This window comes from Streptomyces sp. NPDC028711, from assembly GCF_055565415.1.
This window is the reverse complement of record NZ_JBVHUJ010000002.1, coordinates 508392-620426: the sequence shown is the minus strand read 5'-3', so window position 1 is coordinate 620426 and position 112035 is coordinate 508392. Positions and strand designations below refer to the sequence as shown.

Here is a 112035-nt window from a genome sequence, read left to right as displayed (position 1 = left end):
ACCGCCGACGGCCCCTGGTGGGTGCAGAACTTCGGCGTCGCCAAGGACTGAACTCCGGGGAGTCAGGAGGCGGGAGCGGCCAGCTTCTGCACCCAGATCGTGCCGCCGGGACCGGGCACCGACGCGACTCCGGTGTCCCGGTAACGGCAGTCCAGCATGTTCCGCTCGTGCATCGCGCCGTCCGTCCAGCCGTCGACGACGGACGCCGGATCGGCCGCGCCCCGGGCGAGGTTCTCGGCCCACGCGCTCCAGTCGTAACCGGCGGCGGTGATCCGCGCGTCCGCGAAGTCGCCCTCGGGGTCGGCGTGTCCGTAGTAGCCGCGCGCGGCCATGTCGCGGGCGTACCGGCGGGCCGCCTCGGTGAGCCGGGGGTCGACGCGCAGCGGCGCGCAGCCCGCCGCGGCCCGGAGCCGGTTGACGAGGCCGGTGACCTGTTCCCCGGTGTCGGGCGTCGGCGTGGGCGTGGGGCGGGCGGTACGGCGGGGGGCCGGCGGAGTGGTCGTCGGGGCCGGCGCGGCGACGGTGGCGGCCGGGACCGGGGTCGTCGGGGCCGGGGAGGGTGGCGCGGGCGGCGCGGCGGCGGGCCTGCCGGGCTTCACGCGCGCGTGCGGCTCCTGCGGTACGAGCAGGGTGACGGCCCCGAGGACGGCGACGGCCGCGGCTCCGGCGAGCGCGGCGCGCCGGAACGACGGGCGGGGGGAGACGGTCTCGAAGGCGCCCGGGCCAGGGGCGTGGCCGTCCCCGCCCGGTGCGGCGGGCGCGACGGGCTCGGAAGCGTGGCCGTCCCCGCCCGGTGCGCCGGGCGCGACGGATTCGGCGCTGTAGCCATCCCCAGCAGGCGCTCCGGTCGCGACGGACGCTCCCGCGTCCCCGCCCCCCGCCACGAGGCCAACCGGTTCGAGCGTTTCGCCGCCCGTGAACCCGGCGGCGAGCGGGGGGACGAGCCCGAGGCCCACGAGGAGGCCTTCGACGGGGGCGAGGCCGCTGCGGCCGGTCACCCGGGCCGTGCAGACGGCGCAGCCCCGCAGGTGGCGGGCGACGCGCTTGCGCCAGAGCGGGGACGGGCGGCCGTCCCAGGCCGTGACGGTCTCCGCGAGGTCCGGGCACGTCGGCAGGGCGTCGAGGGCACGGACGACGGCCCGGCCGGTCTCGAGGCGTTCCTTCATCCGCTGGACGCGGACGGCGGCGTGCCGGGGGGAGATCCCGCCGAGGCCCTCGGCGAGTTCGGCGCGGGTGAGCTCGCCCGCGGCCTCCAGCCACCAGAGGGCGAGGAGTTCGCGGTCGTCCTCGTCGAGCCAGCGGGTGGCGCGGGCGACGTCGCGGCGCTGTCCTGAGAGGCCGAGCCGGAGGATCGTGACCTCGGTGAAGTCGCCGGCCGGGTCAGGGAGGCCGGTGGCCCGGTCGAGGCCGGGCACGGGCGCCTGCTGGCGTTCGCGCCAGCGGCGCCGTATCCCGTTCATGGCGATGGCGACGAGCCAGGACCGGAAGCGGGCCGGGTCGCGGAGGCCGGTCAGGCCGTCCAGGGCGCGGACCATCGTCTCCTGGACGATGTCGTCGGTGTCGGCGTGGCCGTCGAGGGCGCGGCCGACGATGTTGTGGACGAGGGGCAGATACGCGCGTACCAGTGCGTCCTTGGCGTGCGCGTCACCGGCCCTGGCCGCCTCCACCAGTGCGGTGGTGCGGCGCTCGTCGCTGTGCATGGATCTGCTCCCTCGTCCCTGGTCCGGGTCCCCGTCGTTCGGAGACCCGTGGGCGGGGGAGGGATAACACTTTCACACCGGTGGGACGGGCACGGACGGGACCGTGGCCCCGTTGCCCTGCCGGACGGCCTCCACGACGGCGTCGTGGAGATCTCGGCTCTCCTCCTCGCTCGCGCACGGAACGGGACTGCCCGACATGGTGAACCAGTCGGACGCGCCGCTGTACTGCACGGCCACGCGTGCCTCGTCCTCGGCCCAGGTCGTGTGCACGGTCACATCGCCCGTGAGGGCGCCGGCCTCGTCGGTCAGCACCCCACCTCGCCCGGTGTAGACACCGGCGGTCGTCCAAGATGCCCAGCTCATCCATCCAGGTTCACACCCGGACGGCGGATGCGCCACCGACGGGACCGCCCCGGCCGGAGGAGTTCCGGCCGGGGCGGTACGGGTGGTCTCGCGCCGTTCGAGCGGGGGACGCGAGCGTCTCGCGCCGTTCAGGCGGGGGTCACCACGGTCTCGTGTGTCTCGCGCCGGTCAGGCGAGGGACGCGACGGCCTCGTTGAACGTGGCGGACGGGCGCATCACGGCGGCGGCCTTCGCCGGGTCGGGCTGGTAGTAGCCGCCGATGTCGGCCGGGGAGCCCTGGACGGCGACGAGCTCGTCGACGATCTTCCGCTCGTTGGAGGCGAGGGTCTCCGCGAGCGGGGCGAAGGCCTTGGCGAGCTCCGCGTCGTCGGTCTGGGCGGCCAGCTCCTGGGCCCAGTAGAGGGCGAGGTAGAAGTGGCTGCCGCGGTTGTCGATACCACCGAGGCGACGGGTCGGCGACTTGTCCTCGTTGAGGAAGGTGCCGGTGGCGCGGTCGAGGGTGTCGGCGAGGACCTGGGCGCGGGCGTTGCCCGTGGTGGTCGCGAGGTGCTCGAAGCTGGCGGCCAGGGCGAAGAACTCGCCGAGGCTGTCCCAGCGGAGGTAGTTCTCCTTGACGAGCTGCTGGACGTGCTTCGGGGCGGAGCCGCCGGCGCCGGTCTCGAAGAGGCCGCCGCCCGCCATGAGCGGGACGACCGACAGCATCTTGGCGCTGGTGCCCAGCTCCAGGATGGGGAAGAGGTCGGTCAGGTAGTCGCGGAGGACGTTGCCGGTGACCGAGATGGTGTCCTCGCCGCGGCGGATGCGCTCCAGGGAGAACTTGGTGGCCTCGACCGGGGACAGGATCTGGATGTCCAGGCCCTCGGTGTCGTGCTCGGCGAGGTACGTCTTCACCTTGGCGATGAGCTGCGCGTCGTGGGCGCGGTTCTCGTCCAGCCAGAAGACGGCCGGGGCGCCGGTGGCGCGGGCGCGGGTGACGGCGAGCTTGACCCAGTCCTGGATGGGCAGGTCCTTGGTCTGGCAGGCGCGGAAGATGTCGCCCTCGGCGACCTCCTGCTCCAGGACGACGTTGCCCGCGGAGTCGACGAGGCGGACGGTGCCGGCCTGGGCGATCTCGAAGGTCTTGTCGTGGGAGCCGTACTCCTCGGCCTTCTGCGCCATGAGGCCGACGTTCGGGACGGAGCCCATGGTCGACGGGTCGAAGGCGCCGTGGGCGCGGCAGTCGTCGATGACGACCTGGTACACGCCGGAGTAGCTGTGGTCCGGGAGGACCGCGAGGGTGTCGGCCTCCTGGCCGTCCGGGCCCCACATGTGGCCGGAGGTGCGGATCATGGCCGGCATCGAGGCGTCGACGATGACGTCGGACGGCACGTGCAGGTTGGTGATGCCCTTGTCGGAGTCGACCATCGCCAGGGCGGGGCCCGCGGCGAGCTCGGCCTCGAAGGAGGCCTTGATCTCCTCGCCCAGGTGCGGGACGGAGTCCAGGCCCTTGAGGACGCCGCCGAGGCCGTCGTTCGGGGAGAGGCCGGCGGCCGCGAGGACCTCGCCGTACTTGGCGAAGGTCGCCGGGAAGAACGCGCGGACGACGTGGCCGAAGACGATCGGGTCGGAGACCTTCATCATCGTGGCCTTGAGGTGCACGGAGAAGAGCACGTTCTCGGCCTTGGCGCGGGCGACCTGCTCGCTGAGGAAGGTGCGCAGGGCGGCGGCGCGCATGACGGCGGCGTCGACGACCTCGCCGGCGATGACCTTCAGCGGCTCGCGGAGCTCGCTGGTGGTGCCGTCGGCGGCGGTGAACTCGAAGCGGAGGGTGTCGTCCGCGGTGATGACGGTGGACTTCTCCGTGGAGGCGAAGTCGTTCTCGCTCATCGTGGCGACGTTCGTCCTGGACTCGGGGGTCCAGGCGCCCATGCGGTGCGGGTGGGCCTTGGCGTAGTTCTTCACCGAGGCGGGCGCGCGGCGGTCGGAGTTGCCCTCGCGCAGGACCGGGTTGACGGCCGAGCCCTTGATCTTGTCGTAACGGGCGCGGACGTCCTTGTCCTGGTCGGTCCGCGGGTCGTCCGGGTAGTCCGGGAGGGCGTAGCCCTGCGCCTGGAGCTCGGCGATCGCGGCCTTGAGCTGCGGGATGGACGCCGAGACGTTCGGCAGCTTGATGATGTTGGCGCCGGGGGTCTTGGCCAGGTCACCGAGCTCGGAGAGGGCGTCGGGGATGCGCCGGCCCTCCTCCAGGAACTCGGGGAAGACGGCGATGATGCGGCCCGCGAGGGAGATGTCCCGCGTCTCGACCGTGACGCCGGCCTGCGAGGCATACGCCTGGATCACGGGCAGGAACGAGTACGTCGCCAGGGCAGGCGCCTCGTCAGTGTGGGTGTAGATGATGGTCGAGTCAGTCACCAGGGTGCTCCGCTCCACGTCTGCGTATGCGAGATTGCTCGACATCAAGATATCTCGTGATCGAGGTCCTCGGTAAAGGGGCCCACGAGCTCGGCGTCCGGAGGCACTCCCGCGGCCTCGACGAAGGGTCCGCCGAGCCCGTACGGGACGGGGGGGCCGTCGACGTCGACGCGGCGGAGCAGCGCGAGCAGGACGAGGCCCGCGGTGGCGACGACGCCGGCGGCGAGGGCCTGGCCGCAGCGGTGGGCGAGCCGGAGCTCGGCGGGGTCGTAGGGCGCGGTGGGGGGCAGGTCCAGGGTGGCCCCGAGGAGCCAGATGCCGACGCCGAGGCCGCCGGCGGCGATGAGGGCGAGAGTCAGGGTCGCGGCGAGGGCGCCGGGGCCGCGCCGGGCGCCGGGGCGCACCCTGCCCTTGCGGGCGAGGAAGGCGACGCAGCCGGCGTGGACGGCGAGGACCACCAGGGCGGCGGCGATGACGTCGCCGGGGCGGTGGCGGCCGGCCGCGAGGGTGTACGCGGAGACGGCGACGGCCCAGAGTGTGCCGGCGCCGACGGCGAGGCCGCGCAGCCGGTACGGGACGACGAAGGCGAGGCCGAGGGCGATGCCCAGGGCGAGCGTGGTCTGGGCGCTGGGGAAGCCGCTCGGGACGAGGGCCCCGCCGGTGTCGAGGAGGCGGGGGCGGGGTGCGTACCGCTGGAGGAGTCCGGTGAGGGCGAGTGCGGTGACGACGGCGCCGGCGGCTATCCCGGTGAGGGCGTACCGCTTGCGCACGATCCCGGTGGCGAGGAGCAGGACACCGCCGATGACCAGGGAGAGGGTGGTGAGCCCGGCGAGCGAGGGGTGCTCGCGGAGCAGGGTGGCGGCGGTCGTGTCGGCGCGCCGGCCGGTGACGGCGGCGTCGCCCCAGCGACGGCCGGTCGCGGTGAGCACCAGGCCCGCGTAGACGACCGTGAGGACGAGGACGGCCCCGAGGCAGGCGTGCCGGGTCCGGGTGCGGACCCGTGCGCGGAACGAGCCGGGCGCCTCGCCCGCCACGGCGGCGTACCACCAGGTGTGACCGGTCTTCAGCGGCCTCGGGGAGCCGCCCGCACGGAACCTGTCGTAGGAAGCCATGCCCTGATTCGAACCCACGGGCGGCGGCCCCGCCCGCTGGAGGCACCCGAACGACACGCCGGACGGGCACGGCGGTGAACGGGTGGGGCGGTGAGCGAGTGCGGGCTCCGTCCTGGCGGGGTCGCAGGGCCACGGCCTCCGGCTGCCCGGCGGATGTCGACCCCGGCGGAGTCACCCGGTCACGGCCTCCGGCGCCCCGCCGGGGGTCGGCGCGATCATGCCGCGGCGAGGGGACCGTACGGCGTACGGTCACGGCGGCGCGAGCCGTACAGCGTGAACGCCGTGTTCACCAGGGCGACGTGGCTGAGCGCCTGGGGCATGTTGCCGAGCTGGCGGCCGGCCAGCGGGTCCCACTCCTCGGCGAGGAGACCGACGTCGTTGCGGACGTCGAGGACCCGCTCGAAGACGGTTCTGGCCTCGGCGGGGCGGCCGGTCATGGCGAGCGCGTCGGCGTACCAGAAGGTGCAGGCGACGAAGGTCCCTTCGGTGCCGCCCAGGTCGTCGAGCTCGTGCCGCCCGCCCTCCCCCGCGTCGCCGTACCGGCGCAGGAAGCCGTGGTCGTCGAGCCGCTCCATGGCCCGTACGGTGCCGAGGACCCGGGTGTCGTCGGCGGGCAGGAAGCCGAGCCGGGGGATCAACAGGGCGGTGGCGTCGACCTGGTGGGCGCCGTAGTACTGGGTGAAGGTGCCCTGTTCCTCGCTCCAGCCACGGGCGCAGACCTCGGCCCGCAGTTCGTTCCGCAGGGCCTGCCAGCGGCGGAGGGAGCCGCGGAGCCCGGCGACGCGGGCGAGGCGCACGGCACGGTCGGCCGCGACCCAGGCCATCACCTTGGAGTGGACGAAGTGGCGGCGCGGTCCCCGGACTTCCCAGATGCCCTCGTCGGGTTCCTGCCAGCGTTTGCCGAGGTACTCCAGGAGCGAGGCCACCAGGGCCCAGGCGGTGGCGTCGAGGGCGACCCCGGCCCGGACGGCCGAGTAGACGGTGTTGAGCACCTCGCCGTAGATGTCGAGCTGGAACTGGCCGACGGCCGCGTTGCCGAATCTGACGGGACGTGAGTTCTCGTACCCGGGCAGCCAGTCGGCGTCCGTCTCGGGAAGCCATCGCTGCCCCTCGACCCCGTACAGCGGCTGGAGGTCGGCGGGGTCGCCCGCGACGGCCCGGACCAGCCAGTCGTTCCAGGCGAGCGCCTCCCTTCGGCAGCCGCCGCGCAGGAGACAGGAGAGCGTGAAGGTGGAGTCGCGCAGCCAGCAGAAGCGGTAGTCCCAGTTGCGCTGCCCGCCGATGGACTCCGGCAGGGACGCGGTGGCCGAGGCGACGACGCCGCCGGTGGGGGCGTAGGTGAGGGCCTTGAGGGTGAGGAGGGAGCGGATGACGGCCGCCCGCGCGGGCCCCTCGTAGCGGAGTGCGGCGGCCCAGTCGTTCCAGAAGGCGAGGGTACGGGCGAGGGCGGCGTCGAGGCCGGCGGCCGAGGCGGCGGGGGGCGGCGGCGCGTGCGAGGGGCGCCAGCCGAGCACGAACGCCACCCGGCGGCCTGCCGTGACGGTGAACTCGAAGGTGGTGCGGTCCGGGGTGACGACGGGTTCGGCGCCGGGTCCGCAGGAGAGGTAGGCGGCGTCGGGTCCTGCGACGGAGGCGACGGTGCGGCGGTCGAGGGAGCGGGTCCAGGGGACGATGCTGCCGTGGTGGAAGCGGACGCTCAACTCCCCGTGCACGGCGACGCGTCCGGCGATTCCCTCGACCACACGGACGATCCTCGGGGAGTCCTCGCTGGGCGAGCGCGGGGGCATGAAGTCGGTGATCCTGACCGTTCCGCCGAGGGACTCCCAGACGGTGTCGAGGACGAGCGTGTCGCCCCGGTAACTCCTGCGCGTGCAGCGGCTTTCGCCGACGGGGGCGAGGAGCCAGCGGCCGTGCCCCGGATCGCCGAGGAGGGCCGCCAGGCAGGCGGGCGAGTCGAACCGTGGGGCGCACCACCAGTCGACGGACCCGTCGGTCCCGACGAGCGCGGCGGTCTCCAGGTCACCGACGAGGGCGTAGTCCTCAATTCGCCCTGCCATGACGGGATTGTATGCCTCCTGGGAATCGCGGGCGACGCGACCGGGCATCACCTTCCGCGCGTCCGCATAGCGTTTCACCGTCCTTGACGGGGCCACCGCGGCGCAGGATTCTGAAAGGCACGGGATTCCCGAGAAGGTGGTGCTCCGAAAAGCACGGGATTCCTGAGGACGTGGTACTTCGAAGAGCACGGGACCGCCGCGCGGAGGGCCGTATCCATGAGCAGCGATGCGCATCCCCTGCGCCGTTCGACGGATCGCGCGCCCGGTTCCGGCGCGGGAGCGGTCAGTCTCGTCCTCACGGTCCGCCCCGGCGACGGCGACCCGGCGCTCGACCTGCTCCTGGGCCAGGTGCCGCCGAGCGTGCGGGACGTGGTCCTGGTGGGCGGGCCGACCGGGGGCGACCGGTCCCACGCCGGGCTCACCGTGCGCGGACTGGGACCCTGGGACTCCGCGGGGGGCGACATTCCGCACGCCGGACTCCTCGCCGCGACCGGGGACCTGATCGTCCTGATGAACGCCGACGGCAGCATGTCGCCGCACGAGATCCCGCATTTTCTGCACTATCTGGAAAGCGGTTACGACTTCGTCAAGGGATCGCGGTTCATCGCGGGCGGGGATTCCGCCGACTATCCGCTCTCGCGGCGTCTCGGACACCGCGCGCTGCTGCGGGTCGCCCGCCGGCTGTACGGTCAGCACCTGACCGACCTCTGGTACGGATTCTGCGCTTTCCGGCGCTCTTTCGTGGACCTCCTCGATCTGCGCGAGGACGGTGTCGAACTCGGCGCGGAACTGGTCACGCACGCCCTGCACTACGGATTGCGGGTCGCCGAGGTGCCCAGCCGTGAACTGCCGCGCCGTGAGGGCCCGTCACACCCCCGCACCGTCCGTGACGGCGCCCGGATCCTCGGCACGCTCCTCGACGAGCGGCCGCACAACGCCCTCCGGCGGCTCGCCCACCGCCCGCTCCGCTCCTCCTCTGGTTGACGAATCACCCCAAGGGGTGCTAACCGTGGAAACAGCGTTATTTCAGGACGGAAAGACCGATCAGGCAGACCCTGGACCGCGGGCGCGCACCCTCGGCGGGGTCGGTCGCCGGAAGAGGCTCGTCGTGACCTCCACTCCCCTCGGCCGAGCGTCGGCGGCACCCGGACCGCATCCTCTGCGGCGGGTGACCGACTGGCCCCTCGCCGACGCCCGGCGCCGCTCGCTCTGCCGCTCCGCCCACCACCCCGCCGCCCACCCGGCACGCCGGGCCTCCGACCGGGTCACCGCCGCCGCCCCTCCGCCGCGGAGCCGGGCGTGCAGGCCGCGCGGTGCCGCGCGCAGGCGTCGTGCCCGTACGACCCACACCCGCACGGCAGGGCGCGGCCGCGGCTCCGGCTCCGGCTCCGGCTCCGGCTCCGGCTCCGGCGGACCAGCCGAGCCGTCCGAGCCAGCCGGATCAACCGGGCCGGCTGGGACAGCCGAGCCGCCCGGACCAGCCGGGCCGTCCGGGCCACCCGACCCTTCCTGGCCGTCCCGACCAGCCGCAGCGGCCGCACCGGCCCCACCCCGTGACGGCGCCGCGCGCCCGCGTCCCGCCCTCACCACCCCCGTACCGAACCCCCGCGCGACCGTGCGCCCCGCGCCCCGCGCCCTCCCCCGAGGAGGCGAGGCGTGATGGCCGCCGCACGCGCGCACGCACCGCTCCCCCGCCGGCTCGTCCGCCCGCCGGTGGAACTCGAACTGCTGATCCCGGCCTTCAACGAGCAGCGCCGGCTGCCGTCGACGGTGGCCGCGACCGTCGACTACCTGACCGGCAGGCCCTGGTCGTCGGCGGTCGTCGTGGTCGACAACAACAGCGCCGACGGCACCCTCGACGCCCTGGAGCGCTTCACCGGCTCCCCCGTCCCCGTCCACGCCATCGGGTGCGGCGACCAGGGCAAGGGCGCGGCGGTCCGGCGCGGCATCGCGACCTCGTCGGCCCGGTTCATCGGCTTCGCCGACGCCGACAACGCCACCCCGGTCGAGACCCTGGACCGGGTGATGGAACTCCTGCGGGCCGGCCACGGCGCCGTCATCGCCTCGCGCCACGCGCCGGGCGCCCGTCTCGAGGTCGAGCAGTCGGCGCTGCGGCGCGGCGGCGGTCTGCTGTTCCGCACGCTCGCGCGTCTGTCGCTGCCCGGCGTCACGGACACCCAGTGCGGTTTCAAGTTCTTCTCCGGCAGGCTCGCCCGCGCGGTGGTGCGCGACTGCCACGTCGACGGCTTCGCCTTCGACGTGGAGCTGCTCGCCCGGGTCGTCCGCGCCGGACGGGACGTCGTGGAGGTGCCGGTGGTCTGGCACGACGTACCGGGTTCGACGTTCTCGGTGCGGCGCGACGGACTGCGCTCGATGGCCGATCTCCTGCGCATCTCGCTGGCCCGGTGATCCCGATGACCACACCTCTCGCCGGACCCGTGATTCCCTCGACCGCTCTCGACCGGCTCGCCCGTACCGACCTCGCCTTCCTCAACTGGCGCGACCCCGCACACCCCGACGCGGGCGGGGCGGAGGCGTACTGCTGGGAGATCGCCCGGAGGTTCGCGGCGGCCGGGGCGCATGTCACCCTCGTCTCCTCGCGGTACCCCGGGGCGCGCGCCCGGGAGTACCGCGACGGGATCCGGATCGTGCGCGGCGGCGGCACGTTCGGCGTGTACGGGGCCGCCGCGGCGCATCTGCTGCGGAACCGTCACGCGTACGACGCCGTGATCGACTTCCAGAACGGGATCCCGTTCTTCTCGCCCCTGTTCACCCCCCGGTGGACCGCCGACATCTGCGTCATCCACCACGTCCACCAGCGCCAGTTCGACACCAGGTTCCACTGGCCGATGAACGCCGTGGGGCGGCTCCTGGAGAAGCAGGTCAGCCGGCGGGTGTACCGGGGACGGCCGGTGGTGGTCGTCTCGCCCTCCACCCGCGAGGGCGCCCGGCGCGAACTCGGCTTCGGCAATCCCCTCCACATCGTCCCCAACGGGCGCCCGGGGGACGCGATCACCGCACCCGCGGGCCACAGGTCCGCGACGCCCGCGCTCACCGTCGTCAGCCGGCTCGTGCCGCAGAAGCGCGTCGACCTGGTCCTGCGGGCCGTACCCGCGCTGCTGCGGCAGCTGCCCGATCTCCGCGTCGACGTGTGCGGTGACGGGCCGGAGGGCGAGCCGCTGCGGAAGCTCGCCGCCGGACTCGGTGTCGGGTCCGCCGTCGTGTTCCACGGGCACGTGTCCGACGCCCGCAAGGAGGAGCTGTTCCACCGGGCGTGGCTGACGGTCGTGCCGTCGGTCGCCGAGGGCTGGGGACTCGCCGTCATCGAGGCGAACGCCGTCGGCACCCCCGCCCTCGCCTTCGACGTGCCGGGGCTGCGGGACGCCATCCGGCCCGGCGTCAACGGGTGGCTGCTCGACCCCGGCGCGGACCTCGCGGCCGGGATCGCCTCGGCCCTGGACACGCTGTCCACGCCGGAGGCGCGGTCACTCGCCGCGGCCCGCTGCCGCACGTGGGCGGCCGCCTTCTCCTGGGACGCCAGCGCCGAGCGGCTCGCCCAGGTCGTCGTCGAGGACCTCCAGCGGATCCACCGTCACCGGCGCTCCCGCCGCTCCTCCTGCGACCTGTCCGTCGTGACCCGCTTCCTCTCCCCGGACCCCGACACCACCGAGCGCGCGGTGCGGAGTTCGCTGCGGCAGACCGACGTCTGGCACCGCGACGGCGACGCCTTCCGGCTGCTGCTCCACGGCTGCGACGAGGTACGGGCGCTCAGCGCGCTGCGCCGTCTCGACGTCGCCGAGGCGGACATCTCCCTGGCGAACAGCCACGACATCCTGCTCGGCGCGACGGAACCGTACGCGGGTCCCGCGCCGGGCCCGGCCCCCGGACGCCGACCGTGAGCGCCCCTGAGCGGGTCGCGGAACGGCCCCCCGTCCACCAGGACGAGGAGACGGCCGTCCACGGCGCGCGCTGGATCGCCACCGCGGTGGTCACCGTCGGCGCCCTGAACTACGCGTACACCCTGATCCTCACCCGGCTCCTCGACGTCTCCGGGTACGCCACCTTCGCCGCGGGTCAGGGGCTCGTCGTCTGCACCGCGGCGGTGGCCGTGGTCACCGTGCCGTGGATGCTGGCCCAGGCCCTCGCACGGGCCAGGTCGGACGCGGAGCGCGGCGACGCGGTCCGCTTCGCCGTGGTCACCGCCGTCGTCGGCGGCACGGTCGCGGCGGCCGCCGTGGGCTGTGTGGCCAGGGAGTTCGCGAGCACGCCGACGGCGCTCGTCATCGCCGGCTCCACACTCGCCATCTACCTCACGCGGGTCAGCGCCGGCTGGCTCCAGGGGACCGAGCGGCTGCGCACCCTGGCGGCGCTCACCACTGTGGAAGCCTCCCTCAAGTTCTGCGTGGGCCTCTTCTTCGTCTCGGCGCTCGGCCTCGGCGAGACGGGCGCCCTCGCCGCCTTCGCGATCGCCGTCCTGCCGTACGTGTTCTTCCTGCCGCGGCGCTTCCACGACGGGCGGCGCCGTCTCTGGCGCGCGGTGAGCACCGACCGTGACCTGTGGCGGCGGGCAGGCGGCGTCGCCTCCCTCCAGGGCGTGGTGGCGCTGCTCGCGACCGTGGACATCGTCCTCGTCGCGACGATGCCCACCGACCGGGCGGCGGCGGCCAGCTACCAGGCCGCGGTCATGCTCGGCAGGGTCCCGCTCTTCCTCGCCGGGGCCGTCGCCATCGCCTTCCTGCCCGCCCTGTCGCGGCGGCGGGCCGGTGATCCGCTGACGGCGGGCGCGCTGCGGATGTACCTGACGGCGGCGCTGCCGCTGACGGCGGTGGCCGCGACGGTGCCGGGCGCGCTGCTCGCGAAGGTCTTCCCGCCGGGGTACGCGACGGTCTCCACGCTGATGGCCTGCACGGCGACGGCCGGCCTCGCGCTCGGAGCGCTCGCCCTGCTCGTGACGTTCGCGCAGGCCGTCGACGACTACGCGTGCCTGCGGACGCTGCTCGTGGGCCTCGCCCTGTACGTGGCCGCCCTGGTCTCCGGCTGGATCTCCGGTGGGGTGCTCGGCATGGCGATCGGCGGGCTGTGCGGCACCGTCGTCGCTCTCGCCCTGCTGGCCGCGCGGCACGCCCGCCGCCATGGATTCGGCTCCTCGGAGCGGCCGTTCGCCCGGGTGGTGCTGCCGGTGCTCACGCTCGCCGGAGTCCTCGCGCTGCTCCGCCCGTACACCGTCGTCTGGTTCGCCGCCGCGCTCGCGGTGACGGCGGCCACCCTGTGGCGCTTCTTCGGACGGCGCCGTGCCTTCGTGACCGGTCCCGGCGAAGGCGCGGAGTCCGGGCATGGCACCGAGCCGGGCGTCGGTGAGGGCCCCGGGGGCGCGGAGACGGAATCCGTGCGGGAGCTGCGGCGGGAGTGGACGGCCGAGCGGCGGGGTGCTCGGCCGGCGGAGCGGTCGGCGGCCCGGCCCCCGGGCCCCGACCAGCGGTCCCTCGGCCTGCTCGTCGACGCCGTCTGGCGGGGCAGGGCCCGTCCCGCCGGCGACGAGGAACTCCTCGCGGCACTGGCCGTGGCCCGGCGCAACCAGGTCGAGGGCCGGCTGGCCCGCGCGTACCCCCGGCAGCTCGCGGCGACCCTCGCCGAGGTGGAGCGCGCGACCGGTCTCTTCCGGCGGAACCTCGTCGAGTCCACCGGCCTTCTGCGGTCGGCGGGCATCCCGACGGTCCTGATCAAGGCCGACCTCGCCGGGGACTACGTGTACGGGAACTTCGACCTGGTGGTGCCCCCGGGGCGGCTGCGGGCGGCGCAGGCCGCGCTGGACGGCTGGTACGCGCACCGCACGACGTACTGGCTTGAGCGGTCGACGAAGGTGCTCCTCGAACCGCCGGCCGGCCCTGCGGCGCATCTGCACGGTTCGGTCTCCTGGTTCGGCGTGCCGGTCGTTCCGACCGAGCGGCTCTTCGCCCGCGCCGAACGGCCCGCGAACGCGGAGGGCCGTACCGCCGGCGAGAAGGACGGTCACGCCTGGCTGACACCGTGCCCCGCCGACCGGCTGCGGATCTGGCTGGCGCACGCCCTCTTCCAGAACCTGAGCCTGGACCTCTCCGAACTCCTCGCGCTGCGGCCCCTCCTGCACCCCGGCGTCCTGGCGGAGGCCCGTGCCGAGGCCGCCCGCGAGGGCTGGTGCGGGGGCGGCCACCAGGCGCTCGCCACCGCCGTCGAGGCGATGACCCGGCTCGACCGGGGCGAGCCGGTCCCCCTGCCGTTGCCGCTCCCGGTGCGCACCTCGCTCCGGGTGGGGGCCGAGCACTCCGGCCACCTCCTCGGTGAGGGCCGGGTGCGCACCGCGACGCGTGAGGCGTCCCTCCGGATTCCGCTCGTGGTGACCAAGAGACTGCGGAGGCGGGTGCCATGACGAGCCCACGAGGTCCTCTCCTCGTCGCCGTGTCCGGGCCCGACGGTGCCGGGAAGTCCTCGCTCGTCGGCCGGCTCGCGGGGCTGCTCGGCGAGCGAGGTCTCACCGTCGTCACCCTGCACTGCTACGGCTGCTACCTCTGCCGACGGTTCCCGGTTCCGCCACGGGCGAGGGAGACGGCGGAACCGGGCGGGGGCGAGTGGGCACGGCGCGCCACGGATCCCGAGCGCCGGGGATCCCGGCTGCGGCGTGCCCACGCGCTCCTGGACGCGGGTGAGCTCGCGGCCCGGACCAGGGTCGCAGGGCTGCGCGCGAGGCTGCGGGCGCGTGGCGGGGAGGCGGTGGTCCTGACGGACCGCGGTCCGCTCGACGGCCTGGTGAAGTTCGACCTGCCGGCCGGCTCGGGTGCGGCGTCCGCCTTCCGCCGGATCGCCGGCCGCTACGGTCTGACGCTGCTGGTGGAGACCGGGGCCGATGCCCTCCGGGGTCGCGGCTGGGACGAGGTCACCGGTCCGCCGACCGTGTGGTGGGCCCGCTACCGGAGCTGGTCGCGACGGCTGCCGGGGATCGTACGGCTCGACGGCGAGGAGCCTGCGCCGCTGGTGGCGGCCGAGGCCCTCGACCGGATCCTCGACGCCGTGCGGGAACGGGAAGGGGAGCGCACGGTACGGGACGAGCCGCCCGTCCCGGACGGGCGACGGCGGCATGTGGTGATGTCCGTCTACGACGACGCGTCGAACCCCGCCTACCGGGGCGGCGGTGCCCTGGTCGTCGGCAAGGTGGCCCGCCGGCTCGCCGAGGACTTCCGGGTGACCGTGGTGACGGCGGGCCGAAGGGCCGGCACCGAGGAACGGAACGGCATCCGGTACGTCCGGCTTCCCGTGTGCGGGGCGGGCCCGCGCGCCGGACAGCTGCTGTTCCTGACGCTGCTGCCGTTCGTGGCCCGGCGCATCCGGCACGACCTGTGGCTGGAGAGCTTCACTCCGCCGTTCTCGACGAGTTTCCTCCCCCTGTCGACGGGCGCCCCCGTCGTCGGCATCGACCAGGGCCGCAGCGCCGAGGCCCTGTGGCGGCGCTACCACATCCCCTTCTTCGTGGTGGAGCGCCTCGGGCTGCGCTGCTACCGGCACATCGTGGTGATGAACACGGCGGACGGCGCGGTGGTCCGGCGGCTCAGCCCCCGTGCGGACGTGCAGGTGATCGCCAACGGCGTCGAGCCGCGCCCGCTCGACGAGACCGGGCTCGGGACCGGACAGTTCATCCTCTACCTGGGGCGGATCGACACCTGGGTGAAGGGCCTGGACCTGCTGCTCGACGCGTACCGGCGGGCCGCGCCTCCCCTTGACCTGCTGCTCGCGGGCAGCGGCACACCGGCCGAGGAACGCCGGTTCGCCGCGCTCGTCGCCGCCCACGGCCGCGGACCGGAGAACCGGATCCACTGGGTGGGGTACGCCGAGGAGGAGCGCAAGCGGCGGCTGCTGCGCGACAGCGCCTTCCTGGTGATGCCGTCCCGCCACGAGACCTTCGGTCTCGTGGCCCTCGAAGGCATGTCGTACGGCAAGCCGGTGCTCCACTTCGACCTGCCCGCGCTGCGCTGGATGCGCGACGGCGGCGACGTGGCCGTACCGCCCTTCGACGTGGCGGCGTTCGGCGAGCGGATGGGCGAGCTGGCCACGGACGCGGCGCTCCGCCGCCGTCTGGGGCGGCGCGCCGGGCTCGCCGCCCAGCACTACACGTGGGACGAGATGACGGGCCGCTATCTGGCCCTGGCCCACCGGCTACTGGACACTCCCGCCTCCGCACGGCGGCCGAGGAAGAGGGGTGCGTCATGGCAGACGACCCGCTGACCCGTTTCGTCAGGACCGTCGTCGGATCGGGTGTCCCGATCCTGGTCCTCTCCCCGCACCTGGACGACGCCGTCCTGTCCTGCGGCGGACTGCTCGGCTGGGCGGGGCGCCGGGCGCCGGTGACGGTCGCCACCCTGTTCACGGAGGCCGCGCCGCCGCCGTACACCCTCTCCGCGCGCCAGTACCTGAAGCAGATCGGCGCCGACGACGCGGAGGAGCTGTACGCCGAGCGGCGGGCCGAGGACCGGCGGGCACTGGAGCGGCTCGGCGTCCGGAGCTGGCACGCGGGTCTGGTCGACGGCCTGTTCCGGCGGCTCCGACGGCCACGTCCGGGCACGGAACGGCTCGCCCGGTTCCTGCCCGAGGTGGCCCATGTGTACCCGACGTACCGGCTGCACCTGTCCCGGGGACACGTCTCCCCGTACGACTCCGGGACGCTGCGCGACGTCGGGGAGACCGTCGACGCCCTGCTGCCCGGTCCCGCCGGCGGTCTGGTCCTCGCCCCCCTCGGCGTCGGCGGGCACGCCGACCACGTCCTGGTTCGCACCGCCGCCGCGCGGAGCGGCCGCCGGGTCGTGTACTACAGCGACTTCCCGTACAACCAGCACGCCGTCGCCGACCCGCGGTTCACCGGCCCGCAGCGGCTGGTGGCCCGTTCCTGGGAGCGGGGGCTCGACCGGAAGGCGGAGCTGATCCGGGAGTACCGGACGCAGGCCGGCGCCCTGTTCCCCGAGGGCCGCGTGCCGCGCGTGCCCGAGGTCTATCTGCTGCCCGAAGCGGCCGGCGACACCTGGCCCGAGGCCGGGGACCCGGCTGCCTCGCGCGGCCCCGAACCGCGGATCCGTACCGCCGGAGGTGCGCCGTGACCGTCCCCCGTACCGCTTCCGCGTCCTCCCGTACCGAAGCGACGGCGCCCCTCCCCGCCGCGCCTCCGCGTCCGCGCGGCCGGCTCGGCCGCGTGCCCGTCGTCGTGTACGCGGCGGGGGCGGCGCTGCTCACCGTGGTCCTGCGGCTCGTGCAGATCGGGCGGGCCGGTGACCTGTTCATCGACGAGCCGATCTACCGGCGGCTCGGGGAGAGTGCCGCCGCGGGCGGCTTCCCCGCCACCGACGAGGGCCTGTTCTTCCTCCACCCGCCCGGCTTCTTCTACGTGGAGGCGGGCTGGACGAAGGTGGTCGGGGACCACGCCGACATCATCGCGGGCGTGCACTCCTCGCGGGTGCTCAACGCGCTCCTGGCCGGGGCCACCGCGGCCCTCCTCGTCTTCCTCGTCGCCCGGGTGCGCTCGCTCGGGGCGGGCGTGGTCGCCGGTCTGGTGTTCGCCCTCGACCAGTTCTGCATCCGGCAGAACGACCGGGTGCTCCTGGAGACGGGAACGATGGTGTGGGTGCTCGCCGGGTACCTGGTCCTCGTGGGTCTCGCCCGGTCCGATCCACCCGCCCGGCCCCGGGCGCGGGCGCTGCTCGCCGGGCTCTTCTTCGGGCTCGCGGTCCTGACGAAGGACCACGCGGCGCTGATCACCGTGCTGCCGCTGCTCGCCGCCCTGGCCCTCGGCTGGGGCCCGCCCCGGCGCCTGGTCGCCCTGACCACCGCGACGACGGTCCTCGCGTACGCCGTGTACGTGGGCCTGGTGGCCGGCTTCGGGCACTTCGACGCCTTCTGGGACGCCAAGACCGCCGGTGCCCGGCGGCTCCTCGGGATCGTGCAGGAGACCGGCTTCAACGCGGAGGGCGCTCCCCCGCTGGCGGGCCGGATGGTCGACGAACTCCCCGGCTACACGGTCACGTACCTGCTGCTCGCGCTGACGCCCGTGGCGCTGTTCCTGCTGCTTCGCCGCAAGGAGCCGGTGTACCGGCTGCTCGCGCTCTTCCACGCCTCGGCGATCGTCACCCTGGCGTACGCCGTCGCCGTGGGCACCCTGGAGGAACAGGCGCTCTACCTGTTGTTCGTGCCGAACCTGGTGGCGCTCGCCGTCACCGTGCCGATGCCGTCCCGGCGCCGGCGGGGGCTGCGCCTGGTGGCGTGCGGCGCGCTCGTGGCGCTCCTCGCCGCCCCCGCCGCCGTGTACGCCCAGGACCGGTGGACGCCCGACGACGGCTTCCAGCGCCTCCGCGCGTATCTGCTGACCCATGTGCCGGCGGGCAGCGGGATCGTCACCGTGGACGGGCTGCGGACCCGGGGCGTGACGGAGTGGACGCTGAACGACACCTACCGGCTCGGCCACTGGCTGACGCCCGACCAGCGGGCCGCCAACGACGCCGGTTACGTGATCGTGCCGTGGCGGGTCGTCGAGCAGGGATACGGGCACTACACGCGCGCCGAGGTGGAGCGTCTCACGGACGGGCTGCGGCCGGTGTTCGCGTTCGACGGACCCACGTACGGCACGCTCGCCCTGTACCGGCTGCCGTCACCGCTGCCGGGCCCGAGCGTCACCGACCTGGCCGTGCCCGGCTCCGCGGTGACGGGTCCGCTGCTCCCGGCGCCGGGTGCGGCCCCGGCGCCCGGGACTCCCGCCGCTGGGCCGGCGGGTGTCGCACCGGAGGCTGTGGACGTCGCATCGGGGCCGGTGAGCGTCGTACCGGGGCCTGTGAGCGTCGCGCCGCGGCCGCCCGTCGCGGAGGTCGGCGATGCGACACGCTGAGCGGCGGCCCCGCGTCCTGCTCCTGACCAGCAGCCCGCTGGACGGGGCGGACGGCTGTGACGTGCGGCTCGCCGCCGACGTCCTCGGGGCGCTGCCCGACGTCGACTTCGTCTGGTTCTCCCAGTGGCCGGGCCGCCGGCAGGCCTCGCCCACGCGCGGACGACCCGTCCGCGTCCTCTCCCGGGACGGTGTGCCGCACGTTCCCGAGCGGGCGCAGTCCGCGCTCCTCGGGGCCGTGTTCGCCCGCCGCGTCGACCTGGTGCACGCCTTCCTGACCGTCGGCCGTACCTTCCCCGCCTTCTCGTGGCTGCGGCCGCTGCTCTTCGGGAGGCGGCCGGTCGTCCACACCGTGCCCGGGGTGATGGACGCCCGCTCGCTGACGCACCTCCGGCCCCTTGGGACGACGGTCGCCCTGTCCGAGTCGATGGCGCGCCGGCTGCGTGCGGCGGACTTCGGGGACGTACGGATCGTGCCGCCCATGATCGACCTGGACGCGTGGCCGTACCTGCCCCGCCCGGAGGGGTTCCCCGTGGTCCTGTTCGCGGGGCACCACGACGTGGACGGCGGGGCGGAGCTGGCGATCGACGCGGCGGCGGAGGCGGTACGGACGGGGGCCAGGTTCCGGCTGGTGCTCGCGATGCGCGGACGGCCGGGGCAGGACGACGCCGCCCGGGACGAGGCGCTGCGGGAGCGGGCCGGGGCTGCGGGGCTCACGGACTTCGAGGTCCGCGGCTATATCGACGACATGCACGCGCTGCTCGCCTCCGTCCGGGTGCTGCTCTTCCCGCCGCCCGTGCTCGGCGGCACGGCGGACGTGCCGCTCACCGTCCTCCAGGCGCTCGCCTCGGGACGCCCTGCGATCCTCAGCGACCTCCCCCAGTTCGCCGACTTCGGCCACGCGGTGCTGCGGGCCCCGGCCGGTGACGCGCGCCGCACCGGGCAGCAGCTGGCCTGGCTCCTCGGCCAGCCGCGCTCCTGGGACGTGCTCGCCGAGCGGGGCCGGGCGCTTGTCGAGGACCACTTCGGTCCCGAGCCGTTCGCGGCCCGGTACGCGGCCCTGTACCGGGAGCTCCTGTCGTGAGGGCGCCGCGGTGGCGGGGATCCCGGGGCGCGCCGGCGGCGGCCGCGCTGCTCGCGGTGCTCCTGCTGCTCGTGGGGGCCTTCGGCCTGCTGCGGCACGAGGCGCCGGATCCGCGACCGGAGCCGTACTGGTACGGCACGCTCCAGACCGACCCGGACCGGGCGCGCACCGAGTACGAGCACGGCCTCCGGGTGGCCCATCTCCAGATCGACTGGGAGAGGTTCGAACCGGAACAGGGCGTGTACGACGAGGAGTACGCGCGCGAGGTACGGGACCGGATGGACGTCTTCCGCGAGGCGGGGCTGCGGGTGGAGGCGGGGCTCGGCCTCAACCATCCGCCGTCCTGGCTGCCGGACGCCTTCCCGGAGTCCGTCTATGTGAACCAGTTCGGCGAACGGTCCACCGAGACGCCGAACATGGTGTTCAGCGAGCCGGTACGGGAACACATCGCCGCGTACGCGCGCGCGGTGGACCGGCTCATCGGTCTGGAGCACTTCTGGGCGGTGCGCGTCGGCGTCAACGACGACGGCGAGTTCGCCTACCCCTCCCCCCTGTCGGAGAGCGACGGTCCCGGCGAGTTCTGGGCGTACGACCGCCACGCCCAGCGGAGCAGCCCCTACCCGGGGTGGCGGCCCGGGGACCGCACGTACCAGGGGAAGCCGTTCACCCGGGACCAGGTGGCGCACTGGTACGACTGGTACGCCGGGGCGCTGGCCGGGGCCGTGAACTGGCAGCTGGACCTTTACACCTCGCTCGGGTACACGGGAGCGCTCAAGGTCCTGGTGCCGGGGGCCGGTTTCTACCCCTCGGACCTGCGGGCCGCCGTCGACGCCCGGCTGGTCGACTCGCCGTCGATCCGGCTGGTCGCGCGCGGCGCCGGGTTCTTCGTGACGCTCCCCCGGGTCGAGCACCGGGAGACGGTACGGATCGTCACGACCGCCCTGGTCGACGGCACCGGAGACCCCGACGACAACGGCTGCGCGCCGACCGACGCGAACACGGACCCGACCGACCCGGACGACGCGGAGGTGCGCGACTGGTCCTCGGCGCGCTGGGTGGTGGCGGTCGCCAGGAGCGCCGGCTTCAACCGGCTGACCGGGGAGAGCGCCGGTCCTCAGGTGTCCCCGTACCGCCCGGGTGTGACGGAGACCGCGTACCGGCAGATGGCGTCCTGTGGCCTTGAGGGCATGATGTGGGCCTTCGACCATCAGCTGTACGACGGGACGCCGGGCTCCTCGCTCGAGGAGTACGCGGAGACGATCCGGCGTCACTCCTGAGGCGGCGGCCCGGCCGTGGCCGGCCGGCGGGCCGTGAGCAGCAGGATGCCGGTGTCCCCGTACTCGGGAAGGGTGCGGTCCTTCGCGAGCCTGGTGAGGCGCAGGCCGGTGGTACGGGGTGTGAAGACGGTCCGCAGGACGGTCGCGTCGACCGGGCAGGCGGGCCAGACCGGTCCGGCGCCGACGCGGTAGCTCGGCATGCGTTCCATGAAGGCGGCGAGCAGCAGGCCGCCGGGGCGGACCGCCCCGACGAAGGCGGCGCAGAGGGCGGTGAACTCGTCGAAGTCCTCGGTGACGCTCTCGGCGACGAAGTTCATCGAGGCCAGGTCGTAGGTGCCGGGGGTCAGGTCATCGGCCGTGCCCGGCACGACCCGTACGGGCCGGAGCGCCTCCGCGGGGCTCTCCGGGAGGGCGGGGTCGAGGGAGCGGCACAGGCGGTAGAAGGGCTCCCAGCTGTCGTCGGGGCCCCGGTCGAGCTGACGGCGGAGGTAGCGGACGCTGGCGGCGCTGGGTTCGAGGGCGTCGATCCGGCGGCTGGCGGCGCCCGCCAGCATCAGCGGGTAGAGATTGGGGCCCGCGCCGAGTTCGAGGGTGCGGGCCAGGCTGCCGGGGGCGCAACGCCGGTACAGGGCGGAGTGGTGGCGGATGACGCCGATGTCGCAGGGGTGGAGCCGGCGGTAGTTCTCGGCGAGGTAGTCGGCGACGGGCCAGGCGTTCCAGTCGGCGTCCCGGTTGCGGCGCGCCCCGAACGTTCCCGGAGGGCCCGCCGCGATCCCCCGGGTCCGGCGGTCCATCACTTCTCCGGTGTCCTGGCGGCCGTCATGGTGCTCGGGCGGCCGGCGGTGGCGGGCTGCAGGGGGAAGCGGCCGGCGAGTTCCGTGAGGGCCGCGCACAGCTCCTCGATCTCCTCGTCCGTGTTGGCGGCGGTGATCTGGACACGGAACCCGACCCGGTCGCGCGGAACGAGCGGATAGGAGGCGAGCGTCACGTAGACGCCGTGTTCCCAGAGGAAGGCGGCGACGGCGTCGAGGTCCTCGGCGCGGGCGAGCGGGATCTCGACGATCGGCAGCCCGGCCGTGTTGGGCGTGTCGATGCCCAGGGCCCGCACATGACCGAGGAAGCGGGCCGTCTTGCGGTACAGGGCGGCCCGGATCTCGTCGCCGCGCTCGTCGTTGACGTCGAGGCCGGCGAGGGCGGTGGCGAGCGAGGCCGTCGGCGAGGGGCCGGAGTACAGATAGGGGGCGGCGGCCACCTTGAGGTGGTCCTTGAGGCGTTTCGGGACGGCGAGGAAGGCGAGCAGCGAGGAGAACGCCTTGGAGAAGCCTCCGACCAGGACCAGGTCCTCGTAGGTCTCACCCACGTGCCGGACGAGGCTGTTGCCGCGCGAGCCGTACGGGCTGCTCTCGCCGGGGCGGCGCTCGCCGATGACACCGAAGCCGTGGGCGTCGTCGACGTACAGGAGGGCGCCGTTCTCCCGGCAGATCCGGGCCAGTACGGGCAGGTCGGGGAAGTTGCCGGTCATGCTGTTGACGCCGTCCATGCAGACGAGCCGGGTCGCGTCGGCGGGGGCGCCGCGCAGCAGCGCCGCCAGTTCGTCGGGCCGTCCGGCGTGGAAACGGTGGAGCTCGGCGCCCTGCCCCCGGGCGGCGACGCAGCCGTCGTACACGGTGCGGTGGGCCTGTGCCTCGACGAAGACCTGGCCGGTGCCGGCGAGGAGCGGGATCACCGACTGGTGGATGAGGGTGATGGTGGGCAGCAGCAGGGTGTCGGGGGCGCCGAGGAGTTCCGTCAGCCGCTCCTCGATACGGGGGTAGAGCCGGGGGCTGCCGATGAGCCGGGACCAGCTGGGATGGGTGCCCCACCGCCTGACCTGCGGTTCGATCGCCTCGATGACGGTCGGGTCGAGGTCGAGGCCCAGGTAGTTGCAGCTCGCGAAGTCGATGAGCCAGTCGTCGCGGACGCGGATGCGGCGGCCGTCGACCTCGTCGATGACGGCGTCGCACATGCGGCTCGTCCGCTGGAGGTGTTCCAGGTCGTGCCAGCGGGACGGGCGCGGGGGACGCCCGACCGGGGCCGTGGGACGGGCGGCGGAAGGAGCGGCCGGGCGGACGGCGGGCCGCTCGCCACCGGGCGGGGCGCGGTGCAGATACGACTCGGCCTGATGGGCCGTCATGGGGCGGGCGAAGAGGTAGCCCTGCCCGTACCGGCAGCCCATCTCGGCGAGGAGCGCGCGCTGTTCCTCGTGCTCGATGCCCTCGGCGACGACCTGGAGGCCGAGGACGTCGGCGATGCGCACGATGCCGTCCATGAGCGCCACCTGCTGCGGGTCGGTCGTGATGTCGTCGATGAAGGACTTGTCGACCTTGAGGACGTCGATGGGGAACTCGCGGAGGTAGCTGAGCGAGGAGAATCCGGTGCCGAAGTCGTCGATGGCGATGGAGACGCCCAGGTCCTTGAGGGCGGCCATGGTGGTCCTGATCTGGGCGTCCCTGCGCATGAGGACGGTCTCGGTGAGCTCGAGGACGAGGGATCCGGGCGCGAGCCCCGACGAGCGGAGGGTGCGCCGTACGCCGTCGAGGAACCCGGGGTCGCGGAACTGGCGGGCCGACACGTTGACGCTGGCGTACAGCGGGGTCTGCCGGGGGCGGGCGCTCTGCCAGCGGGCGATGTCGACGGCGGCGTGTTCGAGGACCCAGGAGCCCAGCGGCATGATGTGGCCGCTCTCCTCGGCGAGGGCGATGAACTGGTCCGGCGGGACCATGCCCCGGCGGGCGTGCGGCCAGCGGACGAGCGCCTCCAGGCCGGCCGGGGCGCCGTCGCGCACCTCGACGATCGGCTGGTAGCGCAGGGCGAACGCGTGGTCGGCGATGGCGGTGTCCATCCCCGCCTGGAGTTCGTGGCGGGCGACGAGACGGGAGTGGAACTCGGGGTGGAAGAGCCGCCATCTCTTCTTGCCGGCCGCCTTGGCCGCGTACAGGGCGAGGTCGGCGTGGCCGAGGAGTTCCTCGGCGTGGGCGCTGTCGAGGACGGTCGCGATGCCGACGCTGGTCGACACGGACACCGCTCCGTCGGTGAGGTGGAAGGGCTGGCTGAGGGTGTGCACGATCTCCGCCGCCAGGGTCTCGGCGTCGCGGGGTTCGTGCGCGCCCTCGATGAGGACGGCGAACTCGTCGCCGCCGAGCCGGGCCGCCGTGTCGCTGAGCCGCAGGACGGAGGTGAGGCGACGGGCGACGGCGACGAGCAGTTCGTCGCCGACGGAGTGCCCCATGGTGTCGTTGACGACCTTGAAGTCGTCGAGGTCGACGAAGAGCATGCAGGTCAGGGTGGATTCGCGGCGGCCGCGCAGCAGCGCGCGCTCGACCCGTTCGAGGAGGAGTACGCGGTTGGGCAGCCCGGTGAGGGAGTCGTGGAACGCCCGGTGGGTCAGCTCCCGTTCCAGCTTCCGCTGCTCGGTCACGTCGCGGAGGGTGAGGACGAGGCCGTGGACGGTGCGTTCGTCGCGGAGGTTGCTGCAGCGGACCTCGACCTCCAGGTCGGCGGAGCCGCCGTGGACCAGTTTCCAGTCGTCCCTGGTGTCGACGGCGGCATGGGACCGCATGTCGGCGAGGACGCGCAGGGCGGCGCCCGCGTCGGCCGGGGAGACGAGCTCCGCGAGGGGGGTGCCGGGGAGCAGGGAGCGGCCGAACATCGTCTCGGCGGAAGGGCTCGCGTAGCGGACGGTGTCGTCGTCGTCGACGATCAGGATGACGTCCGACGTGTTGTGGACGAGGGTGCGGAAGTAGGCCTCGCTGGTCCGGCGGTTGACCTCCTCGCTGAGTGCGAAGCGCTCGAGGGCCAGTGCCGCCTGGGAGGCGAGGGACTGGGCGGGTCCCGAGATCTCGGCGAGCTTCTTCTCGGGGCCCGCGAGGAGAAGGACGCCGAGGAGCGGTTCTGAGCCCGCCGTGGCCTGGAGTTCCAGGGGGCAGAGCAGGGCGAACGGCTCGGGTGCGAGCTCCACGGCGACGGCGGGGTCGAGCCGGTGCACGGGGAGGAGCCGGGTGCCGTCGGCGACCGACTCGGGCCAGGGCGCGTCCGGGGGCCGGGCCTGGCCGGAAGCAGGCGGCCGGGGCGCGTCGGTGGGCGGCCGGGCCCGGGGGGACACGGCGGACGGGGGCGGCTCGTCGGCCGGATGGCTCCACGCGTCGGCCGTGGACCGGGTCAGCACCTCGGTACGGCAGCTCCAGGGGTGGCCCGCGGTGGCGACGGCGCTGAGGCCGCCCCTGCGGTCCCGGACGAGGAGCAGGGCCCGGTGACCGGTGCCGGGCCCGAACAGCGTCGCGGACGCCGTCTCCACGGCGCGGGCCACTTCGCGGGGGCTCAGGGCGGCGACGAGGGAGGCTGCGGCGGCCCTGAGGCTGTGCTCGCGGGCCTCGGCCTTGCCGTGGTCGTTCATCATGCCCCAGAGCCGGGCGAGGACCAGCAGGAACATGAGGGCCGAGAAGATCGCGATGACGGCGATGTCCTGGTCCCTGTCCTGGCGCAGCGACTGGAGCAGGAGCAGGGCGGGGGCGACGAGCGAGGCCCCGGCGAGCAGGGCGAGCCGTCGCTCGGCGACCCGTGGCGGCGGTTCGGGGGCGCGTTCGGTGAGGCCCGTCATGGAGGGGTGGAGGGCGGCGAGGCCCCAGGCCGTGAAGAAGACGACCCAGCCCAGGTCCCAGGGGGTGCCCACCTGCCAGGTGCCCTTCAGCTGGAGGGTGCCGTAGATGACGTCGGAGGCGAGGATGCCGCAGGTGCCGAGGGTGAGGAGCTGCACGGCCCGGGACCGCAGGCCTCCGGGGACGAGGAGCCGGGCGAGCATGGCCAGCATCAGCACGTCACCGAGGGGGTACGCGATGGAGATGGCCTTCTCGGTCCAGCTCATGTCCTCGCTCCTGGCCAGCGGGGTGATGAGGTTGACCCAGGAGAGCAGCGCGAGGCCCGAGGTGAGGATCAGGGCGTCGAGGACGACGCCGAGGTCGCGCCCGGTGGCCCGGTAGCGGATGAAGCCGAACAGGCCGACGGCGAACAGCGGGTAGGTGACCAGGTACAGGGCGTCCGCGACGGACGGGAAGGGTCTGGTCTGGCCGAAGAAGGCCTCAAGGGCGTTGTAGGCGGTGTCGCCGCCCACGAAGGTCAGGTTGGCCGCGGCGAGCACCATCCAGGGCCAGCGCCGTGACGGCCGGTGCAGATGGACGCCGACGAGAATCGCGGCGACACCGCCGAGCCCGATGAGCGCCCACAGGATCGTGTGCCGGGCGGGGAACTTCAGGTAGGCGGCCGTGAGCAGAGTCACGGTCAGGAGGTACAGCAGGACCCATCGGCGCAGTGATCCGGTCGCGGCGGGCGGCCGGTTCGGCTGGCGCAGCGACATGGTCGACCGCCCCCTTGCCGGGTCGGACGCCGTCGGGAGCGCCCTGATCGTGGATACGGACCCCGTACCGTGTCCATTCTCCGGGGCCCCCGGGGCAGCTGCATCTCGGCGTACCGTGCGCGGGAGTCGGGCGGCGGAACCCGTCGCGCGTACGGTGCGTGCCGGCCGGGCCGCGGACCCCGTCCCGCGTACGGTGGCGTGCCGGTCGAGCGGCGGACGCGCGTACCGGCCGGGCGGCGGGGCCCGACGTCAGGAGGACGCGCGGACCACGAGTTCCGTCGGGAGCATCTGGCGGGGCTGCTCGTCCGGGTCGCTCGGCGCGGCGATCTCCTGGAGCAGCAGGCGGGCCATGGTGCGGCCCATCTCCTCGATGGGCTGGCGGACGCTCGTCAGCGGCGGGTCCATGTGCCGGGCCACGGCCGAGTCGTCCACGCCGACGAGGGCGACGTCCTCGGGGACGCGGCGGCCGGCCTCGCGTAGCACGCCCCGCGCGCCCGCGGCCATGACGTCGGAGGCGGCGAAGACGGCGTCGAGGTCCGGTCTGCGGTCCAGGAGTTCCCGCATGGCGCGCCGGCCGCCCTCCTCGGTGAAGTCGCCGTTGGCCACGAGGCCCTCGTCGGCCGCGAGTCCCGCGTCCGCCAGGCCCTCGCGGTAGCCGTCGAGACGGCAGCGGGCCACGTACATGTCGAGGGGGCCCGTGATGGTGGCGACGGCTCGCCTGCCGCGGGCGGCGAGATGGGCGACGGCGGTCCGGCCCGCGCCGGTGTTGTCGGAGTCGACGAAGGCGACGCGCTCGTCCTCGGTGCGGCGGCCGTTGAGGACGGCGGGCAGGCCGAGGGCGCGGACCTGGTCGGGCAGCGGGTCGGAGGCGTGCACGGAGACGAGGAGGACGCCGTCGACGCGCTGGGCGGTGAGGTACTGCTCGAAGCGCTGACGCTCCTGTTCGCTGCGGATCAGGGTGAGCAGCAACTGCTTGTCCGCGTCGGCGAGTTCACTGCTGACGCCGCGGATGATGTCGAGGAAGTACGGCTCCGCGAAGAGCCGGGCCTCGGTCTCGGGGATCACCAGGGCGACGGCGTCGGTCCTGCTGCCGGCGAGGGCGCGGGCGGCCCGGTTGGGTACGTAGCCGAGTTCGGCGACGGCCTGTTCGACGGCGGCCTTGGCCTGTTCGCTCACCCGTGGGGAGCCGTTGATGACCCGGGAGACCGTGCCGCGGCCGACTCCGGCTCTCGCCGCGACCTCTTCCAGGGTGGGCCTGCCGGTCTGTCGCCCGCTCATGTGCCGCTTCTCCCCTCGGGCCGCCGCCCCGCCTGCGTGTGCACGCGAACCTATCAGGCGGGGCGGCGACCGGCCGGGGCGTCGGGGACGGGGTCAGACGCCGGTCGGGGCGAGCTCGGTCATGGCCCCCCAGCCCTGCTGCGGGACCTCGACGTTGATGATCTCGGGGGTGGTGGCGATGGCACCTGCCATGGCCGCGAGCCCGGCGGCGAAGTGCGGGGAGGCGACGTGGGCGGCGCCCGCCTCGGCGTCGGCGAAGGCCTCCAGGAGCACGAAGACGTTCGGGTCGTCGACGGCGCGGGACCAGTCGAAGAACAGGTTGCCGGGCTCCTCGCGGGTGGCGCGGGTGAAGTCGTCGACCAGGTCGAGCCAGCGGTCGGCGTGGTCGGGGCGGGCGGTGAAACGGACGGCGATGAAGATCATGCGGCAAGCCTGCGGCGCGTCCGGCGGGCGGGCCAGCCGGTCCGTTCAGGATTCCGGCAGGGCCGGAAACTCCGGTACGGCGCGGGCGAGCGCCGCCCGGATCTCGCCCTGCCGCCGCCCGAAACCGGCGGTCGGCAGCGACACGGAGAGGGCGTGCACGATGCCGTCGCCCCGCTCGGGCAGTGCCACCGCGAGACAGGTGTACGCGAGGTCGGCCTCGCCCACCGAGACGGCGAAGCCCTGGTCGCGCACCCGCCCGGCCTCGGCCTCGAAGCGTTCGGCGCTGGTGATCGTCCGCTCGGTGAAGCGGGCCATCCCGTGCTCGGCGAGGTAGCGGCGGCGCAGCGGGCGCGGGAGGGCGGCGAGCAGCGCCTTGCCGTGGGCGGTCGCGTGGGCGCGCTGCTCGGGGCCCGGCGCGAAGGGGTGGGCGGCGTCGGTGACGGGGGCGGTCGTGTCGACGACGGTGATCAGGCCGTCGCGGTAGGCGGTGTGGTACGCCTCCGCGCCGGTGGCCCGCCGCAGCCGCCCGAGGAGCTCTCCGGTGCCGGCGCCGAGCCCGTGGTGCCGCTGGTGGGAGCGGTGCAGGGCCGGGACGCGGGGCCCCGGGGCGTACCCCTCGGCGGTACGGACGAGGTAGCCGCGGGCGAGCAGGGGCCCGGTGAGGTGGTAGACGGTCGAGAGGGCGCAGCCGAGCCGCCGGGCCAGGACCTTGGCGCCGACGGGCCGGTCGGCGTCGGCGACGGCGTCGAGGACGGCGAGGGCCCGGTCGACGGACTGGGGCCCGGGACTGGGGGTGTCAGGCATCGCTCCAGCTTAGGCGGGGTACGCGGTACCTCCCCAGCCCCCACCGGGCACGCTCCGTACCGCCCCCGCTCCCCTCCGTATCCCCGCAGGTCAACGCACCTTTATGTGCATAAGACACACTTTCGGCGTACCGTCGTGTGGATCCCCCATTTCTCGACGCCACGGGAGAGCGTGTGCCCCGCTCCAGGACCGACCATGCCCCGACGCCCCGCGAGGCGCGCCGTCCGCGCCTCCGCGTGGCGGCGATCGCGACAGGCGTGGTCGCCGTCGCCGCGGGCGGGCTGTACGTGGCCGGGCTGCTCGCGACCGGTGACGACATATCCGCCGGCACCCGGGTCGCCGGCGTGGACATCGGCGGCATGAGCCGCTCCGAGGCCCGCGCCAAGCTCGCGGCGGAGGCCCCCGCCGCCTGGAGCGCGCCGATACCCGTGCGGGTCGCCGACCGTGCGGCGACCGTGGAACCGGCCGCCGCCGGCATGACCGTGGACCTGGCGAAGACCGCGGACCTGGCGGCCGACCCCTCCCGTGACCCCGTCACGGTCATCGGACGGCTCTTCTCCTCCGGCGAACGGGAGATCAGCCCGGTCCTCGCGTACGACGAGAACAAGGCGCGGGCGGTCGTCGCCGAACTGGCCAGGAAGAACGACCGGGCGGTGCGCGAGGGTTCCGTCGCCTTCAGGGCGGGCGAGGCCGTCGCGACCCAGCCGGTGACGGGCCGGAAGCTGGACACCGGGCGGGCCGTCGAGGCCCTGCGCGCCGCCTATCCCGCCGCCACGGGCGCCGCGCCCGTGAGCCTGCCGGTCGCCATGACCGAGCCGAAGCTCCCCGCGGCGGAGGTGTCCCGCTTCCTCGACACGTACGCGAAGCCCGCGGTCTCCGGCCCGGTGACGCTCACGGCGGGCACCGAGCGGCTGCGCATCGCCCCCTCGACCCTCGGGGACCACCTCACCGTGAAGGCCGAGAACGGCCGGCTCAGCGCCGCGCTCGACGCCGAGGCGCTGCTCCGGGACCCGGACGTGGCCCGGCCGGTCGCGTCGCTGACCAACGCGCCCGTGGAGGCCGCTCTCGGGGTCCGGGACGGCAAGGTCGTCGTGGAGTCGGAGGGCCGCCCGGGCCACGAGGTCACCGCGAAGGCCCTCGGCGACGCCGTGCGCCCGCTGCTCACCAGGACCGGCGAGGCGGCCCGTACGGCTCCGGTGGCCACCAAGGTCACCGAGCCCGAGCTGACCGCCGGCTCCCTCGCCCGCCTCGGCATCACCGAGCAGATGTCGACGTTCACGGTGGACTTCCCGACGGCTCCGTACCGGACGACGAACATCGGCCGGGCCGCCGAGCTCATCAACGGCTCGGTCGTGCAGCCGGGCGAGGTGTGGAGCTTCAACAAGACGGTCGGCGAGCGCACCCCGGACAACGGCTTCGTCGACGGCACGATGATCCTCGACGGCCAGTACCGCTCGGCGCCCGGCGGCGGTGTGTCGGCCATGGCGACGACCGTCTTCAACGCGATGTTCTTCGCCGGCGTGAAGCCCGTCGAGTACGGCGCCCACTCCTTCTACATCGAGCGCTACCCGGCCGGGCGTGAGGCGACCGTCGCCTGGGGCTCGCTCGACCTCAAGTTCCGCAACGACTCCGGCAAGCCGATCTACATCAAGGCGGACGCCACGGACTCCTCCGTCACCGTGAGCTTCCTCGGGACGAAGAAGTACGACTCCGTGGAGGCCGTCGCCGGGCCGCGCACCAACCTCAAGGAGCCCGCGAAGCGCGAGGGCACCGGCGAGGAGTGCGTGCCGCAGGAGCCCCTGGAGGGCTTCGACATCTCCGTGGACCGGGTGTTCAAGAACGGCGGCACCGAGGTCGACCGGCAGACCTTCACCACCCACTACACCCCGCGCGACGAGGTGATCTGCGAGGGACCCGCGCCTGACGCCGGGCAGACCCGCTGACGGAAGGGTGTCTTCCCGTACGGCGGGGGCATGACTCCGGAGCACGGCCCACCAGGCCAGGGCCGCCCGCTACCCGTCGGAGGCACGCCTTGGCTCAGCGCAGCGACCCCTTCGAGCGGCTCCTCGACGACGCGGTGCGCGCGGGGGTGCTCCCCGGCGCCGTGTGGGCGGTGGGGGACGCCCGCACGACCGTGTGGAAGGGGGCGGTGGGACTGCTCGACCCGGCGGACCCCGGGGAGCCCATGCGCCCCGACACGCTCTTCGACGTCGCCAGCCTGACCAAGATCCTCGCCGTCTGGGCGGTGACCGGCACGCTCGTCGACGCCGGGAAGCTCGACCTGAGTGCCCCGCTCGGCTCCTATTGGCCGGAGGCGGCGGGCCGGCCCCTCGCCGGGGTCACCGCCCATCATCTGCTCACGCACACGGCGGGCCTGCCGCTGCGCGCCAACCTCCGGCACCTGTACGGCTCCGATCCGCAGGACATCCGGGACGGCGTCCTCGCCGAGCCGCTCCGGCACCGGCCCGGTGAGGCCGTGGCGTACACCGACCGGGCCGCGCTCATCCTCGGCTACCTGGCCGAGCACCTCACCCGGCTGCCGCTCCCCCGGCTCGCCGAGGACCGGGTCTGGGGCCCGCTCGCCATGACGGAGACCCGGTACGGCCCGCTGCCGCCCGCCGTCAGGAAGTGGTGCGCGCCCACCGAGTACGACGAGGAGAGCGGCGCCCCGCTCAAGGGCACCGTCCATGACTTCTCGACCCGGCTGCTCGGCGGCGCCTGCGGCATCGCGGGGGTCTTCACGACCACCGGCGACATCGGACGCTTCCTGCGCCATCTGCTCGCCCCGCTGCCCGGCACCTCCTCCTTCTCCGCGGAGTGGACGGCCGCCTCCCTCCGCGTCCACACCGGCCGGCTCGACCCTCCGCGCGGCCTGTTCTGGCATCCGGCACCGGGCACGGCGCCGGCGGACGACGTCTGGGCGCACTTCGGCTTCACCGGCACGGGCATGTGGGTGTCACCGGCACGCGGCCGCTGGGCCGTCCTGCTGACCAACCGGCTCCGCCTCACCCGCGACAACGGCCCCCTGGCCCGCGTCAGGAACGCCTTCCGGGCCCTCGCCTTTCCGTGACCCACATCGCCACCCGCACCCCTTGATGGAGCCAACAGGCCGGGGGTTACCATATGAGCGCCGCCTAGCTCGAAAGATAAACTTGTGACTGTCAATGACGACTCGTTCACCAGCTGGAAGAACCGCGAGGAGATCGCGGAGTCGATGATCCCGATCATCGGGAAGCTGCACCGGGAGCAGGACGTCACCGTCCTCCTCCACAGCCGCTCCCTGGTGAACAAGTCGGTGGTCTCCATCCTCAAGACCCACCGCTTCGCCCGGCAGATAGCCGGCGAGGAGCTGTCGGTCACCGAGACGCTCCCCTTCCTCCAGACGCTCACCACCCTCGACCTCGGCCCGTCGCAGATCGACATCGGCATGCTGGCCGCCGAGTACAAGACCGACGACCGCGGTCTGTCGGTGGCGGAGTTCACCGCCGAGGCCGTCGCCGGTGCCACCGGTGAGAACAAGATCGAGCGCCGCGACGGACGCGACGTCGTCCTCTACGGCTTCGGCCGCATCGGCCGCCTCGTCGCCCGCCTCCTCATCGAGAAGTCCGGTTCGGGCAACGGTCTGCGTCTGCGCGCGATCGTGGTCCGCGGCGGTGGCGAGCAGGACCTCGTGAAGCGCGCCTCGCTGCTGCGCCGCGACTCCATCCACGGCCAGTTCCAGGGCACGATCACGGTCGACGAGGCGAACAGCACCATCGTCGCCAACGGCAACACGATCAAGGTCATCTACGCCAACGACCCCTCCGAGGTCGACTACACGGCGTACGGCATCGAGAACGCCATCCTGATCGACAACACCGGCAAGTGGCGCGACCGCGAGGGCCTCTCCAAGCACCTGCGGCCCGGCATCGACAAGGTCGTCCTGACCGCGCCCGGCAAGGGTGACGTGCCGAACATCGTGCACGGCGTCAACCACGACACGATCAAGCCGGACGAGCAGATCCTGTCCTGCGCCTCCTGCACGACCAACGCGATCGTGCCGCCGCTGAAGGCCATGGACGACGAGTACGGCGTGCTGCGCGGCCACGTGGAGACGGTCCACTCGTTCACGAACGACCAGAACCTCCTGGACAACTACCACAAGGCCGACCGCCGCGGCCGTTCCGCGCCGCTCAACATGGTGATCACCGAGACCGGTGCCGCCTCGGCCGTCGCGAAGGCCCTGCCGGAGCTCAAGGCCCCGATCACCGGCAGCTCGATCCGCGTCCCCGTCCCGGACGTCTCGATCGCGATCCTGAGCCTGCGCCTGGGCCGCGAGACCACCCGCGACGAGGTCCTCGAGTACCTCCGCGACGTCTCGCTGCACTCGCCGCTGAAGCGTCAGATCGACTTCACCACGGCCCCCGACGCCGTCTCCATGGACTTCGTCGGCTCGCGTCACGCGTCGATCGTCGACGCCGGCGCGACCAAGGTCGACGGCGACAACGCGATCCTCTACCTCTGGTACGACAACGAGTTCGGCTACTCGTGCCAGGTCATCCGGGTCGTCCAGCACGTCTCCGGCGTGGAGTACCCGACCTTCCCGGCCCCGGCGGTCTGATCTCCGCCCGCCCGAAGGCACCACGGCGCGCCGCACTCCCTCCGGGGGGTGCGGCGCGCCGTCGTCGTCCGGGCGGGAGGCGAACCGACCACGAGGGCCCCGGCGTCCCACCCCGCATGAAGACGTTCTCGTACGGGATATGCCAACTCCTGCGGTTCACGGTCCTGGAGGTGCGCTGCTGCGCCTTCGCCGTGGCGCTCATCGGCGGCATCGCGGTCTCCGCCCTGCTGCCCGAACTGCCGATCGCCCGCTACGACCTGCTGTTCCTGTACGGCATCCTGCTCACCGTCCTCGCGTGGAAGGTGGGCTGGGACTCCGGCCGGGACGTGGCCGTGATCGCCGGCTGCCATGTCATCGGTCTGCTCTTCGAGTTGGTCAAGGTGCGGATGGGTTCGTGGAGTTACCCGGAGGAGGCCTGGACGAAGGTCGGCGGGGTGCCGCTGTACGGCGGCTTCCTCTACGCGGCCCTCGGCAGTTACATCTGCCGGGCGTGGCGCCTGTTCGAACTGCGGCTCACGGGCTACCGGCCGCGCGTGACCGCGGTGCTCGCCGGCGCCGTGTACGTGAACTTCTTCAGCCACCACTGGCTGCCCGACGCCCGGTGGGCCCTGGCCGCGCTGCTCCTCGCCGCGACGGCGGGGACCTGGGTGCGGTTCCGGGTGGGCGAACGGGAGCACCGGATGCCGCTCGCCCTGTCGTTCGTCCTGATCGGCTTCTTCCTGTGGGTCGCGGAGAACGCGGCCACGTACGTCGGCGCCTGGAGCTACCCGGACCAGCTGGACGGCTGGCAGCCGGTGTCCCTCGCCAAGTTCGGCGCGTGGGCGCTGCTCATCACCGTCACGTTCGTCCTGACGGCCCACGGGGCGAGGCCGACCGCCCCGGCCCCGGCGGCCCCGAAAGTGCTCCCGACCCGCCAGGGCCGGCCATAGGCAATTCCGTGCACTCCCCCGGCCGACGTGCTACAGTCAACAACAGTTGCAGTCGTGGTTCCCAAAGAAACTTACAAGTGCCTTTGACGATTCGACATCGTCAGGCACTTTCTGTGTTTTCGGTGCAGTTTTCCGGACGGGGCAATCATCACGGCGACTCCGGGTTCCGCACAGTGCGGACCCCTGGGCTACGCCCCGAAGGAGATTTAAAATGGCTAACGGCACCGTGAAGTGGTTCAACGCTGAAAAGGGCTTCGGCTTCATCGAGCAGGAGGGTGGCGGCCCGGACGTCTTCGCCCACTACTCCAACATCGCCACCTCTGGCTTCCGTGAGCTCCAGGAAGGCCAGAAGGTGACCTTCGACGTCACGCAGGGCCAGAAGGGCCCCCAGGCGGAGAACATTCTCCCCGCCTGACGTTGACACGTCCGACGCAGCTGGGGCCCTCACCCGTGTGGTGAGGGCCCCGGCTCGTTGTCTTTTCCAGGCATTTCCAGGCGTTCCTGTAATTCATCCGGGCTTCCGCCCCTCGCGAATTCCTCGAAGCGCACCGGTTTCGAGGAGGGCTCCCATGGACACCACACACAGCACACCCCGTACGGACAGGGCACGGCGCGCGGCCGCCGCGAAGGACGAATTCGCGACGACGGCCTCCGTCACCCCCGCCCTGCCCCCGGCCGCCACCTTCGCCGAGCTCGACCTGCCGGCCGAGGTCCTCGACGTACTGGCCCGCGAAGGCGTCGACACGCCGTTCCCGATCCAGGCCGCGACCCTCCCGGACGCCCTCGCGGGCCGCGACGTGCTGGGGCGCGGACGGACCGGCTCCGGCAAGACGCTCGCCTTCGGCCTGCCGCTGCTCGTGCGCACCGCGGGCCGCCGCGCCGACGCCCGCAAGCCCCTCGCCCTGATCCTGGTCCCCACGCGCGAGCTGGCCCAGCAGGTCACGGACGCCCTCGATCCCTTCGCGCGCGCCCTGAAGGTGCGCCTCGCGACCGTCGTCGGCGGCATGTCCATCGGACGGCAGGCCACGGCGCTGCGCGACGGCGTCGAGGTCCTGATCGCCACGCCCGGCCGGCTCATGGACCTCGTCGAGCGCAAGGACTGCCGCCTGGAACGGGTGACCGTCACCGTCCTGGACGAAGCGGACCAGATGGCCGACATGGGGTTCATTCCCCAGGTCACCGAGCTGCTCGACCGGGTGAACGCCGACGGCCAGCGGATGCTGTTCTCCGCCACCCTCGACCGCAACGTCGACCTCGTCGTGGAGCGCTACCTCCAGGACCCGGTCGTCCACTCCGTCGACCCCTCGGCAGCCACCGTCTCCACCATGGAGCACCACGTGCTGCACGTGCACGTCGCCGACAAGTTCGCCACGGCCACGGAGATCGCGGCCCGGGACGGGCGCGTGATCATGTTCCTGCGCACGAAGGCGGCCGTCGACCGCTTCACCCGGCACCTGCTCGGCAGCGGCGTACGGGCCGCGGCGCTGCACAGCGGCAAGTCCCAGCCCCTCAGGACCCGCACCCTGGAGCGCTTCAGGAGCGGCGAGGTCCCGGTCCTCGTCGCCACCAACGTGGCGGCGCGCGGCCTCCACATCGACGCGCTCGACCTCGTCGTCAACGTCGACCCGCCCGCCGACCACAAGGACTACCTGCACCGCGGCGGCCGGACCGCGCGGGCCGGCGAGGAGGGCCTCGTCGTCACCCTGGCCACGCAGGAGGAGCGCCGCGTCGTCGCCCGCCTCATGGCGGACGCGGGCATCCACCCCCAGGTCACCCAGGTCCGCTCCGGCGAGGCCGAGCTGAGCCGCATCACCGGCGCCCGGGCCCCCTCCGGCGTGCCCGTCGACGGTGCCGCGCCGACCCAGGAGGGCCCCAAGCGCGGCGGTGCGGCCTTCCGCGGCATGGGAACGGTCCCGGGCCGTCCCGGCCGCGCCAAGAACGAGTCGCGACGGGCCGCCGAGGCCCGCAAGACGGCCGAGGCCCGCCAGGCCGCGAGGATCCGCCGCGGCAGCTGAGACCGGCCGGGCCCGCTGGGCCTTGGCCGGGCGCTGCGCGGGCCCCGTACGACCTGAGGGGCCGGGACCGGTTCGAGAAGGCCCGACCCCCATGGAGAGGCCCGGACCCCGGCCCGAGGGGCCGGACGGGCTGAGGGCCTGAGAGGCCCGGACCCGGTCTCAAGGTCTCAAGGTTCTGCCGGGGCCTGACGGGTGATGTTCGTGCGGGTCGGCGGTCCCTGGGCGGGTGTCCCCGGGCGGGCCCGCCGATACTCCGCCCATGAGACCCGCCCACCCGACGTCACGGCCGCGCCTCGTCGCCGTGACCGCGCTCGTCGCCCTGCTCTCCCTCAACGCCCCCACCGCGACCGCCGCCGTCACGACGGACGGCGGGGGCCACCACCGCCCCTGCGTCGGTTCCCGGCTGCCCGACGGCGGCCCGGCACGCGACATCCTCGGGATCGCCGAGCGGGCCAAGGCGGAGATGGACCTCAAGTCCGTGATCCTGCGGGTCACCGTCGACGGGCGCGAGGTCGTCACGGCCGCGCTCGGCGAGTCGATGACGGGGGTCCCGGCGGACCCCGCCATGCACTTCCGGAACGGCAACATCGCGATCAGCTATCTGGGCACCGCCCTCCTGAGGCTGGTCGACGAGGGCACCGTCGACCTCGACGAACCCGTCGGGCGCTGGCTGCCCGGCCTCGAGGACGGCGACCGGATCACCCTGCGCATGCTCGCCGCGTCCACCACCGGTCTCGTCGACTACGTGCACCTCCCCGAGTTCCAGCAGGCCGTCACGGCGAACCCGTTCCGTCACTGGACGGCCGAGGAGCTCGTCGCGCTCGCGACCGCCGAGCCGCGCTGGTACGAGCCGGGTACCAACTGGAACTACTCGCACGCCAACTTCGTCCTGCTCGGGGCCGCCCTGGAGAAGATCACCGGGACCCGGCTCGACGTCCTGCTCCAGCAGAAGGTGATGGGCCCCCTCGGCCTGCGCGAGACCCGCAACAGCTTCACGCCCGACATCCCGACGCCCGTCCTGCACGCGTTCACCGCCGATCGCGGCACGTACGAGGAGTCCACCTTCTGGAACCCCTCGTGGACCACCGCCCCCGGAGCGGTACAGACCACCGACATCTGCGACCTGGCACGCTCCGCCTCGGGGATCGGCTCGGGCAGACTCCTCTCTCCCGCCTCCCGCAAGGAGCTCCTGAACCCGGGCACCGTGGGCCTCGGCCGGCCGACCAAGACATGTCCGGCGACGGTCTGCCTCCCGAACACCGAGGCCACGCACTACGGCATGGGCGTCCTCGTCCTGGGCGACTGGATCTCGCAGCACCCCTTGTTCTTCGGCTACAGCGCCTCCATGGACTACCTCCCGTCCGAGCGCCTGGCGATCGCGGTCTCCACCACCCAGGGCCCCACCGCCCCCGACGGCCACACCGCCCACACCATCGCCCAGCGCATCGCCGCCGCCCTCGCCCCGGACCACCCGATCCCCGACTTCGGCTGAGCCGCGCCAGGGCGGCGCTCAGGCTCGCCGCCGGCCTCGTGGAAGGTGTGTCAATTCCCCTCGTCACGCAGGCGGACGTCTCGTACGGAACCGCCGTCGCGCGCCGCGGCATCGCGCAGGGGGCCGCCGCCCGAGGGCGCCGCCCTGAGGAGGTCGAGGAGACCGGTGATCTCGAAGTCACCCTCCAGCGGGTGTCTGAAGCGCATGCCGGACGCCAGGCGGTAGCGGTTGCGCCGCCCTTCACGCTCGTGGGTGAGGTATCCGGCGGCCTCCAGATCGGCGACGATCGCCTGCACCGTCCGCTCGGTCACGCCGCACGCGGCGGCGACATCGCGCAGACGGACGTCCGGGTCCCGGGCGATCACCACCAGGACACGGGCGTGATTCGTCAGGAAGGTCCACGACGGACGAACGCCTGGACTGTCGCTCATTGGGTCATTATGCGGCGATTTCTTCGTGAGTCACAAGACCCGAAACTCATCTCATGTAATTATTGACATGCTAGAGATGTAAAGAGCACCATAAGGGCGAAACGTCCAGGTTTGTCTGGCCCGTGGGAGCGCACCATGTATCCCCTTCCAGACCACTCCGCAGAGGTCCCGGCATCCGCCGTCGACCTGCTCCTCCAGCCGTGGACGACCGCCCCGGAGCCACAGATGACCGTCGAGGTCTCACCGGACGGCATCGTCCTCGTCAGCGGCGAGATAGACAGCGACACGGCCCCGCACCTGCACCGGACTCTCATGGCCGCCCTGGGCGCGCACCCGGAGGGCGTCACGCTCGACCTCTCCGCCGTCACCTTCTGCGACTGCGCCGGCCTGCGGGCCTTCCTCGCCGCCCGCCATGCGCACCTCGACGGCGCGCACTACCCGCTCGCGCTGGGTCCCGTGAGCCCGCGGATGGCCCGCCTCCTCCGGCTGACCGACACCGAGGGACTCTTCCAGCCGCCGCGACGAGGCAGTGGCGACGAAGCGGACGGCGATGAAGCGGATCAGTGAAGGGGCAGCCGCACCTCGATGGTCTTGCCGCCCCGCGGCGGCAGACACAGCCTGATCTCGAGCGCCAGCAGTCTGATCAGTGGCCAGCCGAAGCCGCCCTCCCCCGGTCCGAAGTCGCGCTTCCTCCCCCGGGCGTCCGTGAGATGGGGCAGCTCGCCGCTCGCGTCCGAGACGGTGATCGTCACCGCGCCCCGGTCGCACGTCACTCCGAAGCCGGTGAGGCCACTCCCGTGCCGGAAGGCGTTGCTCACCAGCTCGGACGTCACCAGAAGCGCGTCACCCAGAGCGGTCGGGGACGGCGGCATGCCCGTGACGGCCGCGATCTCCGCGAACACCCCGGCCACGCGCGCCCGCGCCTCGGCAGCGTCCCGCGGGACCCGCCGCTCGTCCGCGACCGATCCGTCGGGCCCACCCGCGTCACCCGAAGGCCACGGGTGGTTCCCGTCCGGCGTGCGATGCCCTGCGCTCACTGCTCTGCCCACCCGGTCTCTCGTTCCACCGGCTCTTCTCCTTCGTTCAGACGGGCCCCTTCCCCGACGGACGCCTGCCATTCCCCCCTCGTGTGGGGACCTCCGGCGGCAGGGGGCGTCGTGCGATGGCACGAAGAGCCGCCGCGGCACGGATGTGACCCCCGGGGCCGGGCAGACGCGGCGTACGGCCCGCCGGTCCGACGGAGGGCCGCAGGAGCGTCGGACCGGGAAGGCGGAAGGTGAAGGGGATGGACGACCGCGAGCACGGGCGGCGACGCGAGGAGACCACGGGCGAACGCGAGGAGACCACGGGCGAACGCGAGCACCGACGGGGACGCGAGGAGACCGCGGACGAACGCGCCGACCGGCAGTGGCAGGACCTCCTGCAGGAGATACGCGTGGCCCAGACGGGCGTGCAGATCCTCCTCGGGTTCCTGCTGACCGTGGTCTTCACGCCCCGGTACGCGAGCCTCGGTTCCGCCGACAAGACCACGTACGTCCTCACGGTGATCCTGGGATCGCTGGCCACCGGCGCGCTCATCGGCCCGGTCTCCTTCCACCGCCTCGTCTCCGGACGCAAGCTCAAGCCCCAGGCGGTCGTCTGGGCGTCCCGGCTGGTCATGGTGGGGATCTTGTTCCTGGTCGCCACCCTCACCGCCGCGCTCTTCCTCATCCTGCGGGTCGCCACCGACAACACGGTCGTGCCGTGGCTCGTGGCACCCGTCCTCGCCTGGTACCTGCTGTGCTGGTTCGCCCTGCCCCTGTGGGCCAGGAGCCGGCACGGCTCGAACGGCGGCAAGTGACGCCCGCACCGTGACAAGTGACGCCCGAACGGCGCCAGGGTGACGAGTGACGCACGGCGACACGGGTAGCCGCCCGGCGGGAAGCCCCGCCGAACACGCCGGAAGGAGAACCACCATGCCTCGCGGATCCAGCCCCAAACGGGAACGGCAGTACGAACACATCAAGGAGAGCGCGGAGGACCGCGGCGAGAGCACGAAGCGCGCCAAGGAGATCGCCGCCCGCACCGTGAACAAGGAACGGGCCAGGCAGGGCGAGTCCAAGTCCTCCAGCCGGACGTCGCGGGAGGACATGTCGTCCGGTGAGCGCGGAGGACGGCGCTCGCACAGCGGCGCAGAGGGGCGCACGTACGACCAGCTGTACGAAGAGGCCAAGCGCCGCAACATCGACGGTCGCTCCAAGATGAACAAGTCGGAGCTCAAGCGCGCCCTTGGTGGCGACAGCTGACGCGGCCCCGGTCGGAGACGGCCGCCCCGTGCGGGGCGGCCTCTCCGCTGCCCGCGCCCGTTCAGGCGTCCTGGATGCGCCGGAACGGACGCTCCGCCTCCAGCGCGAACGCGACCTCAAGCAGGGTCCTCTCGCTGCCGGGGCGGCCGGAGAACATGACGCCGACGGGCAGGCCCGCCTCCGTCGCCACGGGTGCCGGCACCGAGAGGGACGGCGTGCCGACGACGTTGTTGACCGGCGTGAAGGCCACGTACGCGAGGATCCGCTCGATCAGGGTCCGGTACGGGACGGTCGGGCTGAGGTGGCCGAGTTCCGGTGTGCTGTGGGCGAGTACGGGGGTGAGGATCAGGTCGAGACCGCGGAAGGCCGCCGCGTACGCCTCCCTCGTACGCCTCAGCCGCCGCAGCACGCCCGGGGTGCTCCGCCAGCTCTTCAGGTAGTCCTCGCGCAGCCCCCGGCTGAGGCCGTCCATCCGGCGCCGGTCGAAGTCCCGGCCGAGCGTGCGGCCGGTGACGCCGAGCAGGAACGAGAGCATTCCCCAGTACGTGAGGAAGTCGTCGGTGAAGCGGGGGTCGAGGGCGAGCTCCACCGGCTCGACGGTGTGCCCGAGCCGTTCCAGCGTCGCCACCGTCTCCGTGACGGCCGCGCGGGTGGCGGCGTCGGCGTGGACGCCGTTCGGCGAGTCCACCAGGAACCCGATGCGCAGGCGCCGGTCCGAGGGACCCTCGACCAGGCCGAGGGGCGGCAGCTTCGGATTGCGCCAGTGCGTCTCGGCGGCGGCGAGGAACGCCGCGGTGTCCCGTACGGAACGGCTCACGATGCCGTCGGAGACGATGTCGAGGGGCAGTTGACGGCTCTGGGCGTTGGCCACGACCCGGCCCCGGGTCGGCTTGAGACCGACGAGTCCGCAGCAGGCGGCGGGGATGCGGATGGAACCGCCGCCGTCGTTGGCGTGGGCGATCGGCACCGCCCCGGCGGCGACGAGGGCCGCGCTGCCGCCCGACGAACCACCGGCCGAATGGCCGGTGTTCCACGGGTTGCGCACCGGCTCGGCGCCCTCGTACTCCGTGGCGGGGCTGAATCCGAACTCGGGCAGCCGGGTCTTGCCGAGCACGGTGACGCCGCTGCTCAGGAGCTGCCGGGTGAACGGCGCGTGCCGCCGTGCGACCCGTGGGGTGAAGGCCGCGCTGCCGTGGCCGGTGGGCAGGCCCAGGTAGTCGGTGTTGTCCTTCACGAAGGTCGGTACACCGCCGAGGGCTCCACCGTCCGCACCGGCCGCGCCGTCGGCGAACGCCGGGGTGTCGAGGTGGACCTGCACGGCGTGGAGCCGTGCCTCGACCGCCCGTACGCGCTCGGCCGCGTCCCGCGCGACCTCCGCGGCGCCGACCTCACGCCGTCGGACGGCCTCGGCGAGTCCGACGGCGTCGTGCTCCCCGAGCGCGTCGTCCCGGAAGGCGTGGACCGTGGTCCGTTCCTCGAAAGTCGTCACCGCTGCCTCAGCCCCCGGCCGTTGGATGGTTGCCCGCAAGCATGCCGTACCAACGAGTAACACGCGAGGGGTCGGCCTCGTTGCAGAATGACGCCATGACGATGGAGATCACTCCCGTGCGGATGTTGCGAGCCGGTGCCGGGCCGGAGCCGGCCGTGGCGCCCGTCGCCGACGGGGCGGTGGCGCTCTGGCTGCTCCGGGTGGCGGACGACCCCGCCGCGCACGACCTCCTCGACGACGAGGAACGGCGGCGGTGGAGAGCCCTGATACGGGAGGCCGACCGGGCCCGTTATCTGGCGGCGCACGGGGCGCTGCGACGCCTGCTCGGCCACTGCCTGGGGACGCCGGCGGACCAGGTGGTGTTCGTCAGGGAGGACTGTCCGCTCTGCGGCGGGCCGCACGGCCGGCCGGCCGTGCGGGGCGGGGGCGTCCACTTCTCCCTCTCGCACAGCCGCGACCTGGTGCTCGTCGGTCTCGCCACGACACCGGTGGGCGTGGACATCGAGGCGCACCCGGAGTCCGATGTGTCGGACCTCGTCGCGGGCAGTCTGCACCCGCTCGAACGGGAGGAGTTCGACCTGCTGCCCCCGGAGGACCGGCAGGCCGCGTTCACTCGGTGCTGGGTGCGCAAGGAGGCGTACCTCAAGGGGACGGGCGAGGGGCTTGCCGGTGGCCTGGAGCGGACGTACACGGGCATGGGGCCGGATCCGGCCGCCCTGCCGGGCTGGTCACTGACCGACGTACGGGTCGCACCCTCGTACGAGGCGGCCGTGGCCACGACGTACGTGCGGTGAGACACCGTCCGGCGACCGGCACCCGTCCCGACGATGCTCGTAAAACGCCGACGTGGTGGCCGAGATCTCTCGACCACCACGTCGGCGGTGAATCCATCGTGTCCAAGGGGGGACTTGAACCCCCACGCCCGATAAAGGGCACTAGCACCTCAAGCTAGCGCGTCTGCCATTCCGCCACTTGGACAAGGTGTGCGCCGCTCCGCGGAGTGATCATCCGCGGCGGCGACGGGTATGAATATATCAGGGGTCCGACCTGCGGTTCACCTGCGCCTCAGCTGCGTTTCCCGAGGTCAGCGGAGCGCTGGGCACGACCCGATCGTCCACCGAGGGGCGCGCACAGAGCGTCACCGTCGACATGCTCACCGTGTCCGCCAATGCTTCACTGACGTCATGCCCTTCGCACGCTACGGAGTGCTCGTGGGAACCCTCCACAGTCACTACCGCGACCAGCCCGACAGTCAGGGCCGCTGGTTCCACGTCAACCTGGAGGTGGACGCGCCCGGCGGCCGCTACCACTGCGCCATCGACGTCGACAGCCACAAGTCCAACGTCGGCGTGCAGTGGAAGGCCTTCGCCCTGGCCGCCGGACTGATCGGGCCGGCCACGGCCCTCGCCCCCGGCTACCACGACCTCGCCTGCACGCCGAGCTCCGGCGCCCTCGACTATCTGCGCCACCCGGAACTGGTGGACCGGGCGGGCCTCCTCTTCCAGCGCCGCCCGCCGGCCTGGCTGCAGGACCTCCTCGACCTGCTCGGCTCGCGGCCCTGGCACGCGGGCTCCAACGTCGACGCCGCCGACGCGCTCGAACCGATGCTGGTGCCGGGCCGGCGCGTCCTCGTCTTCGGCGAACCGTTCGACGACGATCCCGAGAACGACCTCGGCATGCACAACATCCACCAGAACCAGGGCGACCCGGCCGGCTCGCAGTGGTGGGCGGAGAACGGGATCTGGCAGGACGGCGCGACGCTCACGCAGCGCTCCGACGGCCGGTACGACGTCTTCCTGAACAAGTTCTCCAGCCAGGCGAGCCACACCGACAGCGCCGGTCACCCCACCGGGTGAACACCCTCAGCTGCCGGTCGAGAGCGCGCCGAGACCCTTGCTCAGGTCCTCCCGGTTCATGACCGGCGAGTAGGAGATCTTGGCGCCGAGCTCCATGAAGAACGGCTCCGAGAACTTCGGCATCTGGGAGGAATCGGTCATGTCGAAGAACAGATACGCCGTCCGGCAGCCGTTCTCGGATCCGAAGTAGGCGGCTTCGGGGCGCAGCTCGCCCAGCGCGCGCTCCATCAGCTTCTGCAGGGTGCCCTGCCTGATGGCCTCGTTGGAGGCCTGGGTGTCCATCTGAACCTTCAGCAGCATGCGCATGGCTCGGCCTTTCGCGACCGGGCAGGCGCTCCGTTCCGGTACGCCCTCGACACCCGGACGCCCTTCGTTCCAGCCTCCCCCCTCCACGTGGGCGGGACCACTCGGGGAGGCGCGGATCGAAGGGCCGCAGGCCGGCCGTCCGTCGCTCAGTGACCGGTGAGTTCGCCGGTGAGCCTGCCGTGGAGGTCGGCGCTGGGGTGGTTGAGGCCGGTGATCTCGACGGTCTTGCCGCGCTGGGCGTACTTGGTCTCGATGGCGTCGAGGGCGGCGACGGAGGAGGCGTCCCAGATGTGGGCCGCGGAGAGGTCGATCACGACCCTGTCCGGGTCGCCCCCGTAGTCGAAGCGTCCGACCAGGTCGTTGGACGAGGCGAAGAACAGCTCGCCGGTGACCCGGTAGACGGCGGTGGCGCCGTCGGGGTCGGTCACGGCGGTGACCTCGGCGACGTGGGCGACGCGCTTGGCGAAGATCACCATGGCGGTGACCGAGCCGACGACGACGCCGACGGCGAGGTTGTGGGTCGCCACGACGCAGACGACGGTGATCACCATGACGGCGATCTCTCCGGCGGGCATCCGCCTGAGCGTCTTCGGGGCGACGGAGTGCCAGTCGAAGGTCGCGAACGTCACCATGATCATGACGGCGACGAGGGCGGCCATCGGGATGTCGGAGACGACCGGGCCGAGCATGACGCACAGCACCAGCAGGAACACACCGGCCAGGAACGTGGAGAGGCGGGTGCGGGCGCCGGAGACCTTCACGTTGATCATCGTCTGGCCGATCATGGCGCAGCCGCCCATCCCGCCGAAGAAGCCGGTGACGATGTTCGCGATGCCCTGCCCGACGGACTCACGGGTCTTGTTCGAGTGGGTGTCGGTGATCTCGTCGACGAGCTTGGCGGTCATCAGCGACTCCATCAGGCCGACGAGCGCCATGGCGAAGGCGTACGGGGCGACGGTGGTCAGGGTGTCCAGGGTGAACGGCACGTCGGGCAGCCCCGGTACCGGCAGGGAGGACGGCAGGGCGCCCTTGTCGCCGACGGTCGGAACGGCGATCCCGGCCGCGACGGTGATCACGGTGAGGACGACGACCGAGACGAGCGGCGCCGGGACCACGGTCGTGACCCTCGGGAAGAACACCATGAGGGCGAGACCGCAGGCGAACAGCGGGTACACGGCCCATGGCACGTTCCACAGCTCGGGGATCTGCGCCACGAAGACGAGGATCGCGAGGGAGTTGACGAAGCCGACCATCACCGAGCGCGGGATGAACCGCATCAGCCTCGCCACCCCGAGCGCGCCGAGGACGATCTGGAAGACCCCGGCGAGGATGACCGCGGCGACCAGGTACCCGAAACCGTGCTCCCGGTTCAACGGGGCGATCACCAGGGCGACGGCGCCGGTGGCGGCGGAGATCATCGCGCGACGGCCGCCCACGACGGAGAGGACGACGGCCATGGTGAAGGAGGCGAACAGACCGACCGCCGGGTCGACCCCCGCGATGACCGAGAACGAGATCGCCTCGGGGATCAGCGCGAGCCCGACCACGAGACCGGCCAGCACCTCGGTGCGCCAGACCTTCGGATCGCGCAGCCAGTCGGGCTTCAGACCACGCAGGTACGCGGCCGGGGACACGGCGGAAGCGGGTGAGGACAAAGGACGGAGACCTGTCGAACTCGGGCACGCCCCCGGTCTGCGGGCCGGGTCGTGCGGAGGCGCGGAGGAGCCGGGCGGCACCCCGCGTACGGCCCCGGGGGTACGGGGCCGGGCGGACCCTCGGACGGCACCCTCCGTAGCGGGGCACACGGGCCCTCAGTACGGGGCCGGAGGGGAAAGCGGATACGAGCGAGTGAGGGGCGAGCGGGGTCCGCGGGCGGCGTGACCCGCTCAGCTCCCGGGGTGAAGCGTCACGGCGGACAGGCGGCAGCGCCGGGCTGCATCGGCTCGCGCACGCTTCTCTCCCGCAGTCATCGGTTCTTCGCCGGGGGCGACATCGGCCCCGACACGGCATCGGGAGACGGCGGTACGCCACTCCCCCGACCGGCAACTCTACCCGCGTTCGAACACAGTCGTACGGACACGGTCGTACGGACACAGTCGTACGAGCACGGTCACCGCGCGCGATCGCGATGCGGCGGTGTGAGACGGCCGGGGCCGTCATCCCCTCGGCTCTCCCGCTCCCCGGGACGAGACGGCCCCTCCGTTCCGTGGGGCGAGGACGGCGGACGCGGCGGGGCCGTGATCACCCAGCGGAGGGCGGCCGTGACCGCGTGGCCGCCCGGTCGCGCCAGCGGCAGCATGAGCCGGGTGGCGACCGGCGGGTCCAGGGCCGTCCGCGCCCAGGCCGGCAGCAGTTCGACCGCCGCGGCCGCCAGGAAACCGTAGGGAAGCCTCGCGGGCGCCGGCAGCGGTGGTTCCGACAGCAGGAAACGCGCCGCCGCCCGTGATTCGGGGGTGGCCCGCAGCTCGGGCCGGTACTCGGCCAGCCGGGCCGTGAGTCCGGCACGGGTCTCGGGCGGGCTCTCCACGCCGAGCCGCCGCGCCACCTCGGCCATGTCGGCCACGTACCCGTCCTCGTCGGCCGGACCGAGAGGGGCCCTTCCGTACCGTTGGTGGGCCCTGAGGAAGCACTCCGTCTCGGCCGCGTGCACCCAGCCCAGGAGATGAGGGTCCGAGGCGCGGTACGGCACGCCCTCGGACGTCGTTCCGCTGACGCGCGCGTGCACCTCCCGTACCCGCGCCACCGCCCTCTCCGCGTCCTGGCCGGTACCGAACGTCGTGACCGCCAGGAACGTGCTGGTCCGCTGGAGACGCCCCCAGGGATCCCCCTGGAAGCCCGAGTGCGCGGCGACGGCCGCCATCGCGGTCGGGTGCAGGGACTGGAGGAGGAGGGCGGCGAGACCGCCGACGTACATCGACGCGTCCCCGTGCACGACGCGGACGGGACGGTCCGGGCCGAACCAGCGGGGGCCGGGTGTGCCGTGGATGCGCTCACGCTTCCGGTGCGCCTCGGGGCCCGCGACCCGGTGCAGCAGGGCCTCACCGGCTCGCTCCCGCAGAACGCCGACGCACGACGGTGACCGAAGCACATATCCAGTATGCCGCCCGGGAGAGAGGGCGAGGCGGAGCGGCGAAGGAGGAGCGGTCACGAAGGAGGGGTTACGGAGAAGGCGGACGCGCCGGACAGGGGTGCGACTGTCCTGCCCGGTGGTCGTGACCGGAGGCGCATGAACGGACCGGGCGGCGGGCACCCGCCTCGTGGCGGCCGGGCCCGGGCCCGGTGCCGTACCGGCCGCCACCACCATCCTCACCAGCACCACAGCATCCCCATCAGTCGAGTGGTCAGCGGAGCCCGGGCGACGTGCCGGCGGTACTCGGAGGCGAGCGGCGACACGTCAAGTGGCTCGCGGAGGCGGACGATGAGCTTTCCCCTGCCCGACAGCATCGAGGCCCTCAAGGGCATGATCGGCCGTGAGATCTCCTCCCTGCGCGCATCGGTGCGCAGGACCGCGGAGCGCCCACTGGGCGGACCGGCCGGTACGGAGCTGGCGTCGCCCTTGCAGTCCCTGGCGGTGCTCCCGCCGTCCGCGGAGGCAGACGGCGAGACATCCTGTCTGTGCAGTACCCACGAGCCCGGCGGCAGCGGGGTCTGCTCGGTGCTCGCCGCGATCCCCGCCTCGGCCGTGCTGCTCGAACCGGTGGGGGACGAGACGGGTGCCGTCCTGGACTTCCGGATCGTGGCCGGTAACCGCGTCCGATCGGCGGAGTGGCTGGAACAGCCCGACCACCAGGTCGGCCAGCGGTTCCTGGAGGCGCGGCCCGGCGCCGCGCACTCGGGTCTGCTGGCCGCCCTCGCGGACGTGGTGGACACCGGAAAGCCGCTGGACGGACGGGTCGTCGACTACACCGAGCAGCGGCTCGGCCGGATCCACCGGGCCCCGCTGCTCTACTCCGCGGCCCGGTGCGGCAAGCAGGTGCTTGCGACCTGGCAGCCCGTACAGAGCCAGGCGGAGCTGATGACGATCGACGCGCAGTTCCTGGCGTCGATGGGGTGGGGGAACTGGGACCTGCTCTCCGGGAAGATCACCTGGTCGGAGGGGCTCTGCCGGATCTTCCACGCCGACGTACGCATGCCGTGGACGCTGGAGCAGCTGTGCGACGCGCTGCTGCCGGACGATCTGACGGCGCTCTCAGAGTTCCTCACCTCGGTCCTCGCCGGCGAGGAACCCGCCTGGACCCGGATCCGCTTCGTCGTCCTCGGCGAGGTCCGTACGCTCGATCTCCTCGGACGTCCCGTCACCGCGACGGACGGCAGGGCCTGGGCCCTCAACCTGGTGGCCCGCGACCTCACGCCGCAGATCCGCAGCCGGCGCCGGCTCGCCGAGACGGAGCGGGAGTCCGACCGGCTGCGACGGCAGACGGAGGCGGAACGGCGGGTCGCGGACGCGCTGCGGGAGGCGATCCTCCCCACCCACTCGGAGGCCCTGGCGGCGGTCGGGCTGACCGTGGCCGCCTCCTACCGGCCGGCCGAGCCCGACGCGGCGGTCGGCGGCGACTGGTACAAGTGCCGACTGCTGCCGGACGGCCGGGTGCTCGTGGCGATCGGCGACGCGTCGGGGCACGGCCTGGACGCCGTCGCCCGGATGGCGCAGCAGCGGCACGCGCTCGCGGGCCTCGCGCAGACGGGTGCGTCCGCCGGGGAGATCACGACCTGGCTGAACGAGCTGGTGTGCAGCGACCCGGCGGGGCAGACGGCCACGATGGTGGCCGGCCACCTCGACGAGGACAAGGTCCTCCACTGGGCGGACGCCGGCCACCCCGCGCCGCTGCTCCTCCGCGACGGCCGCGCCGAGCCCATGAGCGCCGAACAGCGCGGCCCGCTCCTCGGCGCACTCCCGGGATACGCGTACGAGACCTCGTCGACGCAGCTCCTGCCGGGCGACCTGCTCGTGCTCTACACCGACGGCATGGTCGAACGCCGGGGTGAGGACGTGACCGTGGGCATCGACCGACTGGCTCGCGCGGTCGCGGCATCGTCCCCGTCGGCCCCCCGGCAGGTCATCGACGCGCTGCTGGCCGACGCGGATCTCGCGGGCCACGAGGACGACGCGTGCGTCCTGGGGATACGGGTGGACTGAGGGGGGCGGGGGGCGGATCATTACGTGTGATCACCTGGCGCCGCGTCACCGAGGACGACTTTCCCCTGCTCGGGCGGTGGCTTTCCCGGCCGCACGTCGCCCGCTGGTGGAACCACGAGACGGACGCGGCGGCGGTGGCCCGCGACTTCGGCCCGGTCGCGCGGGGCGAGGAGCCCGCGGAGGACTGGATCGCCCTGCTGGACGGCGTACCGGTGGGGCTGGTCCAGCGGTGTCTCTGGGGCGACTATCCGGAGTACCGGGAGGAGCTGGCGCCATTCTTCGACGTCCCCGCGGAAGCGGCCTCGATCGACTATCTGATCGGCGATCCGGCGCTCACCGGCCGAGGCGTCGGCACGCGCGTCATCCGCGCCATGATCGAACGCACCTGGCGCGACCACCCGCGTACCCCCTCGGTCGTCGTCCCGGTGGTGGCCGCGAACCGGGCATCGTGGCGGGCCCTGGAGAGGGCGGGTTTCGTGCGGGTCGCCGAGGGTGACCTGGAGCCGGACAACCCGATCGACGACCGGCTGCACTACGTCTACCGGATCGACCGGCCCACGCCGGTCCGAGGGGAGCCGGCGCCCGGGGACTGAGGGCGCGCATGCCACCCGCCCCAGGTGTCATGCGCCTCCCTCCGCCTCCTCGTCCTCCTCGTCCTCCTCGTCCTCCTCGTCCTCCTCGTCCTCCTCGTCCTCAGGTGTAGGTCACGGTGACGTGCTCGAAGCCGAGGGCCTGGAGCAGCCCTTGGAGCATGGCGGTGGTGTTGCTTTCGGCGCGGGTGGTGAGGTCGCTCTCGCGGGCGGCCTCGCCGATGTGCCGGGCGGCGAGGGTGTGGACGGCGCGTTCGCTCGCGGGGTTGTCGGAGAAGAGGTCGCCGAGCCGGTCGAGGAGGCCCCGCTGCTTCGAGACGGCGTAGGACCGCTCGGGATTCAGCGAGGGTTCGGCGAGCCGCGCGTGCGGCAGCCTGAGCGTGGCGGTGGTGCGCGCGTCGTCGATGGTGACGGCGTCGCGCCCGAGGCCGGCGAGGTCGACGTACGCGCTGACGCTGCCGGTGGCCACGTACAGGGTGCGGGTGCCCCTGATCGCGTCGGGCAGGAACCGGGCGTCCTTCTCCAGGTCCACGACGACCTGATAGGTGCCGAGGGCGCCTTCGTGGCGGTTCATGTCCTGGATGGACTTCAGGACGGCGGGGCCGGAACGGTCATGGGTCTCGGACCCGAACAGATCGCCGAGCCCGGGCAGTTGGAGTAACCGCCCGAGGAGGACCAGCGCCAGGGAGAGTGCGAGGAGTACGGCGACGACGGCGGGCCACTTCCGGACCCGGCGCCCGCGTCGGGCCCTGGCACGCGGGGGTCTGCCCTCTGTGTGGTCGCCTCGGTCGTGTGGGTCGTCGCGGTCATCTCGCATAGGAGTCTGCTGCCCGTCAGGTGCGCGGCCATTCACCGAAGCCCCGAACTACCCCTGGGATGCGCATGGTTGGGGCGGGTGAGGCAACGGTGGACGGGGCCGCCGCCTCGCGCCCGAAGCCGGATTGCCGGGCGGCTGCCCGGGTAGTCGAACCCCTCCGGGAAGGCCTGCGACAGGGGGACGGACATGAGGATGCGAAGACGTGACCGGGGCGGGAACAAGACCTCCGCGGGCGAGGCGGCGAAGGCGGGCAGCGCTGCACAGGACATGCCACCACGGACCGCGCCGCCGAGGACCCCTGGCCCCGGGGAGGAGACCCGACGGCGCGGACCCGGCCGGCTGGTGCGGGGGCTGGTGGCCCTTGTGGCACTCGCGGGCATGGTGGCGTTCGCGATCGCGCTGGCCCGACTCACCCTGAACGCGTCGCCCGCGTCCGCGACCCTCACCCACAGCAACCTCACGCCGGGCAGTTCGATCCGCGCGTACCTTCAGCAGCCGGGGTTCGTCGAAACCGTCAAGCAGCTCGGTGGGAACGTGGCGCTCGGCGTGCCGTTCGGCATCCTCCTGCCGCTCCTGTCGCGCAGGACGCGTGGCCTGCTGCGGGTGAGCCTGCTCACGGTGGTGACGATGCTGGTCGTCGAACTGATCCAGGGAGCCCTGATCACCGGCCGCGCCTTCGACGTCGACGACGTCCTCCTCAACACCGCCGGCGCGCTGCTCGGCTATCTGGTCGCCGGACGGCGCATGGGCCGCGCGGTCCACCCCCGCGCCCGTCGCCGATGGCTGCGACGTACACCCCGCCCGGCCCGCTGAGGCACACGCCGCTCACGGATGTGCGCCCCCACGTCCGTATGGACGCACAGGGCGTCCGTATTGACGCACAGGGCATGACAGGGCGGGGCAGCGCGCCCCTAGGATCGGCGGATGACCTCAACGTCCTCTTCGCCACTCGTACTTCACGGACGTTTCGGCCGGCGTGCGCGGCTGCGAGACGGTGAGCTGCTGCTCGAGTCGCGGCGGGAGCTCCGGCGCATACCGGTGGCGGCGATCGAGCGCGTGGAGGCGCGGGGTCGTGGCGGACGCAGGCTGGCCGTCGTCCTGACGGGGGTGGGCGCGGGGGAGGCGGAGACGTATCTGCTGGGTTCACGCAGCCCGGCCGCGGTGGAGCGCTTCCTCGCCGTGCTGGACGAGGCGCTGCCCGTACGGGACGCGGACGAGTCCCGGGCGCCCGGCGTGCGGCAGGTCGTCGTGGAGCGGCGAGGGGAGCCCGAGAGGTCCTGGTGGGCACGGCTGCGCGAGGTGAAGCCCGGGACCGTGGCAACCGTCGTGTTCTGCCTGGTGATGGCGGCCCTGCTGATCACGGAGACCTGGGGAGGGGTGCTGTACTGGGTGTTCGTCCCCCTCCTCGCGGGCGCCGGCGTCTCCCTCACCGGCCTCGGGTGGACGTCCGCCCGGCAGGGCTGGGTCCTCGTCACCCGGGGAATCACGGTCGACGCGCAGCGGGAGAACTCGGGCTCCGTCGACGCGGGCGATCCCGACGCCCTGTACGTGTACCGGTTCACCGATGCCGACGGGGAGCCGCGCACCTACCGGGGCTCGAACGGCGGCCGTGACGAGGAGGAGATCACGTACGACCCGCGGAACCCGGCCGTCTGCCAACTCCGCCGCCGGACCACGGCCCAACTCCTGGCCGGCACGGCACTCCTCCTCGTCCTCGCCCTCCCCCTCCTGGCCACCGGCACAGCCCTCGGCCTGCTGGCCGTCGCGGACCTGTTCGGCCTCTAGACGAACAGGTCCGGGCCCGCGTCGAGCATGACGTGGCGAAAGAGACCGGACGAAGCAGCGTGGTCGTCACCAGCAAGGCACCTGGCTTGTCACGGCCGCTCACTCAGCAGCTTTTCCGTCATCAGTCTCGCGAGTAGCGGCCCGAGGGGTGCGCAACCGTTGGCGCTCGCCCTGCGGTCCGAACATGATCAGGTACTCGACCGGACCGGTGGGACTGGAGTTCACCACCCCGTGCGGGGTACGGGTGTCGAACTCGGCGACGTCCCCGGGGGTCAGGATGAGGTCTTGGTCGCCGAGTGCGAGCCACAGTCGTCCGTACAGGACGCACAGCCACTCGTAGCCGTTATGGGAGACCTGACGTGGCCGCGTCGGCGCGTCCTCGAGGGCGGGCAGGACGTGCTTGTGGGCGTGCAGGCCGCCGACGTAGCGGGTCAAGGGCAGCACCGCCTTGTCGTCGCCGAAGCTCAGCGGCGCCGTAGCGGGTGGCTTGGCCGCGGGGGCGGGTGCCGTGCCGGCCAGCTCGTCCAGGGAGACGCTGTACTCCTTCGACAGCTGCAGCAGCATCTCCAGGGTGGGCTTGCGTCGGCCGGTCTCGATCCGGGACAGCGCGCTGGTCGCGATACCGGTCGCGCAGCTGACACCGGCGAGGGTCGCCCCGTGACGCTCGCGCGCGGCCCGCAAGCGGGGCCCCATCGCAGCCAGCGTGCCCTCCACGTCGTCGACTGCCACCTCACGCTCCTCGCTCGCCGTGCCGCTCCACCTCTTCGTCCTGCAAGGTTGCCAGAATGGCAAGGCTGATCGCGCCGGACCGGTGCCGCGCCGCATGATCGATGGGCAGCCGCGTTCCCGCGAACCGAGGAGAAGCCATGCAGCCCGAGCCGACCGCCGAGCTCCGCCATCGCTCCGTCAAGGCCCCGGCCGGACGCCTCCACCTGGTCGAGCAGGGCACGGGCCCGATGGTCCTGCTCGTGCACGGCTTCCCCGAGTCCTGGTACTCCTGGCGCCACCAGCTCCCGGCCCTCGCCGCGGCCGGCTACCGGGCGGTGGCGATCGACGTACGTGGCTACGGCCGCTCCTCCAAGCCGGAGGCGACCGAGGCCTACCGGATGCTCGACCTGGTGGAGGACAACGTCGCCGTCGTGCGCGCCCTCCGCGAGGAGAGCGCGGTGATCGTCGGCCACGACTGGGGCTCCAACATCGCCGCCACCTCCGCCCTGCTCCACCCCGAGGTCTTCCGCGCCGTCGGCCTGCTGAGCGTCCCCTACGCGCCGCCCGGCGGCCCCCGCCCCACCGACGTCTTCGGCCGGATCGGCGGCCCCGAGCAGGAGTTCTACGTCTCCTACTTCCAGGAGCCCGGCCGAGCCGAGGCGGAGATCGAGCCCGACGTCAGGGGCTGGCTCGCGGGCTTCTACGCAGCCCTGTCCGCCGACACCATGCCCACCCATGGCGAGCCCGATCCGCACTTCGTCACCCGCGGCGGCGGCCGGCTGCGCGACCGCTTCCCCACAGGGGTTCTCCCGGCCTGGCTGAGCGAGGACGACCTCGACGTCTACGCCGGGGAGTTCGAGCGCACGGGTCTGACCGGCGCACTCAACCGCTACCGCAACATGGACCGCGACTGGGAAGACCTCGCCCCCCCCCACCGCGGAGCCCCGATCAAGCAGCCGTCCCTGTTCGCCGGCGGCGCTCTGGACGCCTCCACCACCTGGATGTCCGACGCCGTCGACGCCTACTCCACCACCCTCCCGGGCCTGTCGGCCTCCCACCTCCTGGACGGCTGCGGCCACTGGATCCAGCAGGAGTGCCCCGACGAGGTCAACCGCCTGCTGACCGGCTGGCTCGCCACCCTGCAGGGCTGAACAGGCACCCCAGGAGCAGCAGTCCGCGTACCGGCTCGGTGCCCGATGCGGCAGCGGCGCCGGAGCCGTGACGCAGGGAGCGCGGGTCGGCCGGCTGGAGCGGCATACCGCGCCCGAGTACCGGCAGCGGTTGTTCACCAGTGTGATGGGGGGGCTTACTTGGATTCGATTCGTCCTACCGGGTCGAGGCCGGTCGCCAGTGCCTCGCATTCGTTCGGCCACGTAGGGGTGCCGGGGTGAAGCTCGGTGCTGAGGTAGGCCGCGGTGAGCCGGGCGAGGGCGGCGACTCTCCCGGGGTTCTCGTCCGTGGTCTCGGCGGCGTCGTATCCGGCGATCCCGCCAAGTCCGTGCTCCGCGTCGAACAGGGTGAGCAGGGTCTTGGGGCCAGGGGCGAGAGTGTAGGGGTCGGCGTGCCAGTCCGGCCCCATGTCTGTGAAGTGCCGGGAATCGTCCTTGTCGCCGGCGACGACCAGCGCGGGTGCAGTCATGGTGGAGAAGTCGACGGCCCCGATGATCGGCCACTGCTCGGCCATGGGCCCGTTGAGGACTTCGCCGCCTCTGCCGGGCGCGGCGAGCAGTACGCCTGTCTTGATCCGGGGCTCGACGAGGTGCACCACGCTGCCGGTATCGGGGTCGTTGAGCCCGGCGCCGAGCAGGAGGGCGGCGGTGAAGCCGCCGAGCGAGTGTCCGACGACGGCGACCTTGGTGGCGTCGATCCGCCCCGCGAGCTGCGGCACGGTGCGCTCTATCACGTCGAGCCGATCGAGGATGTGGGTCATGTCCTCGGCGCGGGAGCGCCAGAAGTCGGGTGCGCCGGGTGCGCCGGCGACCAGGTGGCTCAGTGTCCGGGAGGTGAGGTGGGTGGGCTGAACGACGGCGAATCCGTGAGCGGCCCAGAAGTTGGCGAGCGGCGCGTAGCCGTTGAGCGAGGAGAGGTTGTTCGAGGGACCGTGACCGTGGGAGAGGAGGATGACGGGGAGGCCGGTTCCGGTTGCGGGTGCGGAGACGCGCACCTGGAGGTCCACGGGACGTCCGGGCACGGAGAGTACTACGGGGCTGAAGGACAGGACCGGGACGGGCGCGCCCAAGGCGTCGGTGCTGGTGGCGGTGGGTGAGCTCACGATGTGGGTTCCCTTTCGGTGGCACATGCCGCCCGCCGGCCCCCTGTGACCGGTGACGGACATGGCGGACAGGAGCGTCCCGGTTCGGCTAACCTGAAACGGAACGTTGCTCCGTTTAGCATTCGGAGCGCTGCTCCGTTTTGTCAATCGGTGTGGAAGGAACACGTGATGGCCACCGAGAGCCCGGCAGGGGATTCGCCGTCCCGAGGCAAGCGGGCCGACGCCCAGCGCAACCGGCAGACGGTGCTGACCGCCGCCGCCGAGGTGTTCGTCACCTCCGGCGTCGACGCGCCGATCCGCCAGATCGCGGCACGGGCGGGCGTCGGGATGGCCACGATCTACCGCCACTTCCCGACCCGGGCGGATCTCGTCACAGCCGTCTACCACCACCAGATCGAAGCATGCGCCGAGGCCGGCCCGAACCTGCTGGCCAGTGCAGACTCCCCACTCGAAGCACTGCGCCAGTGGATCGACCTCTTCGTTGACTTCCTGGTCACCAAGCACGGACTCGCCGACGCCCTGCAGTCCGACAACGACCGCTTCGCCGCGCTGCACGCCTACTTCCTCGACCGCCTGCTGCCCGTATGCGCCCAACTGCTCGACGCTGCGGTCGAGGCCGGGGACATCAGGCCCGGTACGCAGCCGTACGAGCTGATGTGCGGCATCGGCAACCTCTGTATCGGACGCGACAACGACCCCCGCTACGACCCCCGACGCCTGATCGCTCTCCTCCTCCTGGGACTCCAGCGACCTCATGCGTCCTGATGCCGACGAGCGACATCGCCACCTCGCCCTCCGCGACTCCCACGCGAGCTGAGCGGCCGCCTCTCAACAGCCGGAGACGCCTGCGGCCAGCAGCACCCCTGAGCTGGTGCTGTCGTTTCTCACGAACATCGAACACGGCATCACAAGGACGCTGCTCAACGTCGTGAACATCCGCTGTCGTGACTCGGGTTCTGGCACAACTTCTGTGGTGTCGAGCCGACTCTCAGTGTCCGAGGCCGGGGCACGCCGGGAACCGGCAGGTCAGCGGCTTGCTCTGAGACAGACACGAGCCGGGTCGGCGTCTTGAGGGGGCTCCGCGATGCGGTCACGAAGTGCGGCTTGATCGATGTACTGGGTTACGGCAGCGAGGACTGGCTGTGGCGCGGAAACCCCACGGGGCGGTCGCGATGGTTGCCGGGGAGGTCAGTCCCAGCGCGCGGTTGTCCTTGCCGTCCCACATGTGGTTGAGCCACCGTTCGTACCACCTGAGGAAGTCCTGTGCGGAGGAGACGTTCGGGGGCCAGAAGCCGTCCGCGTTGCCCGTGACCACACGGCCGGTGAGGGGGCCCGTCACTGCGATCAGGCACAGATCGCTGCAGCCCATCTCGATGATGTGGAGGAACAGGTCACCCTGCAGCGCGTCCGGGTGGTCGACATGAGTGAATCCCCGCGGGCTGCCGTCCGCCGGTTCCCTGTTCATCGTGAGCAGCCTGCACTCCTCCAGCGGAAGGAGACCGTAGAAGGGGCCGGCACCGCTGGCCCCGAGTTCGATGAGAAACGCTCGGTAGGCCGCAGGCAGAACTATGCGGTGCTCCGCCTCGAAGGCGTCGGCTTCCGAGGCGCTGATGCGCGGGCCGAGGCGGAACTGGTGGCCCTCCGCGCACACCGAGTGGCTTCGTTGCACCTGGTACGGGATTTTCGCCAGCTTGGAGCGTATGCGGGTGATGCGGGAGTCCATCGGAGGATCTCTTCTCTCGTCTCCGAAACTCTACCGATCGGTCTGGCAGAGACACATCCAAGCGTCTGGAGAGCCCCTTCCTATGGGCGCAGCCGCCGACGTGGTCGCGGTGGCGGCGATGCTGGTCTCGCCGCAGGCATCGACCGCGACCGCGACGCCGTGATCGTCGGCTTCACCCTGCCCTGGAACTCAGGCGTGGTCGAAGGGCACGTCAACCGGATCAAGATGCTCAAACGCCAGATGTTCGGCCGCGCCGGCCTCGACCTTCTGCGAAAACGCGTCCTACTCGCTGAATGACTCCTCAGCCTCCGCGCGAAGATCGTGAATCGGAAACGTCGTGGGTGAGGGATGTTCCTTGCACGTTCCTCCTTCTCGGTGCAGTTCTTCGGACCGCAGCGCCCAGCCGATGGCCGCGCCCCGACCGCAGAACGATGGATCGAGGTGGAACGTGGTCCGGGTCCCGAAGGGTTTCGGCGCCATGAACTCTTCCCTGGGGCCGGTCGGGTCCATCCCGACGAGCTCCTGGCGATAGCCGTGGCCATCCAGCCACACCTCGATGACCGTGCGGACACTGAGTGCGGCAGCTGCGGAGGGAGCCCATCGCCGCATGTCGAACATGTCGAGCAGGGAACCGAAGAATTCCGGAAGAAGCCTCTCCCGTTCATCGGCACTGGGGCGCTGATCGCTCTCCACCGTGAAGCTGAGATCAGATCCGATCTCGACACTGATCTGTCCATGCCTGCCGTCGCGACGGTGCAGCGCGTCCCAGGCCACCGCTCGCAGGACCTCGGTGGGAAGTTCGGGGCTGTCCTGATCGACCAGGAAATACCCCGCTGGGCGGCGCCGCACGTGCTCCACGAAGTCGACCATCCGAAGCGGCTCGACGGTGAACTTCTCCACTCACCCTCCCTGTCCCTGCATTTCTCAGTCGGCCACAGCCGATCATGACACCCGGCACCAGCAAGCACCACGCTCCCCGCTCATCGATAGCCGTGACGGATTGTCACCAATCACGGAAGGTGAGCCAGAACCGTGACTCGTGAACAAAGCCACCGCGCCGATCACGCGTTCAGCCCCTGCCGACCCCGCACTTCACAGGTCAGTAGCGCCAAAGGGCGTTTCCTTCAAGCGAGTTCGACCCCGCTGCTACCCGCCCATGAGCCCGTTAGGGTGGCCCGGTGACCGATGCGAGCATGGACAGAGTGAACCGCTTCCGGACCGAGGCGGCGTCCCAGGGGCTGCCGTCGGAGGAGGTGGAGGAATGGATACGTGTCGCCCGTCCGGCGGTGTACTTGGCGGAGGGCGATGACGGTCCCCTCGTGGCCCGGATCGGCGGTGACCCCATGCTGCCGCACGGCGTGCCGAGGCCGTCCGATCACTTCGTGGCCTCCGTCGACCTCGCGGCTCTTCCGCCGGGTGCCACCGGCCTCCCGCTCCCCGCTGACGGCCACCTGCTCCTCTTCTCCGGCACCGATGTGCACGGCATCGGGGGGCAGGTGTCCGACGCGGTGCTGTACGTCCCCGCCGGGACCCCGACAACCCGGAGCCCCCTCGAACACAGCTGGCGCGAGCCGTACCGGCCGCGTGAGCTCCGCACGGTCTGGCACCAGCCGAGCGCGCAGATGCCGGAGAGCTTCGCCCTCGACAGATGGGGCGGCTTCCCCGAGGACGAGCAGTTCGAACTCGCCGACGAACTCAGCGACGCCTGGGCACACGTGGGCGGCCACCGTCCTGCCTGGGCCTTGCAGATCGGCGGCCACCCGGTCTCGCCCCAGAACGACCCCGTCCACTACGCCCGAGATCCCGAAGATGCCGGTCCCTCCGCGCAGGACGGTACGGCCCACGGAGAGGGCGCCGACGACTGGGCTCTCCTGGCCACCTGGAGGTGCGGCGACGACGTCACGGAACTGGACTCCGGCGTGGCCCACTGGGTGGTCCGCCGCCGGGACGTGGCGGCCCGGCGCTTCGACAGGGTCCACCGCTACGTCGAAATGGCCTGACCGCGTGGGGCAGGGGCGGCCGGCTCCACGACGCTCATCGGCTGCCTTCCCGCCACGCCCTGGTGAGCGGCACCGGGTCTTCCGGGGCAGTGCCCACGACCGTGGGCAGGCGGGCGGTTCACCGGCCACCGGATCGCGGGGCTGGTCCGGTGGCCCAGAACGCGGGCTTGCCCGCCGCCTCTCATGGCTCGGGTGGAGGGCTCAGCGGAGCAGCAGGTCTCGGATCGCCTCGGTGATCTCGTCGGGCGCCTCCTCGGCCATGAAGTGCCCCGCGCCGGTCAGCCGGTGGTCCAGGTCCGGCGCCCACGCGCGCCAGACCGATGCGGCGTCGTAGCCCAGTCGCGCGCCCCAGTCCTGCTGGACGACCGTCACGGGCATGGCCAGCTGGGAACCCGCGTCCTGGTCCGCCTGGTCGTGTGTGACGTCGATGCCCGCCGAGGCCCGGTAGTCCGCGACGATCGACGGCACGGCCGCGGCGCTGGCCCGCAGGTACGCGGACCGGACCGGTTCCGGCATGGCCGCCGGGTCCCTGGCCCAGGCGTCGAGGAAGGAGCCGAAAAAGGCGTCGGCGCTGTTGGCGATCATCGTCTCCGGCAGGCCCGGCGGCTGCGCCATGAGGAACAGGTGGTAGCCGACCGCCGCCGGGAGACCGTGCAGGACGTTCCACATGTCCAGGGTCGGCACGACGTCGAGAATGCCCACGTGCGAGAGGGTCTCGGGATGGTCCAGGCCTGCCCGGAAGGCGACCAGAGCGCCCCGGTCGTGGCCGACCAGGGCGAAGCGCTCATGGCCGAGGGCCGCCGCCAGGGCGACGACATCGGCGGCCATGGTGCGCTTGGAGTACATCTCAGGGCCGATGGCCACCGGCTTGTCACTGGCGCCGTAGCCGCGCAGGTCGGGACAGATCACCGTGTGCTCGTCGGCGAGCCGCTCGGCTACGTGCCGCCACATCAGGTGGGTCTGCGGAAAGCCGTGCAGCAACACGATCGGGCTGCCGCTGCCGCCGACGGCGGCAGCCAGCTCCACTCCGTCCGCGCCGGGCAGACGGACGTGGTCGAAACCGGGAATGGCGAGCGTCATGAAAGGCCCCTCCTGGGGTCGGCGGACCGAAAGCCTCGGTCCGAGGACTGACGGGATCAGCGTGGGCGACGGCGATCAGCAGCCGATCAGTACGCTTCGACGCCACAGATCCGCGGCACGGAAGATGGAGGCATGCGAATCGACGTACTCGGTGCCGTGCGGGCCCTCCATGACGACGGCACCCCGGTCGGCCTGGGCGGACCCCGCCACCGCGAGGTTCTCGGCCGGCTTGTCGCCGCCGGGGGACGGATGGTCGCCACCGACACCCTCGTGGACGACCTGTGGGCCGAGCCACCGGTGCGCGCCGTGGGTGCGTTGCGTACGTTCGTCGCCGCGCTGCGCCGCGCCATCGAACCCGGCCGGCCACCCCGCACCCCACCGCGCATCCTCGTCACGGAAGGCCCCGGCTACGCGCTGCGCCTGCCGTGCGACACCGTCGACGTCCATCGTTTCGAGGACGCCCTGGCCCGCGCCCGGCATACCCCCGACGCGCTCACCGACTTCGACACGGCCCTCGCGGCTTGGCGTGGCCCCGCCTACGCCGACGTGACCGGCTCCCTGTGGGCCCAGCGCGAACGGGCACGGCTGGAGGAGCTGCGGCTGGAGGGGACGGAACTGCGCGCCCGCCTGCTGCTCGACTCCGGTTCAGGAGCCGAGCTCGTCGCCGAACTGACCGCCCACGTCACCGAACACCCCTGGCGCGAGCCGGCCTGGGGGCTGCTGGCCCGCGCACTGCACCGGGCAGGCCGTCAGGCAGACGCGCTGGCCACCCTCCGCCGCGCCCGCACCATGCTCGCGGACCAGCTCGGGCTCGATCCCGGTGCCGACCTCCGGCGCCTGGAGACGGACATTCTCCACGGAGCTACGACGCTCCAGCCCCCACGTACCCTGTGGACCGCCGGCGCGCGACTCGGGCCGCGCACCACCGTCGAACTGGCCCGCACCCTGGCCCTGGCGGGTGGTGACGCCCTCATCCATTCGCGGCGCGACCGCCTCGCCGCCGTCCAGGCGGCGGAGCGCACCGGAGACATCGCCCTGACCGCCCGCGTCATCGGCGCCTACGACGTGCCCGCCCTGTGGAGCCGGGCCGACGACCCCGCGCAGTCCCGCGCCGTCGTCGCGGCGGCCGAGCGTACACTCACCGCGCTCGGCACCGACGGCCCCGCCGAACTGCGCGCCCGCCTGCTGGCCACCGTCGCGGTCGAGAGCCGCAGCGCCGATCTGTCCGCACCCGAGCGAAGGCGCGCCGGGCAGGCGGCGCGCGAGGCCGAGGCGCTGGCCCGGGAGCTGGGCGATCCAGCCCTGCTGGTGTTCGCCCTCAACGGCGTGTTCCTCCAGTCCTTCACCCGGCCCGGGCTCGCGGCGGCACGGGACATGATCGGCGCCGAGGTCCTCGACCTGGCCGCCCGCCATGAGCTGCCGGGCTTCGTCGTGCTCGGCCGTCTCATCCGCCTGCAGTCCGCCTCAGCTCTCGGCGACCTCGACACCGCGGCCGCACACGCCGAGGCCGCCGAGCAGATCGCCGTCAGCACCGAGGCCTCTCTCGTCCCCGTGCTCACCGGCTGGTTCCGGGCCCGGGCCACGGCCGCCCACAGCACCGAACCGGGCGGGCCGACCGCCGCCGCGGCCGCGGCGCAGTACCGCGCCGCCGAAAACGCCCTCACCGAGACAGCGGGCATGCCCGGGCTGCACCGCGGCCTGTTCGCCCTCGCCCTCCTGGGCCTGCGTCTCCTGCACGACCGTCCCGCGCCCACCGATCCCGCCCTCGACTGGGGGCCGTACCGCCCCTGGACGCGCCCCTTGGTGCTACTCGCCCACAACCGTGACGAAGAGGCCCGTACCGCCCTGGCCATGACGCCCGAACCGCCCCTTGACCACATGCAGGAGGCACTCTGGTGCCTGACCGCCCACGCCGCCGCCCGCCTCGGCCAGAGCCCGGTCGCCGCCCGCGCGGCAACGGCCCTGCGCGCCGCCCGCAGCGAACACGCGGGCGGCGCGAGCGGGATGCTGACCCTGGGGCCGGTGGCGCGGTACCTGGCGGAGGCGGAGGCTTGCGCCAACAAGAAATGACCGACATCGTCCGCCGCAACCTGCGGGAAGCGTCGCTGCCACACCCCTGACTACCTTGTGGTGACCCGTCGCGGCGTCTGGCCGATCGACGTACGCCCCGAGCCGTTGATCAAGGAGTCGGACCGGGAGTCGTTCGCCCCGGGCCGCCGAGGTCGCCGTCGCCTGCGGCCGGCGCTACGCGGTGGCCGCCCGCCGGCGCGAGCACGCCTTCGCAGGGCTGGACGCAAGGGCGTCGCGGCGCCGGCTGAGGTCCGATCCGTTGGGGCTGCGGCCGGTGCTACTCGCCGAGGCAGCGGGTGGGCAGAGGTTTCGCGAGCTCGCGGGGGCGACGGGCTGCGAGCCGGTCGCCCGGGCCCAGTTGCCGCATCTGCTGTGGTCCCGGCAGCCGGGTATCGACCTGGCCGGCCCGCTTCAGGACCGCTCGCTCGTGAGGCCCGCCGAGGAGGCGGGCCGGTGACCGCGGCAGCGGTGCTGGACCTTTCCCCCGGCGCTGGGCTGGTGCCGGACGGGAGGGAGTGGACGGTCGAGCGCCGCGAACCACACCTGGGCCGGGTCCAGTTGGTGAAGGGCGACGGCACCCGCGAGCGGATGACCTTCAGGTTCCTGGCCAACCATCCGCAGTGCCGGCCCTCGTCACGGACGTCGGCGGCGGGGGCCGGCCGGGGCCGCCAACCAACCTGCCCATGTGACAACCATCGTGCTTCGGCTCAACGGCTCCCCACCCCCGCCGACCCGGAGGATCCTCAGTCGAGACAGAACTCGTTTCCCTCGATGTCCTGCATCACGATGCAGGACTCGTTCTCGCCGTCGGCATGCATCGTTCGCACGTGTTTCGCGCCAAGCGCGACCAGTCGTGCGCATTCGGCTTCAAGCGTGGCCAGGCGCTCCTCCCCCACGAGCCCGATACCGGCCCGCACGTCAAGATGCAGCCGGTTCTTGACGACCTTCCCCTCGGGAACGCGCTGGAAGAGCAGGCGCGGGCCCACACCCGAGGGATCACTGCACGCGAAGTAGATCACCTGCTCCTCAGGCGGCAGTGAGCGGTGGTAGTCCTCCCAAGTGGCGAACCCCGCCGGGACCGGAGGTACGACGTACCCCAGCACCTCACACCAGAAGCCGGCGAGACGCGCGGGTTCCGCGCAGTCGAAGGTCACTTGGATCTGCTTGATCGTTGACATCGGCGCACGATAGCAGGGGCCCTGCTCATGCACCCCGGTGGGTGGGCCGGCACGCTGCCGCGAGAACGCCCCTGTCGTCCACTGCTGTGTCGTGCGGTCGCAGGGGTGAACCGAGGTCGATGCCTTTCAAAGGGTTGGACCCAGGAGCCTGGCTTCGACGAGTAACGGCACGACTGGTGGGGCGACCTCCGTTGATGAAGCGCATGACCTCGGGGTCGTTGTCCAGGGCGAGCAGGTGGTCGGTGTCGGCCGTCGTGAACGCACGCAGTACGAGCCGGTCGGTCTCCAGGAAGTCGGACATGCCACGATCCTCATCCCGGGCCGGCCGGGCCCACCACCGGTTTTTCCCTCCTCGCCCCGGGCTGTGCAGCTTTCGACAGGCCGCTCGCGACATCGGCTAAGGGCGCGTCGAGACGGTGACGCAGATGGTGTGGACTACGGGGTAGCTGCCGGCTTGATGCTTCGTACGTGGGCGGCTGCGGCTCAAGGCCGCAGCGGCGTACGCCCCTCCAGTCGGTGGGCACGGTGCGTGACTTCCTTGAGGTCGGCTGTCACGGAGCGCTGTTCGTCGGCCGGCCGCTGCTCCTGGAACGACGTGCGTACGAACAGCAGCGAGGCCCCCGAGAGGAGGTAGGTGACGGCGTCGACTGCGTAGCTGTAGACGGCGCCGAGCGTGGAGTTCTTGGCCAGGCTGATCAGGACACCGAAGAGGGCGGATACGCCGACGCCGGCCGCGGAGTCGGCCACCTCGTTGGGGTCGTTGGCGGAGGCCAGCTGCTCCTCGGGGACCAGCTTCGGCAGGGCGGACAGGTGGGAGACGGCCGAGAAAACGTGTCCGACGCCCTCCAGGAACGCGACCGCTGCCAGATGCGTGATCGTCAGGCTGTCGAAGGCGTTGGCAACCGGGATCGTCGCCAGCGCGGCGAAACGACCGAGGTCAGCGACGATCATGACGCGGCGGCCGCGGTCCTTCGGGTGACGAAGGTGTCATCTGTGTCGAGCACGAGTCCCAGTAGCGGCTCCACGGCCTCCTGCATCTCGGCGACCCCGCCAGGCCGTGCCCGGCATCCGCCCTGTCACGCCAGTCGTCGCTTCGCGCGAGTTCAGCAAGCGTGACGACGACCGAACGCCGCAAGTCGCTGTCCACGTATGCACCAGTCCCCATCCACAATTCGGGTCGAATTACCGTCGAGGCGCCCTCCCTGATGTGCGCTACGCGCTGTGGTCCCCCGTGGACGGTAAAGCGACCAGGCTGAAGGGGTGCTCTCAGCCGTTGAAGAGGTCGACGGTGACGAAGCCCGTAAACGTCACGACAGCGAGCAGTCGTAGAGCGATGAGTCCGTCTGCGGTCAGTCGCACGCCGGGCTTTCGGGTCGCTCTCAGAAGCCAGGTGACCCCGACGGACACGAGGGAGCCGGCTGCGAGGAGGGCCAGATCCCTCTGGCCGCTCGGCTGCCCCGGGGCGCTGTGGTCCAGGTCGTACGACTCCAGCGACATCGCCAGGGCAAGCAGGAGCCAGCACGTCGTCAGGACTGCCGTGACGACGGACTCGACGATCGCGAGCGCGAGGCGGGCTGAGCTGTGCCTGACGTCCGACGTCTCAGGACGGATCTCAGGATGCCGGATGTGCGTGCCGTTCACGGTGGCCAACTCCTCGTTCCTCGTTTGTCGTTCTTCGATTGTCATACTTGCTCTTTCACGAACGGGGGCCCATGGGGAGTCGGCAGTTGCACGGACGTCTCGGAGTGGTGGTCGGGCTGATCCTCACGGTGCTCACCGCCCTGTTTCTGGGCAGGTCTTGGAACGCCTGCGACGTGGGAGTGAACAACACGGCCAACGGCGGTTTCCTCGTCATGCTCTTCATCCCCGGCCTCTGGGCGCTTCTGCTGCTGGTATGGGTTGCAGTGGGAGGCCTCGTGGGCAACCGTCCGCTTCTCCATGCCTGCGCTCTCGCGGTGACGCTTCTCGCCGTCATCTGGTGCGCCGTCTCGATCTTCTGGGACGGAGCCCACACGCCTTCGTGTCCCAGCGGCGTGCCGGCGTGGTGGCCGAGTTTCGTACCGACCCCCGGGGCTGGGAACACCGTCACGTGATCCGGCAGGCAGTCCTAGAGCTCGTAGTCCTGGGCCAGTTGCTCCCAGGGGGTGTCGCGGAGGCCGGCGTCCGCGCTGTCTTCCGTCGGGACCTCTGGAGTCGCCTGGAACCAGACGACGGCGAGTGCCGAGCGGAACAGCACCTGGTCCGCGTCAAGGGCGATCACGCTCGACCGGAAGAGGCCGACGCAGGCCACCGGGGGCAGCACCTCGACAGGGCCGAACGCACCGGCCGTCGCCTCCGGGTACGTGAGGGCAGGCGGAACGAGGTGGACCGGCGTGCCGGGAAAGGCGCGTTCGGCGGCCCGTAGGCGACCCCCGACCGTGAAGTCGTTGACGCGCTTGCACGGATAGCCCTCCAGCATCCCACCGTAGGTCGAGGTCATCCGCAGCTCGGAGAGTTCGATCGAACGGCCGGACGAGAGGACGGTGCGACTCAGTGACATGGCCACACCTTACGGAGCCCCCGAGACCGCCCTCGCTCCGGCGCCGCTCCTCTCACTCCCCGAGGAGGCGGCGGGCCTCCGAGAGGAGGCGCAGGAGTTCGGTGCGCGAGGGGTCGTCGGGAGTGGCCGGGGTGTGCAGGGCCGGTCGGGGTCGCGCGTGGGTGGTGAGGACGTACAGGGCTACGGCGGCCTGGCGGGCGAAGAGGCACAGCAGGTCGAGTTCCGTCAGGCTGAAACGGGCCTGCGGCGTCGGGTCGAGCACCTCGAGAACCCCGAGGACCTGGCCCCCGTGGACGAGAGGCGCGGCCATCAGCGCGTTCGGCACGTAGCCGGTGGACTCCGCGATGTCCCTGTCGAACGACGCGCTGTCGTGGAGGTCGTCGACCACCATCGGCTCCCCCGAGGCGGCGACCCAGCCGGCGATCCCCCGGCCGGCCGGAAACCGCCGGCCGACCAGGAAGTCCTGCCCCTGCCCGGACACCGCCTCGAACACCAGCTCGTCCGCCGCGGCCTCCAGGAGCAGGATGGAACTCGCCTGCGCCCCGAAGATCGCACGCGCGGTGTCCACCACCGACTGCAGGAGTTCCTCCATGGCCGGATCGGGCTGGCGTGCCGCGGACGCGACGGGGGTGATCGTCTGAGCCATGGGGGTTCCCTTCCGGCGCCGGTCGCTACCGGCTGCCGTGGACACGGACGTTGGCTGCGGACAGGTACAGGGCGTTCTTCAGCTGGAACGGCGTCAGCCGGGGCCGGCTCGACAGGATCCGCGCACACAGCCCCGCGATGAACGGCGTGGCGAAGCTGTTGCCCGAGCTCCGGATCGACGTACCGCCGAGCCACGCCACCTGGACCCGCTGGCCCGGCGCGAAGAACTCCACCGGCGGCTCCGGGTTGTAGAGGTGGAGATCCGGGTCGTCCTCCTGGTGGCTGCCCACCGAGATCACCGAGGAGAAGCGCCAGGGAAAACTCTCCACATGCGTGTTGTGTGCCGAGGCCACGATCACCGTCTGCTGGAAGTACGCCTCGTCCGCCAGCCGGCGCAGCTGCTCCACGAAACGGTCACTGCTGGTCGACAGGCTCAGGTTCACCACGTCGAACCGCTGGCGCACGGCCCACCGGATGCCTTCCAGCAGGACGTCGCCGCTGCCGGAGAAACGTTCCCCGAGGACCCTGACGCTGGTCAGCTCGCAGTCCGGTGCGGTACGCCGGATGATCCCGGCGCACGCGGTGCCGTGACCGCAGGCGTCCCCTTCCTCCGTCTCCTCGACTCGGACCTCTCCCTCGTCGTCCTTGACGACACGCCACGAACCGGCGAGCGGGCCGACCATGGGGTGCTCCCGTTCGACACCCGAGTCGACCACGCAGACACGGATGCCGGTCCCCGTACCGCCGAGCAGGCCGAGGCCCCCCTCGGGGGCGTCCGGAGGTCCGTCGGCCTCCACGGGTACGTCCTCGGGGCCGCGCCCCCGAAGCCCCCAGGTGAGTCCGGGCGCCGGTCGCCGCGCGGTGGTCATCGCGGTGCCTCCTCTCCGGGGTCCGTGACTCGTCCGGGGTCCGTGACTTGTCCGGGGTCCGTGACTCGTTCTGGGTACGTGACTCGTCCGGGGTCCGTGACTCGTTCTGGGTCGGGGTGGGACTGGCGTACGGCTGCGGCCTCCGGTTCCGGGTGGCGTACGGCTGCGGCCCTCGCCCTCGCTGTTGCCGCCTCCGCCAGGCGTACGGCCGGGAGATGGCCCTTGGCCGCGAAACAGCTCCGGGCGCGGGCCGCCGCCTCGGCCGCCTCGGCCGGGCGTCCCAGCACGAGGGCCGTACGGGCCAGGTCGAGGGCGGCGAGGCCCTGGACGATGGGCGAGTCGGTGCGGGCGGCCGTCGCGAACGCCCTGGCGGCCAGCCGGGTGGCGGCCTCCGACCGTCCTCGCGCCGCCGCGATCCGGGCACGCAGGCCGTCGAGGTCGGCCGACTCGGCTCGCGGCCGGAACGATTCCGCCCGCTCCCCCTCCAGTTCGGCGAGGGTGCCGTGGGCGGTACGCCAGTCGCCGAGGTCCAGTCGGATGCGGGCCGCGTCCTGCAGGGCAGCGCGCCGCAGCGCCGTGGCGCCGAGTTCCCGCGCGGCGGTGGCGGCCCGCTCCAGGCTGCGCAGCGCCTCCTCCGACCGGTCCGCCAGGTCGGCGACGGTGGCCGTGAAGATCGGTAGGAAGGCGTCCGCCTCGGCGTAACCGAGCCGCTTGGCGAGGTGTTCCGCCTCCGCCAGGCACTCCCTAGCTGCGTCACGGTCGTCCTGGAGGGCGAGGAGTACTGCCAGCGGGCAGTTGAGCGTCAACCGGACGGCCCGACGGCCGGCCCCCTGGTCGGCGAGAAGCTCGCGGCAGCGGGCGACGGCGTCCGCGACCGGTTGGGGGCCACGCCAGAGCGAGACCCCCGTCGCGCCGAGCGCAGCGGCCCGCTCCGGCTCGGCGTCCGCGCGTACGGCGTGGTCCAGGGCGCGGACGAGCAGCCGCTCCGCCTCGCCGTGCCGGCCCTGCTCCTGGGCCCCCTGGGCGAGCCGCAGGCAGGCCTTGGCCTGGCCGAGATCGTCGCTGGCCGCGGCGAAGACCGGGAGGGTGGCTTCGGCGGCTTCGGCGGGGGTCTCGTCGTGTGCGGGGAGCGGGACGAGTGTCCCGTCGGGGTCGGGGGGTGGGACGGGCGGCCCGCCCGGGTCGGGGCCGTCAATGCCGTCGGCCAAACGGACGGGACACTCGTCGCCGTTGGCGGAACGGACCGTAGCCTCTGCACCATCGGCGGACCGGACGGAAGACTCCTCGCCGTCCGCGGGCCGTACGCGAGGCTCGACCCGGCCGGCGGGCGGGCCCGCCGAGGCCAGGGCTAGACGTGCGTGTGCCGCCTCCACCGCGGCCGAGGCGTCGGCCGACGCCTCGGCCAGGACTTGTTCGAGCAGCGCTCTGCCTTCCGCGCCGCGCCCCAGGTCCAGCAGCGTCTGGCCGAGTCTCCGACGCGCCGCCGTCCTCCCCGGCTCCCCCGCCGTGTACCGTGCCGTAGCTCTGGACAGCAGGTCGGCGGCCCATACCGGGTCGGCGTGCGCGAGTGCGAGCCGACCCGCCTCGGCGAGCGCGTCGGCGGCCCGTCGGCGCAGGCCGTCGGTGTGCGGGTCCTGGGCACCCAGCTCGACCCGGTAGCGGTAGGCCTGTTCCAGATGGGCGCCGACCGCGGCGCTGCCCCGCTCACGCACCGAGTCCAGTCGCGCCGCCCGTTCGTGCCGGTCGGCCCGGTCCATCTTGGACTGGGTGGCGTACACGACCTCCTGGATCAGCCCTCCGGCGAACCGGAACGCCTCGCCGTCCCGCCTGATCAGGCGGTGCAGCACCAGCCGGTGCAGCGAGGGCCGTACCGCCGCCCCCGTCCACGTCTCCGCGGGATGTGCGGCGAGCACCGTCAGTTCGTCGGCGGTGAAGTCGCCGCCCAGAACGGACGCCAGGCCGAGGGCCCGGTGCTCCGGCGGGTCGAGCGCGTCGATCCGGGCGCCGATCAGCGCCTGGAGCTGGAGCGGGACGCTCTCCGCGTCGACGGGATTCCCCGCGAGCAGCAACTGCTCGAGGTGCAGCGGATTTCCGCCGACCCGTGCCAGGACCCGGGGGGCGAGCGGCTCGTCCCTCGCCGCGCCCCCGGTCAGTTCGGCCGCCAGGAGCTGCGCCTCGGCGTCCGTGAGCCCGGCGAGGGTGACGGCGGACCCGGCCAGTTCCGGTCGTACGTCGAAGAGGTGGGGGCGGGCGAGGAGGACGATCAGGACAGCCGCGTCGGTGAGTGCGCGCAGCAGCTGGTCGAGGGCGTCGAAGAGCGGCTGCGCGGCCCAGTGGCAGTCGTCGATCACCAGCACGACGGGTTCCGTCGCGGACAGTTCGGCGAGGACCTTGGCGAGTGCCGCGCAGGTGTCCGCCGGCGACGGATTGGGCGTCCCGTCCAGGAGCAGACCCTGCTTGAGCAGGTCCAGTTCGGGCGAGGGTGCGGAGGAGGCGGCGCCCGTCCTCAGCAGGTCGGCCACGGCGTCGGCCAGCGGCCCGAGGCTGGGCTGCTCGCCACGGGCCCGGCAGCGCCCGACCCCGTGGCGAGGGCTGATCGCCGTCGTGGATCCGACCGGCGCTGTGCCTGCCGGTACCGCCGTCCCCACCGTGCCTACGCCGACCGCCGTCGCCGCCGCCGTGCCTACCGATAGCGCCTTCCGCTCCGTCCTCGTTGCCCCCGCCGTGGCAGCTGTCGCAGCCGGGGCCTTGGTGAGCGACGTGCCCACCGTGGCCGCCCTCCCCCTCGCGCCCTGCGCCCGCCCCTCCGCGCCTCGCGTCGCCCCCGCCGCCGCCCCCGCCCCCTCCCCCGCCGCCCGGTGCAGCCACTCGCGTACCAGTCTCGTCTTGCCCTGGCCCGCCTCCCCGCCGACCACCACGCGATCAGCCCTGCTGGTACGGGTCACCCCAGTCAACGCGGCGTTCAGCACGGCGAGTTCGTGCGTCCGGCCCACGAAGGCGAGGTCGAAGCGGCGCAGTGCCTCAGGGGCGTCCTCCTCGTCCAGGCCCAGCAGGCGGTGGGCGGCGACCCGGTCGCTCTTCCCCTTGAGCAGCAGCGGGCCGGTCTCCGTCGTCCGGACGCCGGGTCCCGCGGCCGCCAGCGTGTCGGGGCCGATGAGGATCTCCCCCGCCCCGGCGTTCTGTTCCAGGCGCGCGGCGACGTTGACCACCTCACCCGAGACCATCGCCTGCCTCAGCGTCGCCGAACCCGTCACCGCCTGGCCCGTGTTGACCCCGATACGCATCTCCAGTCGTACGCCGACCGCCTGCTCCAGCCGGGCGTTGAGCCCCGCGAGCGCCTCCCGCATGGCCAGGGCCGCTGCGAGCGCCCGGCGGGCGTCGTCCTCTCCCACGACCGGCACACCGAAGACGGCCATCACCGCGTCCCCGATGAACTTCTCCACGGTGCCGCCCTGTTCCTCGATCCGCAGCCGCATCAGGTCGAACCAGCGGAGTGTCACCGAGCGCAGGGTCTCCGCGTCCAGCGCTCCGGACAGCGCCGTGGAGCCCACCAGGTCGCAGAAGAGCACGGTCACCACTTTGCGCCCGGTCGCCTTGGCCGTGACCGGGCCCTGTGTGCTCGGGCTGCCGCAGGACGGGCAGAACCGTGCTCCGGGCGGCAGTGCGCTCCGGCACGAGGCGCAGGGCATGGGTTCCTCCGAGATGGCGTGGGTCGGCGGGCGGATCGCCTCCGTCGGATACGTCAGAAGAGGGCGCCTCCCGCCACATCGGCATGGGCCTGCACCTCGGGAGCCACCGCGTCCAGCCGGCCCCTGATGTCGACGAGCAGGGCCAGTTCCTCCGGGGTGAGCGCGCGCAGGACCTCGTGCTGCTCCTCGCTGAGGGCGTCGACGACGAACCCGGCCGCGGCGAGCGCCTCCAAGGTGGGCGCGGACGGCGGACCGGAGGACGGGGACCCTGAGTGCGGGGACCCGGATGCCTCGGAGCCCGAGGCCTTGGAGTCGGAGGCCTTGGAATCGGACGCCTCGGACCCGGAGGCCTCGGGGTCGGGTGACGAAGGGTCGTCGTGCGGAGCGGCGGCGTCGGCGGTCACGGGTGTCCTCCGGGGGTGCTGGCGAGGGAGAGGAAGAGCCGGGTGAGCAGGTGGGTCGTGTGCAGCGCGCTGATGGAGACGGCGGTCCGCTGGGACGGGGTCAGCGCGAGGGCGTCGAGTTCCCGGTAGAGGTCGTCGAGGTGACCGCCGTCGAGCTCCGCGTGCCCCCTGAGGGTGCGGAACGCACCGTCAGGGAGCCCGGTGGCCGCGGCGAGACGGTCGGCGAGCCGTGGCCCGGGCGCATTGCCTTCCAGTACCGCGATGTAACCGAGCAGGGTGACGGGGTGCTCGTGCTCGATCCGGTAGTACTGCGCCCCGGCGAGCTCGACCGCGACCGGGTGCGGCACGGTGTCCGGCACGGCACCCGCGGCGGCCAGGTCGGCGAGCAGCCAGAGGTCGTGGTCGCGCTCCTCCTCGGCGTGGCGGACGCAGTACGCCGCGAGGCGCCGCGCCGACGGGTCGTCGAGCTCGGCGCTCCGCGCGGCGGCCCGTTCGAGGAGCGGCACCGAGGCCCGTACCAGCGCGTGCATGGCGGCCAGGTAGCGCGGATATCGCTGCCGCAGTCCGTCCGGTCGCCAGAGAGACGCGATGGCGGCCCGGAGTACGGGGGTGGTGGGCGCCAGCGTGGTCGTGAGCGCGAGGGACGCGGCGGGGTTCGCCGGCGGGCTGCACGTGTTCGGCCCGGTGGGGTTCATCCACGGCTCCACGTATTCGACGCGGCTCTCTTCATCGGCGGGCTCCACGTGTTCGGCGCGGCGGGATTCATCGGCGGTCGTACTCCTCCGTCCGAGGCGGCTCGACCAGGTGCGCGTAGCGCGCGCAGCCCAGGCGACGTACCAGGGCGGCTGGTCCGGCGGCCAGCTGCTGCTCCGCGCCGAGCCGGTCGAGCAGTTCGCCGACGCGGCCGCCGGCGTCACGGGCCGCGCCCGCGAGGACCTCGGGGCGGTCCGCGAGTGCGTGACAACTGCGGCAGTAGCCTTCCGGGGCGGGCGAGGTCGCGTAGCGGGCGTGCAGCCGCCGCGGGCCGACGGCGCGCAGCATCCGCAGCACCGGGGAGCCGAGGGAGCGTGCCCGTACGGCCTGCCAGTCGTCCTCGGCGATGTGGCCGAGCCGCAGGTGCGGCGGCACGGGGCGCCGGTCCACCGTCCACTGGTTGCAGCAGGCGGCCACGGTCCCGTCGAAGGCGACCACCGGCCAGGCCGCGAGGGCGCACGGCGCCGCGACGGAGCCGTCCGGTCCGGGCGGCGTCTCCCGGACGAGGCCCACCGCACGGCCGAGCGGCCGGACCTCGTTGACCAGCATCGGCACCTCCGCCGCGAAGACGCGCCGGATGTCCGCGACCGCCTCCGCCAGATACGGGTCGTCGGGGCCCGTCCCGGTGAGGTGGACGCTGACAGGGATCCCGGCATCGAGAACGCCCCGGAGAACGCGGAGCACCTCCCTGCGCGGGACCTCGCGTTCATGGTGGACGTCCAGGCTCGCCGAGAAGTGGTCGAGCGCCGTGATCGCTCGCATGATCCTTTCCGGGACACGCCCCTCACGGGCGAAGAACATCCCGCTGAGCAGCGCGACCCGGGAACCCGCCGCGTGTGCGCGTCCGGCCAGGCTCAAGACCAGCTCGGGCAGGAGCAGCGGTTCGCCGCCGGTGAGCATGACGACCTCAGGGCGGTCCTCCGTACCGAACGAACCGACGAAGCGCAGCAGATGTGCCGGGTCGGGCCGCTCGGACGCCGACAAGGAGGAGTCGGTGGAGCAGTGTGCGCAGCTCAGAGGGCAGCGACGGGTGAGCGCCACCAGGAGGCCGCCGCAGGGCACCGGCCGCAGGCCGATGAGCTCCGCCAGGTCCACGTCTCCTCCTCCGTGCTCGATACGTCGCTCGCTCGTACGTTGCCTGTACGGCGCTCGTCCTCGTTCCGCCGCTCGTTCTCGTACGGCGCTCCCACTCGTACGCCCCCTCGCTCTCGTCCCCGTAAGTCGCCCGTGCGGCGCGCAGGATGTCGCCCGATCGTCGCCCGGCGCGCCACACTTCCGGTTCGGGAACGCCTGGTAATCGGTTAAATCCCCAGGTCAATGCGCCCGCCTAAGGGCTCGAAGGGGCCGCGTGGCCCGGCATTCGGGCGGGTTCCGGGGGCGTACCGCGTCCGTGGCATCGGCTTATACCGGCCTCGAACCGGCGGTCAGGCGTTCCCATACCGGGCGTCCGTACGTTTCTTCTCATCCGGCGCAGCGACGCCGCCGACCAAGGAGGACGAACATGCCCGAGAACACGAACCCGCAGCCGACCGAGGACGAGGACATCGAGGTCGTGGCGCACAGCGAGGACGAGGAGGCCGAGGCCGGCTGCATCGTCAACAACTCCAGCGACCTCTCCTGACCGAGGTCATCGAGTTCTGAAGCACCGCGCGGGCCACCCGGTTCTCGGCAGATCGTGCCAGGAGCCGGGGGGCCCGCGGCCCCGAACCCGACCCGCCGAACGCCCGAGGGAGCTGGCACGTCGTGAAGATCCTGCTCTGCCCGCTCAGCGACGGCGGCTACCTCTACCCGGCCCTCGCGGCCGGGCGTGAACTGCGGCGGCGCGGTCATCACATCAGCGTTCTCGGCCGGTCCACCGCCGCGCCCTTCGTCGCGGAGGCCGGGTTTCCGTTCGCGCCGGCGGAGGACTTCGGCGGACGGCGGGCCTTCTCCGCCACCTGGTGGGGGAAGACCGGTACGGCCCAGTACCGGGCGACCCTGCGCGCGGCCCGGGACGCGGAAGCCGACCTGCTGGTCACCTCGGTGCTGTGCACCGGCGCCCTGCTCGCCGCCGAGGAACTCGACATTCCGGTGGTGGTGATCGGGCTCTCGGTCCATCTGTGGGACTACCGGACCGGCGGCGGTGACGAACCGCACCTGGGCAGGACCCGGCGGAGCCGTACCCTCGACTGCCGGCGCATCTACGCCGCCACGCGCGACGAAACCGCCCTCGCGGGGCGTACGCCCCGGTGGAAGGACGACCCGCTCCTCGGCGACGCCCTGCTGCTCCGCGGGGATCCCGCGCTCGAGTACCCGGGCGCGGAACTCCCCGAGCGCGTACGGCACGTGGGCCCGCTCGCCTGGGAACCGACGCCCGACCCGGGAGAGGCCGAGGCGGTCGCCGACCACCTCGCGCGGTCCGGGAAACCCGTCGTCTACGTCCACCTGGGACGTTTCTTCGGGGGCAACAGTCTGTGGCCCCGACTCAACGAGATCTTCACCGGCGGCCGGTTCCAGGCCGTGGTCGAGCAGGGCCGCTCCACCGATCCCCGGCCCGCTCCCGGCGCCGACATCCTGCTGGTCCGCAAGCCGTGGATGGGCCCGCTCGTCGACCTGGCCGGAATGGTGCTGGCCAACGGCACCTCCGCTCCCGTCCTCGCCGCCCTCCTGCGCGGCCGGCCCCTGGCGCTCTCGCCCAACGGCTCCGAGCAGCCGCTGCTCACCGGCGCCTGTGTACGGGCCGGGGTGGCCGTACGCGTCCCTCCCACCCCGTCCACGGATCCGTCGGCTCTCCTTGAGCGGGCGTGGCACGACGACGGTCTGCGGAGCCGCGCCCGTGCGCTCGGCGGCAGGCTCGCCGCGCCGGGCGCCGCGGCGCGCGCCGCCGACGTCGTCGAGCACGTGGCCCAGGCATCCGCAATCCCGAAGGAGGACCATGAGTACGCGATCAGCCGGCCTCGATGAGGCCGTGACGAGTCTGTCCGCGGGTGTGCGGCGCTGGATCGGGCAGCATGCGCGCTACCTCGACTCACCGGCCGGCCGCGCCGAACTGCCGGTGACCCCGCGGGCCAAGGCCCTCCTGCAACTCGCCCTGCTCCGCCGGTACTGGGAGATGGCCGCACCCTCCATGGACACGGCCCTGAGCCAGGTGACCGGCGTGGTCGAACGTGCCTGGGGGCGCCCCGACTTCCCGCATCTCCTCACCCTCGACCAGCGGTACGCGCGGCAGTTCGAGCTGATGTACGCGGCCCTGGCGCCGGCAGGAACCCCCACCGACGCGCCGCGCTCCGCGCTGGCCCGGCTGGCGTCCGACGGCTACCTGGCGCCGCGCCGGAAGTCGCCGTACCTGCACCTGGAAGCGCGGTTCTACGCGGATCTCGCGGGCGCCGACCACCGGTTCGCCTCGTACCGGGAGCTGTACGCGGCCAGCCTGCCGGCCCGGGCCGCCGCCCTTCCCGTGGCCGATCAGGCCGATGTGACCGATCTGGACGTGTGCGTGGTCACGCACACCGTCTTCTACCTGAGCGACTTCGGCCACCGCGATCCCGGGCTGACCGAGGAGGCGCGGACGCGGGCGCTCCACATCGTGGAACGGCTCACGGAGCACTGCGTGGACCTCGGTGAGTGGGATCTCGTCGGCAAGCTGGTGCTCGCCCAGTACTGCCTGGGCGCGGATCCGCTGGACACCCCGTCGGGGGCGGCCGGCTTCCGGATGCTCGCCGACGTACAGACGCCCGGCGGGGCGATCCCCGGACGGTCCGCCCTCCGGCGGGCTCCGGCGGACGCGACGCCCGTGGACTTCTTCCGGAAGTCCTACCAGGCGACCCTCGTCACGGCACTGGCGACGCTGATCGTCACGAGCGGCCGTGCCGACGGGACTTCCAGGTCGGGAGCACCGGGGACGCCGGCAGGAGAAGCAGCAGGGGCAGTACGGGCAGTAGCGGCAGTACAGGAGGCACGATGAGCACCGACCAGGCAGTGAGTCCCGAGCGAGCGGTGCTCTCCGCACCGGTGGCCGTCCCCGCGCCCTCCGACCCCCTCTCCTCCGACCCCGTCCCCTCCGACCCCCTCCCCTCCGGCGCGCGTCTCCTCCGGGGTGAGCGGAACTGGTGGTTCCTCGGTCCGGGCGGGGTGGCCCGTCTCGGCGGCCGGCACGTCACCGCCGACGGTGGCCTGTACCCCGAGGCGGAACACCGGCTGCGCGAGAGCGGCATGTTCACCCCCGCCCGGGTCACGGCGTACGCGCTGACCGTCCTCACCAGCACCCACTGCAACCTGGGCTGCGGCTACTGCTTCCAGAACACCGCGCAGGACGAGGCGGGCGGCAGCCGGCCGCCCCGGATCGCGCGGACCCGCCTCAGCTCGGAGACGATCACCTCGATCCTCGGCTTCACCGAGCGGCAGATGGCCGCCGTCGGTCTGGAGAAGCTCAGGATCCTCCTCTTCGGCGGGGAGCCGCTGCTCAACCCCCGTGCCTGTCTGGAACTCCTGGAGCGGGCCGCCGACATCGCCCCCACGTCCGCCTGGATGATCTCCAACGCGACGCTGCTCACCCCGTCGCTGGCACGGCGGCTCGCCGACCGCGGGCTCACGTCCATCCAGGTCACCTTCGACGGAGACCGCGCCGATCACGACCGCATCCGGGTCGGCAGGGCGGACGGCAGCGGGACCTTCGACAAGATCGTCCGCAACATCGTCAAGGCCTCCGAGGCCTCCCCCATCCAGTGGACGCTGCGGGTGAACGTCTCCCAGGAGACCTTCCACGGCGTCGACGCGCTCATCGACCGGCTCGTGGGCGCGGTCGACCCCGCGCGGTGCACCCTGTACTTCGCCCGGGTCGGCGACGTCGGCGTCGGATACGCCAACAGTCTGCTGCACACCGGCGAACTCCCCGCCGCCTTCACCCGCTGGCAGCGCCGGGCGCTCGACCTCGGCTTCACCGTGAGCCGCCCCGGCGCCCGCAAGACCTGCGTCACCTGCGGCCACACCGACGGCCGCTACGGCGCGGTGGTCAGCGCCGACGGCACCCTGGCCAGCTGCTGGGAGACCGCGGGCAAACCCGACTGGGAGGTCGGCACGGTCGCCGACGGCTACCTGCCCGGTACGGAGACCCGCGACCGCTGGATCGCCTGCCAGGACCTGTACCGCTACGACGAGAACGCGCGGACGCTCGCGAGGTTCCGTGACACCGTGGACACGGCCCTGCTCGACCATCTGCACGAGACGGGGCGCCTGTAGCCATGCCCTCCCTCTCACCCTCGCCCTCGCCCTCGCCCTCGCCCGCACCAGCACCCGCACCCGCAGACGCCCGCTCCGGCTCACCAGCGCCCCTGGAGCGTCTCTCCGTCGGCGCGCTCGACTGGCTGGAAAGGAATCTGGACCACTTCGACCCGTTCTCGCCGAGCGCCCGTTCCGCGACGCACGGCAGGGCGAAGGCCGCGCTCGAGCTGGCCCTGCTCTGCCACTGCGCGGCCCGCCCGGACGGCGTCCCCCCGGCGCTCGACGGGGCACTCGGCGAGGCGGCGGCGCTCGTACGGAAGCTGTGGCAGGACCCGCGGTTCCCGGCGCTCTTCGACGAGGTCCCCGCGTACGCCTCCACGTACACGCTGATCTACGCGGCGCTGTCCCCCGACGGCATCGACGACACGCAGTGCCGGGGCGCGCTCGCCCGGCTGGACCCCGGGTTCCTCTCGCCGCGGGGGAAGTCGGCGTACCGGCGCATCGAGATCCGTTACTACGCGGACAAGGCCGGTGCCCGCCACACCATCGAGCCGTACGCCGAACTCCTGCCGCGGAGTCCCCTCGTGGCGTTCGGCGTCGGCTCCGGGGACGTGACGGGACCGGACGCGCCGCCGCTCGGCACACCGGAGGCGTACGCCCTCACGCACACCGGGTTCTATCTCGGTGACTTCGGCCGGACCGCGACGGGTCTCACCGGCGGCGCCCTGGCGCACGCGCTGGACCTGGTCGACCGGATGCTGCGGCACTGCGTCGCGCACGACCGGTGGGACCTGGCCGCGGAGCTCGTCCTCACGCAGTTCATCCTGGGGAGCGATCCGCTGCGCACGCCCACGGGAGCCGCGGCCGTGGAGTGCCTGGTACGGGCCCAGCGGCCCGACGGCGCGATCCCCGGGCGGTCGGCGGCGCTCACGGCGTCCCCGTCGGCCCCGGCCGGGGAGTTCTTCGCCACGGCGTACCACACGACCCTGGTCTCCGCCCTCATGGCGCTGGCCGTCTCGTCGCCGGGGCCGTCATGACACCACGGCTGACCCTGATCAACCGCGACTACACCCGGCTGTGGTTCGGGCAGGCCGTCTCGTCCGTCGGCGACGCCGTCTTCAGCACCACCCTGGTGCTGTGGGTGGCGACCGTTCTCGCCAAGGACGAGACCTGGGCGCCGGTCGCGGTCAGCGGCGTCCTGATGGCGTCGAGCGCCGCCGTGCTCGTGATCGGTCCGCTCGCGGGCGTGTTCGTCGACCGCTGGGACAAGCGCGGCACGATGCTGCTCAGCGAGGCGGTCCGCGGCGTGCTCGTGGCCCTGCTGACCGTGGTCTCCTTCCTGCCGGCCGACGCCCTCCCGAAGGGCGTGTGGCTCGGCCTCGTCTACGCGACGGTGCTCCTGCTGCACGCCGCCGGCCAGTTCTTCTCCCCGGCGCGCTTCGCGATCCTCGCGGACCTCGTGAAGGGGGACGCCGACCGCGCCCGGGCGGCCGGCATCGCGCAGGCGACCGGCGAGACGGCCTGGATCATCGGTCCGCCCCTCGCCGCACCCCTGCTGTTCACCGCCGGACTCCAGTGGGCCCTGCTCTTCAACGCGCTCTCCTACGCGGTGTCGTACGTCGCCATCCGTTCCATCGGCGTACGGCCGACGGCCGGAGGCCCGACCGGCCCTGGTTCCGGGCGGAAGCCGAGCGGTGGCCAACGCGCCGGTCTGCGGCAAGAGTTCACTGACGGCCTGCGCTTCTTCGCTCGCAGCAGGTTCCTGGTCGCTCTGCTCCTGCTCGCCGTCATCGGCCAGTTCGGGATCGGCGCGCTGAGCACCCTCAACGTCTTCTTCACCACCGACAACCTCCACGCCGAGGCCCACCTCTACGGATACGTCGGCATGGCCATGGGGATCGGCGGCATCACCGGCGCGCTGTGCGCGGGCCGGGTGGTGCAGTGGTTCGGGGCGCGGCGGAGCACCTGGATCAGTCTGCTGGTGAGCGGTGTGCTGCTCGTCGCGTACTCGCGGCAGAGCGGCTTCCTCGCCGGCGTCGCCCTCCTCTTCGTCTTCACCGTCCCGCTCACCGTCCTGAACACCGCGATGGCTCCGCTGCTGCTCGCGGCGGCGCCCCCGGACTACCGGGGGCGGGTGATGGCCGTGTTCTATCCGGTGACGAAGCTGGCGTCGATGCTCTCGGCGGTCCTGTCGGGCTGGCTCGCCGGCTCCGTGCTCCACGGCTTCGCCGGCTCGGCCGGGGGGATCCGCTTCGGGCCCATCGACACGATCTTCGCGGTGTCCGGGCTGATCGTCGTGCTCTCCGGGGTCTACGCCTGGCTCGCGCTGCCCGGCACGGAGACGGCAGAAGCGAAGGCCGAAGCGCCAGTCGGGGGAACGGACGGGGCGACGCCCGGCCCGGCAGACGGGGAAACGACCGACGAACCCGTCGCGGACGCCGGTGTCGGTACGGTCCCTTCGGCGCCCGCCCATCGTCCGCCCCACCACCGATCAGGGAGCATCGAGTGACCCCCGACGACGTGCGACCTCCACGGCGCCCGTACCCCCACGCGGAGCGGCAGGACGTCGTCGAGGAGCTCCACGGGCTGCGCGTCCCCGACCCGTACCGCCGGCTCGAGGACGCCGAGGACCCTTCGACGCTCCGCTGGAGCGCGGAGCAGGAGACGCTCTACGAGGCGGAGCGCGCGGCCTGGCCCGGACTCGAGCGCTGGAAGGCGGAGGTCGCGGCGCTCGACGCCGTCGACCGTGCCAGGTCGCCCAAGGTGCGCGGCGACCGGGTCTTCTGGCTGCGGCAGGACGCCGGCCGGGAGCATCCGGTGCTCGTGGTCGCGGAAGCCGGGTCGAGCGGAGCCGAGAGGGCGGGCGGGGCGGCGCGGGTGCTCCTTGATCCTGCCGTCCTCGACCCGTCGGGGCGCACCGTGCTCGATGCCTGGGAGCCCTCCGTGGAGGGCGATCTGCTCGCCTGTCAGGTGTCGAGGAACGGCACGGAGGACTCGCTGCTCCAGGTGATCGACGTGGCGACCGGGAAGGTCGTCGACGGGCCGGTGGACAGGGTGCGGAAGTCGTCGATCGGCTGGCTGCCCGGGGGTGGGGCGTTCTATTACGTCAGGCACCTGGACCCGCGGCTGAACCCCGGCGAGGAGCGCTACCACCGCCGGGTCCATCTGCACCGGGTCGGGACGGCGCCCGAGGCGGACGCCGTGGTCTTCGGCGAAGGGCGGGACAAGACCCAGTTCTACAGCGTCTCCGTGACGGCGGACGGCCGCTGGCTCGGCGTCACGGCCACGCTCGGCACCGGGCGCGGGACGGACCTCTATCTGGCCGACCTGTCGGCAGGGCCGCTCGACCGTCCGCCACTGCTGCCGGTCCAGGAGGGCAGGCCGGCCGCCACGCGCCTGCACGCCCTGCCCGGTACCGGTCCCCGGGACGTGGTGTGGCTGCGTACCGACCGCGACGCCGCCCGCGGTCGGGTCGTGGCGTGCCGGCCGGCCGAACTCCACCGGGGCCCGGACGTCTGGCGCGAGGTGATCCCGGAACGGCCCGACGCGGTGCTGACCCATTTCGTCGTGGTGTCCGGCCCGGAACTCGCACACCCCCTGGGCGTGGCGGCGTGGACGCGCGACACGGTCGCGGAGGTGACCGTGCACGACCTGGTCGCCGGCCGGCAGGTCGCCACGGTCCCGCTCCCCGGCACCGGGGCGGTCGGCGACTTCACGGCCGGGCCGCCCGGCAGTCACGAGGCCTGGTTCGCGTACACCGACTTCGTCACGCCCACGCGGGTGCTCCGCCTCGACGCGCGCACGTGCCGCGTGACCCGCTGGGAACCGAACACCCAGGAGGAGGCCCACGAGTCCCCGCATGCGCCTGACGCGCCGGCCACCCGGGCGGTCCCGCGGGCCCTGACCGCCCGGACCACCCCGGAGGGCCCGGACGCCCCGGCTGTCCGCGGCGCCGTCACCCGTCAGGTCGCGTTCCCCTCGCGGGACGGGACGACGGTCCGCATGTTCGTGATCTCCCCGACGGGGAGTCCGGACGTGCCGCGTCCGGCGCTGCTCACCGGGTACGGCGGCTTCGGCCGCACCATGTCGCCCCGCTACCGGGCCCAGGTCCTCGCCTGGGTCAGGGCGGGCGGGGTGTTCGCCTGGGCGGGGCTGCGCGGCGGCGGCGAGGAGGGCGAGGCCTGGCACCGCGCCGGCAGCCGGGAGCACAAGCAGAACACCTTCGACGACTTCGCCGCCGCCGCCGACCGGCTGGTCACCGAGGGCTGGACCGAGCCCGGCCGGCTCGCGATCATGGGCGGCTCCAACGGCGGACTCCTCGTCGGCGCCGCTCTCACCCAGCAGCCGGAGAAGTACGCCGCCGTGGTGTGCATGGCACCGCTCCTGGACATGGTCCGCTACGAACTGTCCGGGCTCGGCCCCAGCTGGACGCCCGAGTACGGGAGCGCGCGGGATCCGGAGCTGCTGCCGACGCTCCTCGGCTACTCGCCGTACCACCGCGTCACGCCGGGGACCGCGTACCCGGCGGTGCTGCTGGCCGCCGCGGACGGCGACACCAGGACCGACCCGCTGCACGCCCGCAAGATGTGCGCCGCGCTCCAACACGCCTCGACCGGACCGGGACCCGTCCTGCTGCGGCTTGAGCACGGCGTCGGCCACGCCGCCCGGGCCGCGTCCCGCGCGGTGGCGCTCCAGGCCGAATGTCTCGCGTTCCTCGCCCGGCATGTAGGCCTTTCGGCGCCTGGGGCGGCACACCGGTGAGAGGGGCCTCGGGGCGTGGGAATCCCTGGCCGGGCCCCGGTCGTCCACGTAAACTGCCGGCTATGGCATGCCGCATCAGTGAACTGGTCATCGACTGCGCCGACGCCGAACGGCTCGCCGCGTTCTGGAGCGAGGTCCTCGGTTACGTGGAACTCGACCGGGACGACGACGGAAGCATCGAGATCGGACCGCCCGGTGTCGGCTTCGGCGGCCCGCAGCCCACACTCATCCTGAGTCCCAGCAGCGAGCCCAGGACCGGCAAGCTCCGGCTGCACATCGACGTCAACGCCACCGACCGCGATCAGGACGCCGAGCTGGAGCGGCTGCTCGCACTCGGCGCCAAGCCCGCCGACGTCGGCCAGACCGGCGCCGAGAACTGGCACGTCCTGGTCGACCCGGAGGGCAACGAGTTCTGCCTCCTGCAACGACGATTGCCGCCCGTCTGACGACCTGTACGGCTTGAGCGGCGGGACCTCTTCCCCCAGCCGCCCCTCAGCCCGGGGCCAGTACCGGTGTCCCCTGCACATGGCGTGCGCCGCGCGCGTACAGGCGTACCAGGTGGGGGAGTTCGTACTGCGCCGCGTGCGCGGTGACCTCGCCGCCCGGCGACGTCACCATCCCCGCGTCGATGAGCGCCTCCACCACCCGTACGGCGTGCCGCTCGTCGCACCCGAGGGCCTCGGCCGCCTCGCTCAGGCCGAACGGACCGTCCCCCGTGCCCGCGGCGAGCCGTCCCGCGACCCGGCCGCACTCCGCCGACAGCGCCTCCCAGCCGTCGGCGAGCCAGCGCCGTACGGACACGTCCCCCGAGGTCAGTTCGTCCAGTACGCCGGCGGGGTCGGTCAGCCGGTCCGCGAACTCCCGCAGCGGCACATGGCGGAGCACCGCGAGCCGCATCCCGCTGACCCGGACCGCCAGCGGCGACCCGCCGCACGCGCGCACGATGCGCAGCGCGGCCTCCCGGTCGGCCCGCACCCGGCTCTGGCCGACGAGCCCGGCGAGCAGCTGTACGGCCTCCGCGGTGCCGAGCGGTGGGACGGTCACCCGGTGCACGGGAGCGAGACCGCCCAGCTGACCGCGTGCCGTGAGCAGGACCCTGCCCCTTCCGCCGCACGGGAGCAGGGGCCGTACGGCGCGTTCCTCGGGCACGTCGTCGAGGATCACCAGAACGCGGTGGTCCATGAGCCACTCCCGCCATGCCTCGGGGCCCGAAAGACCGGCGCGGCCCGTCCGTTGGGCGACCTCGGCGATCACGGAGTCCAGAGGCCGGGGACGGCCGTCCGCGCCCCGCAGGGAGACGCAGAGCCGCCCGTCGGCGAACCGGTCGCCGAGCAGATGCGCGGCACGCACCGCCAGGGTGGTCTTGCCCGCCCCGGCGGGACCGGACAGCAGCACCACCCGACCGGCGTCCTTGTCCTCCAACACCTTGACCAGATGACGGAGTTCCTCGCCGTGGCCGGTGAAGTCGACGAGGTCAGGGGGGAGGATGGCGGGGGCGGGGCGGGTGGGGCGGTCGGCAGCGGACCGTACCGGTGGGCCGGCGGCCCCGGTCGTCCTGGCCGTCCGGGTCGCTGCGGCCGCTGCGGCCGTCCCAGTCGTCCCGGCCTTCCCGGTCGTCCCGGCCCCCCGGACGGATCCGTCCGCGTCCGTCGCTCCGGCCGTCCCGGTCGCTCCCGTCCGGTCGTCACCCGCGAGGATCGCCCGGTACCTGGCCGTCATGGCACCGCTCGGTTCCAGTCCCAGTTCGCGAGCGAGAAGCTGCCGGTAGTCGTCGTAGACCGCGAGTGCCTCGGCCTGCCGGCCCGAGCCGTTCAGCGCGCACATCCAGGCGCAGCGGAGCCGCTCCCGCAGCGGGTGCCGCTCGACCAGATCGCGCAGCCCCTCCGCCACCGCCGGCGCGCCGCCGAGGCCCAGCTCCACCTCCGCCCAGCTCTCGTACGCCGCCAGTCGGCGCAGTTCCAGGCGCTCGGCCTCCTCGGCGAGCCGGGGCGACCGCCGCAGGTCGTTCCCCAACGGCGGGCCCTGCCACAGGTCGAGCGCCTCGCGCAGCAGCCGGGCGGCGGAGCCGGGAGCCTGCCCCTCGGCGGCCCGCACCAGGGAGCGGAACCGCAGGAGGTCCAACTCGTCCTCCGCCACGCGCAGTACGTACCCGCCGCCCGTGTGGCTGAGCCGGGGCCGCTCGCTCCCGCCCTCGGCGAGCAGCGCGCGCAGGGAGCTCACGTACACCTGGAGGTTCTTGCGGCCGGTCCGGGGAGGCTCGTCCGGCCAGACGGCGTCGGTCAAGGCGTCGACGGAGACGGGGCTGTTGGCGGAGCCGAGGAGCGTCGCCAGTACGACGCGCTGCTTCAAGGGGCCGAGGGTCAGGGCCTGGTCGTTCCGGTGGACCGCGAGCGGGCCGAGGACGGAGAACCGGAGTGTGCCGGGTAACGCTGCGGGTCGCGCGGACGGACTCGGCATCGAGCGAACCTCCGTAGGGGGACGGGAGTTGGTCGGTCCGCTCGATGATCCGCCGCCCCGGCCCGTCGCGCATCGGTAGCGGACCCGCAGAGTCGCGCGGCCGCGGACGACGTCATGGGGACCGGACCCCCATACGGCCGGGAGCGTCCCCCATTCCGGGGTCCCATCCCGAGGGTCCTACCCCGAGGTCCCCCCCACGGCGCTCCTACCGGTGGAGCGGTACCGCTTCGGACCGCCCTCCCCTCCCCCTCAGCCCCGCGGCCGTACCGGTGGAGCAGTAGCGGTCATCCCCTGCTCCTCCGCCCGTTCCGCCGACAGTGCGCACAGCGCCGAGCGGTCCGCGCAGCCCGTCTTGGTCATCAGGCTCGCCATGTGCTTCTCCACCGTCCGGGGCGAGATGCACAGGCGCTGCGCGATCTGCTGGTTGCCGGGCCGCTCACCGAGCAGGGCGAACACCTCGTACTCGCGCGGCGTGACGCCCGCCGTGCGCAGCTCCGCGGGGATCCGCTCCCGGCCGCCCCGGCGCTGCGGGACGCTCATCCCCGCCTGCCGCAGGACCGCACGGCACGCCCCTGCCACCGGTGGTACGCCCGCCTCGTGGAAGTACTCCTCCGCGGTCCGCAGCCATGCGACCGGCTCGCCCCAGGAATCGGCGAGCGCCGCCTCTGCGGTCAGCCGCAGGGCGAGGTGCCAGGCCTGCGGGAACACCGCCGCCGCGCGGCCTGCCTCCTCCACGGCGCGCCGCGCGCCCTCCGGGTCGCCGTTCCTGCCGCGCAGCACCGCGTCCGCCATGCCGAGGAACATCCGGTTCCAGGCCAGCTGCCCGCCGGGCGAGGCGAGCGCCTGCTCGTACGCCTCCCGGCCGCCGTCACCGTCGTCCCCGGCCCCGTCCAGGATCCGCAGCAGGGGGCGGAGCCCGTACCGGCCGCTGAGGTAGAAGAAACTGGGGTGCTCCCGTTCCCAGGCCGCCACCGCGTCGAGTTCGGCCCGCGCACGTTCCCGGTCCTCCGCCATCAGCGCGCCGAAGGCCTGGCACAGTCCGCGCTGCGGGGGGACGAGCATCGACTCCTCGCCGCCCGCGCGGCGGAACCGGGCCAGGGCCCGTTCCTGGTCACGGCTCCGCCCCTGGTGGGCGGCGAGCATGGCGTCGACGAGGAGCAGATAGCGGTGGGCCGAGAGGTTCTGGAGGCGGGCGCTGGCTTCCACGGACCTCTCGACGATCTCCCGGGCCCGCTCCCACCTCCCGGCGAGCACGCTCTGCATGGCGAGCAGCCCGTCGACGGTCTGGAGCAGGGCCAGCGACCCGAGTTCGTGAGCCGCCGCGCGGGCGGTCTCCAGCTGGGTCGCCTCGCCTGTGCGCATGAACGCGTTGGTGCCGAGTCGTACGAGGGCCTCCGCCCGGCACACCGCGAGCCGGTGCTTCTCGGCGACCTCGAGCATCCGCACCAGACAGGCGTCGGCCTCGTCGAAGCCGCGCTCGCGGGAGAGCAGGGCGAGGAGCTGCCACGCCCGGCAGGCCACCTCGGGCCGGTCGCCTTGTTCCGCGGTGAGTGCGGCGCGCCTGGCGGAACGTTCCGCCTCGCGGAGCCGCTCACGGCGGTCGTCACCGCTCCGGCCGTCCCGGCCACCTCCTCCATCCCCGCCGTCGCGTCTCTCCCGTCTGTCCTGTCTGTCCCGTCCGTCCCGTCCGTCCCGGTGCGGCAGCAGCGCGAGATGGCCCTCGACCACCACGAGCGCCGCCTCCTGCTCCGGGCTCGGCGCGCCGCCGAAGAGGGCGCGGGCCGCCCGGATGCGGCGGTGCGCCTCCTCCTGCTGCTCCGCCATGGTCGCGACCCACGCGACCTGGGTGTGCGCCTGGGCGCGTTCCTCCGCCGTGCGTGACCCGGCCGGCGCCGGAGGGAGATCGTCGAGCAGGGCGGAGGCCGTGTCGAGGCGCCCCGACTCGGCCTCGGCCACCGCAAGCCGTACCGTGATCGCGTCGCGTTCCTCGTCGGCCGCGAGCCCCCGGGCGCGTGCGAGCAGCACGGCGGCCGAGCCCGACGCACCGGCGTCCAGCATCTGCCGTCCGACCTGGGCGAACTGCCGGGAGGCCGTCACCTTGTCACCCGCGGCGAGCCACAGGGTCGCCACCAACTGGCGTTCCTCGCCGGAGAGTACGCCGGCGGTCTCCTCGATGGCAGAGGCCGCGCGCCGGGCCAGCGCGGCCTGCTCTGCGGGGGGCAGCGAGGCCCTGAGCGCGTCCGCCGTGAGGACGTGCCGGAAGGTGTAGTCGTCGTGGGCCGCCCCGTCCGGGGCAATGATCCCCGCCTCGGACGCCGACCGGAGGTGCGCGAACAGGGCGCGATCGTCAAGACCCGTCACGGCCCTGAGCGCCCCGACGGAGAACCGGCCGCCCAGCGTCGCCGCGATGAGCAGCAGGTCCCGCACCGGTTCGTCGAGCCGGTCGAGCCGGCGCGCCCAGCTGCGGACCGCGCCCGTCGGCACCGTCGCCTCGCCCTGGTCGGCGAGCTGCCACCAGCCGTCGGTCCTGCTCAGCCGTCCGGTGTCGAGGAGGTCGGCGAGGAGTACTTCCACCAGGTACGGGTTCCCGCCCGCCCGCTGCGCGAGGTGCCGGTGCGCGGTCGCGGGCACCTCGCCCGGCCCGGCGTCCAGACACGCGTCCACCATGTCCCGTACGGCGGCGGTGCCGAGCGGTCCCAGCTCCCTCAGCGAGGCGGTGTGACGGAGCTCCGCGGCGAGCGCGAGGTCGAGCGCGGGGCCGGGGTCGGGCCGGAGCGTGCCCACGAGGAGGACCGGCAGGTCCGCCACGTTGTCGACGACGTACTCGACGACCGCGATGGTCTCGGTGTCGGAGTCGTGCAGGTCCTCGAGGAGGATCACGCACCCGCGCTCGCGGCCGAGCACCGCGAGCAGCCTGAGCAGCGCCTCGGCCATCTCGACCAGCGAGATCGCGTACCCGGGCGTCCCGGCGCCGGCCCGCCACTCCGGCACGAGACCGGCCAACGCGGGCCGGTAGGGGACGAGTTCGGGATCGTCCGGGGCACCGGCCGCCCTGAAACGCGAGGACAGCGCCTCGATCAGCGGCCGGAAGGGCACGACGAGCCCGGTGGACGTGGCACGGCCACGCAGCACCGGCATGTCCCGGTCGTACGCGCGGAGCGCGCACTCACCGGCAAGCCGGGACTTGCCGATCCCCGCCTCGCCGACGAGGAACACCGCCCGGCCGGCGCCCCTTCCGACGCCCTCAAGGGCATCGTCAAGCAGCCCGATCTCGGCTTCCCGCCCCACGATGACCGACGACGTCGCTCGCATGGGCGCAGGTTACTTGGTCCTTTTCGCTCACGGCAGGGGGCCGGGGATCACCCCGGCCCCCGCTCGCCGCGTCAAGACGACTTCCACGCCACTTCGCCGGGTGACGAAGGGGCCTTGGGACGACGAACCTGGGGCAGCGTTTGCCAGGACGGCGTTCCTAGGACAGCGGAACGGTGCCGGTGGTGTAGGGCATGTCGAGGGAGGCGGCGGCGTCGAGGCCGGACGTGCCGAGCAGCCTGCTGCGCAGTCCGAGGGCTCCGCTCGCCCCGAACGTCACCTCGCCCACCGGGTGTTCCTGGGCCACGGTCTCCGCGCCGCCGTCGACGTACGTCACCGAGTCACTGATCTGCATGGGTCCTCACTCGTCCTTGATGTCCGCAGGAGTGGTGGTCGTGCCGAGTGGTGCGGTGGTGCGTTGTGGTGCGATGTGACAGATGTGCGGTGGGACAGGTGGTGCGGTCTGACGGGTCGTGCGGTCGCGGTGTGCTTGGTGGGGTCGTACCGCCGGCGGTCGCGGCGCTAGAGGTCCGGCCGTCCCGGGCCGGCCGTCCGCAGGAGGAGCAGGGACGGTACGCGCTCCGGGAACCCCGCCCGCAGCAGACCATGGCCGATTCCCGCGAGCCCGGTCAGCAGGCCGGGGTGCGGAACCCCGTCCGGAGCGCCGCTCCGCGCACCGGTCTCCTCGACGGACCCGAGGAGCGCTCCGGCCCGGCGGATCCAGTGCGGGCGTGCCTCCGGGGCCTCGTCGTGGCCCAGGAGTTCGCAGACCCCGGCCTCCCCGTGGCACAGGCTGTCGTCGGGTGCCGGCCGGTCACGGCCCAGCTCCTCGACGGCCCCGCGTGACCAGGCCGAGAGGTACGGGTCGTCCAGGGCACCCGGCGCGTCCAGCACGGCGAGCGCGACACCGGCGCGCCCCCGGCACCAGGCCGAGGCCCGGGCGCCGCTCCCGGACCCCTGGTACTCCGACCGGACGGGGACTCCCCCGTGACCTCCGTCCGGTCGCAGGTCGCGACTCGACCGGTCCCCGCTCGAACCGCCACCGCTGCCCCGGCCCCCACCTTCGTCCGGATCCCCGCCGACGGCAGCCCGCAGCGCGGCCAGACCCGCGACCCTGTACGGGCGACCGGCACCGGCCCCGACCCCGACGTCGACCCTGAAGCCGACCGCAGCCCCAGCCCCGACGGCCGCCTCGGCCTCCACCGCCTCCGCCGCCTCCGCGAACCGCAGCAGCGCCCAGCCGATCCCCGCGGCCCCCCTCGTGAATCCCCGCCCGGCCGCCGTCGGATCGGCGGTGAGGAGTCGGTCCGCGCAGGCCCGTGCGGCCGGCCAGGTCTCCCGCGCCTCTTCCGTGGAGGCGCGACCGGGAGCGGCGGCACCGGAACCGGAGTCTGCCGCGCCGGCACCCGGCCCGTGGGCCGCGAGGAGGGCCGCAAGTCCGCCGGCGACGCCCGTCCCCACCCCGTACTCCCGCTCGGCCGGCGCCGCCTCCGCCACAAGCCGCAGCATCGCGGACGCCCAGGAGCCGACCTCCGGGTCGTCGAGGAGCCGTGCGGTCCCGGCGAGTGCGTACGCGATGCCGCCGAGTCCGGAGAAGGCGCCGGAGCCCACCGCGGCGAGGTCCTCGGGTCGGGAGGTCAGCGCGTCGAGCAGGCGGGGCACGGGCGCCAGGGCGGTTCGGGCCGCCTCCGCGTAGTGCGCGGCTCCGGTGAGCGCCGCCAGCTGGGCGAGGTAGAGGGCAGGGCCCGTGTAGCCGCCGGCGAGGTCGGCCGGCATCGGGCCGATCCGCCAGTAGCGGTCGTCCAGGAGCTCAAGGCCGATCCAGTTGCTGCGGGGGCCTTCGCGGTACGCGAGGGAGACCAGCTGGTCCCCGACCGAGCGGGCGGCGGAGAGCAGCCGCTCCGGCTCCGGGGCGCGGTCCGCCGTCCGGGTGCGGCGGCCCTCGGCGGGCCGGTGCGCGGGGGTGCGGGACGTCGTCGCCATCGCGGCGCGCACGATCCATTCCTGGTCCTGACGGTCGACCGTGTCGAGGGCGGCGAGTTTCGCCGTGACGCGGGTGAGTCCGGGCAGGTCCGTGCGGCCGGCCGGCGGGCGCTCCGGCGCGCCCCACAGGCGGTCGTCGCCCGGCCGGGCGGTGAACAGGGGCACGTCGCCGGACCAGAGCTGGGCGATCTCCTCGGCGACGAGTCCGGGGGTGAGCACCGTGCCGAACGCGTCGGTCCGCAGGCTCTCCAGGACCCGTTGCCGTGCGTCGGCGTCCTTCAGGAGGTCGGGGTGGGTCGACTCGTCGAGGAGGGTGCCGTACATCCAGGTGGGGCGCACCACCACCCGTACCTCGTCCTCCGCGAACGCCGTCAGCAGGCGTGTCCCTTCGAGGAGTTGGCTCCTGGCGGTGCTGATCGCCGTGTACGCGGTGCGGAACCCGTCGCAGAGCGCCTCGCCATGGGCGCCCGGCTCGACGGGCTCGCCGTCCGCGAGGCGCGGCCGGTTGGCGGACTCGCCGAACGTTCCCGCCCTGCGGACCAGGCGCATCCGGTCCGTGCCGGCGTCCGCCCAGTCCGCCCGGGCCACGGGCGACACCGCCTCGTGTCCGCCACCGACGGCGGAGACGTCGAGGGCGCTGTGGTCGCCGACGAGGAGCTGGGGCAGCAGCCCGACCCGGTACACGGAGTCGTGGAGGGCGCGGGCGGCGGGGTCCTCGGTGGCGGCGGCGCCGGGCAGCGGCGGGTGGAACAGGGTCTCCACGTCGACGAGTACGGGGTGGTCGCCGGCGGCGATGAGGTTCTCGTGGTGCAGGTCGGTTCCGTCGAGCAGGTGCAGCAGTCCGAGGAGGGCGCCCTGGCGGCGGTAGAACGTGTCGATCTCCGTGACGGTGGCGCAGGGGCGGGCGGCGACGAACTCCACCCACCCGTAGGCGCCCCGGTCGAGCAGGCGCAGGGTGCGCAGGTCCGTGGTGCCGGGCAGCGCGTTGAACCAGGTGACGAGTGCGTTGAAGTGGCGGTGCGCGGCGAGCGGACGGGGCTTGTACACCAGGCGGGTTCCGTCGGCGAAGCGCAGCAGCATGACGCTGCGGCCGCCCCGGTGCCCGTCTCCGGCGCCGGTCTCGACGCCCACGAGCGGTCCCGGTTCCCGGCCGGAGTCGCCGAGGAGACCGGGGGTCAGTCGGGCGTGGTCGTCCGCGAGGCGCTCAAGGGCCTCGGCGACGGCGTCCGCCGTGTCGAGTGCCGTCCGTCCCAGGATCCGGGCGAGCACCGGCCGCCCGGCGAGCAGGGCCGCGAGGCCGCGCCGGGACGCCGTACGCCCCAGGAAGTCGCGGAACCGGGCGCGGGAGTCGTCTCCTTCGAGGCGCTCGGCGGTCCGGGCCTCGTGCAGTTCGAGGACGAGGGTCCGCGCCGCCGCCCTCGCGAGCCTGCAGCTGAGCTGCCGCTCCAGGTCGCTCCGTACGGCGGTCATGTCCACGAGCCTCCGGGCCCGCCCCGACACGCCCCGCGCCAGCCGCTCCCCCGCGCGCTCGGTGAAGGGCCGCAGTACCCACTCGAAACCGCTGAGACCCGGATACTCGCCCTCGGGCGCCAGGGCCTCCGCGGGTGCGGCGCCGGACGCCTCCTCGGCGAACGCGGCCCAGTCCGGCCGGCCTCCGTCAACGTCCCCGTTTTCGCCGGAGACCTGCCCGGCCTCCCACCAGCGGGCGACCGCCGACAGCGAAGCATCGGCCCGCCCCTGTCCCGTCTCCGCCGCCATCGTTCCTCCCCCCGCCATCGGCCCGCCGTTCGGCGCACCCCTGATCCTGGTACGGGAGGTCCTCCGGCGGCATGGGGAATGGCCCCCCATGTTTTCGCCCTTGCGGTGGCGGCTGGGGTCAGGACGCCTTGCGGGCCTCGACGAGGAACCGTGTGGTGTGGGCGACGAACGGGCCCTGGTTCTGGATCCGTTCGTGCAGCTCCCGCAGCCTGTCGCGGTACCGGTCCACGGTGAAGCCCGGGACCATCCAGATCACCTTCCGCAGGAAGTAGATCACCGCGCCGACGTCGAAGAACTCGGTGCGCAGGGACTCGGAGCGCAGGTCGACGACCTCGAGGCCGGCCGCCTCGGCCGCCCGGCGGGCGTCGTCGGGGTGCCGCATGCGGCGCACCTCCTCCGGCTGGGGGCCGAGGAAGTACTCGACCAGCTCGAAGACGCTTGCCGGGCCGACCTGTTGGGAGAAGTAGGTGCCTCCCGGCCGGAGCACCCGTGCGATGTCCTCCCACCAGACGGTCACCGGGTGCCGGCTGACGACGAGGTCGAAGGCGCCGTCGGCGAACGGCAGCGGCGACCGTTCCTCGTCCGCGACGACCACGACCACGACCCCCAGGGGATGCAGCAGACGGGTGGCCTTGGCGACGTTCGGCGGCCAGGACTCCGTGGCCGCCGCGAGGGCCGGCAGCTTCGGCACCCCTGCCAGCACCTCCCCGCCGCCGGTCTGGATGTCCAGCGCGGCCGAGGCCCGTGCCATCCGTTCGCCCATCATGCGCTGGTAGCCCCACCACGGGCGCTGCTCGTCGGCGCGTCCCCACAGCCAGGAGAAGTCCCAGCCCTCCACCGAGACCGACTCCGCCTCGGCGACCAGATCCTCGAACGTCCGTGACATCCCTTGATTGTCTCAGCCCGGGCCCGGATCGGCACGCACCGCGACGCAGGCCCCGGGAGAACCAGAGAGCGGGAAGCGACCGGAGAAGGTGGAAAAGAGGGCCAAGTGGCACGAATGAGAACATGACGGCGGGGCAGGCGGACCGTGGGCGGGACAGGACGTCCGCCCGTACCGACACGGAGAAGGGAAGGACGACAGGGAGCACCTCGTCGTCCTCCATCGACCGGAGGAGTTGTTGTTGGCGTGACTGAGCACGCGTGGAGCTACGGTTCGACCTCGGGCCACCTGGCCGGGACGGTGCTGACGGGCTACAAGGTCGAGGCGACCGACGGCAGTATCGGCAAGGTCGACAAGCACTCCGACGAGGTCGGGGACGCCTATCTGGTGGTCGACACGGGGGTGTGGATCTTCGGCAAGGAGGTCCTCCTCCCCGCCGGTCTCGTCTCCCGCATCGACCCGCAGGAGCAGAAGATCTACGTCGACTGCTCCAAGGACCAGGTGAAGAACTCCCCCGAGTTCCACCGGGAGACGCACCTCGGCGACAGCGCGTACCGCGAGCAGCTGGGCACGTACTACCACCGGCCCGGCGGCTTCATCTGAGACCTCCGGAATCCCCGACGGAGGTCGAGGGGGGGGGGGGGGGGGGCGCGCGGGGGGGGGGGGGGGCCCCCCCCCCCCCCCCCGCTTCCCGCCCGACCCGGCCCCTCCCCACTCCACCCCCAGCCGTTACGACACCAGGCCCTCGCCCTCCAGCTCGGCCAGCCGCACCGTGCACAGGCCCCCGCGCTCGGCCTTCACCTCCGTCACCTTCAACTGCGTGCCGGGGGCGAGGATGTACTCCTCCTCACCGGTGAACGCCGAGAACCGCCGGATTCCCACGGCCCGCGCCGGCGTCACCTCGAACAGGGTCCGCCGGCCGCGGTTGCCGAGGAACGCCCGGGCCACACCCAGCTCGGAGGTGCACGACGAGACGCCCCACCACGTCACCGTCCGGCCCAGCGGGTACTGCGATCGCAGATCGAGCGCCACGCCCCGCCACAGGGGCTCCGTCCGCGTCGGCAGCGCCTCCACCGCCGAGAACAGCAGCCGCAGGTACGGCAGATAGGGGGCCAGCCGCTCCCGGTCCGAGGAGCGAAGGACGGCGTTGATCTCCCGGTAGAACGCCGACTCGCACGTGTAGAGGTACAGCGCCGAGATCGCGTCGGCGGAGAGCCCGTCGGCACCCGCCCCGGCGGCGTCGTCCGCCGCCGTGGCCTTGGCCTCCCCGAACCGGCTCGACCGCTCGATGTGCCGGTCCAGGTTGACGAGCACTCTCGACACCGGTTCGACGGCCTTGCGGAAGTCCATCAGCGGCGTGTCGAACACCCCGGTGATCGGGGGCAGGACGAGTCCCTCGTCCTTGACGCTGGTGAGCCGCTCCAGATAGAGCTGGTGCAGCTCCATCGTCGAGGCGATGAACGCCCCCATCCGCTCGGCGACGCCACCGTCCTCCGCGCCGCCGGGGCCCGCCGCCTTCCGGTCCCAGCCCTTCCGGGGCAGCCAGTCGACGGGCTCGGCGCCCACGGCCGCCAGGGCGTCGTTCACCTGGGCGAAGTGGTCCCCCTCGCAGAAGATGTCCCCCTGCGCCGCCGGGTTCGGGTGGTCCAGGTGCCGGACCTCGACCCCCGGGTACTTCTTCTCCAGACGCTGGACGACGCGCTTCAGGCTCCGGGCGTGCGCGCCCCACCAGGCGAAGACCACCCCCCGGTCCTCCTCCCCGGCGTCCTGCTTCGCCCGGAGGATCTCCTCGACGATCTGCTCGGCCACCGGCCGCCAGAACGACGTGTGCCGGTCGGTCGGCATCGCGCCGTCCGTGCTGGCCGTGAGGGAGGCGTTCAGCAGGAGGACGCCCTGGGTGAGCATCGCCTGGAACCACTCCGGCGGCTGGACCGTGTCCTCCTTCTTCAGGAGGCTGCGGATGTCGGCGATCGGCGTCTTCTTGACGATGCCGTACTTCCACATCGCGGCGGCCTTGATGATGCAGCGGATGCTGACCACCCGGCCGAACTGGCTGTCCTTCCAGTCGTTGAAGGTGTTGTCGAACATCGCGATGCCGGTCGCGCTCTCCGCCCGCGGATACGGGTTCTGTCCGAAGACGACCACCTTCCACTTCTGCGGCGGATGCGGCTTCAGCGCCTGGAACGTCAGCTCGCGTACCGGCACGACCTCCGGACTGCGCTTCGGGCCGATGAAGTCGGCGGCTCCCGGCTGCGCCTCGATCACCGGACCGAGCAGCGGCAGCCACGGCTCGCCGCCACCGGTGAACAGTTCGGCGAGACCCAGCGGGTCCGCTGCCGGGGAACCCCCGTCGCCCGGGGTGGGAACGTCGGCCTCGCTCATGAGATCAGAACTCCCGGTGTCGAAAGGAAGGCCGCTGCGGCACGGTGATCCGGACCCGCCGCGCGGACCCCGCTCCCTCGATGTCGTCGAGCTGGCCCAGGACCGCGGCCCTCAACTCGTCGTAGTCCGTGAAGCCGTGGTCGTGGAACAGGGTGTACCCCGTCCACATCAGGTTGGCGCACACCCGCGCGGGCACCCGGCCCGTCTGCGCGCCCATCCCCACGAGCGCCACCGACCGGATGCTGCCGGGCTCGGCCCGGTTCTGCAGGTGCACCGCCTGGAAGGCGGCCGCGCACGCCAGCGCCACGTTCATCGTGTCGCTGACGTTCTGCGAGGACTGCCGCATGGTGGGGGTCGAGATCAGATACCGCGGGACGGCCGCCCCGGACGGGACGCACACCGCGCTGCCCACCGGCAGGGTCCCGCCGAACCGGTCACGGATCGCCCGCTGCACCCGCACCTGGATGCCGGCACCGAGATGCCGCTTGACGATGCCGTCGACACCGCCGTCCATCCGGCCCCGCGCATTGGTCGGGGACACCCACGCGTCCACATCGACGTCGAGGAGGGAGCCGCGCCGGATCTCCACCCCGGGCGTGTCCGCGAACGCGGACCGCCAGGCCGCCACCACCTCCTCGTTGACATCGACGAGCACCACCCTCAACGCACGTGCGACACCCATGCATTCGCCCTTCTCGCAGCGTCTCTCGAACAACTCCCAAGCTATCGGCCGGCACTGACAACGCCCTCGCCCCGGACAGAAGGCCGCCTGGTCAGAGGCGGGCGCCGCGACACGGCGCCCTCGATTCGGAGACGTGACTCCCCCGCCGTCCCTGGCAGTTGATGATCAAGTCCAGTAACCTTCGATCGCGCCGGGATGCGTTGGGCGATCACCCGGCGTCAACGCCTGGGGGTCCAGTGTTCAACGCCGCGATGCTCGATCTGCCGTTTCCACCGCGCACCAATCCGAACCAGGGGTCCGTCGCGCCGTTCCACCAGGACTGGCTGCTCCGGCACGAGGGACTCGCCGGCATCGTCGACCCGGCGGCGTACGACCGGTGGGACGTGCCCCGTCTCGCCGCGTTCACCAGCCCTGACTGCGCCACCGACGACCTGGTCCTCGCCGCCGACCTGCTCAGCTTCTACTTCTTCTTCGACGACCGACTCGACTCGGATCTCGGCCGCGCCCCCGCGCGGGTGGCGGAGGTCAGCACCCGCCTGACGGCGCTCATGCACGGGAACGGACCCGCGCCCGAGGCCCGGACCCCTGTCGAGCAGGCCTTCGCCGACCTCTGGGAGCGCAGCCTGCGCGGCATGTCCGCGCGCTGGCGGGCCCGGTCCGCCTACAACTGGGAGTGGTACTTCGCCTGCCATCCCGCCGAGGCCGCCGGGCGGCTCTCCGGCCGCCTCCCGGACCGCGAGGGCTATCTGGCGCTCCGGCGGGGCACGGCCGCCATGGAGACCCTCTTCGACATGGTCGAACGGCTCAACCGATTCGAGCTGCCGCAGGAGATACTGCACCACCCGGTCTTCCGCCGGATGCGTCAACTGGCGGCCGACATACCGTCGTTCACCAACGACGTCCATTCCTACGCGCAGGAGCTCGCCCGGGGCGATGTGGCCAACCTGGTGATGATCGTCCGCGAGGAGCGCGGCGGCACCCCCGAGGAGGCGGCCGTCCAGGTGATGCGCGAGGCCCAGACGATGGTCGACCGCTTCGTGGAGCTGTCGTCGCAGGTCCCCGAGATATGCGACCTCCTCGGTCTCACCCCGGCCGCGCGCGAGGCCGCCGACCGGTACGTCGACGGCCTCGCCGCCTGGATCGCCGGCTACCACCGCTGGGAGATCGACACCGGTCGCTACGGCCACTGAGCCGCCGCGGTCGGCCCCGGCCTCGTTCCTGGCCCTTCCGTACGGCCGGTCCCCGCCCCGACTCAGACGACCGTCAGGACGATCTTGCCCGTCGTGCGGCCCAGTTCGCCGATCTCGTGGGCCTTCGCCGCCTCGGCGAGCGGCAGCACGGTGTCGACCACCGGCCTCAGCGCTCCGCGGTCCACCAGGGCCGCGATCTCGCGCAGACCGAGGTGGTCGGGCTCGACGAGCACCCAGACCGCCCGCACGCCGTCCTGGGCGGCGGGGACGCCGTCCGGGCCCGGCAGGGTGATCAGCCTGCCCCCGTCGCGGAGCACCTTCAGGGAGCGCTCGGCCGTCTCCCCGCCGAGGCCGTCGAGGACGACGTCGACGCCGGAGACGACGTCCTCGAAGCGGGCCGCGCGGTAGTCGACCACCTCGTCCGCGCCCAGCGACCGCACGAGGTCGTGCTTGGCCGCGCTCGCCGTGCCGATGACGTACGCCCCGAGGGCCTGGGCGATCTGTACGGCGAAGTGGCCCACCCCTCCGGCCGCCGCGTGGACCAGAACCCGCTCCCCGGGCCTGACGTCCGCCGTGTCGACGAGCGCCTGCCAGGCGGTGAGGGCGGCGAGCGGCAGCGCCGCGGCCTCCACGTGCGTCAGGGACGCCGGCTTGGGCGCCAGGTGGCGGGCCGGGGCGACCACGTACTCCGCGTACGCGCCCGCCTGGCGCGGGAACACCGGCATCCCGAAGACCTCGTCACCGGGCCGGAGGTTCCCCACGCCGGGCCCGACGGCCTCCACCGTGCCGGACACGTCCCAGCCGACGGCCGGGACGGCGCCCCACTCGATGAGGGCCCCGCTCGCGCGGGTCTTCCAGTCCACGGGGTTCACCCCGGCCGCGTGGACCCGCACCAGGACCTCGTTCAGGCCGGGCTCGGGGCGCTCCACCTCGCGCTCGACCAGGTTCTCGGGCCCGCCCCACCGCTCCACGACCACCGCACGCATGCTGTCCGCCTCTTTCCCTGTCTCATCGGTACGCCGCCGGATCCCTTCCGGCGGCGACACGTCCACGATCGGGCAGACCGTCCCGCCACGGAATTGGCCACCTGGCCACTATGTGACAGGATCTGGCCATGCGTACTGCTCCTGGAACGGCCGGCCGGAACGTACGGGCGGGGCGGCGGACGAAGCCCCACCGCATCGCCGTGCTCGCTCTCCCCGGAGTGCCTCCCTTCGAACTCGGCATCCCCTCCCGTGTCTTCGGCAGCGCGCTGGACGCCGACGGCCGCCCGCTGTACGAGATCACCGTCTGCACGGCCGACGGCGCTCCCGTCCTCAGTGACGCCGGCTTCACCGTGCAGCCCGCCGCCGGACCCGAGGCGCTCGCCCAGGCCGACACGGTCGTCCTGCCCCCCACGCACGCCATGCCCGAGCTGGGCCGGGGAGGCCCGCTGCCGCCCGCCGTCCGCGCCGCCATCGACGGCATCCGGCCGGGCACCCGGCTCGTGTCGATCTGCTCCGGGTCGTACGTGCTCGCCGCCGCCGGGCTGCTCGACGGCCGGCCGGCCACCACGCACTGGCAACTCGCCCCCGAGTTTCGCCGGGCGTACCCCAAGGTCAAGGTCGACGAGGAGGTCCTCTTCGTCGACGACGGCGATGTGCTGACCTCCGCGGGCGTGGCCGCGGGCGTCGACCTCTGCCTGCACATGATCCGCCGCGACCACGGGGCCGCGGCGGCGAACCGTGCCGCCCGGATCTGTGTCGTGCCGCCCTGGCGGGACGGCGGGCAGGCCCAGTTCATCGACCGCCCGGTCCCGGAACCCACGCTGGCCGGCACCAGCGCGACCCGCGCCTGGGCCCTGGAACACCTCGCGGAGCCGCTCACCCTCGCACGGCTCGCCGAGCACGCCCGGATGAGCCTGCGGTCCTTCACCCGCCGGTTCCGCGACGAGGCCGGTATGACGCCCATGCAATGGCTCACGGCACAGCGCCTTGAACTCGCGAAGCAGCTCCTGGAGACCACCGATCTGTCGATCGACCTGGTGGCGCACCGCGCCGGGCTGGGCTCGGGGAACTCGCTGCGCGCCCATATGAGGACCGCGCTCGGCATCTCGCCCGCCGCCTACCGCCGCGCCTTCGGCATCGGGACAGCACCGGAGCCCGCGAGGGCGGCGGAACCGGCCCGCGGCGCGTAGGACGGGACGGGGCGGGTACGCGCCCGGGCATGGTCGATCGGAACGCTCCCCATGAACGCCACGCGGAGGCCGAGCCCGAACCTCGTCGGGAGGCGGACGCCGCGCCCCGTACGGAGGCGGAGGCCGCGCCCCGTACGGAACGAGAGGCTGAGCGCCGTACGGAACCCGGGGCCGAGTCCCGTACGGACGCCACCGCAGCCGACGACGGGCCGGTGACCGTGCCCGAGCCGGAGGACGCGGGTCCCGGCCCCGAGGTCGAGGAGCGCGCGCCCGACTCGCCCACCGACCTGCCGCGACGCTCCTGGTTCACGATCCTCAAGGGCTCGCTTCGCGAGTTCGTCTCCGACGAGCTGACGGACCGGGCCGCCGCCCTCACGTACTACGGCGTGCTCGCCCTCTTCCCCGGCCTGCTGGTGCTCGTCTCGCTGCTCGGCCTCAGCGGACCGTCGACGACCGACAAGGTCATGGACAGCCTGCGCGAGCTGACACCGGGACCGGCCCGCGACGTGCTCGCCCAGGCCGTGGAGAACGTCCAGGGCGGCACGGGCGCCGGCGCCGTCATGGCGGTGGTCGGCCTGTTGCTGGCCCTGTGGTCGGCATCCGGCTACGTCGGCGCGTTCATGCGCGCCGCCAATCGCGTCTACGACGTGCCCGAGGGCCGCCCCGTCTGGAAGGTCCTGCCGATCCGTCTGGGCCTGACCGCGGCGCTCATGCTCATGGCCGCGGCGAGCGCCCTGATCGTCGTCTTCACCGGCGGCGTGGCGCGCCGCGCGGGAGATGTGCTGGGCCTCGGCGACACCGCTCTGACGGTGTGGTCGATCGCCAAATGGCCGGTGCTCGTCCTGCTCGTGACGATGATGATCGCGCTCCTGTACTGGGCGAGTCCCAACGCGAAGGGCAGGGGCTGGCGGTGGATCACCCCCGGCAGTGCCCTCGCGCTGCTGATCTGGATGGCCGCGTCGGCGGGATTCGCCCTGTACGTGGCCGAGTTCGCGTCGTACAACAAGACCTACGGCACCATGGCCGGTGTCATCGTCTTCCTGATCTGGCTGTGGATCAGCAACCTGGCCGTCCTCCTCGGCCTGGAGTTCGACGCCGAGACGCTGCGGCAGCGGGCGGTCGCCGGTGGCATGCCGCCGGACGAGGAGCCGTACGTCGAGCCGCGTGACACCCGCTCGTGGAGCGAGGAGGACATGCGCACGATGCGGAGGCGGTGACAAGGGGCCGGCGGGCCCTTCGGCGGGCTCACGGCGGAGGCACTCGAGAAGGGCTGGGCAGAGGGCGATGAGCGGTGACGGAGACGGCGCGTACGAACGCGACCGGAACTACCTCACGACACGGATCACGGCCGACGGCCGGGACGGCTACCCGGTGGAGCCCGGCCGCTACCGGCTGATCATCGCCCGAGCCTGTCCCTGGGCGAACAGGGCCGCGATCGTCCGCCGCCTGATGGGCCTGGAGGACGTGCTCTCCCTGGGAATCGCCGGGCCGGTGCACGACGAGCGCAGCTGGTCGTTCCACCTGGACCCGGGCGGCCGGGACCCGGTCCTCGGCATCGAACGTCTCCAGGAGGCGTTCTTCCGGCGTCAGGCCGGATACCCGCGGGGCATCACCGTGCCCGCCGTCGTCGACGTTCCCACCGGCGCGGTGGTGACCAACGACTTCGAGCGGATCACCCTCGACCTGGGCAGCCAGTGGGCGTCTCATCAGCGGGAGGGCGCGCCGGACCTCTACCCGGAGCGGTGGCGCGACGAGATCGACGAGGTGGCCGACGCGGTGTACCGGGACGTGAACGACGGCGTCTACCAGTGCGGTTTCGCCGGCGGCCAGCGGGCGTACGACGAGGCGTACCGGCGACTGTGGGAGCGCCTGGACTGGCTGGAGGAACGGCTCAGCGGCCGGCGCTACCTCGTCGGCGACACCCTCACCGAGGCCGATGTCCGCCTCTTCCCGACGCTCGCGCGCTTCGACGCCGTCTACCACGGCCACTTCAAGTGCAACCGTCAGAAACTCACCGAACTACCGGCTCTGTGGGCGTACGCGCGGGACCTGTTCCAGACGCCCGGCTTCGGCGACACGATCGACTTCGAGCAGATCAAGGCGCACTACTACGTCGTCCACAGCCACATCAACCCGACGGGGATCGTCCCGCTGGGGCCGGACCCACGGGGCTGGCTCTCGCCGCACGGGCGGGAGGAGCTGGGCGGAAGGCCGTTCGGCGACGGTACGCCACCGGGGCCTCCGCCCCCGGCCGAGCGGGTGCCGTCGCTCGTCTGACGCCGCTCGTCCGACCGGGGCGGGGCGGGTGCCCAGCGCGTGGACGTTCACACGGCCCGGGTGTTCGAACGGCCCCAGGGTGTTCAGGTCACCGGTTCCGGGCCCGGTCCCGGCGCGGGCAGCGGGCCCGGCTGGGGGAAGGGCTCCGGGGGCGGCCCCGGGGACGGCGGATCCGGCTCGGGCTGCGGCGGCGCCGGCGGGACGGGGTCCGGCCCTCCGGGACCGGGGACCGGCCCCGGCAGCGGTCCGGGGCCCGGGGCGGGGCCGGGCCCGGGCGGGGGCGTGGGGCTCGGGGGAACGGGATCGTTCGGGGACGTGCTCATGAACCCTCCTGGCGTGTCTCGGTGGTCCAGGTCGCTCCTGGTCTCGCACCGACGCCTACCCGCCCCGGGGAGGGGCACTCGCCTCCCCGGTCCGGTCACGGACCTCCGCGCCGAGACCGCCCGGGTGCCACTCGCTGAGCAGGATCGTGGCGTCGTCACGCAGCTTGTGGCCCTGGTGCCTGCGCAGTCCGTGGACCAGCCGCCTGAGCGCCTCGGGCGCGGGAGCGCCCGCCGCGGTGGCGCGGATGACGGTGTCGGCCAGCCGCTCCTCGCCGTACAGGTCGCCCTCGGGCGAGCGGGCATCGGTGACCCCGTCGCTGTAGAGGAGGATCCGGTCACCGGGCTGGAGGCGCTCGGAGTGCTCGGTCGGTGGTGAGTCGACGAGGAACCCCCACCCGAGGGGGAGGTCGGGCTCCCGGGCCAGCACCTGCGGGAGGACCCTGCCGTGGCGGATCAGCAGGGGTGGCGGGTGCCCGCAGTTGATCCACGTCAGCCGCCCGTCGGAGGTGTCCAGATGGGCGACGACGGCGGTCATGAGCCGGTCGGTGAACCACTCGTCGAGGATCCGGTCGATCGAGGTGACGATGTCGGTGAGCGAGCCGCCGGAACGCCGGGTCGCCCGGCATGCGGCGAGCCCGGCGGCGCCGGCTCCGCCCGAGGCGAGGTCGTGGCCCATGGCGTCGATCACGGTCAGGTGCAGGCCCCGGTCGTCCAGGGTGTGGTCGAAGGTGTCGCCGCCGATGTCGTACGCGGGTTCCAGCAGCGCGGACGAGGTGACGTCCGCCGTACCGATGGTCCGCGGCGGCAGGAAGGCCCACAGCAGTTCGGCCTGCACCGTCATCGCCCGCGAGCGCTCCGCCTCGACAAGGAGGTCACTGTGGGAGGACTTCGACACGACAAGGAGGGCGGCGATTTCGGCGAGGGTCTCGCTCCGTCCGAGCAGGGCGTCGTCCAGGGCGGTCGCCGTCACCATCAGGACGCCGAGACGTTCCACTCCGTCGATCATCGGCAGCCAGGCGGTACGGCCGTCCCTCGAGCGCTGCACCCGCTGCGTACGGTAGGCGAGACCCGCGAGCGACGCGTCGACGTCGAGCGTCCCGTACCCCTCGCCGCCGGGCTGCGGCAGCGCGACCAGCCGGATCTGCTGCAGGTCGGCCACGTACACGGCGGTCCCCCGGAGCCCCATGCCCCGGCCCGCGTCCTGGACGAGGCCGGCGAGCTCCCGCCCGGACAGCAGATGGGAGCGGGCCAGCAGATCGGCCAGCACATCCTCGTACGTCGACACACGACCTCCGCGGCTCTCCCCAGGGCGTCTTGCGGCGCGGTGGCGTGGAGCGGACCCGTCCCTCCTCACGGACGGGTCTCACGCTACGCAGACTCTCCGGTGATCGCCTCCTCACACCCCGTACGTCGACGCCAGGGACAGGTTCACCCGGCGACGAACACTCTGCGCGTCGCCCGCCGGAGCACCCGTCGCAGACCCCACACGGCCAGCGCGAGGAGCAGGCGGCGGACGACGACCGGAGGTGTCCAGCGAGCGAGGGACCGGCTCCTTCTCAAGGGGAGTTTCACGGGTACCTCCTGATGCCGGAAGCGGGCTTGAGGACCGATACGGGGTGCGGCTGGGGGCGGTGTGCCGCCTGTACCGGAAGCGGCTCGGGGCCGTCTCCCGCCTGTACCGGAAGCGGCTCAGGCGGCCCGCCGCCTGCGCCGGCGCGGAGGAGAGGTCTCGTATGCGTCCTCGTCCTGCTCGTCCTCGCCTTCCTCGTCCCCCTCGTCCTCTTCCTCCTCGTCTTCCTCCGCCACGTCCTCGGACTCGTCGGCGTAGCCGGAGTCCTCCTCGTCGGCCGGCTCCTCTTCGTCGACTTCCTCGTCCTCCCCGTACCCGCCCTCCTCCTCCGCTTCGAGGGCTTCCTCGTGGGACCTGACCACTTCGCCGTCCCGGATCTCGCCGCGCCACCCCTCCGGCTCATCGGTGCTGAGCGTCACGTGGCGCAGGAAGTTCTTGAGGTCCAGCCGCAGGCGGCGGCCCTGGGCCCGCCATATGTTGCCGGTCTTCTCGAAGAGGCCCGCCGGGTGGTACTCGACCACGAGGACGATCCGGGTCAGCGACGGGGCAAGCTCGTGGAAGCTGACGCATCCACGGGTGGTTCCCTTGGCGCCCTCGGACGTCCAGACGACACGCTCGTCGGGTATCTGCTCCTGGACGGTCGCCTTCCAGGCACGGCTGGACGGGCCGACCTTGACCTTCCAGTCGCTGGTGGTCTCGTCGTTGCGCGAGACGTCGCGGACGCCCTTCGCGAAGCTGCTGAAGTTCTCGTACTCGGTCCAGTGGTCGTACGTCGTGCGCAGGGGCAGTCCCACATCGAGTGTCTCGACGATGTTGACGACCTTCCCGCCGCTCTTGCGGCCCCGGCCCTTGCCGAACGCCTGCGACGCGGTCTCGGTCACCTTGTCCTTGAGATCCCCGAGTTTCTGGCCGGCGAAGGCCTTCAGCGGCGAGTCACCCTGCAGGAGCCGGCCGCCGATGCCGGCGACGTCGGAGAGCTTGCCGCCGTTCTCGGCCACGTCGTAGAGCTGGTCGGTGATGTCGCCGAGCTTGTCGCCGGCCTTGTCGGCCAGCTGTTCCGCCTGGGCGGCCAGGAACCGGGAGAGTTCTTCGAGCAGCTGGTCAAGGCCCGATGCGGGTTGCTTCGCGCTGCTGCCACGGTCTGACGTTGCCATGACCTACCTCCGCGCGGACTGCTTGCGGGTCGCCGTCTTCTTGGCGGCCGTCTTCCGTGCCGGGCTGCGGCCCGTGGTCTTCTTGGCGGCCGTCTGACGTGCGGTGCCCTGGGCCGTGGTCCGCTTTCTCGGGGCCGCCGTGCCGGTCTTCTTGGCAGCGGGCCTGGACGGTGTGCTCCTGGCGGCGCTGCCCTTGGCGGAGGTGCTCTTCCTGGCGGCTGCCGTCTTCGCGGCGGGCTTTCCACTCGTGGTCTTCTTCGCCGCCGTCTTCTTGGCCGTCGTCTCCTTCTCCGGCGCCTTCTTCGCCGCCGTCTTCTTGGCCGGGGCCTTCTTCGCCGGGGCCTTCTTCGCCGGGGCTGCCTTGCCGGCGGAAGCGGCCTTCTCGTCGGAGGCCGTCTTCCTGGCGGAAGCGGTCTTCTTGCCAGGAGGGGCCTTCCTCGCGGGGGCGGCCCTCTTGCCCGGCGGTGACTTTCGGGTCTGCGTGGCCCTCTTGGAGGGTCGGGGATGCTGCTCCTTCTCGCCCTCTTCCTCCTCGTACTCCTCCGCTTCCTCGTCCTCTCCCCCGTACGACTCCTCGTCCTCGTAAGGCTCTTCTCCCTCGTCCTCCTCCTCGCCCTCGTCCTCGTCCTCGTAAGGTTCCTGCTCGTCCTCGTATGGCTGCTGCTCGTCCTCGTAGGGCTCCTGCTCGTCCTCGTCAGGTTCCTCCTCCTCGTACCGTTCCTCGTCCTCGTACGGCTCCTCGCTCTCGTCCGCCCCCGCGTCCCGCCGGGCGCCGGCACGGGCGAGCTCGCGCGTGCGCTCGTGCAGCGAGTCGGCAAGACCGGCCAGCTTGCGGTCGGCCGCGGCGCTCAGTGCCTGCCGCCCCGCGTCGAGGGCTTCCCCGCGCAGCTGCTCGCCGAGGTCGGCGAACTGAGGCATCTCCTTCACCTTGGAGACGCCTTCTCTCAGAAGCTGTCCCGGTTCGAGGCCGAAACGACGGCCGGCAACATAGGTCGCCGCGGCGAACGCGAGACGGCCCTTCTTGGCCCGGCCGAGTACGTAACCGCCGGCCAGGGCGGCCGCGAGCGCGATCTTGGTCATGTCCTGCATGTCCATGCCCTTCTGCAAGGGTGCTTGCGGACCTTCGGTGACGCCCACACGCGGCAGCCCGCGGCAATCGCGCTCCCGGCCGCCGTATCTGTCCTGCTCGGACGGGGTCTTCAAGTGCAGGTGCCCTGGGAATAGGACGAATGGGCGTATTTAGTGACATTCTAGGTTCTACGAGGCGATCTCCCCACGGGAGTGGTATATGGCTGCAGCAGACCCCGCACGGCCGAGGCGGGCCACTCCGCGCGCTGCCGACAAGGGCGAAGAGCGGGACCGGCAGCCGCCGAGGCGTGCCGGCTCCCGGGGGCGTCCGGGCGTACGCAACGCGGCGTCGGCAATGCGGTCGGCGGCCGAACAGCTCGCCCAACTCCTCGGCAGAGCACCGGACTCGGTCTCGTCCCTCAGGCCGACCGAGGACGGCTGGGAGGCACAGGTCGAGGTGGTCGAGCTGGAGCGCATCCCGGACACCGCCAGCGTGATGGCCAGCTACAAGGTCGCTCTGGACGAGGAGGGCGAACTGATCTCCTACGAACGGACCCGCCGCTACAGCCGCGGAATGATCGACCGGCCCACCTGACAGCGGGCCGCCGATGGAAGGAGGCGCCATGACCATGGTGCCGCAAGGCGGCAGCAGCCCCGCCGCCCAAAGGGGAGGGGGAACGAGCAGCCTCTACGACGTCCTGGAACTCATTCTCGACCGCGGTCTGGTCATCGACGTCTTCGTGCGGGTCTCCCTGGTGGGCATCGAGATCCTCAAGATCGACGCGCGCATCGTGGTGGCCAGCGTCGACACCTACCTCCGCTTCGCCGAGGCGTGCAACCGCCTCGATCTGGAAGCGGGCCGCAAGGCACCGGCCCAGCTGCCCGACGTCATGAACAACGTCATGGAAGGCGGCGCGCGCGGCAAGTCCAAGGGCGCGCTGACCGGCGCCGTCGAAGCGGTGACGGACTCCCTCACCGGCGGGTCGTCCCGGAAGGACCGGGACGAGGAGCCGGAAGAGGAAGAGGCTGTGGAGACCCCGAGGCGACGGCGCCCGGCCCGGCGCCCGGCCCGCCGAGAGGAGGAATAGCCGATGGCGCTCTACGTGTACTCCATCACCGCCCAGGACCATCCCCGCCGCCTGGACGGCCTCACCGGCGTCGGTTCCGACCCCGGCGCCCTGCGGACGGTCACCGCCGGACCGCTGTGCGCGGTCGTCAGCGACATCTCCGAGGAGATCCGGCCCAAGCGCCGGGACCTCCTCGCCCACCAGGAGGTGCAGGAGCGCCTGATGGCCGACGGACCGGTCCTGCCTCTGCAGTTCGGTTACACCACCTCCGACGATCTCACCGTCCAGAAGGTGCTGGAGGTGAACGCGGACGGTTACCTCAGCGCCCTGCGCCGCCTCGAAGGCTGCGCCGAGTACCACGTGCGGGCCTCCCAGGACGACGAGGAACCGCTGCTGCTCCGGATACTCCAGGACTCGCCCGAGGCGAGGGACCTCAACCGCCGGATCCGCGCCGGTGACGCCGATCCGCAGCTGCCGCTCGCGCTCGGGGAACTGGTGGCACGTGAGGTGCAGCTACGCCAGGAGGCACTGGCCGCCCGCCTGGTGCAGGCCCTGCTGCCCTTCGCCCGCGAACACGTCACCCACCCGCCCACGGGGAACGACTTCCTCAATCTCTCGCTCCTGGTGCCGGACGAGCAGAAGGACGCGTTCGTCGCCGCGCGGGAAGGCCTGTCCGGCGAGACGGACGACGGCACCGGCCTCCGGTTCACCGGCCCCCTGCCGCCGTACAGCTTCGTCTAGACACCACGGCCCTCCGTCGCGACCGCAGGAACGGTCAGGGACGGAAGGGACAGAAGGGAGGACGACCATGGGACTGCTGAGCCAGCTGCTCACGCTGCCCGCAGCGCCGGTCCGGATGGTCGCCTGGGTCGCCCAGCAGGTCGTCGACAAGGCCGAGGCGGAGTACTACGACCCCGCCCCGGTACGGCGCGAACTCCGCGAGCTGGAACGGCAGCTGCTGGCGGGAGAGCTGGACCAGGAGGAGTTCGACCGCCGGGAGGACGAGCTGCTCGACCGGCTGCAGGAGATCGAGGCGTTCCGGTACGGGACACCGTGAGGCCGGGGGACGCCATGACGCCATGGAACGCCGACAAGCCACGGGACGCCGTGAAGCCCAGACGCCCTGCCCGTCCGGACGTGCCGCCGCGCCGCGGTCCACAGACGCCGCCGCGCCGCCGCCCTGATGTGCTGACGTCCTGACCGTCGAAGCGAGGCCGCCATCGTGAACGAACCGCTCCCCGGCCGGCTCGGAGACTTCCCCTCCCGCGCCCCGACGCCGTACGGGCAGAGTTCCGCGTCCAGCCTCGCCGACATCCTCGAACGAGTCCTCGACAAGGGCATCGTCATCGCCGGCGACATCCGCATCAACCTCCTCGACATCGAGCTGTTGACCATCAAGCTCCGCATCCTGATCGCCTCCGTCGACAAGGCCAAGGAGATGGGCATCGACTGGTGGGAGCACGACCCCTCCCTCTCCTCACGGCACACCGGCAGCCCCCTCGAACAGGAGAACCGCCGCCTGCGCGCCGAGCTGGAAGCCCTGCGCCGCGACCGGGCCGGCGAGCCGGAGCTCCTGGAGCGCGAGGAGGAACCCGGCGGACCGGCCGGCGGGACGGCCCGGAAGCGGCCACGATGAGCACCGGCCAGGAGTCCCTCACGTACGTCTACGCCGTCGCCCGGCACACCGAGCACCTGCGGGAGCTCCTCACCGGCCTCCGCGGCGTCGACGGGGCCCCCGTCACGCTCCTCCAGGCCCCCGCCGCCGACCCGCCTGTCACCCCTGGCGCCGACCCGCCCGTCACCCCCGCCGCCGACACCTCCTCCACCCCCGCTCTCGTCCTGCCCGTCTTCGTCGCCGGCCCGGTTCCGTACCGCGACTTCGAGGAGGCGGCCCTCAAGGAGCGCTTCGAGGACCTGCGGTGGTTGGAGGAGGTGGCACGCGCCCACCACGACGTCGTCCAGGCCGTCGCCGTCCACACCACTGTGCTGCCGCTGCGTATGGCCACCGTCTACCAGGACGACACCCGTGCCCGCCGAGCCCTCGCCCGTCGGCATGACGCCTTCGCACGGCGACTGGCCGAGGTCGGCGGCCACACCGAGTACGGCGTCAAGATCTACCTCCCCGCCTCCGCCGCCCCCCTGGCGGGCGGGCCGTCCGCCGACGGCGGCACGGCCACCCCCGCCACACCCGGCAAGGCGTATCTGCGGCGCCGCCAGGCCCAGCACCACGCGCGGGAGTACGTCTACCAGGAGGCACGAGAGGCCGCGCGTACCGTCGAGGCGGCGGCCGCCGTCTACGCCTCCGAGCGTGTGCGCCACGCGCCGCAGAGCGGTGCGCTGGCCGGCCCCCTGGAGAACGTCCTCAACGACGCCTATCTCGTCCCCGACCTGCACGCGGAGGAGTTCCGTACGGCCGTCGACCGTGCCGCCCGGGAATTCCCGGACGTCCGGATCGACGTCACCGGTCCGTGGGCTCCGTACTCCTTCGCCATGCCGTCGGAGGAACCCCCGCCCGGCGGCGCACGGGAGCGGACACCATGAGCCTCGCCGCGCACGACGAACCGCTGCCCGGCCGCCAGGTCGCCCTCGTCGACCTCCTCGACCGGCTGCTCAGCGGCGGAGTGGTGGTCACCGGGGACATCGTCCTGTCCATCGCGGACATCGACCTCGTCCGCATATCGCTGCGCGCGCTCATCGTGTCCGTCAGCTCCGAGAGGGCCCCTGCCGACGGCCGGGAGGGCGGGCCCCGTGAGCGGTGAGCACCCCGGGGGCCGGCCGGCTCAGGACTCCTCCGGCCTCCACGACGTCGGCGACACCATGGCGCGGGCCTTCCGGCTCGTCCAGGCGCCGCCCACTCCCCGCGAGGACGGACCGCACCGGCGGCCCGCCCAGCGGGTCCGTACCGGGCGCGACACCGTCGAGGAGGACCTCCTGAAGCTCGTTCTCACCGTCGTCGAGCTCCTGCGCCAGCTCATCGAGCGCCAGGCCCTGCGCCGCGTGGACGCCGGGGACCTCAGCGACGAGCAGGAGGAGGAGCTCGGAGCGACGCTCCTCGCCCTCCACGACAGCCTCGCCGACCTGTGCGCGCAGCACGGCTACGCCCTTGAGGACCTCAACCTGGACCTCGGCCCGCTCGGGCCCCTGCTGCCCCGGGACTGAACGGGCCGGGGACAGCGGCCCGTTCGGTCCCGGTCTTCAGTCCTTGGCACGGACCACCAGGCGGTGGAGGCCGCTTCAGTCCTTGGCACGGACCACCAGGCGGTAGAGGCCCAGGAGGATGAGGGAGCCGACGATGGCGGCGACCCAGGTGGATATCTCGAAGAACCCGTCGATGGAGTCGACCCCGAAGATGACCTTGCCGAGCCATCCTCCGAGGAGACCGCCGGCGATGCCGATGAGCGGGGTGACGATGCAGCCGCCGGGGTCGCGGCCCGGCATCAGGAACTTCGCGATGATGCCGACGATCAGTCCCATCAGAATCCAGCCGATGATGCCCATGGCGTACGTTTCCTCTCCAAAGTGTCTGTGGCCATCCGTCTGCCCAGCCGCCCCCTTCCAAATCAGGAAAAAGGGTGTGTACAGACGTCTGGGACGGCTTCGGGCGGAAGCAGGCAGCGCTCAGGACGTCCGGCAGAGGTCCCTGACCTCGGGGCGTGGCCGGAAGCCGGCTGAGGTGTAGGTGGCGACGGCGCCGAGGTTGGAGCTGGGGGTGCAGACGACGGCGCTCGACGAGCCAAGGTCCCGCAGTGCGGCCGCGGCGGCCAGGCTGATCGCCCTGCCGTGGCCGTGACGGCGGTGTTCCCGGTGCACTCCCATCGGTTCGAGCAGCCCGGGCCTGCCCGGACCCGCCGACCACACCGTCACCGCCGCCACCGCGTCACCCCGCTCGTCGTACGCGACCAGACAGCGGGCGTCGGCGTACGGCGATCCTGTCGCCATCGCGCGCCAGCGCTCGTCCGTGAACCGCGAGCCGTCGAACGCCGCCCGGTGCACGGCGGCGTACACATGCGCCCGCTCCGCCCCGACCGCCTCGATCCGCAGGCCCGGGTCGCCCACCGGCTCCGTGAGGTCGCGGCACAGCGGCGTCCACGGCTCGTCGACCGGCCAGCCGGCCCCGGCCAGCAGATCCTGGATCAGCGCGTCCGCCGGCGCCTCGATGTTCACCTTGCCCGCGGGAAGGACGCCCCGCCCGGGCTCGGTCGCGTCTTCGAACAGCCGCCGCGCCAACTCCTCGTCCCGCCGGACCTCCGGAGCGGTCGTCAGCCGCAGCAGGTCGGGACCGTCCAGCAGGCCGACGGCGAGGATCCGTCCGTCCCTGCTCCATGTCCTGACCGCCGCGGCGGTCGCTTCCGCCCCTGACCGCCAGAACCAGCCCAGGTCCCCCGGATGCAGGTGCGGCGGCGCCCCCTCGTACTGCCACTCCCTCAGCACACGCACGGCCCCGCTCAGCCCGTCGACTCCCGGCCTGCTCATCTCGATCGCCATGACCCCGATCACACACCACCGCGCCCAAGGTCCGCACCAGGATTTCCCGGTGCCTCCGGTCGGCCAAGTGCCCACTGGTCTGCGACGGATGGACGCTTCGCCGAGGGTCTGGTCTCAATGGGTCTCTGTGGGTCTCTGTGGGGCTTAGCGGTCTCGGTCCGTCGTGTTCAGCTCTCCGCGCGGGCGCGTCCGGGTCGGGCCTTCAACCGGCGGCGCCGGCGCTCGCGGGTGTGCCGGTCGAGCTCCTCCATGAGGCGCAGGCCCCGGTGCTCGGGGTCCAGTTCGTCGAGGACGCGATCGATCTCGGCGAGCATGGCGCCGTAGAGCTGCCAGCGCTCCGGGTGCCGCAGCGCGAGCGCGAGCAGCAGGTCGGCGGCGCCGCCCCGGCAGGCGCGTGCGGCCCGCAGCTCGCCCGCGAGCCGAGCCTCCGCCGCCTCCGCCGCCTCGCTGCCCGGCGCCGTGACGAGCACGGCGAAACTGACGAAGGCGTCCGCCGTGTGCTGGGCCGTCTCCTGCAGGGCGAGCGCGGCCGGACGGGGCAGCAGGTCCTCGCCGGCCCGCTCCTTCGCCAGGTCGGTGAGGGTCCGGGTGAGGACGCGCAGCACGACGGCGCAGATCTCCAGCGTGTCGAGACCGGTGCGCAGCACGATGCGGTGCAGCAGGCCCTCCTTCACGCGCGGGTTGAACCGCAGGCTGTCCTCGGCCGTGCGCAGCGCGCCGTCGACGTCGGCCACGTCGTTGTCGAGCCGTCGCGCCTCGTGCAGCCGGGCCGCCGCCCGCTCGACGGGGGGAGCCCCGGCGAACTCCTCCGCCACGTCGAGCAGCAGCCTGCGCATCCGCCGGGCGAGGTCCTCGATGGACTCCCCCGCCGTGTCCACCC

The 112035-nt window shown here is 72.8% G+C and carries 98 protein-coding genes, 1 tRNA gene and 1 pseudogene (2 of these 100 running past the window's edge); 52 read left to right on the top strand and 48 right to left on the bottom strand.

The features are described from left to right. On the top strand, window positions 1-51 hold the end of the coding sequence (locus ACZ4VK_RS08615) for a CAP domain-containing protein (protein ID WP_468349900.1). Its footprint begins 795 nt before the window's first position; only the last 51 of its 846 coding nucleotides appear in the window; the start codon falls outside the window, past its left edge; its stop codon occupies window positions 49-51. 11 nt (window positions 52-62) lie between these two features. Here the strand turns inward: ACZ4VK_RS08615 and ACZ4VK_RS08610 are convergent, their stop codons facing one another. The 5 genes from ACZ4VK_RS08610 to ACZ4VK_RS08590 form a co-directional block, all read right to left on the bottom strand. Further along, entirely contained in the window at window positions 63-1700 is a 1638-nt protein-coding gene (locus ACZ4VK_RS08610) for a sigma-70 family RNA polymerase sigma factor (protein WP_468349898.1), read from the bottom strand. A gap of 72 nt (window positions 1701-1772) precedes the next feature. Further along, entirely contained in the window at window positions 1773-2063 is a 291-nt protein-coding gene (locus ACZ4VK_RS08605) for a hypothetical protein (RefSeq protein WP_468349896.1), read from the bottom strand. A gap of 168 nt (window positions 2064-2231) precedes the next feature. Continuing rightward, the gene (locus tag ACZ4VK_RS08600) at window positions 2232-4454 is read right to left on the bottom strand and encodes an NADP-dependent isocitrate dehydrogenase (protein ID WP_468349894.1); all 2223 of its coding nucleotides are present in this window, start codon (window positions 4452-4454) and stop codon (window positions 2232-2234) included. Between the two features lie 44 nt (window positions 4455-4498). Then, the gene (locus tag ACZ4VK_RS08595) at window positions 4499-5566 is read right to left on the bottom strand and encodes a phosphatase PAP2 family protein (RefSeq protein ID WP_468349892.1); all 1068 of its coding nucleotides are present in this window, start codon (window positions 5564-5566) and stop codon (window positions 4499-4501) included. Window positions 5567-5781: 215 nt separating this feature from the next. After that, window positions 5782-7623 (bottom strand): glycoside hydrolase family 15 protein, encoded by a 1842-nt coding sequence (locus ACZ4VK_RS08590; RefSeq protein WP_468349891.1) that lies wholly within the window; start codon window positions 7621-7623, stop codon window positions 5782-5784. Window positions 7624-7839: 216 nt separating this feature from the next. On the opposite strand from ACZ4VK_RS08590, the gene ACZ4VK_RS08585 reads away from it, so the two are divergent. From ACZ4VK_RS08585 to ACZ4VK_RS08545, 9 genes are all read left to right on the top strand, one after another. Beyond that, the gene (locus ACZ4VK_RS08585; protein ID WP_468349890.1) at window positions 7840-8607 is read left to right on the top strand and encodes a glycosyltransferase family 2 protein; all 768 of its coding nucleotides are present in this window, start codon (window positions 7840-7842) and stop codon (window positions 8605-8607) included. A gap of 675 nt (window positions 8608-9282) precedes the next feature. Beyond that, window positions 9283-10032, top strand: a complete 750-nt coding sequence (locus ACZ4VK_RS08580) for a glycosyltransferase (RefSeq protein WP_468349888.1) — start codon at window positions 9283-9285, stop codon at window positions 10030-10032. A 5-nt stretch (window positions 10033-10037) separates the two neighbouring features. After that, entirely contained in the window at window positions 10038-11522 is a 1485-nt protein-coding gene (locus ACZ4VK_RS08575) for a glycosyltransferase family 4 protein (RefSeq protein WP_468349886.1), read from the top strand. Beyond that, window positions 11519-14029 carry a lipopolysaccharide biosynthesis protein gene (locus ACZ4VK_RS08570; protein WP_468349885.1) on the top strand — a complete coding sequence of 837 codons (2511 nt, stop codon included), beginning with the start codon at window positions 11519-11521 and terminating at the stop codon, window positions 14027-14029. Before ACZ4VK_RS08575 ends, ACZ4VK_RS08570 begins: the two co-directional genes overlap by 4 nt. Then, entirely contained in the window at window positions 14026-15876 is a 1851-nt protein-coding gene (locus ACZ4VK_RS08565) for a glycosyltransferase (protein WP_468349883.1), read from the top strand. The genes ACZ4VK_RS08570 and ACZ4VK_RS08565 overlap by 4 nt, the downstream gene beginning before the upstream one ends. Continuing rightward, a complete protein-coding gene (locus ACZ4VK_RS08560) occupies window positions 15858-16742 on the top strand; it encodes a PIG-L deacetylase family protein (RefSeq protein WP_468349881.1) in 885 nt (294 codons plus the stop codon). The genes ACZ4VK_RS08565 and ACZ4VK_RS08560 overlap by 19 nt, the downstream gene beginning before the upstream one ends. Beyond that, the gene (locus ACZ4VK_RS08555) at window positions 16739-18517 is read left to right on the top strand and encodes an ArnT family glycosyltransferase (RefSeq protein WP_468349879.1); all 1779 of its coding nucleotides are present in this window, start codon (window positions 16739-16741) and stop codon (window positions 18515-18517) included. The genes ACZ4VK_RS08560 and ACZ4VK_RS08555 overlap by 4 nt, the downstream gene beginning before the upstream one ends. After that, window positions 18504-19598: a glycosyltransferase family 4 protein gene (locus tag ACZ4VK_RS08550; RefSeq protein WP_468349877.1), complete on the top strand. Its 1095-nt coding sequence runs from the start codon at window positions 18504-18506 to the stop codon at window positions 19596-19598. The genes ACZ4VK_RS08555 and ACZ4VK_RS08550 overlap by 14 nt, the downstream gene beginning before the upstream one ends. After that, window positions 19595-20875, top strand: coding sequence for a beta-galactosidase (locus tag ACZ4VK_RS08545; protein WP_468349876.1), 1281 nt, complete (start codon window positions 19595-19597; stop codon window positions 20873-20875). Before ACZ4VK_RS08550 ends, ACZ4VK_RS08545 begins: the two co-directional genes overlap by 4 nt. On the opposite strand, the gene ACZ4VK_RS08540 is transcribed toward ACZ4VK_RS08545, so the two are convergent. From ACZ4VK_RS08540 to ACZ4VK_RS08520, 5 genes are all read right to left on the bottom strand, one after another. Next, on the bottom strand, window positions 20866-21669 hold the full coding sequence (locus tag ACZ4VK_RS08540; RefSeq protein ID WP_468349874.1) for a class I SAM-dependent methyltransferase: 804 nt from the start codon (window positions 21667-21669) through the stop codon (window positions 20866-20868). The genes ACZ4VK_RS08545 and ACZ4VK_RS08540 overlap by 10 nt on opposite strands. Next, entirely contained in the window at window positions 21669-26264 is a 4596-nt protein-coding gene (locus ACZ4VK_RS08535; RefSeq protein WP_468349873.1) for an aminotransferase class I/II-fold pyridoxal phosphate-dependent enzyme, read from the bottom strand. Before ACZ4VK_RS08535 ends, ACZ4VK_RS08540 begins: the two co-directional genes overlap by 1 nt. Before the next feature lie 249 nt (window positions 26265-26513). Continuing rightward, on the bottom strand, window positions 26514-27542 hold the full coding sequence (locus ACZ4VK_RS08530) for a LacI family DNA-binding transcriptional regulator (RefSeq protein WP_468349871.1): 1029 nt from the start codon (window positions 27540-27542) through the stop codon (window positions 26514-26516). 93 nt (window positions 27543-27635) lie between these two features. Next, the gene (locus ACZ4VK_RS08525; protein ID WP_468349869.1) at window positions 27636-27965 is read right to left on the bottom strand and encodes a putative quinol monooxygenase; all 330 of its coding nucleotides are present in this window, start codon (window positions 27963-27965) and stop codon (window positions 27636-27638) included. Window positions 27966-28010: 45 nt separating this feature from the next. Then, window positions 28011-28769, bottom strand: coding sequence for an IclR family transcriptional regulator (locus ACZ4VK_RS08520; protein ID WP_468349867.1), 759 nt, complete (start codon window positions 28767-28769; stop codon window positions 28011-28013). A 173-nt stretch (window positions 28770-28942) separates the two neighbouring features. On the opposite strand from ACZ4VK_RS08520, the gene ACZ4VK_RS08515 reads away from it, so the two are divergent. The 7 genes from ACZ4VK_RS08515 to ACZ4VK_RS08485 all read left to right on the top strand — a co-directional run bounded on the left by ACZ4VK_RS08515 (window position 28943) and on the right by ACZ4VK_RS08485 (window position 37805). Beyond that, window positions 28943-30712: a VanW family protein gene (locus ACZ4VK_RS08515; RefSeq protein WP_468349865.1), complete on the top strand. Its 1770-nt coding sequence runs from the start codon at window positions 28943-28945 to the stop codon at window positions 30710-30712. An 89-nt stretch (window positions 30713-30801) separates the two neighbouring features. Further along, complete coding sequence (locus ACZ4VK_RS08510) at window positions 30802-31839, top strand: serine hydrolase domain-containing protein (RefSeq protein WP_468349863.1); 1038 nt, start codon at window positions 30802-30804, stop codon at window positions 31837-31839. A gap of 84 nt (window positions 31840-31923) precedes the next feature. Beyond that, window positions 31924-33369: a glyceraldehyde-3-phosphate dehydrogenase gene (locus ACZ4VK_RS08505; protein ID WP_468349861.1), complete on the top strand. Its 1446-nt coding sequence runs from the start codon at window positions 31924-31926 to the stop codon at window positions 33367-33369. Between the two features lie 116 nt (window positions 33370-33485). After that, entirely contained in the window at window positions 33486-34298 is an 813-nt protein-coding gene (locus ACZ4VK_RS08500; protein WP_468349859.1) for a DUF817 domain-containing protein, read from the top strand. A gap of 211 nt (window positions 34299-34509) precedes the next feature. Continuing rightward, window positions 34510-34713 carry a cold-shock protein gene (locus ACZ4VK_RS08495; RefSeq protein ID WP_030218719.1) on the top strand — a complete coding sequence of 68 codons (204 nt, stop codon included), beginning with the start codon at window positions 34510-34512 and terminating at the stop codon, window positions 34711-34713. Window positions 34714-34867: 154 nt separating this feature from the next. Continuing rightward, the gene (locus ACZ4VK_RS08490; RefSeq protein WP_468349856.1) at window positions 34868-36313 is read left to right on the top strand and encodes a DEAD/DEAH box helicase; all 1446 of its coding nucleotides are present in this window, start codon (window positions 34868-34870) and stop codon (window positions 36311-36313) included. Window positions 36314-36572: 259 nt separating this feature from the next. Beyond that, window positions 36573-37805, top strand: a complete 1233-nt coding sequence (locus ACZ4VK_RS08485; RefSeq protein ID WP_468349852.1) for a serine hydrolase domain-containing protein — start codon at window positions 36573-36575, stop codon at window positions 37803-37805. A 50-nt stretch (window positions 37806-37855) separates the two neighbouring features. Here ACZ4VK_RS08485 and ACZ4VK_RS08480 read toward each other — a convergent pair whose 3' ends face one another. Continuing rightward, a complete protein-coding gene (locus ACZ4VK_RS08480) occupies window positions 37856-38236 on the bottom strand; it encodes a helix-turn-helix transcriptional regulator (protein WP_468349850.1) in 381 nt (126 codons plus the stop codon). Window positions 38237-38371: 135 nt separating this feature from the next. On the opposite strand from ACZ4VK_RS08480, the gene ACZ4VK_RS08475 reads away from it, so the two are divergent. Further along, entirely contained in the window at window positions 38372-38803 is a 432-nt protein-coding gene (locus ACZ4VK_RS08475) for an STAS domain-containing protein (protein WP_468349848.1), read from the top strand. Here ACZ4VK_RS08475 and ACZ4VK_RS08470 read toward each other — a convergent pair. Then, window positions 38797-39147, bottom strand: a complete 351-nt coding sequence (locus tag ACZ4VK_RS08470; protein ID WP_468349846.1) for an ATP-binding protein — start codon at window positions 39145-39147, stop codon at window positions 38797-38799. The genes ACZ4VK_RS08475 and ACZ4VK_RS08470 overlap by 7 nt on opposite strands. Window positions 39148-39521: 374 nt before the next feature. Here ACZ4VK_RS08470 and ACZ4VK_RS08465 point away from each other — a divergent pair, with 374 nt between their 5' ends. Both ACZ4VK_RS08465 and ACZ4VK_RS08460 read left to right on the top strand, forming a co-directional pair. Further along, window positions 39522-40076: a DUF6328 family protein gene (locus ACZ4VK_RS08465; protein WP_468349844.1), complete on the top strand. Its 555-nt coding sequence runs from the start codon at window positions 39522-39524 to the stop codon at window positions 40074-40076. Between the two features lie 115 nt (window positions 40077-40191). Next, complete coding sequence (locus tag ACZ4VK_RS08460; RefSeq protein ID WP_468349842.1) at window positions 40192-40521, top strand: plasmid stabilization protein; 330 nt, start codon at window positions 40192-40194, stop codon at window positions 40519-40521. A gap of 61 nt (window positions 40522-40582) precedes the next feature. On the opposite strand, the gene ACZ4VK_RS08455 is transcribed toward ACZ4VK_RS08460, so the two are convergent. Then, on the bottom strand, window positions 40583-42010 hold the full coding sequence (locus tag ACZ4VK_RS08455; RefSeq protein WP_468349840.1) for an amidase: 1428 nt from the start codon (window positions 42008-42010) through the stop codon (window positions 40583-40585). A 95-nt stretch (window positions 42011-42105) separates the two neighbouring features. Between ACZ4VK_RS08455 and ACZ4VK_RS08450 the strand changes: the two genes are divergently transcribed. Beyond that, window positions 42106-42804 (top strand): 4'-phosphopantetheinyl transferase family protein, encoded by a 699-nt coding sequence (locus ACZ4VK_RS08450; protein ID WP_468349838.1) that lies wholly within the window; start codon window positions 42106-42108, stop codon window positions 42802-42804. A gap of 99 nt (window positions 42805-42903) precedes the next feature. Here ACZ4VK_RS08450 and ACZ4VK_RS08445 read toward each other — a convergent pair. Next, window positions 42904-42988: transfer RNA gene (locus tag ACZ4VK_RS08445), tRNA-Leu, on the bottom strand. 206 nt (window positions 42989-43194) lie between these two features. Here ACZ4VK_RS08445 and ACZ4VK_RS08440 point away from each other — a divergent pair. Next, window positions 43195-43866 (top strand): DUF2278 family protein, encoded by a 672-nt coding sequence (locus ACZ4VK_RS08440; protein WP_468349836.1) that lies wholly within the window; start codon window positions 43195-43197, stop codon window positions 43864-43866. A 6-nt stretch (window positions 43867-43872) separates the two neighbouring features. Here ACZ4VK_RS08440 and ACZ4VK_RS08435 read toward each other — a convergent pair whose 3' ends face one another. The 3 genes from ACZ4VK_RS08435 to ACZ4VK_RS08425 form a co-directional block, all read right to left on the bottom strand. Next, a complete protein-coding gene (locus tag ACZ4VK_RS08435) occupies window positions 43873-44172 on the bottom strand; it encodes a hypothetical protein (RefSeq protein WP_468349834.1) in 300 nt (99 codons plus the stop codon). 146 nt (window positions 44173-44318) lie between these two features. Continuing rightward, window positions 44319-45806, bottom strand: coding sequence for a SulP family inorganic anion transporter (locus tag ACZ4VK_RS08430; RefSeq protein WP_468349833.1), 1488 nt, complete (start codon window positions 45804-45806; stop codon window positions 44319-44321). A 476-nt stretch (window positions 45807-46282) separates the two neighbouring features. Further along, window positions 46283-47260 carry an oxygenase MpaB family protein gene (locus ACZ4VK_RS08425; RefSeq protein WP_468349831.1) on the bottom strand — a complete coding sequence of 326 codons (978 nt, stop codon included), beginning with the start codon at window positions 47258-47260 and terminating at the stop codon, window positions 46283-46285. Window positions 47261-47590: 330 nt separating this feature from the next. Here ACZ4VK_RS08425 and ACZ4VK_RS08420 point away from each other — a divergent pair, with 330 nt between their 5' ends. Next, complete coding sequence (locus tag ACZ4VK_RS08420) at window positions 47591-49309, top strand: PP2C family protein-serine/threonine phosphatase (RefSeq protein ID WP_468349829.1); 1719 nt, start codon at window positions 47591-47593, stop codon at window positions 49307-49309. Window positions 49310-49335: 26 nt separating this feature from the next. After that, the gene (locus tag ACZ4VK_RS08415; protein WP_468349827.1) at window positions 49336-49902 is read left to right on the top strand and encodes a GNAT family N-acetyltransferase; all 567 of its coding nucleotides are present in this window, start codon (window positions 49336-49338) and stop codon (window positions 49900-49902) included. A 100-nt stretch (window positions 49903-50002) separates the two neighbouring features. Here ACZ4VK_RS08415 and ACZ4VK_RS08410 read toward each other — a convergent pair whose 3' ends face one another. Beyond that, a complete protein-coding gene (locus ACZ4VK_RS08410) occupies window positions 50003-50716 on the bottom strand; it encodes a DUF4230 domain-containing protein (RefSeq protein WP_468349825.1) in 714 nt (237 codons plus the stop codon). Between the two features lie 186 nt (window positions 50717-50902). Here ACZ4VK_RS08410 and ACZ4VK_RS08405 point away from each other — a divergent pair, with 186 nt between their 5' ends. Then, entirely contained in the window at window positions 50903-51529 is a 627-nt protein-coding gene (locus tag ACZ4VK_RS08405; RefSeq protein WP_468349823.1) for a VanZ family protein, read from the top strand. A gap of 111 nt (window positions 51530-51640) precedes the next feature. After that, complete coding sequence (locus ACZ4VK_RS08400) at window positions 51641-52501, top strand: hypothetical protein (protein ID WP_468349821.1); 861 nt, start codon at window positions 51641-51643, stop codon at window positions 52499-52501. 99 nt (window positions 52502-52600) lie between these two features. Here ACZ4VK_RS08400 and ACZ4VK_RS08395 read toward each other — a convergent pair whose 3' ends face one another. Next, entirely contained in the window at window positions 52601-53230 is a 630-nt protein-coding gene (locus ACZ4VK_RS08395; RefSeq protein WP_468349819.1) for a helix-turn-helix domain-containing protein, read from the bottom strand. Window positions 53231-53367: 137 nt separating this feature from the next. Between ACZ4VK_RS08395 and ACZ4VK_RS08390 the strand changes: the two genes are divergently transcribed. Continuing rightward, window positions 53368-54360, top strand: a complete 993-nt coding sequence (locus tag ACZ4VK_RS08390; RefSeq protein WP_468349817.1) for an alpha/beta fold hydrolase — start codon at window positions 53368-53370, stop codon at window positions 54358-54360. Window positions 54361-54515: 155 nt separating this feature from the next. Here ACZ4VK_RS08390 and ACZ4VK_RS08385 read toward each other — a convergent pair whose 3' ends face one another. Then, complete coding sequence (locus ACZ4VK_RS08385) at window positions 54516-55481, bottom strand: alpha/beta hydrolase family protein (RefSeq protein WP_468349815.1); 966 nt, start codon at window positions 55479-55481, stop codon at window positions 54516-54518. A 168-nt stretch (window positions 55482-55649) separates the two neighbouring features. Here ACZ4VK_RS08385 and ACZ4VK_RS08380 point away from each other — a divergent pair, with 168 nt between their 5' ends. Continuing rightward, window positions 55650-56246 carry a TetR/AcrR family transcriptional regulator gene (locus tag ACZ4VK_RS08380; protein ID WP_468349813.1) on the top strand — a complete coding sequence of 199 codons (597 nt, stop codon included), beginning with the start codon at window positions 55650-55652 and terminating at the stop codon, window positions 56244-56246. 325 nt (window positions 56247-56571) lie between these two features. Here ACZ4VK_RS08380 and ACZ4VK_RS08375 read toward each other — a convergent pair whose 3' ends face one another. Continuing rightward, a complete protein-coding gene (locus ACZ4VK_RS08375; protein WP_468349811.1) occupies window positions 56572-57204 on the bottom strand; it encodes an SMI1/KNR4 family protein in 633 nt (210 codons plus the stop codon). A gap of 159 nt (window positions 57205-57363) precedes the next feature. On the opposite strand from ACZ4VK_RS08375, the gene ACZ4VK_RS08370 reads away from it, so the two are divergent. Next, window positions 57364-57501 carry a hypothetical protein gene (locus tag ACZ4VK_RS08370; protein WP_468350844.1) on the top strand — a complete coding sequence of 46 codons (138 nt, stop codon included), beginning with the start codon at window positions 57364-57366 and terminating at the stop codon, window positions 57499-57501. Here the strand turns inward: ACZ4VK_RS08370 and ACZ4VK_RS08365 are convergent. Next, window positions 57487-58104 carry a hypothetical protein gene (locus tag ACZ4VK_RS08365; protein WP_468349810.1) on the bottom strand — a complete coding sequence of 206 codons (618 nt, stop codon included), beginning with the start codon at window positions 58102-58104 and terminating at the stop codon, window positions 57487-57489. The genes ACZ4VK_RS08370 and ACZ4VK_RS08365 overlap by 15 nt on opposite strands. Window positions 58105-58382: 278 nt before the next feature. Here ACZ4VK_RS08365 and ACZ4VK_RS08360 point away from each other — a divergent pair, with 278 nt between their 5' ends. Beyond that, complete coding sequence (locus ACZ4VK_RS08360) at window positions 58383-59204, top strand: DUF1963 domain-containing protein (protein WP_468349808.1); 822 nt, start codon at window positions 58383-58385, stop codon at window positions 59202-59204. Between the two features lie 201 nt (window positions 59205-59405). On the opposite strand, the gene ACZ4VK_RS08355 is transcribed toward ACZ4VK_RS08360, so the two are convergent. Continuing rightward, window positions 59406-60284 (bottom strand): alpha/beta fold hydrolase, encoded by an 879-nt coding sequence (locus ACZ4VK_RS08355; protein WP_468349806.1) that lies wholly within the window; start codon window positions 60282-60284, stop codon window positions 59406-59408. Between the two features lie 132 nt (window positions 60285-60416). Between ACZ4VK_RS08355 and ACZ4VK_RS08350 the strand changes: the two genes are divergently transcribed. Continuing rightward, entirely contained in the window at window positions 60417-62354 is a 1938-nt protein-coding gene (locus ACZ4VK_RS08350) for an AfsR/SARP family transcriptional regulator (protein WP_468349804.1), read from the top strand. Window positions 62355-63097: 743 nt separating this feature from the next. On the opposite strand, the gene ACZ4VK_RS08345 is transcribed toward ACZ4VK_RS08350, so the two are convergent. The 4 genes and pseudogenes from ACZ4VK_RS08345 to ACZ4VK_RS08330 all read right to left on the bottom strand — a co-directional run bounded on the left by ACZ4VK_RS08345 (window position 63098) and on the right by ACZ4VK_RS08330 (window position 65173). Next, a complete protein-coding gene (locus tag ACZ4VK_RS08345) occupies window positions 63098-63532 on the bottom strand; it encodes a VOC family protein (RefSeq protein ID WP_468349802.1) in 435 nt (144 codons plus the stop codon). 142 nt (window positions 63533-63674) lie between these two features. Beyond that, window positions 63675-63833: pseudogene (locus tag ACZ4VK_RS08340) on the bottom strand (GNAT family N-acetyltransferase); the annotation flags it as partial. A 182-nt stretch (window positions 63834-64015) separates the two neighbouring features. After that, entirely contained in the window at window positions 64016-64483 is a 468-nt protein-coding gene (locus ACZ4VK_RS08335) for an MFS transporter (protein ID WP_468349800.1), read from the bottom strand. Window positions 64484-64798: 315 nt separating this feature from the next. Then, window positions 64799-65173, bottom strand: a complete 375-nt coding sequence (locus ACZ4VK_RS08330; protein WP_468349798.1) for a hypothetical protein — start codon at window positions 65171-65173, stop codon at window positions 64799-64801. A gap of 104 nt (window positions 65174-65277) precedes the next feature. Between ACZ4VK_RS08330 and ACZ4VK_RS08325 the strand changes: the two genes are divergently transcribed. Next, window positions 65278-65625 (top strand): hypothetical protein, encoded by a 348-nt coding sequence (locus ACZ4VK_RS08325; protein WP_468349796.1) that lies wholly within the window; start codon window positions 65278-65280, stop codon window positions 65623-65625. A gap of 14 nt (window positions 65626-65639) precedes the next feature. Here ACZ4VK_RS08325 and ACZ4VK_RS08320 read toward each other — a convergent pair whose 3' ends face one another. The 7 genes from ACZ4VK_RS08320 to ACZ4VK_RS08290 form a co-directional block, all read right to left on the bottom strand. Then, window positions 65640-66071 carry a hypothetical protein gene (locus tag ACZ4VK_RS08320; protein ID WP_468349794.1) on the bottom strand — a complete coding sequence of 144 codons (432 nt, stop codon included), beginning with the start codon at window positions 66069-66071 and terminating at the stop codon, window positions 65640-65642. Between the two features lie 52 nt (window positions 66072-66123). Further along, entirely contained in the window at window positions 66124-66717 is a 594-nt protein-coding gene (locus ACZ4VK_RS08315; protein WP_468349792.1) for a GAF domain-containing protein, read from the bottom strand. A 25-nt stretch (window positions 66718-66742) separates the two neighbouring features. Further along, window positions 66743-67585, bottom strand: coding sequence for a S8 family peptidase (locus ACZ4VK_RS08310; protein ID WP_468349790.1), 843 nt, complete (start codon window positions 67583-67585; stop codon window positions 66743-66745). Further along, window positions 67582-71274 (bottom strand): adenylate/guanylate cyclase domain-containing protein, encoded by a 3693-nt coding sequence (locus tag ACZ4VK_RS08305; protein WP_468349788.1) that lies wholly within the window; start codon window positions 71272-71274, stop codon window positions 67582-67584. Before ACZ4VK_RS08305 ends, ACZ4VK_RS08310 begins: the two co-directional genes overlap by 4 nt. Before the next feature lie 53 nt (window positions 71275-71327). Continuing rightward, entirely contained in the window at window positions 71328-71507 is a 180-nt protein-coding gene (locus tag ACZ4VK_RS08300; RefSeq protein WP_468350797.1) for an aroma-sacti cluster domain-containing protein, read from the bottom strand. A 167-nt stretch (window positions 71508-71674) separates the two neighbouring features. Then, window positions 71675-72373 carry a hypothetical protein gene (locus tag ACZ4VK_RS08295; protein ID WP_468349786.1) on the bottom strand — a complete coding sequence of 233 codons (699 nt, stop codon included), beginning with the start codon at window positions 72371-72373 and terminating at the stop codon, window positions 71675-71677. A 67-nt stretch (window positions 72374-72440) separates the two neighbouring features. Then, complete coding sequence (locus ACZ4VK_RS08290; protein WP_468349784.1) at window positions 72441-73526, bottom strand: radical SAM protein; 1086 nt, start codon at window positions 73524-73526, stop codon at window positions 72441-72443. Window positions 73527-74174: 648 nt separating this feature from the next. Here ACZ4VK_RS08290 and ACZ4VK_RS08285 point away from each other — a divergent pair. From ACZ4VK_RS08285 to ACZ4VK_RS08255, 7 genes are all read left to right on the top strand, one after another. Then, complete coding sequence (locus ACZ4VK_RS08285; RefSeq protein ID WP_468349782.1) at window positions 74175-75374, top strand: glycosyltransferase; 1200 nt, start codon at window positions 74175-74177, stop codon at window positions 75372-75374. Beyond that, window positions 75346-76374: a DUF6895 family protein gene (locus ACZ4VK_RS08280; RefSeq protein ID WP_468349780.1), complete on the top strand. Its 1029-nt coding sequence runs from the start codon at window positions 75346-75348 to the stop codon at window positions 76372-76374. The genes ACZ4VK_RS08285 and ACZ4VK_RS08280 overlap by 29 nt, the downstream gene beginning before the upstream one ends. After that, a complete protein-coding gene (locus ACZ4VK_RS08275; protein ID WP_468349778.1) occupies window positions 76371-77648 on the top strand; it encodes a radical SAM protein in 1278 nt (425 codons plus the stop codon). Before ACZ4VK_RS08280 ends, ACZ4VK_RS08275 begins: the two co-directional genes overlap by 4 nt. A 2-nt stretch (window positions 77649-77650) precedes the next feature. Continuing rightward, a complete protein-coding gene (locus ACZ4VK_RS08270) occupies window positions 77651-78667 on the top strand; it encodes a DUF6895 family protein (RefSeq protein WP_468349776.1) in 1017 nt (338 codons plus the stop codon). Then, complete coding sequence (locus ACZ4VK_RS08265; protein WP_468349775.1) at window positions 78664-80139, top strand: MFS transporter; 1476 nt, start codon at window positions 78664-78666, stop codon at window positions 80137-80139. Before ACZ4VK_RS08270 ends, ACZ4VK_RS08265 begins: the two co-directional genes overlap by 4 nt. Beyond that, a complete protein-coding gene (locus ACZ4VK_RS08260) occupies window positions 80136-82391 on the top strand; it encodes a prolyl oligopeptidase family serine peptidase (RefSeq protein WP_468349773.1) in 2256 nt (751 codons plus the stop codon). Before ACZ4VK_RS08265 ends, ACZ4VK_RS08260 begins: the two co-directional genes overlap by 4 nt. 62 nt (window positions 82392-82453) lie before the next feature. Continuing rightward, window positions 82454-82837, top strand: coding sequence for a VOC family protein (locus ACZ4VK_RS08255; protein ID WP_468349771.1), 384 nt, complete (start codon window positions 82454-82456; stop codon window positions 82835-82837). 46 nt (window positions 82838-82883) lie between these two features. Here the strand turns inward: ACZ4VK_RS08255 and ACZ4VK_RS08250 are convergent, their stop codons facing one another. The 5 genes from ACZ4VK_RS08250 to ACZ4VK_RS08230 all read right to left on the bottom strand — a co-directional run bounded on the left by ACZ4VK_RS08250 (window position 82884) and on the right by ACZ4VK_RS08230 (window position 92784). After that, entirely contained in the window at window positions 82884-84848 is a 1965-nt protein-coding gene (locus ACZ4VK_RS08250; protein ID WP_468349769.1) for an AfsR/SARP family transcriptional regulator, read from the bottom strand. A 249-nt stretch (window positions 84849-85097) separates the two neighbouring features. Beyond that, window positions 85098-88160: a helix-turn-helix transcriptional regulator gene (locus ACZ4VK_RS08245; protein WP_468349767.1), complete on the bottom strand. Its 3063-nt coding sequence runs from the start codon at window positions 88158-88160 to the stop codon at window positions 85098-85100. 157 nt (window positions 88161-88317) lie between these two features. Beyond that, the gene (locus tag ACZ4VK_RS08240) at window positions 88318-88512 is read right to left on the bottom strand and encodes a hypothetical protein (RefSeq protein ID WP_468349765.1); all 195 of its coding nucleotides are present in this window, start codon (window positions 88510-88512) and stop codon (window positions 88318-88320) included. Window positions 88513-88679: 167 nt separating this feature from the next. Further along, window positions 88680-91898, bottom strand: a complete 3219-nt coding sequence (locus ACZ4VK_RS08235) for a type 2 lanthipeptide synthetase LanM family protein (protein ID WP_468349764.1) — start codon at window positions 91896-91898, stop codon at window positions 88680-88682. A gap of 118 nt (window positions 91899-92016) precedes the next feature. Further along, complete coding sequence (locus ACZ4VK_RS08230) at window positions 92017-92784, bottom strand: class I SAM-dependent methyltransferase (RefSeq protein WP_468349762.1); 768 nt, start codon at window positions 92782-92784, stop codon at window positions 92017-92019. A 243-nt stretch (window positions 92785-93027) separates the two neighbouring features. Between ACZ4VK_RS08230 and ACZ4VK_RS08225 the strand changes: the two genes are divergently transcribed. Next, window positions 93028-93384, top strand: a complete 357-nt coding sequence (locus ACZ4VK_RS08225; RefSeq protein ID WP_468349760.1) for a PRC-barrel domain-containing protein — start codon at window positions 93028-93030, stop codon at window positions 93382-93384. Window positions 93385-93510: 126 nt separating this feature from the next. On the opposite strand, the gene ACZ4VK_RS08220 is transcribed toward ACZ4VK_RS08225, so the two are convergent. Both ACZ4VK_RS08220 and ACZ4VK_RS08215 read right to left on the bottom strand, forming a co-directional pair. After that, window positions 93511-95163, bottom strand: coding sequence for an ADP-ribosyltransferase domain-containing protein (locus tag ACZ4VK_RS08220; protein WP_468349758.1), 1653 nt, complete (start codon window positions 95161-95163; stop codon window positions 93511-93513). 4 nt (window positions 95164-95167) lie between these two features. Then, complete coding sequence (locus ACZ4VK_RS08215; RefSeq protein ID WP_468349756.1) at window positions 95168-95845, bottom strand: macro domain-containing protein; 678 nt, start codon at window positions 95843-95845, stop codon at window positions 95168-95170. A 251-nt stretch (window positions 95846-96096) separates the two neighbouring features. Here ACZ4VK_RS08215 and ACZ4VK_RS08210 point away from each other — a divergent pair, with 251 nt between their 5' ends. Next, window positions 96097-97035: a terpene synthase family protein gene (locus ACZ4VK_RS08210; protein WP_468349754.1), complete on the top strand. Its 939-nt coding sequence runs from the start codon at window positions 96097-96099 to the stop codon at window positions 97033-97035. Between the two features lie 62 nt (window positions 97036-97097). Here the strand turns inward: ACZ4VK_RS08210 and ACZ4VK_RS08205 are convergent, their stop codons facing one another. Continuing rightward, entirely contained in the window at window positions 97098-98021 is a 924-nt protein-coding gene (locus ACZ4VK_RS08205) for an NADP-dependent oxidoreductase (protein ID WP_468349752.1), read from the bottom strand. A gap of 128 nt (window positions 98022-98149) precedes the next feature. Between ACZ4VK_RS08205 and ACZ4VK_RS08200 the strand changes: the two genes are divergently transcribed. From ACZ4VK_RS08200 to ACZ4VK_RS08190, 3 genes are all read left to right on the top strand, one after another. Beyond that, a complete protein-coding gene (locus ACZ4VK_RS08200; RefSeq protein WP_468349750.1) occupies window positions 98150-99211 on the top strand; it encodes a GlxA family transcriptional regulator in 1062 nt (353 codons plus the stop codon). Window positions 99212-99240: 29 nt separating this feature from the next. Continuing rightward, window positions 99241-100428 (top strand): YihY/virulence factor BrkB family protein, encoded by a 1188-nt coding sequence (locus tag ACZ4VK_RS08195; protein ID WP_468349748.1) that lies wholly within the window; start codon window positions 99241-99243, stop codon window positions 100426-100428. 67 nt (window positions 100429-100495) lie between these two features. Further along, the gene (locus ACZ4VK_RS08190; protein ID WP_468349746.1) at window positions 100496-101488 is read left to right on the top strand and encodes a glutathione S-transferase family protein; all 993 of its coding nucleotides are present in this window, start codon (window positions 100496-100498) and stop codon (window positions 101486-101488) included. 378 nt (window positions 101489-101866) lie between these two features. On the opposite strand, the gene ACZ4VK_RS08185 is transcribed toward ACZ4VK_RS08190, so the two are convergent. The 3 genes from ACZ4VK_RS08185 to ACZ4VK_RS08175 form a co-directional block, all read right to left on the bottom strand. Next, complete coding sequence (locus ACZ4VK_RS08185) at window positions 101867-103096, bottom strand: PP2C family protein-serine/threonine phosphatase (RefSeq protein ID WP_468349744.1); 1230 nt, start codon at window positions 103094-103096, stop codon at window positions 101867-101869. Window positions 103097-103500: 404 nt separating this feature from the next. Beyond that, window positions 103501-104535: an SRPBCC family protein gene (locus ACZ4VK_RS08180; RefSeq protein WP_468349742.1), complete on the bottom strand. Its 1035-nt coding sequence runs from the start codon at window positions 104533-104535 to the stop codon at window positions 103501-103503. A gap of 3 nt (window positions 104536-104538) precedes the next feature. Next, window positions 104539-105630, bottom strand: coding sequence for a histone protein (locus ACZ4VK_RS08175; RefSeq protein ID WP_468349741.1), 1092 nt, complete (start codon window positions 105628-105630; stop codon window positions 104539-104541). Window positions 105631-105823: 193 nt separating this feature from the next. Here ACZ4VK_RS08175 and ACZ4VK_RS08170 point away from each other — a divergent pair, with 193 nt between their 5' ends. From ACZ4VK_RS08170 to ACZ4VK_RS08135, 8 genes are all read left to right on the top strand, one after another. Continuing rightward, window positions 105824-106198 carry a gas vesicle protein GvpO gene (locus tag ACZ4VK_RS08170; RefSeq protein ID WP_468349739.1) on the top strand — a complete coding sequence of 125 codons (375 nt, stop codon included), beginning with the start codon at window positions 105824-105826 and terminating at the stop codon, window positions 106196-106198. A gap of 28 nt (window positions 106199-106226) precedes the next feature. After that, on the top strand, window positions 106227-106691 hold the full coding sequence (locus tag ACZ4VK_RS08165; RefSeq protein WP_468349737.1) for a gas vesicle structural protein GvpA: 465 nt from the start codon (window positions 106227-106229) through the stop codon (window positions 106689-106691). A gap of 3 nt (window positions 106692-106694) precedes the next feature. Next, a complete protein-coding gene (locus ACZ4VK_RS08160) occupies window positions 106695-107411 on the top strand; it encodes a GvpL/GvpF family gas vesicle protein (protein WP_468349735.1) in 717 nt (238 codons plus the stop codon). A gap of 67 nt (window positions 107412-107478) precedes the next feature. Further along, on the top strand, window positions 107479-107727 hold the full coding sequence (locus ACZ4VK_RS08155) for a gas vesicle protein GvpG (RefSeq protein ID WP_468349733.1): 249 nt from the start codon (window positions 107479-107481) through the stop codon (window positions 107725-107727). A gap of 165 nt (window positions 107728-107892) precedes the next feature. Beyond that, window positions 107893-108306: a gas vesicle protein gene (locus tag ACZ4VK_RS08150; protein WP_468349732.1), complete on the top strand. Its 414-nt coding sequence runs from the start codon at window positions 107893-107895 to the stop codon at window positions 108304-108306. Further along, window positions 108303-109211 carry a GvpL/GvpF family gas vesicle protein gene (locus tag ACZ4VK_RS08145; protein ID WP_468349730.1) on the top strand — a complete coding sequence of 303 codons (909 nt, stop codon included), beginning with the start codon at window positions 108303-108305 and terminating at the stop codon, window positions 109209-109211. Before ACZ4VK_RS08150 ends, ACZ4VK_RS08145 begins: the two co-directional genes overlap by 4 nt. Further along, window positions 109208-109429 (top strand): gas vesicle protein, encoded by a 222-nt coding sequence (locus ACZ4VK_RS08140; protein WP_468349728.1) that lies wholly within the window; start codon window positions 109208-109210, stop codon window positions 109427-109429. Before ACZ4VK_RS08145 ends, ACZ4VK_RS08140 begins: the two co-directional genes overlap by 4 nt. Next, a complete protein-coding gene (locus ACZ4VK_RS08135; RefSeq protein ID WP_468349726.1) occupies window positions 109419-109829 on the top strand; it encodes a gas vesicle protein K in 411 nt (136 codons plus the stop codon). Before ACZ4VK_RS08140 ends, ACZ4VK_RS08135 begins: the two co-directional genes overlap by 11 nt. Before the next feature lie 75 nt (window positions 109830-109904). Here ACZ4VK_RS08135 and ACZ4VK_RS08130 read toward each other — a convergent pair whose 3' ends face one another. The 3 genes from ACZ4VK_RS08130 to ACZ4VK_RS08120 form a co-directional block, all read right to left on the bottom strand. Beyond that, window positions 109905-110168, bottom strand: coding sequence for a GlsB/YeaQ/YmgE family stress response membrane protein (locus ACZ4VK_RS08130; protein WP_389683426.1), 264 nt, complete (start codon window positions 110166-110168; stop codon window positions 109905-109907). Between the two features lie 120 nt (window positions 110169-110288). Beyond that, complete coding sequence (locus ACZ4VK_RS08125) at window positions 110289-111155, bottom strand: GNAT family N-acetyltransferase (RefSeq protein ID WP_468349724.1); 867 nt, start codon at window positions 111153-111155, stop codon at window positions 110289-110291. Between the two features lie 167 nt (window positions 111156-111322). After that, a protein-coding gene (locus ACZ4VK_RS08120) for an FUSC family protein (protein ID WP_468349723.1) crosses the window boundary here: on the bottom strand, window positions 111323-112035 show its 3' portion. 496 nt of this gene lie beyond the right edge of the window; the window shows 713 of its 1209 coding nt (coding positions 497-1209); the start codon falls outside the window, past its right edge — the gene reads right to left on this strand; the stop codon is at window positions 111323-111325.

What these genes read in the sequence shown, in the direction of transcription:
- ACZ4VK_RS08530 (WP_468349871.1), bottom strand. Translation starts at nt 27,542, where the DNA reads ATGAGCGGGCGACAGACCGGCAGGCCCACCCTGGAAGAGGTCGCGGCG.
- ACZ4VK_RS08485 (WP_468349852.1), top strand. Translation starts at nt 36,573, where the DNA reads ATGAGACCCGCCCACCCGACGTCACGGCCGCGCCTCGTCGCCGTGACC.
- ACZ4VK_RS08550 (WP_468349877.1), top strand. Translation starts at nt 18,504, where the DNA reads ATGCGACACGCTGAGCGGCGGCCCCGCGTCCTGCTCCTGACCAGCAGC.
- ACZ4VK_RS08375 (WP_468349811.1), bottom strand. Translation starts at nt 57,204, where the DNA reads ATGGACTCCCGCATCACCCGCATACGCTCCAAGCTGGCGAAAATCCCG.
- ACZ4VK_RS08405 (WP_468349823.1), top strand. Translation starts at nt 50,903, where the DNA reads ATGAGGATGCGAAGACGTGACCGGGGCGGGAACAAGACCTCCGCGGGC.
- ACZ4VK_RS08245 (WP_468349767.1), bottom strand. Translation starts at nt 88,160, where the DNA reads ATGCGAGCGACGTCGTCGGTCATCGTGGGGCGGGAAGCCGAGATCGGG.
- ACZ4VK_RS08235 (WP_468349764.1), bottom strand. Translation starts at nt 91,898, where the DNA reads ATGGCGGCGGAGACGGGACAGGGGCGGGCCGATGCTTCGCTGTCGGCG.
- ACZ4VK_RS08180 (WP_468349742.1), bottom strand. Translation starts at nt 104,535, where the DNA reads ATGGCAACGTCAGACCGTGGCAGCAGCGCGAAGCAACCCGCATCGGGC.
- ACZ4VK_RS08240 (WP_468349765.1), bottom strand. Translation starts at nt 88,512, where the DNA reads ATGCAGATCAGTGACTCGGTGACGTACGTCGACGGCGGCGCGGAGACC.
- ACZ4VK_RS08580 (WP_468349888.1), top strand. Translation starts at nt 9,283, where the DNA reads ATGGCCGCCGCACGCGCGCACGCACCGCTCCCCCGCCGGCTCGTCCGC.
- ACZ4VK_RS08610 (WP_468349898.1), bottom strand. Translation starts at nt 1,700, where the DNA reads ATGCACAGCGACGAGCGCCGCACCACCGCACTGGTGGAGGCGGCCAGG.
- ACZ4VK_RS08465 (WP_468349844.1), top strand. Translation starts at nt 39,522, where the DNA reads ATGGACGACCGCGAGCACGGGCGGCGACGCGAGGAGACCACGGGCGAA.
- ACZ4VK_RS08130 (WP_389683426.1), bottom strand. Translation starts at nt 110,168, where the DNA reads ATGGGCATCATCGGCTGGATTCTGATGGGACTGATCGTCGGCATCATC.
- ACZ4VK_RS08140 (WP_468349728.1), top strand. Translation starts at nt 109,208, where the DNA reads ATGAGCCTCGCCGCGCACGACGAACCGCTGCCCGGCCGCCAGGTCGCC.
- ACZ4VK_RS08400 (WP_468349821.1), top strand. Translation starts at nt 51,641, where the DNA reads ATGACCTCAACGTCCTCTTCGCCACTCGTACTTCACGGACGTTTCGGC.
- ACZ4VK_RS08310 (WP_468349790.1), bottom strand. Translation starts at nt 67,585, where the DNA reads ATGACCACCGCGCGGCGACCGGCGCCCGGACTCACCTGGGGGCTTCGG.
- ACZ4VK_RS08275 (WP_468349778.1), top strand. Translation starts at nt 76,371, where the DNA reads ATGAGCACCGACCAGGCAGTGAGTCCCGAGCGAGCGGTGCTCTCCGCA.
- ACZ4VK_RS08350 (WP_468349804.1), top strand. Translation starts at nt 60,417, where the DNA reads ATGCGAATCGACGTACTCGGTGCCGTGCGGGCCCTCCATGACGACGGC.
- ACZ4VK_RS08315 (WP_468349792.1), bottom strand. Translation starts at nt 66,717, where the DNA reads ATGGCTCAGACGATCACCCCCGTCGCGTCCGCGGCACGCCAGCCCGAT.
- ACZ4VK_RS08200 (WP_468349750.1), top strand. Translation starts at nt 98,150, where the DNA reads ATGCGTACTGCTCCTGGAACGGCCGGCCGGAACGTACGGGCGGGGCGG.
- ACZ4VK_RS08490 (WP_468349856.1), top strand. Translation starts at nt 34,868, where the DNA reads ATGGACACCACACACAGCACACCCCGTACGGACAGGGCACGGCGCGCG.
- ACZ4VK_RS08410 (WP_468349825.1), bottom strand. Translation starts at nt 50,716, where the DNA reads ATGCGAGATGACCGCGACGACCCACACGACCGAGGCGACCACACAGAG.
- ACZ4VK_RS08165 (WP_468349737.1), top strand. Translation starts at nt 106,227, where the DNA reads ATGACCATGGTGCCGCAAGGCGGCAGCAGCCCCGCCGCCCAAAGGGGA.
- ACZ4VK_RS08535 (WP_468349873.1), bottom strand. Translation starts at nt 26,264, where the DNA reads ATGTCGCTGCGCCAGCCGAACCGGCCGCCCGCCGCGACCGGATCACTG.
- ACZ4VK_RS08170 (WP_468349739.1), top strand. Translation starts at nt 105,824, where the DNA reads ATGGCTGCAGCAGACCCCGCACGGCCGAGGCGGGCCACTCCGCGCGCT.
- ACZ4VK_RS08420 (WP_468349829.1), top strand. Translation starts at nt 47,591, where the DNA reads ATGAGCTTTCCCCTGCCCGACAGCATCGAGGCCCTCAAGGGCATGATC.
- ACZ4VK_RS08595 (WP_468349892.1), bottom strand. Translation starts at nt 5,566, where the DNA reads ATGGCTTCCTACGACAGGTTCCGTGCGGGCGGCTCCCCGAGGCCGCTG.
- ACZ4VK_RS08460 (WP_468349842.1), top strand. Translation starts at nt 40,192, where the DNA reads ATGCCTCGCGGATCCAGCCCCAAACGGGAACGGCAGTACGAACACATC.
- ACZ4VK_RS08390 (WP_468349817.1), top strand. Translation starts at nt 53,368, where the DNA reads ATGCAGCCCGAGCCGACCGCCGAGCTCCGCCATCGCTCCGTCAAGGCC.
- ACZ4VK_RS08160 (WP_468349735.1), top strand. Translation starts at nt 106,695, where the DNA reads ATGGCGCTCTACGTGTACTCCATCACCGCCCAGGACCATCCCCGCCGC.
- ACZ4VK_RS08230 (WP_468349762.1), bottom strand. Translation starts at nt 92,784, where the DNA reads ATGTCACGGACGTTCGAGGATCTGGTCGCCGAGGCGGAGTCGGTCTCG.
- ACZ4VK_RS08520 (WP_468349867.1), bottom strand. Translation starts at nt 28,769, where the DNA reads ATGCCTGACACCCCCAGTCCCGGGCCCCAGTCCGTCGACCGGGCCCTC.
- ACZ4VK_RS08320 (WP_468349794.1), bottom strand. Translation starts at nt 66,071, where the DNA reads ATGTCACTGAGTCGCACCGTCCTCTCGTCCGGCCGTTCGATCGAACTC.
- ACZ4VK_RS08525 (WP_468349869.1), bottom strand. Translation starts at nt 27,965, where the DNA reads ATGATCTTCATCGCCGTCCGTTTCACCGCCCGCCCCGACCACGCCGAC.
- ACZ4VK_RS08495 (WP_030218719.1), top strand. Translation starts at nt 34,510, where the DNA reads ATGGCTAACGGCACCGTGAAGTGGTTCAACGCTGAAAAGGGCTTCGGC.
- ACZ4VK_RS08590 (WP_468349891.1), bottom strand. Translation starts at nt 7,623, where the DNA reads ATGGCAGGGCGAATTGAGGACTACGCCCTCGTCGGTGACCTGGAGACC.
- ACZ4VK_RS08475 (WP_468349848.1), top strand. Translation starts at nt 38,372, where the DNA reads ATGTATCCCCTTCCAGACCACTCCGCAGAGGTCCCGGCATCCGCCGTC.
- ACZ4VK_RS08500 (WP_468349859.1), top strand. Translation starts at nt 33,486, where the DNA reads ATGAAGACGTTCTCGTACGGGATATGCCAACTCCTGCGGTTCACGGTC.
- ACZ4VK_RS08210 (WP_468349754.1), top strand. Translation starts at nt 96,097, where the DNA reads ATGCTCGATCTGCCGTTTCCACCGCGCACCAATCCGAACCAGGGGTCC.
- ACZ4VK_RS08270 (WP_468349776.1), top strand. Translation starts at nt 77,651, where the DNA reads ATGCCCTCCCTCTCACCCTCGCCCTCGCCCTCGCCCTCGCCCGCACCA.
- ACZ4VK_RS08265 (WP_468349775.1), top strand. Translation starts at nt 78,664, where the DNA reads ATGACACCACGGCTGACCCTGATCAACCGCGACTACACCCGGCTGTGG.
- ACZ4VK_RS08605 (WP_468349896.1), bottom strand. Translation starts at nt 2,063, where the DNA reads ATGAGCTGGGCATCTTGGACGACCGCCGGTGTCTACACCGGGCGAGGT.
- ACZ4VK_RS08575 (WP_468349886.1), top strand. Translation starts at nt 10,038, where the DNA reads ATGACCACACCTCTCGCCGGACCCGTGATTCCCTCGACCGCTCTCGAC.
- ACZ4VK_RS08345 (WP_468349802.1), bottom strand. Translation starts at nt 63,532, where the DNA reads ATGTCAACGATCAAGCAGATCCAAGTGACCTTCGACTGCGCGGAACCC.
- ACZ4VK_RS08145 (WP_468349730.1), top strand. Translation starts at nt 108,303, where the DNA reads ATGAGCACCGGCCAGGAGTCCCTCACGTACGTCTACGCCGTCGCCCGG.
- ACZ4VK_RS08195 (WP_468349748.1), top strand. Translation starts at nt 99,241, where the DNA reads ATGGTCGATCGGAACGCTCCCCATGAACGCCACGCGGAGGCCGAGCCC.
- ACZ4VK_RS08220 (WP_468349758.1), bottom strand. Translation starts at nt 95,163, where the DNA reads ATGAGCGAGGCCGACGTTCCCACCCCGGGCGACGGGGGTTCCCCGGCA.
- ACZ4VK_RS08255 (WP_468349771.1), top strand. Translation starts at nt 82,454, where the DNA reads ATGGCATGCCGCATCAGTGAACTGGTCATCGACTGCGCCGACGCCGAA.
- ACZ4VK_RS08480 (WP_468349850.1), bottom strand. Translation starts at nt 38,236, where the DNA reads ATGAGCGACAGTCCAGGCGTTCGTCCGTCGTGGACCTTCCTGACGAAT.
- ACZ4VK_RS08335 (WP_468349800.1), bottom strand. Translation starts at nt 64,483, where the DNA reads ATGATCGTCGCTGACCTCGGTCGTTTCGCCGCGCTGGCGACGATCCCG.
- ACZ4VK_RS08215 (WP_468349756.1), bottom strand. Translation starts at nt 95,845, where the DNA reads ATGGGTGTCGCACGTGCGTTGAGGGTGGTGCTCGTCGATGTCAACGAG.
- ACZ4VK_RS08585 (WP_468349890.1), top strand. Translation starts at nt 7,840, where the DNA reads ATGAGCAGCGATGCGCATCCCCTGCGCCGTTCGACGGATCGCGCGCCC.
- ACZ4VK_RS08280 (WP_468349780.1), top strand. Translation starts at nt 75,346, where the DNA reads ATGAGTACGCGATCAGCCGGCCTCGATGAGGCCGTGACGAGTCTGTCC.
- ACZ4VK_RS08190 (WP_468349746.1), top strand. Translation starts at nt 100,496, where the DNA reads ATGAGCGGTGACGGAGACGGCGCGTACGAACGCGACCGGAACTACCTC.
- ACZ4VK_RS08540 (WP_468349874.1), bottom strand. Translation starts at nt 21,669, where the DNA reads ATGGACCGCCGGACCCGGGGGATCGCGGCGGGCCCTCCGGGAACGTTC.
- ACZ4VK_RS08175 (WP_468349741.1), bottom strand. Translation starts at nt 105,630, where the DNA reads ATGGACATGCAGGACATGACCAAGATCGCGCTCGCGGCCGCCCTGGCC.
- ACZ4VK_RS08450 (WP_468349838.1), top strand. Translation starts at nt 42,106, where the DNA reads ATGACGATGGAGATCACTCCCGTGCGGATGTTGCGAGCCGGTGCCGGG.
- ACZ4VK_RS08250 (WP_468349769.1), bottom strand. Translation starts at nt 84,848, where the DNA reads ATGCCGAGTCCGTCCGCGCGACCCGCAGCGTTACCCGGCACACTCCGG.
- ACZ4VK_RS08440 (WP_468349836.1), top strand. Translation starts at nt 43,195, where the DNA reads ATGCCCTTCGCACGCTACGGAGTGCTCGTGGGAACCCTCCACAGTCAC.
- ACZ4VK_RS08435 (WP_468349834.1), bottom strand. Translation starts at nt 44,172, where the DNA reads ATGCGCATGCTGCTGAAGGTTCAGATGGACACCCAGGCCTCCAACGAG.
- ACZ4VK_RS08565 (WP_468349883.1), top strand. Translation starts at nt 14,026, where the DNA reads ATGACGAGCCCACGAGGTCCTCTCCTCGTCGCCGTGTCCGGGCCCGAC.
- ACZ4VK_RS08380 (WP_468349813.1), top strand. Translation starts at nt 55,650, where the DNA reads ATGGCCACCGAGAGCCCGGCAGGGGATTCGCCGTCCCGAGGCAAGCGG.
- ACZ4VK_RS08560 (WP_468349881.1), top strand. Translation starts at nt 15,858, where the DNA reads ATGGCAGACGACCCGCTGACCCGTTTCGTCAGGACCGTCGTCGGATCG.
- ACZ4VK_RS08355 (WP_468349806.1), bottom strand. Translation starts at nt 60,284, where the DNA reads ATGACGCTCGCCATTCCCGGTTTCGACCACGTCCGTCTGCCCGGCGCG.
- ACZ4VK_RS08305 (WP_468349788.1), bottom strand. Translation starts at nt 71,274, where the DNA reads ATGCCCTGCGCCTCGTGCCGGAGCGCACTGCCGCCCGGAGCACGGTTC.
- ACZ4VK_RS08295 (WP_468349786.1), bottom strand. Translation starts at nt 72,373, where the DNA reads ATGAACCCCACCGGGCCGAACACGTGCAGCCCGCCGGCGAACCCCGCC.
- ACZ4VK_RS08155 (WP_468349733.1), top strand. Translation starts at nt 107,479, where the DNA reads ATGGGACTGCTGAGCCAGCTGCTCACGCTGCCCGCAGCGCCGGTCCGG.
- ACZ4VK_RS08205 (WP_468349752.1), bottom strand. Translation starts at nt 98,021, where the DNA reads ATGCGTGCGGTGGTCGTGGAGCGGTGGGGCGGGCCCGAGAACCTGGTC.
- ACZ4VK_RS08125 (WP_468349724.1), bottom strand. Translation starts at nt 111,155, where the DNA reads ATGGCGATCGAGATGAGCAGGCCGGGAGTCGACGGGCTGAGCGGGGCC.